Origin of the sequence: Thioalkalivibrio sp. ALE22 (assembly GCF_000381445.1) — a bacterium.
In the GTDB taxonomy this organism is placed as follows: Bacteria; Pseudomonadota; Gammaproteobacteria; order Ectothiorhodospirales; family Ectothiorhodospiraceae; genus Thioalkalivibrio.
This window is the reverse complement of record NZ_KB906500.1, coordinates 111,995-225,597: the sequence shown is the minus strand read 5'-3', so window position 1 is coordinate 225,597 and position 113,603 is coordinate 111,995. Positions and strand designations below refer to the sequence as shown.

General features: G+C 67.7%; 102 protein-coding genes and 3 tRNA genes (2 of these 105 running past the window's edge). 40 read left to right on the top strand and 65 right to left on the bottom strand.

What is annotated here, in order from left to right; genetic code table 11:
• Both F793_RS0102730 and F793_RS0102725 read right to left on the bottom strand, forming a co-directional pair.
• Nucleotides 1–1,333, bottom strand: the 5' portion of a protein-coding gene (locus F793_RS0102730) for an ExeM/NucH family extracellular endonuclease (RefSeq protein WP_018882064.1). The gene continues 377 nt to the left of window position 1, outside the view; only the first 1,333 of its 1,710 coding nucleotides appear in the window; its start codon is at nt 1,331–1,333; its stop codon lies beyond the left edge, outside the window.
• Nucleotides 1,334–1,352: 19 nt separating this feature from the next.
• Entirely contained in the window at nt 1,353–1,790 is a 438-nt protein-coding gene (locus F793_RS0102725; RefSeq protein ID WP_018875514.1) for an Rrf2 family transcriptional regulator, read from the bottom strand.
• A 200-nt stretch (nt 1,791–1,990) separates the two neighbouring features.
• Between F793_RS0102725 and F793_RS0102720 the strand changes: the two genes are divergently transcribed.
• Together F793_RS0102720 and F793_RS0102715 are read left to right on the top strand one after the other, a co-directional pair.
• Nucleotides 1,991–3,298 (top strand): methyl-accepting chemotaxis protein, encoded by a 1,308-nt coding sequence (locus tag F793_RS0102720; protein WP_018882065.1) that lies wholly within the window; start codon nt 1,991–1,993, stop codon nt 3,296–3,298.
• A 261-nt stretch (nt 3,299–3,559) separates the two neighbouring features.
• Nucleotides 3,560–4,438, top strand: a complete 879-nt coding sequence (locus tag F793_RS0102715) for an undecaprenyl-diphosphate phosphatase (protein WP_018866359.1) — start codon at nt 3,560–3,562, stop codon at nt 4,436–4,438.
• A gap of 28 nt (nt 4,439–4,466) precedes the next feature.
• Here F793_RS0102715 and F793_RS0102710 read toward each other — a convergent pair whose 3' ends face one another.
• Both F793_RS0102710 and F793_RS0102705 read right to left on the bottom strand, forming a co-directional pair.
• On the bottom strand, nt 4,467–7,001 hold the full coding sequence (locus F793_RS0102710; protein WP_018882066.1) for an ABC transporter permease: 2,535 nt from the start codon (nt 6,999–7,001) through the stop codon (nt 4,467–4,469).
• Nucleotides 6,998–7,708, bottom strand: a complete 711-nt coding sequence (locus F793_RS0102705; protein WP_018879150.1) for an ABC transporter ATP-binding protein — start codon at nt 7,706–7,708, stop codon at nt 6,998–7,000. The genes F793_RS0102710 and F793_RS0102705 overlap by 4 nt, the downstream gene beginning before the upstream one ends.
• On the opposite strand from F793_RS0102705, the gene F793_RS0102700 reads away from it, so the two are divergent.
• Nucleotides 7,707–8,399: an arylesterase gene (locus F793_RS0102700; RefSeq protein ID WP_018879149.1), complete on the top strand. Its 693-nt coding sequence runs from the start codon at nt 7,707–7,709 to the stop codon at nt 8,397–8,399. The genes F793_RS0102705 and F793_RS0102700 overlap by 2 nt on opposite strands.
• A 15-nt stretch (nt 8,400–8,414) precedes the next feature.
• Here the strand turns inward: F793_RS0102700 and F793_RS0102695 are convergent, their stop codons facing one another.
• The 5 genes from F793_RS0102695 to F793_RS0102675 form a co-directional block, all read right to left on the bottom strand.
• Nucleotides 8,415–8,741, bottom strand: a complete 327-nt coding sequence (locus F793_RS0102695; RefSeq protein ID WP_018875508.1) for a hypothetical protein — start codon at nt 8,739–8,741, stop codon at nt 8,415–8,417.
• A gap of 65 nt (nt 8,742–8,806) precedes the next feature.
• Nucleotides 8,807–8,883 (bottom strand) — tRNA-Arg (locus F793_RS0102690).
• A 116-nt stretch (nt 8,884–8,999) separates the two neighbouring features.
• Nucleotides 9,000–9,917, bottom strand: a complete 918-nt coding sequence (locus tag F793_RS0102685; protein ID WP_018882067.1) for an HPP family protein — start codon at nt 9,915–9,917, stop codon at nt 9,000–9,002.
• A gap of 101 nt (nt 9,918–10,018) precedes the next feature.
• On the bottom strand, nt 10,019–10,831 hold the full coding sequence (locus F793_RS0102680) for an OmpA family protein (protein WP_018882068.1): 813 nt from the start codon (nt 10,829–10,831) through the stop codon (nt 10,019–10,021).
• Between the two features lie 3 nt (nt 10,832–10,834).
• Nucleotides 10,835–11,677 carry a motility protein A gene (locus tag F793_RS0102675; protein ID WP_018880617.1) on the bottom strand — a complete coding sequence of 281 codons (843 nt, stop codon included), beginning with the start codon at nt 11,675–11,677 and terminating at the stop codon, nt 10,835–10,837.
• 133 nt (nt 11,678–11,810) lie between these two features.
• Between F793_RS0102675 and F793_RS0102670 the strand changes: the two genes are divergently transcribed.
• From F793_RS0102670 to F793_RS0102655, 4 genes are all read left to right on the top strand, one after another.
• The gene (locus F793_RS0102670; protein WP_018866351.1) at nt 11,811–12,401 is read left to right on the top strand and encodes a LemA family protein; all 591 of its coding nucleotides are present in this window, start codon (nt 11,811–11,813) and stop codon (nt 12,399–12,401) included.
• A gap of 13 nt (nt 12,402–12,414) precedes the next feature.
• Complete coding sequence (locus tag F793_RS0102665) at nt 12,415–14,382, top strand: M48 family metallopeptidase (protein WP_018882069.1); 1,968 nt, start codon at nt 12,415–12,417, stop codon at nt 14,380–14,382.
• 56 nt (nt 14,383–14,438) lie between these two features.
• Nucleotides 14,439–14,525, top strand: a tRNA-Leu gene (locus tag F793_RS0102660).
• A gap of 334 nt (nt 14,526–14,859) precedes the next feature.
• Nucleotides 14,860–17,022, top strand: coding sequence for a diguanylate cyclase (locus F793_RS0102655; RefSeq protein WP_018882070.1), 2,163 nt, complete (start codon nt 14,860–14,862; stop codon nt 17,020–17,022).
• On the opposite strand, the gene mnmD is transcribed toward F793_RS0102655, so the two are convergent.
• From mnmD to F793_RS0102635, 4 genes are all read right to left on the bottom strand, one after another.
• On the bottom strand, nt 16,992–18,797 hold the full coding sequence (gene mnmD, locus F793_RS0102650; protein ID WP_018882071.1) for a tRNA (5-methylaminomethyl-2-thiouridine)(34)-methyltransferase MnmD: 1,806 nt from the start codon (nt 18,795–18,797) through the stop codon (nt 16,992–16,994). The genes F793_RS0102655 and mnmD overlap by 31 nt on opposite strands.
• A gap of 124 nt (nt 18,798–18,921) precedes the next feature.
• Nucleotides 18,922–20,430 carry a peptidoglycan DD-metalloendopeptidase family protein gene (locus tag F793_RS0102645; protein ID WP_018880621.1) on the bottom strand — a complete coding sequence of 503 codons (1,509 nt, stop codon included), beginning with the start codon at nt 20,428–20,430 and terminating at the stop codon, nt 18,922–18,924.
• 99 nt (nt 20,431–20,529) lie between these two features.
• Nucleotides 20,530–21,312, bottom strand: coding sequence for an ABC transporter permease (locus F793_RS0102640; protein ID WP_018879128.1), 783 nt, complete (start codon nt 21,310–21,312; stop codon nt 20,530–20,532).
• Nucleotides 21,309–22,286 (bottom strand): ABC transporter ATP-binding protein, encoded by a 978-nt coding sequence (locus F793_RS0102635; protein ID WP_018875500.1) that lies wholly within the window; start codon nt 22,284–22,286, stop codon nt 21,309–21,311. Before F793_RS0102635 ends, F793_RS0102640 begins: the two co-directional genes overlap by 4 nt.
• 118 nt (nt 22,287–22,404) lie before the next feature.
• Between F793_RS0102635 and F793_RS0102630 the strand changes: the two genes are divergently transcribed.
• Nucleotides 22,405–23,790 carry a M17 family metallopeptidase gene (locus F793_RS0102630; protein WP_018866344.1) on the top strand — a complete coding sequence of 462 codons (1,386 nt, stop codon included), beginning with the start codon at nt 22,405–22,407 and terminating at the stop codon, nt 23,788–23,790.
• Nucleotides 23,791–23,846: 56 nt separating this feature from the next.
• On the opposite strand, the gene F793_RS0102625 is transcribed toward F793_RS0102630, so the two are convergent.
• Nucleotides 23,847–25,274: a Glu/Leu/Phe/Val dehydrogenase gene (locus tag F793_RS0102625; RefSeq protein WP_026280222.1), complete on the bottom strand. Its 1,428-nt coding sequence runs from the start codon at nt 25,272–25,274 to the stop codon at nt 23,847–23,849.
• Between the two features lie 56 nt (nt 25,275–25,330).
• On the opposite strand from F793_RS0102625, the gene dusA reads away from it, so the two are divergent.
• Nucleotides 25,331–26,320 carry a tRNA dihydrouridine(20/20a) synthase DusA gene (gene dusA / locus F793_RS0102620; protein WP_018882072.1) on the top strand — a complete coding sequence of 330 codons (990 nt, stop codon included), beginning with the start codon at nt 25,331–25,333 and terminating at the stop codon, nt 26,318–26,320.
• A gap of 21 nt (nt 26,321–26,341) precedes the next feature.
• Here dusA and F793_RS0102615 read toward each other — a convergent pair whose 3' ends face one another.
• Both F793_RS0102615 and purB read right to left on the bottom strand, forming a co-directional pair.
• A complete protein-coding gene (locus F793_RS0102615; RefSeq protein WP_018882073.1) occupies nt 26,342–27,514 on the bottom strand; it encodes a cupin domain-containing protein in 1,173 nt (390 codons plus the stop codon).
• 11 nt (nt 27,515–27,525) lie between these two features.
• The gene (gene purB, locus F793_RS0102610; RefSeq protein ID WP_018882074.1) at nt 27,526–28,893 is read right to left on the bottom strand and encodes an adenylosuccinate lyase; all 1,368 of its coding nucleotides are present in this window, start codon (nt 28,891–28,893) and stop codon (nt 27,526–27,528) included.
• A gap of 118 nt (nt 28,894–29,011) precedes the next feature.
• Here purB and F793_RS0102605 point away from each other — a divergent pair, with 118 nt between their 5' ends.
• Nucleotides 29,012–30,397, top strand: a complete 1,386-nt coding sequence (locus F793_RS0102605) for a lyase family protein (RefSeq protein WP_026280841.1) — start codon at nt 29,012–29,014, stop codon at nt 30,395–30,397.
• Between the two features lie 27 nt (nt 30,398–30,424).
• On the opposite strand, the gene F793_RS0102600 is transcribed toward F793_RS0102605, so the two are convergent.
• The 7 genes from F793_RS0102600 to F793_RS0102570 form a co-directional block, all read right to left on the bottom strand.
• Nucleotides 30,425–32,374 (bottom strand): bifunctional diguanylate cyclase/phosphodiesterase, encoded by a 1,950-nt coding sequence (locus F793_RS0102600; RefSeq protein WP_018875493.1) that lies wholly within the window; start codon nt 32,372–32,374, stop codon nt 30,425–30,427.
• Between the two features lie 29 nt (nt 32,375–32,403).
• Nucleotides 32,404–33,243, bottom strand: a complete 840-nt coding sequence (locus F793_RS0102595; RefSeq protein ID WP_018882076.1) for an HDOD domain-containing protein — start codon at nt 33,241–33,243, stop codon at nt 32,404–32,406.
• The gene (locus tag F793_RS0102590; protein ID WP_018882077.1) at nt 33,243–33,572 is read right to left on the bottom strand and encodes a hypothetical protein; all 330 of its coding nucleotides are present in this window, start codon (nt 33,570–33,572) and stop codon (nt 33,243–33,245) included. Before F793_RS0102590 ends, F793_RS0102595 begins: the two co-directional genes overlap by 1 nt.
• 66 nt (nt 33,573–33,638) lie before the next feature.
• Nucleotides 33,639–36,392: an aconitate hydratase AcnA gene (acnA, locus tag F793_RS0102585; RefSeq protein WP_018875490.1), complete on the bottom strand. Its 2,754-nt coding sequence runs from the start codon at nt 36,390–36,392 to the stop codon at nt 33,639–33,641.
• Between the two features lie 16 nt (nt 36,393–36,408).
• Nucleotides 36,409–37,038: a high frequency lysogenization protein HflD gene (gene hflD, locus F793_RS0102580; protein ID WP_018866334.1), complete on the bottom strand. Its 630-nt coding sequence runs from the start codon at nt 37,036–37,038 to the stop codon at nt 36,409–36,411.
• Nucleotides 37,039–37,115: 77 nt separating this feature from the next.
• On the bottom strand, nt 37,116–38,243 hold the full coding sequence (gene mnmA, locus F793_RS0102575) for a tRNA 2-thiouridine(34) synthase MnmA (RefSeq protein ID WP_018882078.1): 1,128 nt from the start codon (nt 38,241–38,243) through the stop codon (nt 37,116–37,118).
• Complete coding sequence (locus F793_RS0102570) at nt 38,240–38,701, bottom strand: NUDIX domain-containing protein (protein ID WP_026280842.1); 462 nt, start codon at nt 38,699–38,701, stop codon at nt 38,240–38,242. Before F793_RS0102570 ends, mnmA begins: the two co-directional genes overlap by 4 nt.
• A gap of 155 nt (nt 38,702–38,856) precedes the next feature.
• Between F793_RS0102570 and icd the strand changes: the two genes are divergently transcribed.
• The 3 genes from icd (at nt 38,857) to clpA (ending at nt 42,827) form a co-directional block, all read left to right on the top strand.
• Nucleotides 38,857–40,113 carry an NADP-dependent isocitrate dehydrogenase gene (gene icd / locus F793_RS0102565; protein WP_018882080.1) on the top strand — a complete coding sequence of 419 codons (1,257 nt, stop codon included), beginning with the start codon at nt 38,857–38,859 and terminating at the stop codon, nt 40,111–40,113.
• Nucleotides 40,114–40,224: 111 nt separating this feature from the next.
• Nucleotides 40,225–40,551 carry an ATP-dependent Clp protease adapter ClpS gene (gene clpS, locus F793_RS0102560; protein ID WP_018140091.1) on the top strand — a complete coding sequence of 109 codons (327 nt, stop codon included), beginning with the start codon at nt 40,225–40,227 and terminating at the stop codon, nt 40,549–40,551.
• A gap of 5 nt (nt 40,552–40,556) precedes the next feature.
• Entirely contained in the window at nt 40,557–42,827 is a 2,271-nt protein-coding gene (clpA, locus tag F793_RS0102555) for an ATP-dependent Clp protease ATP-binding subunit ClpA (RefSeq protein ID WP_018866329.1), read from the top strand.
• A gap of 90 nt (nt 42,828–42,917) precedes the next feature.
• Here the strand turns inward: clpA and infA are convergent, their stop codons facing one another.
• Nucleotides 42,918–43,136, bottom strand: a complete 219-nt coding sequence (gene infA, locus F793_RS0102550) for a translation initiation factor IF-1 (RefSeq protein WP_012982660.1) — start codon at nt 43,134–43,136, stop codon at nt 42,918–42,920.
• A gap of 210 nt (nt 43,137–43,346) precedes the next feature.
• On the opposite strand from infA, the gene fabD reads away from it, so the two are divergent.
• The 10 genes from fabD (at nt 43,347) to F793_RS0102500 (ending at nt 52,110) form a co-directional block, all read left to right on the top strand.
• The gene (gene fabD, locus F793_RS0102545) at nt 43,347–44,297 is read left to right on the top strand and encodes an ACP S-malonyltransferase (RefSeq protein ID WP_081618670.1); all 951 of its coding nucleotides are present in this window, start codon (nt 43,347–43,349) and stop codon (nt 44,295–44,297) included.
• Between the two features lie 57 nt (nt 44,298–44,354).
• Complete coding sequence (fabG, locus tag F793_RS0102540) at nt 44,355–45,092, top strand: 3-oxoacyl-ACP reductase FabG (protein ID WP_018866327.1); 738 nt, start codon at nt 44,355–44,357, stop codon at nt 45,090–45,092.
• 128 nt (nt 45,093–45,220) lie between these two features.
• Nucleotides 45,221–45,460, top strand: coding sequence for an acyl carrier protein (gene acpP, locus F793_RS0102535; RefSeq protein ID WP_017941560.1), 240 nt, complete (start codon nt 45,221–45,223; stop codon nt 45,458–45,460).
• A 129-nt stretch (nt 45,461–45,589) separates the two neighbouring features.
• A complete protein-coding gene (gene fabF / locus F793_RS0102530; protein WP_018877405.1) occupies nt 45,590–46,810 on the top strand; it encodes a beta-ketoacyl-ACP synthase II in 1,221 nt (406 codons plus the stop codon).
• Between the two features lie 15 nt (nt 46,811–46,825).
• Complete coding sequence (locus F793_RS0102525; protein ID WP_018882081.1) at nt 46,826–48,175, top strand: aminodeoxychorismate synthase component I; 1,350 nt, start codon at nt 46,826–46,828, stop codon at nt 48,173–48,175.
• Nucleotides 48,172–48,984, top strand: coding sequence for an aminodeoxychorismate lyase (gene pabC / locus F793_RS0102520; protein ID WP_018882082.1), 813 nt, complete (start codon nt 48,172–48,174; stop codon nt 48,982–48,984). Before F793_RS0102525 ends, pabC begins: the two co-directional genes overlap by 4 nt.
• The gene (gene mltG, locus F793_RS0102515) at nt 48,971–50,005 is read left to right on the top strand and encodes an endolytic transglycosylase MltG (RefSeq protein ID WP_018882083.1); all 1,035 of its coding nucleotides are present in this window, start codon (nt 48,971–48,973) and stop codon (nt 50,003–50,005) included. Before pabC ends, mltG begins: the two co-directional genes overlap by 14 nt.
• 15 nt (nt 50,006–50,020) lie before the next feature.
• Nucleotides 50,021–50,677, top strand: a complete 657-nt coding sequence (gene tmk, locus F793_RS0102510) for a dTMP kinase (protein ID WP_018882084.1) — start codon at nt 50,021–50,023, stop codon at nt 50,675–50,677.
• A gap of 3 nt (nt 50,678–50,680) precedes the next feature.
• Nucleotides 50,681–51,670: a hypothetical protein gene (locus F793_RS0102505; protein WP_018882085.1), complete on the top strand. Its 990-nt coding sequence runs from the start codon at nt 50,681–50,683 to the stop codon at nt 51,668–51,670.
• 101 nt (nt 51,671–51,771) lie between these two features.
• Nucleotides 51,772–52,110: a PilZ domain-containing protein gene (locus F793_RS0102500; protein ID WP_017941553.1), complete on the top strand. Its 339-nt coding sequence runs from the start codon at nt 51,772–51,774 to the stop codon at nt 52,108–52,110.
• Between the two features lie 105 nt (nt 52,111–52,215).
• Here F793_RS0102500 and F793_RS0102495 read toward each other — a convergent pair whose 3' ends face one another.
• Nucleotides 52,216–53,349 carry an aminotransferase class V-fold PLP-dependent enzyme gene (locus F793_RS0102495; RefSeq protein ID WP_018877399.1) on the bottom strand — a complete coding sequence of 378 codons (1,134 nt, stop codon included), beginning with the start codon at nt 53,347–53,349 and terminating at the stop codon, nt 52,216–52,218.
• A gap of 289 nt (nt 53,350–53,638) precedes the next feature.
• On the opposite strand from F793_RS0102495, the gene F793_RS0102490 reads away from it, so the two are divergent.
• Together F793_RS0102490 and F793_RS0102485 are read left to right on the top strand one after the other, a co-directional pair.
• Nucleotides 53,639–55,009 carry a KamA family radical SAM protein gene (locus F793_RS0102490; protein ID WP_018882086.1) on the top strand — a complete coding sequence of 457 codons (1,371 nt, stop codon included), beginning with the start codon at nt 53,639–53,641 and terminating at the stop codon, nt 55,007–55,009.
• 38 nt (nt 55,010–55,047) lie between these two features.
• Complete coding sequence (locus tag F793_RS0102485; RefSeq protein ID WP_018882087.1) at nt 55,048–56,406, top strand: adenosylmethionine--8-amino-7-oxononanoate transaminase; 1,359 nt, start codon at nt 55,048–55,050, stop codon at nt 56,404–56,406.
• A gap of 199 nt (nt 56,407–56,605) precedes the next feature.
• Here the strand turns inward: F793_RS0102485 and F793_RS0102480 are convergent, their stop codons facing one another.
• The 5 genes from F793_RS0102480 to uvrB form a co-directional block, all read right to left on the bottom strand.
• Complete coding sequence (locus tag F793_RS0102480; protein ID WP_018875478.1) at nt 56,606–57,358, bottom strand: S-methyl-5'-thioinosine phosphorylase; 753 nt, start codon at nt 57,356–57,358, stop codon at nt 56,606–56,608.
• A gap of 14 nt (nt 57,359–57,372) precedes the next feature.
• On the bottom strand, nt 57,373–57,924 hold the full coding sequence (locus F793_RS0102475; protein WP_018882088.1) for a hypoxanthine-guanine phosphoribosyltransferase: 552 nt from the start codon (nt 57,922–57,924) through the stop codon (nt 57,373–57,375).
• Nucleotides 57,925–58,059: 135 nt separating this feature from the next.
• Nucleotides 58,060–58,428, bottom strand: a complete 369-nt coding sequence (locus F793_RS0102470; RefSeq protein ID WP_018866315.1) for a DsrE family protein — start codon at nt 58,426–58,428, stop codon at nt 58,060–58,062.
• Nucleotides 58,429–58,542: 114 nt separating this feature from the next.
• Nucleotides 58,543–59,586, bottom strand: coding sequence for a beta-N-acetylhexosaminidase (gene nagZ / locus F793_RS0102465; protein WP_018882089.1), 1,044 nt, complete (start codon nt 59,584–59,586; stop codon nt 58,543–58,545).
• Nucleotides 59,587–59,628: 42 nt separating this feature from the next.
• Nucleotides 59,629–61,659: an excinuclease ABC subunit UvrB gene (gene uvrB, locus F793_RS0102460; protein ID WP_018882090.1), complete on the bottom strand. Its 2,031-nt coding sequence runs from the start codon at nt 61,657–61,659 to the stop codon at nt 59,629–59,631.
• Nucleotides 61,660–61,743: 84 nt separating this feature from the next.
• Between uvrB and F793_RS0102455 the strand changes: the two genes are divergently transcribed.
• Complete coding sequence (locus F793_RS0102455; protein ID WP_018880637.1) at nt 61,744–62,934, top strand: pyridoxal phosphate-dependent aminotransferase; 1,191 nt, start codon at nt 61,744–61,746, stop codon at nt 62,932–62,934.
• 83 nt (nt 62,935–63,017) lie between these two features.
• A tRNA-Asn gene (locus F793_RS0102450) sits at nt 63,018–63,093 on the top strand.
• 66 nt (nt 63,094–63,159) lie between these two features.
• Here F793_RS0102450 and F793_RS0102445 read toward each other — a convergent pair.
• Complete coding sequence (locus F793_RS0102445) at nt 63,160–64,080, bottom strand: cytochrome c (protein ID WP_018875474.1); 921 nt, start codon at nt 64,078–64,080, stop codon at nt 63,160–63,162.
• Nucleotides 64,081–64,089: 9 nt separating this feature from the next.
• A complete protein-coding gene (locus F793_RS0102440; protein WP_018866310.1) occupies nt 64,090–64,557 on the bottom strand; it encodes a cytochrome c in 468 nt (155 codons plus the stop codon).
• A gap of 215 nt (nt 64,558–64,772) precedes the next feature.
• Between F793_RS0102440 and F793_RS0102435 the strand changes: the two genes are divergently transcribed.
• Nucleotides 64,773–65,447, top strand: a complete 675-nt coding sequence (locus F793_RS0102435) for an L-fuculose-phosphate aldolase (RefSeq protein ID WP_026280843.1) — start codon at nt 64,773–64,775, stop codon at nt 65,445–65,447.
• Nucleotides 65,448–65,460: 13 nt separating this feature from the next.
• Here the strand turns inward: F793_RS0102435 and F793_RS0102430 are convergent, their stop codons facing one another.
• Nucleotides 65,461–66,021: an NUDIX domain-containing protein gene (locus F793_RS0102430; RefSeq protein WP_018866308.1), complete on the bottom strand. Its 561-nt coding sequence runs from the start codon at nt 66,019–66,021 to the stop codon at nt 65,461–65,463.
• 123 nt (nt 66,022–66,144) lie between these two features.
• On the opposite strand from F793_RS0102430, the gene hspQ reads away from it, so the two are divergent.
• The 3 genes from hspQ to F793_RS0102415 are packed head-to-tail and all read left to right on the top strand — an operon-like array spanning nt 66,145 to nt 68,914.
• Entirely contained in the window at nt 66,145–66,465 is a 321-nt protein-coding gene (gene hspQ, locus F793_RS0102425; RefSeq protein ID WP_018866307.1) for a heat shock protein HspQ, read from the top strand.
• A 55-nt stretch (nt 66,466–66,520) separates the two neighbouring features.
• Nucleotides 66,521–68,212, top strand: coding sequence for a dihydroxy-acid dehydratase (ilvD, locus tag F793_RS0102420; protein WP_019592766.1), 1,692 nt, complete (start codon nt 66,521–66,523; stop codon nt 68,210–68,212).
• Between the two features lie 15 nt (nt 68,213–68,227).
• On the top strand, nt 68,228–68,914 hold the full coding sequence (locus F793_RS0102415; protein WP_018875469.1) for a rhomboid family intramembrane serine protease: 687 nt from the start codon (nt 68,228–68,230) through the stop codon (nt 68,912–68,914).
• A 24-nt stretch (nt 68,915–68,938) separates the two neighbouring features.
• Here the strand turns inward: F793_RS0102415 and galU are convergent, their stop codons facing one another.
• The 17 genes from galU to F793_RS0102330 form a co-directional block, all read right to left on the bottom strand.
• Entirely contained in the window at nt 68,939–69,826 is an 888-nt protein-coding gene (gene galU, locus F793_RS0102410) for a UTP--glucose-1-phosphate uridylyltransferase GalU (protein ID WP_018866304.1), read from the bottom strand.
• 105 nt (nt 69,827–69,931) lie between these two features.
• Nucleotides 69,932–70,213, bottom strand: coding sequence for a ComEA family DNA-binding protein (locus F793_RS0102405; RefSeq protein ID WP_018875468.1), 282 nt, complete (start codon nt 70,211–70,213; stop codon nt 69,932–69,934).
• A 126-nt stretch (nt 70,214–70,339) separates the two neighbouring features.
• Complete coding sequence (gene pyrF, locus F793_RS0102400; protein WP_155985257.1) at nt 70,340–71,083, bottom strand: orotidine-5'-phosphate decarboxylase; 744 nt, start codon at nt 71,081–71,083, stop codon at nt 70,340–70,342.
• Complete coding sequence (locus F793_RS0102395) at nt 71,080–72,312, bottom strand: tetratricopeptide repeat protein (protein ID WP_018875466.1); 1,233 nt, start codon at nt 72,310–72,312, stop codon at nt 71,080–71,082. The genes pyrF and F793_RS0102395 overlap by 4 nt, the downstream gene beginning before the upstream one ends.
• Nucleotides 72,313–72,378: 66 nt before the next feature.
• Entirely contained in the window at nt 72,379–72,696 is a 318-nt protein-coding gene (locus tag F793_RS0102390; RefSeq protein ID WP_018875465.1) for a lipopolysaccharide assembly protein LapA domain-containing protein, read from the bottom strand.
• A gap of 7 nt (nt 72,697–72,703) precedes the next feature.
• Nucleotides 72,704–73,000, bottom strand: coding sequence for an integration host factor subunit beta (locus F793_RS13520; RefSeq protein WP_018866299.1), 297 nt, complete (start codon nt 72,998–73,000; stop codon nt 72,704–72,706).
• Nucleotides 73,001–73,093: 93 nt separating this feature from the next.
• Nucleotides 73,094–74,800: a 30S ribosomal protein S1 gene (gene rpsA / locus F793_RS0102380; RefSeq protein ID WP_255349376.1), complete on the bottom strand. Its 1,707-nt coding sequence runs from the start codon at nt 74,798–74,800 to the stop codon at nt 73,094–73,096.
• 49 nt (nt 74,801–74,849) lie between these two features.
• Nucleotides 74,850–75,557 carry a (d)CMP kinase gene (gene cmk / locus F793_RS0102375; RefSeq protein ID WP_018882093.1) on the bottom strand — a complete coding sequence of 236 codons (708 nt, stop codon included), beginning with the start codon at nt 75,555–75,557 and terminating at the stop codon, nt 74,850–74,852.
• Complete coding sequence (aroA, locus tag F793_RS0102370) at nt 75,554–76,858, bottom strand: 3-phosphoshikimate 1-carboxyvinyltransferase (RefSeq protein WP_018882094.1); 1,305 nt, start codon at nt 76,856–76,858, stop codon at nt 75,554–75,556. Before aroA ends, cmk begins: the two co-directional genes overlap by 4 nt.
• A gap of 6 nt (nt 76,859–76,864) precedes the next feature.
• A complete protein-coding gene (locus tag F793_RS0102365) occupies nt 76,865–77,746 on the bottom strand; it encodes a prephenate dehydrogenase/arogenate dehydrogenase family protein (RefSeq protein WP_018866295.1) in 882 nt (293 codons plus the stop codon).
• Entirely contained in the window at nt 77,743–78,900 is a 1,158-nt protein-coding gene (gene hisC / locus F793_RS0102360) for a histidinol-phosphate transaminase (RefSeq protein WP_018882095.1), read from the bottom strand. Before hisC ends, F793_RS0102365 begins: the two co-directional genes overlap by 4 nt.
• Nucleotides 78,901–78,932: 32 nt before the next feature.
• Entirely contained in the window at nt 78,933–80,048 is a 1,116-nt protein-coding gene (gene pheA, locus F793_RS0102355) for a prephenate dehydratase (protein ID WP_018882096.1), read from the bottom strand.
• 3 nt (nt 80,049–80,051) lie between these two features.
• The gene (locus tag F793_RS0102350; RefSeq protein ID WP_018882097.1) at nt 80,052–81,215 is read right to left on the bottom strand and encodes a phosphoglycerate dehydrogenase; all 1,164 of its coding nucleotides are present in this window, start codon (nt 81,213–81,215) and stop codon (nt 80,052–80,054) included.
• 49 nt (nt 81,216–81,264) lie between these two features.
• On the bottom strand, nt 81,265–82,347 hold the full coding sequence (serC, locus tag F793_RS0102345; RefSeq protein WP_018866291.1) for a 3-phosphoserine/phosphohydroxythreonine transaminase: 1,083 nt from the start codon (nt 82,345–82,347) through the stop codon (nt 81,265–81,267).
• Nucleotides 82,344–84,962, bottom strand: coding sequence for a DNA gyrase subunit A (gene gyrA / locus F793_RS0102340; RefSeq protein ID WP_018879095.1), 2,619 nt, complete (start codon nt 84,960–84,962; stop codon nt 82,344–82,346). Before gyrA ends, serC begins: the two co-directional genes overlap by 4 nt.
• A 142-nt stretch (nt 84,963–85,104) precedes the next feature.
• On the bottom strand, nt 85,105–86,181 hold the full coding sequence (gene mtnA / locus F793_RS0102335; protein WP_018866289.1) for an S-methyl-5-thioribose-1-phosphate isomerase: 1,077 nt from the start codon (nt 86,179–86,181) through the stop codon (nt 85,105–85,107).
• A gap of 4 nt (nt 86,182–86,185) precedes the next feature.
• Complete coding sequence (locus F793_RS0102330; RefSeq protein WP_051074724.1) at nt 86,186–88,498, bottom strand: DNA internalization-related competence protein ComEC/Rec2; 2,313 nt, start codon at nt 88,496–88,498, stop codon at nt 86,186–86,188.
• 215 nt (nt 88,499–88,713) lie between these two features.
• Between F793_RS0102330 and F793_RS0102325 the strand changes: the two genes are divergently transcribed.
• Nucleotides 88,714–89,301, top strand: a complete 588-nt coding sequence (locus F793_RS0102325; RefSeq protein WP_018866287.1) for a DUF2062 domain-containing protein — start codon at nt 88,714–88,716, stop codon at nt 89,299–89,301.
• Between the two features lie 19 nt (nt 89,302–89,320).
• On the opposite strand, the gene F793_RS0102320 is transcribed toward F793_RS0102325, so the two are convergent.
• Both F793_RS0102320 and F793_RS0102315 read right to left on the bottom strand, forming a co-directional pair.
• Nucleotides 89,321–90,040: an ABC transporter ATP-binding protein gene (locus tag F793_RS0102320; RefSeq protein ID WP_018882100.1), complete on the bottom strand. Its 720-nt coding sequence runs from the start codon at nt 90,038–90,040 to the stop codon at nt 89,321–89,323.
• The gene (locus F793_RS0102315) at nt 90,033–91,283 is read right to left on the bottom strand and encodes a lipoprotein-releasing ABC transporter permease subunit (protein ID WP_018877378.1); all 1,251 of its coding nucleotides are present in this window, start codon (nt 91,281–91,283) and stop codon (nt 90,033–90,035) included. The genes F793_RS0102320 and F793_RS0102315 overlap by 8 nt, the downstream gene beginning before the upstream one ends.
• A 123-nt stretch (nt 91,284–91,406) precedes the next feature.
• On the opposite strand from F793_RS0102315, the gene F793_RS0102310 reads away from it, so the two are divergent.
• The 5 genes from F793_RS0102310 to F793_RS0102290 all read left to right on the top strand — a co-directional run bounded on the left by F793_RS0102310 (nt 91,407) and on the right by F793_RS0102290 (nt 98,140).
• Complete coding sequence (locus tag F793_RS0102310) at nt 91,407–91,754, top strand: hypothetical protein (RefSeq protein WP_051074722.1); 348 nt, start codon at nt 91,407–91,409, stop codon at nt 91,752–91,754.
• A complete protein-coding gene (locus F793_RS0102305) occupies nt 91,751–92,824 on the top strand; it encodes an agmatine/peptidylarginine deiminase (RefSeq protein WP_018882102.1) in 1,074 nt (357 codons plus the stop codon). Before F793_RS0102310 ends, F793_RS0102305 begins: the two co-directional genes overlap by 4 nt.
• A 21-nt stretch (nt 92,825–92,845) precedes the next feature.
• Nucleotides 92,846–93,742, top strand: a complete 897-nt coding sequence (locus tag F793_RS0102300; protein WP_018882103.1) for a carbon-nitrogen hydrolase — start codon at nt 92,846–92,848, stop codon at nt 93,740–93,742.
• A gap of 249 nt (nt 93,743–93,991) precedes the next feature.
• Complete coding sequence (gene mfd / locus F793_RS0102295; RefSeq protein ID WP_018882104.1) at nt 93,992–97,462, top strand: transcription-repair coupling factor; 3,471 nt, start codon at nt 93,992–93,994, stop codon at nt 97,460–97,462.
• A complete protein-coding gene (locus tag F793_RS0102290) occupies nt 97,463–98,140 on the top strand; it encodes a CsiV family protein (protein WP_018882105.1) in 678 nt (225 codons plus the stop codon).
• A gap of 15 nt (nt 98,141–98,155) precedes the next feature.
• Here F793_RS0102290 and F793_RS0102285 read toward each other — a convergent pair whose 3' ends face one another.
• From F793_RS0102285 to F793_RS0102275, 3 genes are read right to left on the bottom strand one after another with little or no spacing between them, the layout of a single operon-like run.
• Nucleotides 98,156–99,121: a S49 family peptidase gene (locus tag F793_RS0102285; RefSeq protein WP_018866279.1), complete on the bottom strand. Its 966-nt coding sequence runs from the start codon at nt 99,119–99,121 to the stop codon at nt 98,156–98,158.
• A 13-nt stretch (nt 99,122–99,134) separates the two neighbouring features.
• A complete protein-coding gene (locus tag F793_RS0102280; protein ID WP_018882106.1) occupies nt 99,135–99,830 on the bottom strand; it encodes an HAD family hydrolase in 696 nt (231 codons plus the stop codon).
• A complete protein-coding gene (locus F793_RS0102275) occupies nt 99,827–100,810 on the bottom strand; it encodes an RluA family pseudouridine synthase (RefSeq protein WP_018882107.1) in 984 nt (327 codons plus the stop codon). The genes F793_RS0102280 and F793_RS0102275 overlap by 4 nt, the downstream gene beginning before the upstream one ends.
• Nucleotides 100,811–101,245: 435 nt before the next feature.
• On the opposite strand from F793_RS0102275, the gene F793_RS0102270 reads away from it, so the two are divergent.
• Nucleotides 101,246–104,206 (top strand): Rne/Rng family ribonuclease, encoded by a 2,961-nt coding sequence (locus tag F793_RS0102270; RefSeq protein ID WP_018866276.1) that lies wholly within the window; start codon nt 101,246–101,248, stop codon nt 104,204–104,206.
• Nucleotides 104,207–104,333: 127 nt separating this feature from the next.
• On the opposite strand, the gene F793_RS0102265 is transcribed toward F793_RS0102270, so the two are convergent.
• Nucleotides 104,334–104,825: a low molecular weight protein-tyrosine-phosphatase gene (locus tag F793_RS0102265; RefSeq protein ID WP_026280845.1), complete on the bottom strand. Its 492-nt coding sequence runs from the start codon at nt 104,823–104,825 to the stop codon at nt 104,334–104,336.
• A gap of 345 nt (nt 104,826–105,170) precedes the next feature.
• Between F793_RS0102265 and F793_RS0102260 the strand changes: the two genes are divergently transcribed.
• Nucleotides 105,171–106,235, top strand: coding sequence for a flagellar hook-length control protein FliK (locus F793_RS0102260; RefSeq protein WP_018882109.1), 1,065 nt, complete (start codon nt 105,171–105,173; stop codon nt 106,233–106,235).
• A 3-nt stretch (nt 106,236–106,238) separates the two neighbouring features.
• Entirely contained in the window at nt 106,239–106,610 is a 372-nt protein-coding gene (locus F793_RS0102255; RefSeq protein ID WP_018877370.1) for an EscU/YscU/HrcU family type III secretion system export apparatus switch protein, read from the top strand.
• Here F793_RS0102255 and F793_RS0102250 read toward each other — a convergent pair.
• From F793_RS0102250 to F793_RS0102210, 9 genes are all read right to left on the bottom strand, one after another.
• Complete coding sequence (locus F793_RS0102250) at nt 106,605–107,030, bottom strand: DUF2802 domain-containing protein (protein ID WP_018877369.1); 426 nt, start codon at nt 107,028–107,030, stop codon at nt 106,605–106,607. The two genes, F793_RS0102255 and F793_RS0102250, sit on opposite strands and share 6 nt — an antisense overlap.
• A gap of 148 nt (nt 107,031–107,178) precedes the next feature.
• Nucleotides 107,179–107,364, bottom strand: coding sequence for a hypothetical protein (locus F793_RS0102245; protein WP_018866271.1), 186 nt, complete (start codon nt 107,362–107,364; stop codon nt 107,179–107,181).
• A gap of 63 nt (nt 107,365–107,427) precedes the next feature.
• Entirely contained in the window at nt 107,428–107,886 is a 459-nt protein-coding gene (locus F793_RS0102240; RefSeq protein ID WP_018866270.1) for a chemotaxis protein CheW, read from the bottom strand.
• Between the two features lie 128 nt (nt 107,887–108,014).
• Complete coding sequence (locus F793_RS0102235) at nt 108,015–108,707, bottom strand: chemotaxis protein CheW (protein WP_018877368.1); 693 nt, start codon at nt 108,705–108,707, stop codon at nt 108,015–108,017.
• Entirely contained in the window at nt 108,704–109,504 is an 801-nt protein-coding gene (locus F793_RS0102230; RefSeq protein ID WP_018877367.1) for a ParA family protein, read from the bottom strand. The genes F793_RS0102235 and F793_RS0102230 overlap by 4 nt, the downstream gene beginning before the upstream one ends.
• A complete protein-coding gene (motD, locus tag F793_RS0102225; protein ID WP_018877366.1) occupies nt 109,501–110,403 on the bottom strand; it encodes a flagellar motor protein MotD in 903 nt (300 codons plus the stop codon). Before motD ends, F793_RS0102230 begins: the two co-directional genes overlap by 4 nt.
• A gap of 7 nt (nt 110,404–110,410) precedes the next feature.
• The gene (locus tag F793_RS0102220; RefSeq protein ID WP_018866266.1) at nt 110,411–111,154 is read right to left on the bottom strand and encodes a flagellar motor protein; all 744 of its coding nucleotides are present in this window, start codon (nt 111,152–111,154) and stop codon (nt 110,411–110,413) included.
• Between the two features lies 1 nt (nt 111,155).
• Complete coding sequence (locus tag F793_RS0102215; RefSeq protein ID WP_018866265.1) at nt 111,156–112,268, bottom strand: chemotaxis response regulator protein-glutamate methylesterase; 1,113 nt, start codon at nt 112,266–112,268, stop codon at nt 111,156–111,158.
• Between the two features lie 2 nt (nt 112,269–112,270).
• Nucleotides 112,271–113,603: the 3' portion of a chemotaxis protein CheA gene (locus tag F793_RS0102210; RefSeq protein ID WP_018882110.1), read on the bottom strand. 785 nt of this gene lie beyond the right edge of the window; 1,333 of the gene's 2,118 nt are visible here — the last part of the coding sequence; its start codon lies off the right edge, out of view; it ends in the stop codon at nt 112,271–112,273.

Here is a 113,603-nt window from a genome sequence, read left to right as displayed (position 1 = left end):
CGGTACGGCGCTGGTTCCAGCAGCCCTGGCCACGGTCGATATCGCCGCTGTCGGGGCAGCCGCTCTTGGCCTTGAAATGTACGACCACGGCACCGAGATGTTCGCCGGTAGCGCCCGCTTCGAACCAGCCCAGCAGCGGGGGGCGGTGGTGGACGGTATCGCGGTCGGCGGCCGTGTCGACCAAACGCAGCCGTTCCGGTCGGTAGAGCAGGCCGACCTTGATCGCGTCGTCCCCCGGTGCCGGGTGAACGATGGCCGCATATTCGCCACGCTCCCCGGGGCGGGCGTTCAGGCGCGCCACCAGGGTCTCGCGCGCAGCCGCGGCGTTTTCCAGTTCGACCGCGCCCAGCAGGTCCGCATCCAGGCCCTGCAGCAGGGCATCCAGCTTGGCGGTCTGGCGTTGGCGCTCGGCCGGGGTCTGCGCACCACGCTCGCCCAGCGTGACGAAGTCATTCTCCATGTTCGCGGTGGCAATGCGCAGGTCACCCGCATCCGCGGTTGGCACCGGGTCGGGACGCTGGCCGCCGGTCCAGTCTACCGGCTCGGTGGGGTGGATCCGGTACGCGCCGAAGGCGTGGGTGAGGATGCCGGTGAGGCCTTCCACCGAGCTTCCCGCGCGGCGGGTCCCCTGGTCGTCGAGGTACGGGATCGGGTCGGGGTTCGCGCGATAGCTCCCGTCGTCGAGTTCGATCCGCCGATTCATGTCCTGGCGCCCCGGGCTGTCCGCGGGGGCGGTCTGGCCCGGGTGCGTCAGGCGCCCGTCGGCGGCCAGCGTCATGCTTCCGTAGCGGCCGAGGTCCCGGTTGTCGGTGACCGTCAGGCGCTGCGGGAAACGGACCGGCTGGTCGATAAAGTCGCCCAGCCGGTCGGCCGCGTCGGGCAGGCGCAGGTCGACGGGGGCGGGCGGTTCGCCGTCGGCGCAGGTCACCACCGCGTCCAGTTGCGAGAGTTGGGGGCGGCCTCGATGGCGGGTGAAGGCGCCATGCACCTGCAGGCGCTGCCCGGCCGCGACCGGGTCCCTTCGTGGGGCGTAGACGAACAGGCCCGTGGCCCCGGTGGCCGAGCCCTGTTGCAGGTAGAAGCCCCCCAGCTGGTCCGTGTCCATGAAGACGCCGGTTACGGTGCCTTCCGCGACCACCTCCGTTCCTTCGGGGAGGGTCCCCGCGCGCAGTTCGGCGAGGGGGGTGGGTGTGGTCCCGGGATCGGGACAGGCCTGGCGTGCGTCGGCGCTCGCGAGCGCCAGCAGGCACGGAACGGCCACGGCCAGCCAGCGGGCGCCGGTGTGCGCGTGCAGGGCGGTTCGTTTTCGGGGTGCCGGGTCGGGCCGTTCCATGGCCGAAGGATACCGGGGTTCAGGCGCTCTTGCCGGGATGCAGGAGCTCGTAGAGGTAGTCGGGCGCCTGGGTCACATCGGCAATGGTGTAGCGGTCGAGCACGGCGAGGAAGGCGTCGCGTGCGTCGTTGAGAACACCGCGCAACTGGCAGGCGGGCAGGATCGGGCAGACGGGGTTCTCGCAGTCCACCACGTTCAGGTTCGGCTCCATGTCGCGGATTACGCTGCCGACGTTGATCTCCGCGGGTTCGCAGGCGAGCGAGATCCCGCCCCCCTTGCCGCGCCGGGTGATGATGTAGCCCTTCTGGCCGAGCTGGTGCACGATCTTGACCAGGTGGTTGCGGGGGATGGCGAACTGCTCGGAGATGTCGCTGACGGTTACGCGCTGCTCGCGCGGCTGCACGGTGAGGTACATCAGGACGCGAAGGGAAAAATCGGTATAGCGGGTGAGCTGCATAGGAGGGTTTCGTCGGTTCGCGGTGATCGAGGATATGCTTGAACGTATATTTCAGAGAACCTTAATCGGTCCGGACCTGCGTCACAAGCGCATGCGTTGCGTTCGCGTGAAGCACAGGTGCACATCGGCCTACAGCTTCGGGCCGGTGGGTCGTTACAGCGATAACAAAAGCCGGAGTGTACCGGCATCAGGGGGCAGCAATGGAGCAGGAGAGTGGGTGGCTGAGTCGCCTTTCGCTGGCGGGACGTTTCTCGCTCGCATTGAGTGCGATCGTTGGGGTGTTCTTCCTGATCGCCGCCGCGGCGGTGTTCTGGCATACGGCCACGCTGAAGGGCGGGATGGAGGCCACCCTGGAGCAGGTCATGCAGGAGCACGCGACCACGCCGGCCCTGGAGGCCGAAGTGGCCGCTGCGGTGGACCGGCTGCTGGATGTCGCGGCCTGGCAGGTCAACGCGATGATGCTGGGCGTGGCGATTGGCGTGATCGTGGTGGTGTACTTCCTGTTCGTGTTCATGATCCGTCGCCGCCTGGCGGAACTGGCCGGGCGATTCCGTGCGGTCTCGGAGGGTGAGGGGGATCTGCGCCAGCGCATCGAGGCCCCGCGCAACGACGGCATCGACCGCCTGGCCCGCCTGTTCAACGCCTTCATCGCGCGTCTGCAGCGCATGGTCTCGGAGATGGTGGAGCATGCACGTGAGCTGGGGGAGTCGGTTGGCACCCTGCACCGCGTGGCGGAGGAGACCAACCAGGAGGTGCAGCAGCAACAGGCGCGGCTGGGCCAGGTGGCGACGGCCATGAACCAGATGACGGCCTCGGCCGAGGAGATCGCCCGTAACGCGCGCACGGCCTCCGAGGCGGCCGACCAGGCCGAGACCGAGACCCGGACCGGCTCCGGCGTGGTGGACACCACCGTGCGCACCATGCGCGAGCTGGCCAGCGAGATCGGCACCGCCAACGAACAGGTAGCGCGCCTGCAGGCCGAGTCGGACCAGATTGGATCGGTGCTCGATGTGATCCGCGGGATCGCCGAGCAGACGAACCTGCTGGCACTGAATGCGGCCATCGAGGCGGCCCGCGCGGGCGAGCAGGGTCGGGGGTTTGCCGTGGTCGCCGACGAGGTGCGGACGCTCGCGACCCGGACCCAGGAATCGACGACCGAGATCCAGGCCATGATCGAGCGTCTGCAGGCGGGTGCCCGCTCGGCGGCCGGGGCGATGGAGCGCAGTCGGGAGAAGGGCGAAACGGGCGTGGACGAGGCCGCCGGTGCCGGCGAGGCCCTGCAGTCGATCCGCTCGGCGGTCGAGCGGATCCGGCATCTCAACAACGAGATCTCTGGTGCCGTGTCACAGCAGGCGGAGGTCGCGCGCGAGGTGGATGGCACCCTCACGGAGGTCAGTCAGGGGGCCCAGGTGACGGCGGCCAATGCCGAGGCAACCGCCAGCGAGACCGATGCCCTGGTGGCGCGCATCGAGCAGTTGCGAAGTCTGACGACCCAGTTCCGAGTCTAGGAGCCAGTCGGATTTGGGACTGATCTGCTGCGCGCGCAGGAGAACGGCCCCTTTTTCCGCTCTCTCTCGTTACATAGTGCCCACTATGCGCCTCGAGAGACCGAAAAAATGGGCTCGCTCTCCCGCCACGCTCGCGACGATCGCCCAAATCCGACAGGCTCCTGGCCGGGCTTTTGCCGGCGGTGCGACGCCGGTACCGACGCCGGGTAGGTGGTTTGCGTATACTGCGGCCCGCCTCGGGATCACGGAGCCGAACCTGTCATGACAGTCTGGGTCGCCACCCTGCTCGGGATCGTGCAGGGCATCTTCATGTTCTTGCCGGTCAGCTCGACCGCCCACCTGGTTCTGACCCAGCACTGGCTGATTCGTCAGGGCGAGCCACTGCCGCCTCCGGAAAGCCCTGAGATGATCCTGTTCGATCTGGTGGTGCACGTCGGCACGCTGGTATCGATTGTCTTTGTCTTCCGCAAGAGCCTGCTGCGGCTGAGTGGCGGGATCGCCCGCGAGAGCTGGCAGTGGGCCTCCGCCCGGGGCTCCGCGGGGCGCGAGATGCTGTTCCTGCGCCTGGCGCTGCTGTGCGGGTTGTCGGTGTTCGCGACCGCCGTCGTGGGTTTTACCCTGAAGGCCGGGTTCGAGCAGGTGTTTGCCCACCCGACGCTGATCGCCGGGACGCTCAGCCTCACCGGCGTGCTGCTGTGGTGGACGGACCGGTTGCAGCGGCGCCCGCTGGGCCTGCGCCAATTGAGCCCGAAGATCGCGGCGATCATCGGCGTGGCGCAGGGTTTCGCGCTGATTCCCGGGCTCTCGCGCAGCGGTATGACGATCGTCTTCGCGCTCTTCACCGGGCTCAAGCGGCGCTGGGCGGCGGAGTACAGCTTTTTCCTCGCGATTCCCACGATCCTGGCGGCGACCGCCGTGCAGTCGCTGGACGTCCTGAACGGCAACGGCCTTGGGGACCTGAACTGGACGGCCCTGGCGGTGGGCTTTGTGGTATCCGCGCTGGTCGGGATTGTGTCGCTGAAGATGGTGTTGTTCTTCCTGTACCGCGCCAACCTGAAGGTCTTCTCCTTCTACCTCTGGGCGCTGGCGCTACTGGTCCTGTTCGGTTTCCTCGACGTGGACATCATGTACGGCCACTGATCGGGGCACGCGAGTACCCCGGCTCGGCTTATTCCGGGCCGCGCAGCACCGCCAGCGGGGCCTGGTCCAGCACCCGGCGCGTCCCCAGCCAGCCGGCCAGGGCGATCCCCAGCGTACCGCCCCCGATCCCGTAGACGAAGGTCAGGGGATTGACGCTGTAGTCGAACTCGAACACCTGCCAGGCGAGCAGGGCGCCCACTGCCGTGGCGATCACGGCCGCGAGCAGCCCGGCCAGCAGGCCCAGGGTCCCGAACTCCGCCAGCAAGCCGTTGCGAATGTGGTCGCGACGTGCCCCGAGGGTGCGCAGCAGGGCGGCCTCCCGTCGTCGGACGTCGCGGGTGGCCTGGACCGCGGCGTAGAGCACGGTCAGCCCGGCGATCAGGGTGAACAGGAAGACGTATTCGACCGCCCGCGTGGCCTGGTCCATCACATCGCGGACCTGCGCGAGGATGGCGCTGACGTCGATGGCCGATACGGCGGGGAACTCCCGCAACCACTGGTTCTGGGCGCTGCGCTGGTCTTCGGGCACGTGCATGGCCGTGATGAAGGTCCGGGGCTGCTGGTCCAGCAGCGGAGGCGGGCCGATGACGAAGAAATTCACCTGGAAGCTGTCCCAGTCGACCTCGCGGACGCTGGTGATCGGACTGCGGATGGGCTGCCCCCCGACCCGGAACGTCAGGTAGTCGCCCAGTGCCAGGTCGAAGCGTTCCATGAGTCCGGCCTCCACCGACCAGCCCCGGTCGGGATCCTGCCCGGCCTCGCCGAACCAGTGTCCGTCGACGATGCGATTGTGCGCCGGCGGGGTGTGCGCATACGACAGGTTGAATTCGCGATCCACCAGTCTTCGGTCGCGATCATCGTCAAAGTCCTCCGGATGAACGCGTTCGTCGTTGATCTCGATCAGGCGGCCGCGGATCATCGGGTCGAGATGCGGGCGTTCGAGGCCGGCCGCCTCGACCCGGTCGGCGAAGGCCTGCTCCTGGCCCGGCTGGATGTTGATGAAGAACTGGTTGGGGGCGTCCTCCGGGATGCTGGCATCCCAGGCCTCCAGCAGGTCGACGCGCACGATCGCCAGCAGCAGCAGGGCCAGGATCCCGACACTGAAGGCCACCAGTTGCACCGCGCTGAGGCCGCCGCGCCGGGACAGGTTGGCCAGCCCGAAGCGCAGGGCCATGCCGCCGCGGTTGCGCAGAGGCCTCAGGGCGAGCACCAGCCCCATCCCGAGGACGGCCAGCAACGCGATGGCCACCGCGGTGCCGATCAGGACCCAGGCGGCGAGTTGCGGGTCGGCGGCCTGCCAGTAGAGTAGGCCGCCGAAGGCGAGCAGTGCGAGGGCGCCGGAGAGCCATACCGAGGTGGGCGGCAGGCCCAGATCGCGGCGCAGGACGCGCAGCGGCGAGACCTGGCCAATGCGCAACAACGCGGGGAGGGCGAAGCCAACGGCGGTAATCAGTCCCACGCCCAGGCCGGCGACCAGTGGCCGCGCCCCCGGAGGAGGGAGATCCCCGTCAAGCCAGCCGCCGAGCAGGGACGCGAGGACGAACTGCGCGGCGAAGCCGATGGCGAGCCCGACAGCGCTGGCCAGCAGGGCGACCAGCACCACCCGGCCGAAGTAGGTCAGCAGGACCCGGCGGCCGCTGGCGCCCAGGGCGCGCATCACGGCCGCCGGATCGGCGCGGCGCTGGGCGAAGTGATGGGCCGCCACGGCAATCGCGGCCCCGGCCAGTAGCACCGCCATCAGCGAAGCGAGCCCGAGGAAGCGCTCGGCGCGCTCGATGGCCGTGCGCAGCTCCGGGTTCGCATCGTCCAGGCCCAGGAGGCGTTCCCCGGCCTCCAGTTCGTCCCCCAGCCAGGCGCGGAAGGCGGCAACCTCCGCACTTGGTCCGGCGGCAAAGAACTCGTAGCGCACCCGGCTGCCGGGGCCGATCAGTCCACTGGCGTCCAGGTCGTCGAAGGCGAGCATCAGGCGCGGCGCGATGTCCAGCAGGTTGCTGCCACGGTCGGGTTCGTGCGCGAGGATGCCGGTGACCTCCAGGTCCAGGTCGCCGACCTCGACCCGGTCGCCCACCTGAAGCCCCAGGGCCTCGAGCAGGGTGGATTCCAGCCAGGCGGTACCGGGTTGCGGCCCGCGTTCGCGCGGTTGTTCCTCGCCGTCCAGTCCCGAGCGGGTGCGGGCCTCGCCCTTCAACGGCCAGCTGGGCTCGACTGCGCGCAGGGCCGCCAGGCGCGACTGGTCGTCCTTGCCGAAGACCACGCTGGGCAACGAGGCGGTGCGCGCCGTGTCCAGCCCGCGGTTCGCGGCTTCGTCGGGCCAGCCCGCCGGCAGCGGGTTGTCACTGACCACCGCAAGATCACCGCCGAGGAGGGCGGTGGCCTGCTGGGCCATCCCGCGATCCACGCGATCGGTAAAGAAGCCGACGGCGGCGACCGCGGCGACCGCGACGACCAGCGCCGCGGCCAGTACCCGCAGTTCGGCGGAGCGCCATTCCCGCCAGGTGCCGCGCAGCAGCGCGCGCAGGGGATTGCGGCCCTGACCCCGGGTATGGATGTGGCTTGCCGTCATGCCAGCACGCCATCCTGAATGGAGATGATGCGGTCGCACTGCGCCGCCAGTTCCGGATCATGGGTCACCAGCACCAGTGCGGTGGCGGGCCCGTCGCCGTCCGGATGCCGGGCCAGGCCGAACAGCAGTTCGATGATGCGGTGACCGGTCTTGCCGTCGAGATTCCCGGTAGGCTCGTCGGCGAACAGGACCGCCGGGTGGTCGACAATGGCGCGGGCAATGGCCACCCGTTGCTGCTCGCCCCCCGAAAGCTGGTGCGGGTAATGCGCGGCGCGTTCGCCAAGGCCCACGCGCTCCAGGGCCTGGCTGGCCCAGCGGTTCAGGGTGGCCTGATCTTCGCCGGCATGGGCCGGGTTCAGCTCCAGCGGCAGCAGGGCGTTCTCCAGGGCCGTCAACGCCGGCAGCAACTGGAAGGACTGGAACACGAACCCGACCCGGCCGGCGCGCAACGCGGCGCGGCCATCCTCGTCCAGTTCGCTGATGGTCCGGCCCAGCAGGCGAACTTCTCCCGCGCTCGGGGCGTCCAGACCTGCAAGGAGCCCGAGCAGGGTGGACTTGCCCGATCCGGAGGCGCCGAGGATCGCGACCGTCTCGCCGGCCTGGACCGCCAGCGATATGCCGCGCAGGATGTCCAGCGGCCCGCTGGGTCCGTTGATCCGCTGTTCGATGTCCCGGGCCTCCAGTACATATGACGAGGATGCATCCATGTTGCGTATTCCGTTGGTCGTGATGGGCTTGATCGCGTTGCTATGGAGTCCCGTTGCGCCCGGGAATTCCCCGGAAGACGAAAATCGCTCCGCCGAGCCGCTGCGAATCCTGGTGTTCGGGGATTCGTTGAGTGCGGCCTATGGCATGCCGGAGTCTGCCGGGTGGCCGGCCCTTCTGGAAGAGCGCCTGGCCGAGCGCGAGCGGGAATGGGTGGTGGAAAACGTCTCCATCAGCGGTGACACGACAGCCGGCGGCCGGGCGCGTCTGCCAGAGGTACTGGAGCGCATGGACCCGGCCCTGGTGATCCTGGCCCTCGGGGGCAATGACGGCCTGCGGGGTCTGGCACCATCGGCCATGCGCGAGAACCTGGAGGTGATGGTGGACGCGATCGACGCCGCCGGGGCCGAGACGCTGCTGCTGGGCATCCGCATCCCGCCCAACTACGGGCGGCGCTACACCGAACGTTTCGAGGCGGTCTTTACCGACCTGGCGGCTGCTCGGGATCTGGCCTTCGAGCCATTCTTTCTCGAGGACGTGCTGCTGGAGGACGGAATGCTGATGGATGACGGCATTCACCCCAGCGAGGCGGCGCAGCCGCACCTGCTGGATGCCGTGTGGCCACGCCTTAAACCCATGGTGGAGGACGCCGAGGCGCGCAAGCCGCCACGCGATGACCACGTGGCCGGGTAAAGCCCGGGGGTTCGCTCAGTCCGCCAGTAGCGCCCGCAACTCCGCCACAACGTTCTCCGGAAGCAGTTGCCGCAGGACGGGATGCAGGTCGCGCTCGACCTCGGACAGCAGGGAAAGGGTGCGGACCTCCGAGTGCCGGCAGAGCGGGTTGCCGTACTGGTTGGCCTGAATGCTGCGCCGGGAGCCCATGCTCATCAGGGCCACGCCGGGCAGCCCGCGCGGGCCTTCGTCGAGGACCTCGACCAGTTCCACCATGCAGCCATCCACTTCGCCCTGGATCCCGATCAGCGGGGCGAGGCGATCGATCATGCGGCTGGACTGTTCGGTCGTCAGCATGGCCATTGGCCTACCTTACGACCGTTGCGGTCGCGGCGCTAGGGGGAATCCCGACGGCCTGCGAGAGAAAATGGTGTCCCCGGCAGGATTCGAACCTGCGACCTGCCCCTTAGGAGGGGGCTGCTCTGTCCAGCTGAGCTACGGAGACCTGGCAACCTGTCGGACTGGGCTTCGCGATCCCGCCACGCTCGTGACGATCACCGAAACCCGACAGAGGTTTAGCGCGAGAGTATAAGCGCCGGGTAGGTAGAGGCCCAAACGCACTTACTCGTCCGGGCCGTATTCCGGCTCCAGCCGGTGATGGGCCCAGGCGAGGAAGTCGTCCAGATTGGCGCGGTCTTCACCCGGGGCCTCGGGTCCCGCCAGGTGGCGGTAGATCACCTGCGCCCCGTCGCGCCGGAGCACGCGGCGAACCGCCCAGTCGGCGTCTGTTCCGCCGTTGCTGAAGCAGGCCCCGGGCTGGATGGCCTCTGGGGTGATCGGGTCGGGGTGCTGGTGATGGCGGCGGGCCAGCAGGTACAGGCGTGCCAGATCGTCCTCGGTCAGATCCAGATACAGGTTCATCTCGCGCATGGCGTGCTCGAGATCCTCGCGGCCGAGACCGGCCCGCTCCAGGGCCGCCAGCGGGCTTTGTTCCGGGCTTTCGGGGGACGGGGTCAGGCTCGCGGGATAGCAGCGCCAGGGGAACGGGTAGTTGATGATGACGGCCACCATCAGCATGACCCCGACACTGGTCAGCACAGGGTGCAGCAGGAACCACGGTCCCAGGGCCGTGACCGAGTCGCCGCCCACGACCGCATAGAGCGCCGTGGCCCCGCCAGGGGGATGCAGGCAGCGCAGGTAGTGCATCAGCCAGATGGCGAGGCCCACGGCGACGGCGGCGGCCAGCAGGGGGTGGGGCAGCAGGTCGCGTATCAGTATCCCTACGATGGCGGCAACGCCATGACCACCGAGCACGTTCCAGGGTTGCGAGAGGGCGGCATGCGGCGCGGCGAACAGCAGGACGGCGGTGGCGCCGAGGGAGGCGAGGATCAGACCGTTGATGCCGTTGTCGGTTACCGAGGCGGCGACCTCCAGCGACAGGTAAAGGCCGATCATCCCGCCCATCAGGGCAATGAGCTTGTCCCAGTGATTGGTGGTGTCGAGGAAGTCGCCCAGCAGGGACCCGCGTCCGGTACGCACACCAGCCTCCTTAAAGTGCAAGTGTTGCGCATCTTCTATGGGGGTCGCGCGGGCGTCAAGTGGCCCTGCGGGCTCGCGGAATGCGGGTGGGGCGTCGGGTATCAGTTCGCTTCGGCCTCCAGGATCAGTGACACGCGACGATTCTCGGCGCGCCCACCCGGTTTCTCGTTGCCGGCCACTGGCAGTGTGTCGGCGCGCCCGACCGCGCGCAGCCGCGAGGGCTCCAGCCCCTGCGCGACCAGGTGCCGCACGACGCTGCTGGCGCGCGCCGCGGACAGTTCCCAGTTGGAGGGGAAGCGCTCGGTCGCGATGGGGACGTTGTCGGTGTGCCCCTCTACGGTGATGAGGCCCGGGTGGTCCGCCAGGATGGTCAGCAGTCCTTCCAGGAGCGTTGCGCCGTCCGAGCGCAGATCGGCCTGGGCGGTGGCGAACAGGATCTCGTCGCGGATGCGCAGTTCCAGACGGCCGGGTTGCTCGACGATATCGACCCCCTCCGGGGCCCGATCCCGCAGTTGATCGGCATCGGCGCCGGTTCGGGTTGTTTCGGCGGACGTTTCGGGAGTCGCCGGGTCCTCGGCGGTGCCGTCGTCGAGGTCGGCAAGACCGAGCAGCGTGGGGTGGACCAGGGGCTCCACCAGCGCGCTGCGGTCGGGATGCGCCAGCGCGACGGGGCTGGCGGACACCGCGCGGGGATCGTCGTCGCGCGGGTCCATGAAGGTCAGCAGGATCACGAAGACGACGATGACCAGGGTCAGCACGTCGAGGTAGGTGAGGATCCAGGCGTGTTCGTCGTCGCGCTGGCGTTCGCCGGGGTAGGAGGCGAGAAATGCCTGTTCCGGGCGGGTCGCCGCGTGGGCGTCCATTTCGGCCTGCAGCGCGGCGCGCTCCGAGGTGGAGTAGGCGGGGCCGGGCATGGTTCAGCGACGCTCGTTCGACGGGTCCGGGTCCCGTGGGTCCGCGGCGGGTTCTTCGTCCCCGTTGGTGGGGGCGGCCTGGCGGATTTCGTCGCTGTGGTTCTCCATGAACGAGCGCAGGGTCTCGCGGATGTATCCGGGCGAACGACCCTTGCGCATGAGCATGATGCCTTCCAGCACCATGGTCATGAGGACCACGCGTTCCTCGGTCCGTCGCTCCAGCTTGATGGCGATGGGGCGAAACACCAGGTTGGCCAGCAGGATGCCGTAGAAGGTGGTGATCAGCGCGATGCCGAGGTTGACCGCGATCACGGTGAAGTCGTCGCTCTCGGTCGTCAGGAGCAGGTTGATCAGCCCGATCAGGGTGCCGAGCATGCCAAAGGCCGGGGCATAGGTGGCCATGGTCCGGAACATCTGGGCGTCGGCCTGTTCGCGGGCGCGCAGGCGGGCCATGCGCCAGTTCAGCAGGTCGGAGACGTCGTCCATCGGGGTGTCGTCGATGACCAGCTGGATGCCGGTGCGCAGGAACGGGTTGCGGATCTGGTCCAGGCGGTCCTGGATGCGCTGCAGGTTCTGGGAGAACCAGTAGCGCGAGACCTGCACGATTTCCTCGAGGTCCTGGCTGGCGTCGTAGCGTTCCTCGCGGACCGCGTTGGCCCCGGCGCGGAAGACGCGCATGACCTCGTGGAAGGGGTAGCTCATCAGAGTGGCCGCGATGGTGCCGCCCACCACGATCCCCAGTCCCGGCAGGTTCAGGAAGGCGTCGAGGTCCTGGGAGGAGAACGCGATGACACTGCCGAACACCAGCAGGCTGCCGAGGATGCCGAGCAGGGTGGAGAGATTCATGCGAGGTTCCGAGGATGGCCTGGCGCAAGGATAATGCACGGCGGCGGTTGCCGTCTGCGCCCGAGAATCCGCTCGCGGGGGACCCGTCCGCCGCGTACACTCGGCCGGGTAAACCGCAAAGGAGCTTTGCACGATGGATACGAAGTGGGTGGTGCTGGCGATTCTGGTCCTGCTGGTGGTCTGGGGGGTATGGACGTACAACCGGCTGGTCACATCGCGCAACCGGTACAAGAACGCGTTTGCCCAGATCGATGTGCAGCTGACCCGGCGCTACGACCTGATCCCCAATCTGGTGAAGGTCGCCGAGCGCTACATGAGCCACGAGCGGGATACCCTGGAGGCGGTCATCCAGGCCCGGAATCAGGCCCAGCAGAGCCTGCAGGAGGTGGCCGGCGACCCGACCAACGCGGAGGCCGTGCGCAAGCTGTCCAGTTCGGAGCAGGGGCTGTCCGGCGCCCTGGGGCGGCTGTTTGCGCTGTCGGAGGCCTATCCGGATCTGAAGGCCAACCAGAACATGATGCAGCTGTCGGAGGAGCTCACCAGTACCGAGAACCGAGTGGCCTATGCCCGTCAGGCCTTCAATGACGCGGTCATGCAGTACAACATCCTGCGCGAGATGTTCCCGAACAGCCTGATTGCCAACAATCTGGGCTTCCGTCCGGCGCAGCTCCTGGAGATTGAGGATCCGCAGAAGCGCGAGGCGGTCGAGGTGAATTTCTCCTGATGGCCCGGGCGATATGAACTTCTTCGAGCATCAGGACCGGGCCCAGCGACGCACCCGCTGGTTGCTGTTCCTGTTCGGACTGGCGGTGCTGGCGATCGTGCTGGTGATGAACGCCATTGTGCTCGTGCTTTTCGGGCAGGCCGAGCCGGTGGCGGCGGGGGAACCCTGGCTGACCCGGGAATTTCTGGCGCGCAACGTCGAGGTGATGGTCTGGACCAGCGTGCTGACGATCGGGCTGATCGGGGTCGGCAGCCTCTATCGCACCCTGGGGCTGCGCGATGGCGGCGGGGCCGTGGCCCGCGAGCTGGGTGGCACCCGGGTGGACGGCGATACCCGCGACCCGTTGCGGCGGCGCCTGATGAATGTGGTCGAGGAGATCGCGATTGCCTCCGGCGTGCCTGTGCCGGAGGTCTATGTGCTGGAGCAGGAGGCCGGTATCAACGCGTTTGCCGCGGGGTACTCGCCGGACGACGCGGCCATTGCCGTCACGCGCGGGGCCCTGGAACAGCTGGATCGCGACGAACTGCAGGGGGTGGTGGCGCACGAGTTCGGGCATGTCCTGAACGGCGATATGCGCCTGAATATCCGCCTGATGGGGATGTTGTTCGGGATCCTGGTGATGGCGCTCATCGGGCAGCGCGTGCTGCTGGCCATGCGCCTGTCGCGCAACAACCGCAACGCCGGGGGCATTGTTGCGGCGGGTCTGGCGTTGATGGTGGTGGGCTATATCGGGCTGTTTTTCGGGCGCTGGATTCGCGCCTCGGTCTCGCGCCAGCGGGAGTACCTGGCCGATGCCTCGGCGGTGCAGTTCACGCGTCAGCCGTCCGGCATTGCCGGTGCCCTGAAGAAGATCGGGGCCGGACACACTGCGTTGCGCGCCGATACCGAGGAGGTGGGGCACATGCTGTTCGCCTCCGGCGCCCTGGGCCAGATGTTCGCGACCCATCCGCCGCTGGTGCGGCGCATCCAGGCCATCGAGCCCGGGTTCCAGCCGGAAGAACTGGAGACCATCCGCGAACAGATGGAGCGGGATGCGCAAACCCGTCGCAGGGAACAGGAGGCGCAGGCCGAGGCGGAGGCGCGCGAGCGCGAACAGCCGCGCGAGTCGGGTAATATGCTGCTCAATCCGGAACGCCTGATGGAGAACATCGGGGATCCGGGCCTGGCACAGATCCTGGGCGCCGGACTGTTGGTCGCGGCGATGCCGGGACCACTCGAGCGCGCCGCGCATTCCGATGCCTGGGCCGTGGAGGTGTTGCTCTATCTGCTGATCAGCGCCGACCCCGAGGTGCGGGATCACCAATTGCTGCGGATCGCCGCGAAGCGGGGCGGAGAGAGCGAGTCGCGTGTGCGTACCTTGCTGGACGCTGCGCCGGACCTGCGGCCGGATCTGCGGATCCCGCTGCTGGAGATGAGCTTCCCGGCCGTGCGCCATCGTCCGTCGGAGGAGCGCCAGGCGCTGGAGACGCTGATCGACGAACTGGTCCGGGCTGACGGCCGGGTGTCGGTCTTCGAATACGCCACCGGGCGGCTCCTGCGGCGTCAGCTGCGCGACCTCGATCAGCCGGCCCGCGCCCGCCCGGGTGGACGGGATCGCCTGGAACGCCACGAACGCCATGCGCGAAGTGTGCTGGCCGTGCTCGCCCATCACGGTCATCCGGAGGACTCCGAGGGGGCGCGAGAGGCGCTACGAGCGGGCCATGTCGCCCTGGGCATCGCAGATCCGGCGAAAGACGTGTTGGATACGGCCCTGGAGGCCGCTGCCGACGCGGCGGCCTGGGCGGATGAGCTCGATCGCGCCCTGGAGGCGCTGGACGCACTGCGTCCGGCCGACAAGCAAAGGCTGGTCACGGCAATGCTCGCCACCATCACCCATGGCGGGCAGACGGTGATCGCCGAGGTCGAGCTCCTCCGGGCGATCGCGGCGTCCCTGCACGTGCCGTTGCCAGTCGCGGAGATGCCGGCCGCGGAAGCGGAGTAGGCCCCGCCGGGTTCGGGTGCGGCATCGTGGCACGCACGGTATGATGCGGCGGCTCCGGGGGCGTGGCGGAACTGGTAGACGCATCGGACTTAAAATCCGCTGGCCGCAAGGCCGTGCCGGTTCGATTCCGGCCGTCCCCACCAATCCCAGATCGTTCCGCTCGGCGGGCCCCTTGGCCACGGTGCCGAGCGAGCAGTGGTCGCTGGACCGGCGGCCAACCCGCCCACGTACGGGCGAGCGCCCGGCCGCTTCATGCGGGGGCCGGGTTGGCCCGTGTGAGCGGGGCGTCAGCGGGGCATTTCCGGAGCCGTTTCGGTTTGCCCCCCGTTGGCGCATAGTAGAACCCTGTGCGCCCGCAAAAGACCCGGCATGAGCCCACCACCGGACACCTCGGAAGCTTCCGATGCCCAAAACGCCGCCCGTGACAGCGCTCCGTCGTCGCGGGCCCGCACCACCGAACCGTATGTGCGGGGCCCGATGGTGGCCGCGCTGTTCGCGGCGCTGCTGTTCGCCCTGCTTTTTCTGGCCATCGACCAGGGCTGGAAGCAGCAGATGGCCGAGCGTTATGAGCAGTCGCTCGCGACCGAGGCGAACAGCCTGCGCTCCCGCCTGGAGAGCGTGCTGAATGCGTCGGTGCACGCCACCATCGGGCTGGCGGCCTACGCCTACGTCCATCCGGAGTTGAACGAGGAGGAGTTCGCCCGCGCCGCGGAACGGCTTTACCGGGGGCAACCCGATCTGATCCGGTCGCTGACGCTGGCACGCGGCGAGGTGCTGGAGCTGGTCTACCCACGGGCCGGTAACGAGGGCGCGATTGGGCTCAACCTGGCCGAGCATCCCCAGCAGTCCGCGTCCTTCCATCGCGTGCTGGAGAGCCGCGAGACCGTGGTCGCCGGGCCCTGGCCGCTGGCCCAGGGCGGCCGCGGGCTGCTGGTGCGGGCGCCGGTCCTGACCGAAGCTGAGGACGAGGACGTGTCGGGTGCCGCCAACCCGTGGAGCCTGTCGAGCATCGCGCTCGATTTCGACACCCTGCTGCGGCAGGCCGGGTTGGTACCCGGCTCGGAGCGCCTGAAGCTGGCCCTGCGCGGCCGCGACGGGACCGGTGCCGAGGGCGAGGTGTTCTACAACCCGCAGGCGCTCGACGTCGAATCGGCGCCATTACAGCTCGATGTGACGTTTGCCGGGGGGCAGTGGCGGCTGCTGGCAAAGCCGGTCCCCAGCCCGTCCGCCACGGCCCGCCCCGCCGCCTGGTGGGTCCTGGGCGCAGTGGGCCTGATGGCGGTCAGCGGATATACCTTCCGCATTGGCCAGGGGATGCGGCAGCGCCGCGAGGCCCTGAGCCGCTACCAGGCCCTGGTCAACCGCCTGGAGGACGCGACGCTGGTCGTGGCCGGGCGACGCGTTCTGTGGGCCAACCCGGCCTTCGCGCGCATGACCGGGGTGTCGCCGAACCCCGGGCAGGCCCTGGCCACACTGGATGTGATCCATCCGGCGGATCGTCCGCGTCTGCCCCCCGATCTCGATTTCACCCGCGCCGCGGTGCCGGAGGAGCCCCGGGGGCGCGAGATCCGTGTGAAGGCTGCGGACGGGGATCAGCGTTTTCATCTGTTGCGCTGGGTGCCGATCGACTGGGACGGGCAGCGGGCCTGTCTGCTGAGCTTCGTCGACGTGCACGAGAATCGCATGCTGTTCAATGCCCTGAGCGAGGCGCGGGACCTCCAGGACGCCCTGTTCGAGGCCATGCCCGGCGATGCCCTGGTGATCGATGCGTCCGGGCTGGTGCGGCGGGTGTTCGGCGAGGCGCGCCATGGCCGCGACCCGCACACCACGGCCGTGGGGCATACCCTGGCCGAGTTGTTACCCCCCGAGGTGGCGGAGCGGTTCTCCGATATCGTGCAAAGGGCCCTGCGCGAGGGGGCGATGCAGGAACTCGAGTACCGTCTGCAGGCCAGTGCGTTCCATGCGGGCGAGCCGGGGGTGGCAGCGGACGAGACGCGTTGGTACGAGGCGCGGGTCCGTCCGATTCACACGCCGTTCGAGGGTTCCGCGGCCGTGGTCTGGCATGCCCTGGACGTGACCGAGCGCAAGCAGCTGGAGGAGCGCATGCAGGCGCTCGCGTGGGAGGACCCGCTGACCGGCACCGCGAACCGGGCCGCGCTGGACCGCGCGTTTCCCCGCCTGGCAGCCCGGGCCGACCGCAAGGAGGGTCAGCTGGCGCTGCTGTTCATCGACCTGGATCGCTTCAAGCCGGTGAACGATCAGTACGGCCACGCGGTGGGCGACGAGTTGCTGCGGCTGCTCGCCAGGCGTCTGGCCGGCAGCCTGCGCACGGATGACCTGCTGGTTCGCCTGGGCGGGGACGAGTTCATCGTATTGAGTGCCCCGCTGCACCACGCGGAGGAGGCAACGCGGCTGGTCGAGCGGCTGCAAGAGGCCTTCCGTGAGCCCTTTGAGCTGCACCCCGGGCATATGGATACCGTGGAGGTGAGCCTGTCATGCAGCATCGGCGTCGCCTTCTATCCGGGTGACGGACAGCGGCTCGCCGACCTGATGATGGCCGCGGATCATGCGATGTACCGGGTGAAGGCGGCGGGCCGCAACGATGTGGCCTACGCCTCGTCGGAGGCTCCCGGGGCCTGACCCGCGTGTCGGGCGGGGTCCAGCCGCGCGGCGGTAGTGGTCTCCAGAGGTTCGATGAGGCCCAGCCAATGGTCGACCAGCCACTCGGCGGCCAGGGGTGCGTACAGCAGGCCGCGTGAGCCATGCGCGAGGTTGAGCTGGACGCGGCCGCGCGCGTCCATTCGGCTGGGCCCGACCAGGGGCAGGCGATCGCGGACCACCGCCCGTTCGCCGGCCCAGTGGTCCAGGACCTGGGTGGCGGGATCGTCCAGGCCGGGCACCCAGGCCAGGTGGCGAAGGTTTGCCGCGTCGTCCGTAGCCAGGAGGGTGTCGGCCTGACGGATGCCGGGGCCTTCCGTGCGCCGGTAGGTCGCGCCGATCCATGCTGTTTGGTCGGGGGACGGGATGCAGTAGCCCTGTCCGGTGGCGACGAACCCGCCCCAGTCGGGCAGGGTGGCCGCCACTCGGGTCATCTGGCCGGTGACCGTCGAGACCGCCCCGTGTTCGGGGCTCAGGGGCGCCCCCTGACCGGCGCCATTGGCCAGCACAACGGCGTCGAATGACTCCCGGCCGTACTCCGTCTCCAGTTGGACCGCCTCCTGGCCCGGAGTCAGGTGGATGTGCGTGACAGCCTCTGCGCGGGGCGCCGGCAGGCTGCTGGCAAGGGCACGACAAAGAGCGGCCATATCCACCGCCAGGCCCTCGGGGTAGTACAGATGCGGGGCGTCGGTGCATCCCGGGCCCGCCGGATCAAAGAGCAGCCCGGTCGCTTCGCTGCCGGCTTTGAGCAGACGGGTCACCCGTTTCTTCCCGTGGGCGCTGATGCCGTGGAAGGCGACGCCGGAGGCCAGCTGCAATACTTCCCCCGTACGGGCCTCCAGTTCGTTGATCAGGGTCCGGGTCCTGCGCATCCCGGCCAGGGCCAGGCGGTTCAGGTCGGCATCGCGCGGGTGCAGGTTGGGCAGCAGCACGGCGGCCGGGTTGCCGGACGCACCGCCGGCGACCCCGGCGGGGTCGAACAGAGTGGTGAGGATGCCGCGACGTTCCAGCGCGTGCGCGCTGGCCAGCCCGGCCAGTCCGGCCCCGACGACGGCCACGTGGCGGGGCGCCCGCGGTGCCGACGGCGCCGGTTCGGCGGACGGCGCGCGGAGAGCCCCGGTCAGGCGCTCGCGCTTGCGTCCGTGGCCCGGGACCCGCCGGACCGTGAATCCGACACCCTCCAGATCGCGACGGACCTGGCCCGCGGCGGTGTAGGTGCCGAACGTGGCGCCGGGCGCGGACAGCCGGGCGATCTGGCGAAAAACGCCGGTGTTCCACAACGCGGGATTGCTGCGCGGCGCGAAGCCGTCCAGGAACCAGGCATCGATCCGGCCGCGCACGCCCGCGAGCATTGGCGCGGCGTCGCCCAGGCCCAGGGTCAGGGTGGCGCGCGCCCCGGGGAATTCGATCCGGTGCAGTCCCGGCACCGGGGGCGGGTACTGCGCGCGCAGGGCGCGGCTGTCGGCATCGTCGAGCCCGAGGTGTTGGTGCAGGGTGGCGAGGTCTTCCGGCGAAAGGGGGTGTGCCTCCAGGCTGAGCAGCGAGAGGAAGGCATCGGGCGGGGCGTGCCGGCGCCATTGCTCCAGCGCCAGCAGCAGGTTCAGCCCGGTCCCGAAGCCGGTTTCGCCGATCGCGAAGTGGCGGCAGCCGGAGAACCGCTCCGGCAGGCTGTTGGCCTCGAGGAAGACCTCTTGCGCCTCTGCGCGCGGCTGGCTCGATCCAAAATAGCCGTCGCCGTAGTCGACAGCAAAGGGCATGCCGTCGCGCCAGTCAAGACGCGCCCAGTCGAGCAGGGGAGACAAGGGAGAGGAGGCCACCACGCAATCAGGACCCCGGCGATGAACGCAAGGCGCGCACCGCCGGGACTCTCGGATCAATCCCTCAACGGGTCAGCTCTTCGAACGAGGTGAAGGCGACCTGCTGGTTGCGCACCCCGTTGTCCAGCTGGGCCAGCAGTGTCTGGCTGATGGACTTGAAGCGGTCGAGTTCGTCGCCTTCCAGGGCATCGCTCTCCGGGAGCTCCACGCGCATCGGGTTCTGCGGCCGGTTGTTCACGTGGATCTCGTAATGCAGGTGGGGCCCGGTGCTGCGGCCGGTGTTGCCGGACAGGGCGATACGGTCACCGCGCTCCACGGTCTGCCCGGGGCGTACCAGCTGTCGCTGCAGATGGAGGTAGCGCGTGGAGTATCCCTGGCCGTGCTCGATGACGATGAAGCGCCCGGCGTAGGGGTGATTCTCCACGCGGGTCACGCGGCCGTCGGCCGGCGCGAGGATGGGCGTGCCCACCGGCATGGCGAAGTCCGTACCGTGGTGGGGGGCCACACGGCCGGTGACCGGATGGCGGCGGCGGGGATTGAAACTGGAACTGATGCGGTAATTGCCCGCAAACGGGCGGCGGTCGAATGGCGGCAGCAGGCTCTCGCCCTCGGGCGTGTAGAACCGGCCGTTGACGTTGCGGGCGGCGCGGATCTCGATGCGTTCGCCTTCGTAGTCGAAGGCGAGCAGGCGGAGGTTGTGCGGGGTGTCGTCGCCGACCAGCGTCTCCTGTTCCACCAGCAGGGTGAACTGGTCACCGGTACGGGCATGGGTACGCACGGGCAGGTAGCGGTCGAGCAGTACGGCCAGGGCGTTGGCCGCCCCCGGGGAGATATCCGCGCGTTCGCTCAGCGCGGACGCGATGTTCCCGTCGATCTCGGCGCTGATGATCAGATGGCTGACCTCGCGGCCATTCTCGACCTCGCCGCGTTCGAAGTCCCAGCCCTCGGACTCGCGGATCCACTCGTGCCCGCTGGCGCGGGAGGTCCAAAGGCGCATGCGGGTCAGATAGCCCTCGTCGTCCACCTGCCACTCGATCTCCTGGCCGGGACGCACACGGTTCAGGATGGAGGCGTTCTCGTCATCATCCAGCAGCCGATAGAGCGTCGCGAGGGGAAGCTCCCATTCGCGTTCCCAGAGCCCGGTCAGGCGCTCGCCATCCTTCAGCGTATGGCTGTGCCATTCGTCCTCGGTCGCGTCCGCCTCGACGGCGCTATCGCCCTCACCGTCGAGGTCGAAGGTTTCGTATGAGGTGGGCGCCTCCGCGTCCGGGTCGATGGGGTCGTCGTGGTAGCCGGTGCTCGGGTCGTCCAGCATGTCGGTGGCAAAGGCGACGGTCTGCGCGCCCGTATCGAACGACGCCGACGGTGCCGGGCTGATCGACGCGCCTCCGGCCGGGTGGTCCGGGCGTGCGAGGGACAGCTTGGCGACGGGGAGCGGGTTGCCGGCACCGATCTGGAGCGGCTGGGAGGTCTCGGCGGGCTGGGAGGCGAGCAGGAGGCTGGTACCCACCAGGATGGCGAGTCCGGCGGTGCCCGCCAGAAAGAAATGCGATGTCTTTCTGTTGTAACCCATATGGCCCTTGCCCCGGAGAGTTTCCGCTTTATACCACGTTTTTTCGGGCAATAAACACCGTCGGAAGCCGCTTTCCGGCGGTTTCGCCGGGGCTGGGCGTCAGGATCGGATTCCGACGCCGCGATTGAGCAGGATCAGTGCCACGGAGTAAAGGACGGCGATGAAGCCCGCGATGATGGCGAAGGACATGGCCACGGGGAAGTCGCTGTGGCCGAGACTGCCGTAGCGGAAGGCGTCCACCATGTACAGGATGGGGTTGAGCATCGACACGCCCTGCCAGAACTCCGGCAGCAGGCTGATCGAGTAGAACACCCCGCCCAGGTACGTCAGCGGCGTGAGCACGAAGGTCGGGACGATCGCGATATCGTCGAAGGTACGGGCGAAGACACCATTGATCAGCCCGGCAAGGGCGAACAGGATCGACGTCATCAAAACGATAACCAGCATGACCGGGGCGTTGTGCACGCTGAGCGGACTGAAGAACAGCGACACCAGCAGGACGGCCACACCCACCGCCAGGCCGCGGGCCACGCCGCCGAAGACGAAGCCGAGGATGATCACGCTGTTGGGGATCGGCGAGACCAGCAACTCCTCGATATGGCGCTGGAACTTGGAACCGAAGAAGGACGAAACCACATTGGAATAGCTGTTGGTGATCACGGCCAGCATGATCAGGCCGGGCACGATGAAGTCCATGTAGCGATAGCCTTCCATGTCGCCGATGCGCTCGCCGATCAGGCCACCGAAAATGATGAAGTACAGGGCCGTGGTGATCACCGGCGGCAGCACCGTCTGCACCCAGATGCGGGCGAAGCGCAGCACCTCCTTGGTGACGATGGTGCGGAAGGCGGTCCAGTAGTGACGCAGGTGGGTACTACTCATGCCTGGTTCTCCGGCTGCTCGCTGGCGCCGCTGGCACCCGGCGTGAGGTGACTGGGGCTCTGGCCGTTGCGGGTCATGCGGATGAACAGTTCCTCCAGGCGGTTGGCCTTGTTGCGCATGCTCTGAACGCGGATTCCGGCCTGATCCAGGACCCGGAACAGATCGTTCAGGTGCTGGCCGCGGCGGATGTCGGCCTCCAGCGTGAGCTCGTCGACCTGGCGCAGGGCCACCGGCGCATCCTCGGGGAGGCCCGGGGGCGGTTCGCTGAGATCCAGGACCATGGTCTCCGTCTCGAGCTTGGCGAGGAGCTGCTTCATCGTGGTGTTCTCGATGATGCCGCCGTCATCGATGATCGCGATGTTGCGGCAGAGCGTCTCCGCCTCCTCGAGATAGTGCGTGGTCAGGATGATGCTGCGTCCGTCGGTGTTGATACGGGTCAGGAAGTCCCACATGGAGCGGCGCAGTTCGATATCGACGCCGGCGGTGGGTTCGTCCAGGATCAGCAGCCGCGGTTCGTGCACGAGGGCGCGCGCAATCATCAGCCGGCGCTTCATGCCCCCGGACAGCGTACGCGCCATGTCCTTGCGCTTTTCCCACAGGCCCAGCTCGTTCAGGTAGTGCTCGCAGCGCTCCCAGGCCTCGCGCCGGGGGATGCCGTAGTAGCCCGCCTGGTTGACGACGATCTCGCCGATCGGCTCGAAGTTGTTGAAGTTGAACTCCTGCGGGACCAGCCCGATGGAGCGCTTGACCGCCTGCAGGTCGGTGTCCAGGTCGTGACCGAAGACCTTGACCGTGCCCGCGGTCTTGTTGATTAGCGAGGTGATGATCCCGATGGTGGTGGACTTGCCGGCCCCGTTGGGGCCCAGCAGGGCAAAGAAGCTGCCGGGCGCCACCTCGAGGTCGATCCCCTTGAGGGCCTCGAATCCGTTCTTGTAGGTCTTCTTGAGCCCGCGAATCTCCAGCGCTGGCGTCATCGTCACATCCTGTAGGGCCCCGGCACACGGAACCGTGCACCGGCTGAGTGGGTACGATCCCGGGGGATCGACAAGATGCGTATTATGGCCGTTTTGGATCGATTTCGAGGAAAGCCGCGTGGATTCTGTCTTTGTTGCGTCGTCCGAAACCGCTGTCCCGCTGATCCCGGTCAGCCGCGAGTCACTCCCGGTCCGCCTGGAGGCCGCGCCGGAGAGCTGGCGCAAGTGGGTCGAGGCCTCCGGCTTCGAGGCGGAGCCGGGCGCGATCCTGCGTATTCCCGACGCGGACGGCGGGCTGGCGGCAGTTCTGGCCGGGTTCGACGCCGAGACGCCGATCTGGATGCTGGCCGCGGCGGCGGAGACACTGGGCAGCGGCGACTATCGTCTGGAGACGGACTTTCTCAACGCCGACGTCCAGAACCTCGCCGCCATCGGCTGGGGCCTGGGGCGCTACCGCTTTGACCGCTACCGCGAACCGCAGGAACGCACGCCACGGCTGGTCTGGCCGGAAGACGCCGACCCGGCCCGGGTTCAGGCCTTTGTCGAATCGATCGGCCTGACCCGCGACCTGATCAACACCCCCGCCGCCGACATGATGCCGGCCAACCTGGCCCTGCAGGCCCGGGATCTGGCTGAGGCCTTCGGTTGCAGCCTGCATGTCGTGAGTGACAGCGACAAGCTGGAACAGGACTTCCCCTGCATCCACGCGGTGGGTGCGGCCAGTGACCACGGCGCGCGGGTGATCGAGCTGACCTGGGGGCCGCCGGATGCCCCGTCGCTGGTGCTGGTGGGCAAGGGCGTGTGCTTCGATTCGGGCGGGCTGAACCTGAAGCCCGGGAATTCCATGCGTCAGATGAAAAAGGACATGGGCGGGGCGGCCATCGCGCTGGGTCTGGCCCGCCTGATCATGGCGCAGGCGTTGCCTGTGCGCCTGACCGTGCTGATCGGCGCGGTCGAGAATGCCATTGGTGCCGGGGCGTTCCGCCCGGGCGATGTCCTGACCGCGCGCAACGGCAAGCGCATCGAGATCGACAACACCGATGCCGAGGGGCGGCTGGTGCTGGCCGACCTGCTGGATCGGGCGGGATCGTTCCACCCCGACCTGCTGGTGGATTTCGCCACGCTGACCGGTGCCGCGCGCGTGGCCGTGGGGACCGAGATCAGCGCCTGTTTCACCGAGGACGAAGGCTGGGCCCGGGCGCTGGTCGAGCCGGCTCGGGAATGGGACGATCCGGTGTGCCAGTTGCCCCTGCATACCCCGTATCGCTACATGCTGGACAGCGACGTGGCCGACATCGTGAACAGTTCCAGCAGCGGTTACGCCGGTGCGATCACTGCGGGGCTCTTCCTGAAGGAATTCGTCCCCGAGGACACGACCTGGCTGCACTTCGACATCATGGCCTTCAACGATCGGGCTCGGCCGGGCCGGCCCAAGGGCGGCGAGGCGATGGGCCTGCGTGCCCTGTTCGCGGCGCTGGAGTCGCGGTACGGGCCGGCGGGTTAGGGGCATGGGCAGGGGAGGGAATTCCCCGGATCCCCTGCGTTCGCGGAGCGTGTGGGTCAGATGAGCTTGAGGTCGCTGCGGGCGCGGATGATCTTGCGCAGGGCGATCAGATAGGCGGCGGTGCGGTAGTCGAGTACCTCGCCGTTGCTTTCCACCTCGCGGACCTCGTGCATCTCGCGGAACGCCTCGCGCATGGTGTCCTCGAGGCCGGAACGAACCAGATCGATCTCCTCGGCACCGCGAACCACCGCGTCGCGAATCCATTCCGGGATGCTCTCGTTGGTCATCATCTCGATGGCCGTCACGATGTGCTGGCCCTGGGACTGGTCGTAGCGCCGCTCCAGGCGCCCGAAGCGCATGTGCGACAGGTTGCGCACCCATTCGAAGTAGGACACGACGACACCACCGGCATTGACGTAGACGTCCGGCAGGATCGTGATCCCGCGGGCCCGCAGTGCCTGGTCGGCCTCCCAGGTGCAGGGCCCGTTGGCGGCCTCGGCGATCAGCCGGGCCTGGATGCGGTCGGCGTTGCCGCGATGGATCGCGCCTTCCAGCGCCGCCGGGATCAGGATGTCGCATTCGCGTTCCAGGATGCGGTTGCCGTCGCGCTCGAACTCGACGCCGGCAAAGCCCTCCATGGTGCCGCTGCGGCGGACGTAGTCGTGCAGCGCCTCGACGTCGATACCGTCTTCGGAGTACACGCCGCCATCGCTCTTGATGACGCCGACGATCTTCGCGTGATCGTCCTGCTGCAGGAAGCGCGCGGCATAGTAGCCGACGTTGCCGAAGCCCTGAATGATGATGCGCTGTTCGCCCAGGCCACCTTCGAACCCGGCCTCGCGGGCGGCCGAGCCCTCGCGAAAGAACGCCTGTAGCGCGTACTGCACACCGCGTCCGGTGGCCTCGAGACGCCCGACGATGCCCCCCAGCTCCACGGGCTTTCCGGTCACCGAGGCGGCGTGATCGAGATCTTCCGGATGCCGTTCGCGGTAGGTCTCCATGATCCAGGCCATCTCGCGCTGGGAGGTCCCCACATCGGGGGCCGGCACGTTTTGCGCGGGGCTGATGTAGTCACGCTGGATCAGTTCGTGGGCGAAGCGTCGGGTGATGCGCTCCATCTCCCACTCGTCGTATTTCTGCGGATCGATCCGAAGCCCGCCCTTGGAGCCCCCGAAGGGGATGTCCACGATGGCGCATTTGTAGGTCATCAGGGCCGCCAGGGCCTCGGCGTGCTGCTGATCCATGGTCGGGGAGAAGCGCAGACCGCCCTTGGATGGCAGGCGATGCGCGGAGTGCACCGCGCGCCAGCCCTTGAATACTTCGATGCGGTCGCGAAAGCGGATCGGAAAGCTGACCTGAATCACCGAGTCGCAGGACTTCAGGGCCTCGCGCGCCCCCTCGGGGAGTTCGAGGTAGGCCATGGCCCGGTCGACCATGTGTGAGACACTATCAAGAAAGGTTTCAGGGACTTCGCTTTCCGACATGACGGCAATCCTTTATGGCTTTGCGAGGCGGCCTGCGCGGCACGGGGGCTTCGCGTATGGGTGACGCGGGCCACTTTCCCGACCCGCGGTTCTCGGTTGCACCGATGATGGACTGGACGGACACCTGGTGTCGCCGGTTCCATCGGCTGCTGACCCGGCGGGCATTGTTGTATACCGAGATGGTGCATGCCAACGCGGTGATCCATGGCGATCGCGACCGCCTGCTCGGCTTTGCCGCGGAGGAACACCCGATCGCGTTGCAGCTGGGCGGGTCGGACCCGGCCACGCTGGCGCAGGCGGCACGCATCGCGGCCGATCGCGGCTTCGACGAGATTAACCTGAATGTGGGTTGTCCCTCCGACCGCGTCCAGTCCGGCGCGTTCGGCGCCTGCCTGATGGCGGATCCGGGGCTGGTGGCCGACTGTGTGGCGGCGATGCGCGACGCGGTGGAGGTCCCGGTAACCGTCAAGCACCGCATCGGCATCGACGACCAGGACTCCGAGGCCGACCTGCATGCCTTCGTGGAACAGGTCGCCGCGGCCGGCTGCCGGGTGTTCGTGGTGCACGCGCGCAAGGCCTGGCTGCAGGGGTTGAGCCCCAAGGACAACCGCGATGTCCCGCCGCTGGACTACGCCCGCGTGTACCGCCTGAAGGCGGAATTCCCCCATCTGACCATCGTGCTGAACGGCGGGCTCGATGATGTATCGGGTGCCCGGGCCCATCTGGAGCAGGTGGATGGCGTGATGTTCGGACGCAAGGCCTACCACGAGCCCTGGAGCCTCTCCGTGGTGGACCGGCTGTATTTCGATGCGGACCAGGACCCGACGCGCGAGGGGGTGCTGGAGGAGCTCCTGGAGCTGGCCGAGGGGATGCGGCGAGACGGTGTGCCGCTGGCACGCCTGACCCGGCACATTCTGGGGCTGTTCCACGGGGAGCCCGGAGCCCGGCAGTGGCGGCGTGTCCTGACCGAGGGGGCCCATCAGCCCGGTGCCGGCCCGGAGCTGATCGAGCGCGCCGCCCGGGCTTGTCTGCCCCGGGCGGCCTGACGCCTCACACCGTACAGGCGGCTACTCGGCGGGCGTCTCCGGGGCGATCCAGCCCGCCTCGAGCCCGTCCGCCAGGATCTGGCGGATCGCGGGGATCGCCTCCTCCCATTCCGCGACGCTGAGCGTCTCCGCGCGGCAGAACGTCTCCAGGACCTCAGGCGCGACGAGCTGTGCGGGATAGTCATTGCCACCGACGCACAGGACCGGGCCGTCGGGGCCCTGGAACCACGCGCGGCGGATACCGGGGTGGAGGAAAAAGCGTTCCGCAACCCCGGCACGGGCCGCGATCCCGGGGTCTTCGGGAGCGAGCTCGACATTCCCGGCGGGACGGGTCAGGAAGCGGCCAAGATAGGCGTCCAGGTCGTGGTCCTCCGCGGCGAGCAGGGCGCGCAGGGCCTCGCGCAGTTCCCCTCGATCCGCGGAGGGGAGTTCGGCGGGGCAGGTGGCCGGGTGACGCCCCGGATCCTCGAAGCGGGCCTGATCCCCGATCACGTTCGCGCGCTCCTCGAGGAAGCCGGTCAGGACGTCGAGGATGGTCGGGGCGCGAAAACCGACCGACCAGGTCATGCACTGCGCATCCAGGGACAGGCCGTAATGCGGCAGACCGGGCGGCAGATAGAGCAGGTCGCCGGGGCCCAGCTCCCAGGTCTCGCTCGGGTGGAACTCGCGCAGGATGGCGAGCGGCAGGTCGTCGTGGCAATCCAGCGATCCCGGTGGGTCCTGGATCTGCCAGCGGCGGCGTCCCGCGGCCTGGAACAGGAACACATCGTACTGGTCCACATGCGGCCCGACGGAGCCCCCGGGCGGGGCATAGGAGATCATCAGGTCGTCCCGGCGCCAGCGCGGGATGAAGTCGAAACGGGCGAGGAAGTCCGACCCGCCGGGCCAGAAGCGTTCCACGTCGGTGATCAGCAGGGTCCAGTCGCGCGCGGGCAGCTGCCCCAGGTGCTCGGCGTCGAAGGGGCCGTACTCCACGTCCCAGTCCTGGCGGTCGACATGCCCGCGGACGATGCGGCTGGCGGCATCCGGATCGGTCGCCAGGCCGGCAAGATCGTCGGGCTCGATGGGATTCTCGAAACCCGGGACCGCATTGCGCACGAGCAGCGGGCGTTGCTGCCAGTAGTCGCGCAGAAACTCGGCGGTCGTGAGCCCGCCAAGCAGGACCAGCGGTTGGTTCGGATCCGGGGCCGCCATGCCGTGCGGGATCAGAGGTCGCGCGCGAGCTTCTCGGCGATGCCGGTGTAGGTCCCCGGCGTCAGCTCGCGCAGGCGCGCGCGGGCCTCTTCCGGGATCTCGAGGCCGTCGATGAAGGCCGCCAGGGCCTCGGGCGTAATGCGCTGCCCGCGGGTCAGTTCCTTGAGCTTCTCGTAGGGCGACTCGATGCCGTAGCGACGCATCACGGTCTGGACCGCCTCGCCCAGGACCTCCCAGTTCTGGTCCAGGTCTTCCGCCAGGCGGCCGGGCTCGATCTCCAGCTTCCCGAGGCCGCGATCGAAGGCCTTGTAGGCGATCAGCGACCAGGCGAACGCCAGGCCGATGTTGCGCAGCACGGTGGAGTCGGTCAGATCGCGCTGGAAGCGCGACACCGGCAGCTTGCCCGCGAGATGATCGAACAGGGCATTGGCCAGGCCGAGGTTGCCCTCGGCGTTCTCGAAGTCGATCGGGTTGACCTTGTGCGGCATGGTCGAGGAGCCGACTTCGCCGGCCACAACCTTCTGCTTGAAGTAGCCCAGCGAGATATAGCCCCAGATGTCGCGCGCCGCATCCAGCAGGATGGTGTTCGCGCGCATGAAGGCATGGAACAGCTCGGCGAGGAAGTCATGCGGCTCGATCTGGGTGGTGTGGGTATTCGGTTCCAGCCCCAGGCCCTCGATCATTCGCCGCGACAGGGCCGGCCAGTCGACCTCCGGGTAGGCCACGCTGTGGGCATTGAAGTTGCCGACCGCGCCGTTGATCTTGCCGCGGCAGGCGACGGCGGCGATCTCGTCGCGCTGGCGCTCCAGACGCGCGACCACGTTGGCCAGTTCCTTGCCCATGGTGGTGGGGGAGGCCGGCTGGCCGTGGGTGCGCGCGAGCATCGGTTGTTCGGCGAAGCGTTCGGCAAGCGTGCGCAGGGGGGCGAGCACGCTGTCCAGGGCCGGCAGCATCACCTGGTCGCGGGCCTCGCGGACCATCACGCCGTAGGCGAGGTTGTTGATGTCCTCGGAGGTGCAGGCGAAGTGCACGAACTCGATCTGGCTCTGCAGGTCGGCGCGGTCCGCCATCTGTTCCTTGATGTAGTACTCGATCGCCTTCACGTCGTGGTTGGTGGTCGCCTCGATCTCCTTCACCCGGGCGCCCGCGACCTCGTCGAAGCCGAAGGCGATCTCATCGAGGAAGGCACCCGCCGCGTCGGTCAAGGCCGGCACCTCGGGGATAGCCGGCTCGGCGGCCAGGGCCTTGAGCCAGGCGATCTCCACGCGCACGCGGGCCTGCATCAGGCCCTGTTCGGAGAAGTAGGGCGCCAGGTCGCGGGTATGGCGCGCGTAGCGGCCGTCGACAGGGCTGATCGCAGTCAGGGGGCTCGGGGACATGGGCATTCCGGGGTCGGGTTCGAGTCAGGCGGCGCAGTATACTAAGGCGTTCAGTTGCAATACAGCATCGCGCCGGGGAGACCCCGGTTACCGGCGCGGACCCAACCAGGAGAACGGCATGTCGAAGCCCGCAATGCGTCAGGAACAGGACAGTCTCGGACCGGTGGCGGTCCCGGAGCAGGCCCTGTGGGGCGCCCAGACCCAGCGTGCGGTGGACAACTTCCAGATCGCCGGACGCCCCCTCCCGGCGGCCTTCATTCGTGCCCTGGCGCAAACCAAGGCGGCCTGTGCCGAAGCCAATCAGGCGCTGGAGCAGCTGCCGGCGGAGGTGGCCGGGGTCATTGTCGCGGCCGCCGAGACCATCGCCAGTGGCGAACATGCGGATGCCTTCCCGGTGGATGTCTACCAGACCGGATCGGGCACCAGTACCAACATGAACATGAACGAGGTGATCGCGCGCCTGGCCTCCAGCGAGGCCCTGCCGATCCACCCCAATGACCACGTGAACCGTTCCCAGAGCTCGAACGACGTGATCCCGACCGCGTTGCACGTGGCGGCATCGACCCAGCTGGAACAGGAACTGATCCCGGCGCTGCGTCACCTGATCGCCACCATCGCGCGGCGCGAGGGCGAACTGACCGCGATCGTGAAGACCGGGCGCACCCACCTGATGGACGCGATGCCGGTGCGCATGAGCCAGGAGTTGTCTGGCTGGCGCACGCAGCTGGAGCTGGATGTCGAACGCCTGCGCGCGACCCGCGACCGGGTAAACCGGCTGGCGATCGGTGGCACCGCGGTGGGTACGGGGATCAATGCCCCGGCTGCGTTCGGCGAGCGTGTGGCACAGCGCCTGGCGGAACGCACCGGCATTGCCTTCGAGCGCGAATCCAACGGGTTCGCGGGGCTCGCCAGCCAGGACACGGCGGTGGAACTGTCGGGGCAGCTGCGCACCACGGCCACCAGCCTGATCAAGATTGCCAACGACCTGCGCTGGATGAACTCCGGTCCGCTGGCGGGGCTGGGCGAGATCGCGCTGCCGGCCCTGCAACCGGGCAGCTCGATCATGCCGGGCAAGGTGAATCCGGTGATCCCGGAGGGCGTCATCATGGCCGCGCAGCAGGTGATCGGTCTGGATGCGGCGATCGCGGCCGCCGGGCAGGGCGGCAATTTCCAGTTGAACGTGGGATTGCCGATGATCGCCGACAATCTGCTGAATCAGACGGGCCTGCTGGCGCGTGCGGCCGGGCATCTGGCGGACCGCGCCATCGCGGGGTTCACCGTGAACGAGGCGGTCGTGCGCGCCGCCCTGGACCGCAACCCCATCCTGGTGACGGCGCTGAACGCGGAGATTGGCTACGAGGCCGGTGCGCGTATCGCCAAGGAGGCCTACGCGACCGGACGGCCGATCGTCGAGGTGGCGGCGGAACACACCGACATCCCGCGCGAGCGCCTGCAGGCCCTGCTGGACCCCGCGAACCTGACCGGCCCGACGGACGAAGCCTAGAGAGACGCTGTGGGGATAAAGGCGGGGTCAGGCGGTCGCGAGCGGTAGCGCCACCTCTGGACGGAGCAGCTCGCGGAAGTCGGCAAACGGGACGGGGTGCGAGTAGAAGTAGCCCTGGGCCGTGTGGCAGTCGAGGTCCTGCAGGATCTGCGCCTGGCGCTCGGTCTCCACGCCTTCGGCGATCACGTCGAGCCCCAGGGTGCGGGCCATCAGCACGATCGCGCGCACGATCTGCGCATGCTCCTCGCCGTGGTCGAGATCCTTCACGAAGGAACGGTCGATCTTCAGGGTGTCGGCCGGCAACTGCTTGAGCTGCATCAGCGAGGCGTGGCCGGTGCCGAAGTCGTCGACGGCCAGGGACATGCCAACCTGGCGCAGGCGCTGGAAGACGCGCGCGGCACCCTTGGGGTCATCCATGATGCTGGTCTCGGTCAGCTCCAGCTCGATGCAGCGGGTGGGGATGCCGGCCTCGCGGATGATGCGATGGAAGCCGCCGGCCAGATCCGGCTGGCGCAGCTGGCGGGCGGAGACATTGATCGCCACCCGCGGGAGCTCGTCCTCCGCCGCGCGCAGGGATTGCAGGTCGCGGCAGACCTGGCGCAGCACCCATTCCCCGATCTCCTCGATCAGGGTCATGTCCTCGGCCAGTTCGATGAAGTGACCGGGCGGCAGCAGGCCCAGCTTCGGGTGCTGCCAGCGGATCAGGGCCTCGGCTCCGATGACGCGGCCGGTCGCGAGCTCCACCTTGGGCTGGTAGTGCAGCACCAGCTGCTCGTTGGCAATGGCCTGGCCCAGTTCGTTCTCCAGCTCGAAGTGACGGAAGGTGCGGGCGTTGAGGTCCTGGGTATAGAACCGGAACCCGTTGCGCCCACGCTGCTTGGCCTCGTACATCGCGGCATCCGCGTTGCCCAGCAGGGTGTCCGCGTCCTCGCCGTCGTAGGGGTACACCGCGATACCACAGGACACGCTGCTGACCACCGGCTGATCGAAGATCTGGCGCTCGGTTGCCGTCTTGCGGACGACGTCGGTGACCAGGCGGACGATACCCTCCAGCCCCTGGCTGTCCTCCACGAGGATGCCGAACTCGTCGCCGCCCAGGCGCGACAGGGTGGTGCGCAGGTGGCGACCGGAACGCTCGCGCGCATGGTCCAGCAGTTCGGAGAGGTCCTGCGCGACCTTGCGGATCAGCTCGTCGCCGGCGCGATGGCCGAGGGAGTCATTGGTGCGCTTGAAATTGTCGAGGTCCAGCAGGATCAGCGCCACGTGACCGGCGGCGCCGGCATGGCGCTCCATGGCCTGTGACAGGCGGTCGCTGAACAGCATGCGATTGGGCAGGTTGGTCAGCGAGTCGTGCGACATGTGGTGCAGCAGTTCGCGCGACTGGCGCTCGGTGATCCGCTGCAGGGCCTTCTGGCGCCGATCCATCATCTGGAACAGGTCGGCGCTCTCGAGGGCATAGGCGGTATTGAAGAGCACCATGGTCAGGGTCGACAGGATCATCTCGTACCGCTGCAGCTCCGACTGCCGGAAGCGGGCGACGAACATCCCCCGAATCCGGGTGCGCGTGGAGATCACGTGGAGCATGACGCTCTCGCCGTCGACCGGCGAGGGGAGGCAGACCGGGTGATTCTGATGCAGCGCCCAGGAGAACTGCCCGTCGCGGATCAGCTGTTCCACGGTGTCCGCGAGGTCCGGCTCCAGCTCCTCCGGGCGCTCCTGGTAGGCGAGATTGAAGGAGCAGTCGTTGTCCAGCACGTAGACCGCCATGTCCTGTGCCGGCAGAAGCCGACGAATGGACTCGATGCTGTTCTGGATGATCAGCTCGGGGCTGCGGTTACGGTCGGTGTCGCCAAAGATCGCCGTGGTCGAGGCGAGCACGTCCATCGCGTAGGCGTTGGCCTCCAGGGCCTCCTCGAGGAAACGGATGCGCTCATGGAGGGCATTCACCTCCTCGGGCGTGCGATACGATGGGCTCATGCAACAGCGTCCTTTGCCTGCATACGGGCTCAGTCGAGGAGGATCGCCTGCATCTGGTCCAGATGCTTGCGGGCGTGGCCGATGATGTCTTCGTAGACCGGCATCTCCAGGCCGATCCGGTCGAAGGTCTCGGGGCTCACCGGGGGCACGAAGCGCTCGCCGGACGATCCCAGGCGCAGCGAATTCGCGATGCTGTCGGCGACGTGCACGATCGCGGTTTCCACCGGGAAGGCGCGTGCCTCCTTCGGGGCATGGTGGTAGCGCGTGGCCTCCACCTGGGCCGGGGCCATGCCCCATTCCTCCAGCAGGGCGGAGCCGATGGCGGCATGATCGAAGCCGAGCAGCTCGCGTTCGGCCTCGAACAGCAGGCACTGCTCGCGTTCGCGGATATTGATCAGTTCCTCGGTGCGGCTGCCCAGGCGCAGGAACAGCAGCAGCCGCCCCAGGTCGTGCATGATGCCGTAGAGGTACAGCCGTTCGATGTTGGCCTCGCGGCGGAACCGTGCGATGGAGCGGCTGAGCACGCCGACCGCAATGCTGTGTCGCCAGAACGACTCCATGTCGACACCGATGACCGGCAATCCACGGAAATGCTCGATGACGATTGTCGACAGCACGATCTGGCGCATCTGCTGCAGGCCGATGATGGAGACCGCGCGGTGCAGGGTGTCGATGGGCTCGGGAAAGCCGTACAGCGAGGAGTTCGCCATGCGCAGCGTCTTCGCGGCAATGGTGGGGTCCAGCTCCACTGCCTCGGTGATCCCGGCGACGTTGGCCGTGGGATCGCTAAGGCGGGTGAAGATCGTGTTGTAACTGCCGGAAAAGCTGCACAGCGAGTCGTCCTGCTCGAGGAACTCGGCGACGGTCATCATGCACCTCGGGACCGGTGCCCGCGGCGCATCAGCTCATCCAGCAACTGCTCGCGGGCGAGCTGGTGGAACCCGTCCATGGGGTGGGCGTTCACGTCACAGTGGCGGAAGCGCTCGGACAGGATGGTATCGGCCTGTTCCTCCATCTCCGGCGTGGGCCGGACATCGGGCGGGAGCTCCACAGGCTCGTCCTGACCGTCATTGGCCGCTGCCTGCTCGTCCTCGACCACCTCGACCGTGCTGATGCCCCAGGACAGCAGCACGCGGATCTGCTTGTCCTGCAGCACCATGCCGGCGGGGATCAGGAGACGGCCGGAGCGGTCATGCACGGCGGTCGCCAGTGTCTGACCGGATTGGATTGCCTCCGTGGAGATCCGCCTTCCCATGCCGAAACCTTATGCGGAACCCGCGAGCTGGCGCAACACGTAGGGCAGGATGCCGCCGTGGCGGAAGTAGTCCACCTCCTGCGGGGTATCCAGGCGTACACGCACGGTGAAGGTGGTGCGCTGACCGTCGTCGTCCACCGCGGTCACCGTCGCCTCGCGGGCCTCGCCGTTCTCCACGCCGGTGATGCTGTAGGTCTCGCGCCCGGTCAGTCCGTGGCTGGCCGCGTTCTCGCCGGGCAGGAACTGCAGCGGGAGGACACCCATGCCCACCAGGTTGGAGCGGTGGATGCGCTCGAAGCTCTCGACGATCACCGCCTTGACCCCCAGCAGCAGGGTCCCCTTGGCGGCCCAGTCGCGCGAGGAGCCGGTCCCGTATTCCTGACCAGCGATCACGATCAGCGGGGTGTCCTCTTCCTGGTAGCGCATGGCCGCGTCGTAGATGGACATCTGCTCGCCGTCCGGTAGGTGCTGTGTGACGCCGCCCTGGGTGCCCGGGGCCAGCAGGTTGCGCAGGCGCACGTTGGCGAAGGTCCCGCGCATCATCACCTCGTGGTTGCCGCGCCGCGAGCCGTAGGAATTGAAGTCCGCGGGCTTTACGCCCTTGGATTCCAGGTACTTCCCGGCGGGGCTGTCCTTGGCGATCGATCCGGCCGGGGAGATGTGGTCGGTGGTGACCGAGTCGCCCAGCAGGGCCAGCACGCGCGCACCCTGGATGTCGTGCCAGGGCATCGGGGTCATGCCCATGCCCTTGAAGTAGGGCGGATTGCGGACGTAGGTGGAGTCCTCCTGCCACTCGAAACGCTCGCCCTTGGGGGCCTCCAGGTTGCGCCAGCGCTCCTCGCCGGAGTAGAGATCCCCGTAGGCACTGGTAAAGCTGCCGGCGCCGACGTGGCTGGCGACGGCCTCGCGCACCTCGTCGGTGGTCGGCCAGATGTCCTTCAGGTAGACCGGCGCGCCCTCGGCGTTCTCGCCGATGGGATCGTTGTACAGGTCGATATTGCTGCGCCCGGCCAGGGCGTAGGCGACCACCAGGGGCGGCGAGGCGAGGAAGTTCATCTGCACCTCGGAATGGATGCGCCCCTCGAAGTTGCGGTTGCCGGAGAGCACCGAGCTGACGATCAGGTCGTCCTTGATGATGGCCTCGGAGATCGGCTCCGGCAGCGGGCCCGAGTTGCCGATGCAGGTGGTGCAGCCATAGCCGACCACGTGAAAGCCAAGGGCCTCCAGATCGGTCAGCAGGCCGGACTTCTCCAGGTAGTCGGTGACCACGCGCGAGCCGGGGGCCAGCGAGGTCTTCACCCAGGGCTTGACCTGCAGCCCCGCCTCGCGCGCCTTGCGCGCGACCAGGCCGGCACCCAGCATCACCGACGGGTTGGAGGTGTTGGTGCAGGAGGTGATCGCCGCGATCACGATGTCGCCGTGATCCAGCGTGAAGGTCTCGCCGTCCATCTCGATGGCGGTGTGATGGGGTTCCTCCGCCTGGTGTTCCACGCCCACGGCGGTATGCCCGCCCTCGGCCGCGAAGCGTTCGGCCTCGGCCGGTTCGTCGGCGCCGCTCTCGCGCTCCTTCAGCATGGTGTCCAGATGGCGGCTGATGGTGGCGCCGGCCTGGCTCAGCGGGATGCGGTCCTGCGGGCGCTTGGGCCCGGCGAGGCTGGGTTCGACCGTGGACAGGTCCAGCTCCAGCATGTCGCTGTAGCGGGCGATCGGGGCGCTGTCGTCACGCCACAGCCCCTGGGCCTTGGCATAGGCCTCGATGAATTCGATATGGCCGGCGTCACGCCCGGTCAGGCGCAGGTAGTTCAGGGTCTCGTCGTCGATCGGGAAGATGCCGCAGGTGGCGCCGTATTCCGGTGCCATGTTGGCAATGGTCGCGCGGTCGGCGAGGGGCAGATCGGCGAGGCCGTCGCCAAAGAACTCGACGAACTTCCCGACCACGCCCTTCTTGCGCAGCATCTCGACGATCACCAGCACCAGGTCGGTTGCGGTGGCGCCCTCGGCCAGCTTGCCGGTCAGGCGGAAGCCCACCACCTGCGGGATCAGCATGGAGATCGGCTGGCCGAGCATCGCGGCCTCGGCCTCGATGCCGCCCACGCCCCAGCCGAGTACGCCGAGGCCGTTGATCATGGTGGTGTGGGAATCGGTACCGACCAGGGTATCCGGGTAGGCCATGCAGCCCCCCTCGGCCTGGTCGTCCACGAACACCGTACGGGCCAGGTATTCGAGGTTCACCTGGTGGACGATGCCGGTGTCCGGTGGCACCACCTTGAAGGTATCAAAGGCCTGCTGGCCCCACTTGAGGAAGCTGTAGCGCTCGCGGTTGCGGGAGTATTCCAGCTCCGCGTTCAGGTTCATCGCGTTGGCGTTGCCGTGGGCATCCACCTGGACCGAGTGGTCGATCACCAGCTCCGCCGGCTGCAGCGGGGTGATCTTCTTCGGGTCGCCGCCGAGGGTCTCCATCGCGTCGCGCATCGCGGCGAGATCGACCACCGCCGGCACGCCGGTGAAGTCCTGCAACAGCACGCGGGCCGGTCGGAAGGCGATCTCCTGGGCCGGCTCGGCCTTCGGGTCCCAGTCCAGCAGGGCCTCGATGTCGGCACGCCGGACGGTGCGCTCGTCCTCGAAGCGCAGCAGGTTTTCCAGCAGCACCTTGAGGGCAAAGGGCAGATCCTTCGCGCGGGCGTCGTCGGTGATCGGCACGTAACGGCAGTCGAGGCCGCCAGCGGACAGGGTCTGGGTGTTCTTCGGGTCGGCGTGGCTCATGATGCGTCTTCCGCGTTCAGGTATTGAGTCGATTGAGGATGTGGTTCGCTTCGCGAATCAGCCGCTTGCGGCCAAAAAGCAGTTTCCAGCGCGATCCGCCGGCCTGGCGCCAGAGGACCGCGGCCCGGATTCCGGCCAGCAGCAACGCACGAATGCGCGCGGCGGTCTCCGGGTTGGAGAGGTTGTTCTGTTCCCCCTGCACGATGATGCGCGGGCCGAGTTCGGAGATGGTCTCCTTGTAGATCTCGGCGAGCCGCGCGATCACGCTCTCGTGGGTGATGTGAAAGTAGTCGATCTGGCGTTGCGCGCCCTGCAGACCGTCGGTCAGCGTCTGCAGCATATCGTCGCGTTTTTGCAGCTTGCGCTCGAGGAAGATCAAGCCGATCGCGTAGCGGGTGATCTCCATGTCCGGCGGCTTGCTGCCGTTTTGCAGCTGGCTCTCGATGCGTTCCAGGCCGCTCTTCAGGCTGACGGCTTCGCGGTAGACCGCCTCCGGTGTCTCGGCATCGAAGGCAAACAGGCTGCCGATCAGGACCTCGAACTCGTATTCGTCGCAGCTGCCGCGCCAGGCCAGATCCTTGACCAGGCTGGCGCACTGGAAGAGGGCGGCAAGCGCCAGCGTGCGGTTGTGATCGGAGCGGTCCAAGCCAGTTCATTCCTTGGTGGTCGGGGGCGGGGCGCCAGGGAGGGCTCACTATACCGGAAGTGACCCGGCGGACTCACTCAGGGAGACGCGGATTGAATGGCGCCTGCGTGGTGGTCCAGCGTGGTCCGGGTCGCGATCACCGCGCCGCCCAGGCAGACATCGCCGCGGTAGAAGGCGATGGACTGCCCGGGGGTGGCGGCGCGCTGCGGGCTGTCGAACACCACTGTGGCACCCGTCGGCGCAAGCGCCTCGATGCGGCAGTCCTGCAGGGGCTGGCGGTGGCGCAGGCGGGCCCGGAGCGGCTCGTCCGGGGCAGGCACGTCGTGGATCCAGTGGACCGGCTCGGTGACAAGCGTCGGGCTCATCAGTCGCGGATGCTGCGGCTCCTGGGCGACGACCAGGGCGTTGTGCTCGAGATCCTTGTCGACCACATACCACGGGGCCTCGGCGAAACCGTCGACCCCGCCAATGCCGAGACCCTGGCGCTGGCCGAGGGTGTAGAACATCAGGCCCTGGTGGCGGCCGACGACCTGACCCTCCGGGGTGCGCATCTCGCCCTCGGCGGCGTTCAGGTACTGCGCGAGAAAGTCGCGGAAGCGCCGCTCGCCAATAAAGCAGATCCCCGTGGAGTCCTTGCGGGCGTGGTTCGGCAGACCCAGTTCGCGGGCCCGCTCCCGGACCTGGTCCTTCGGGACATCCCCCAGCGGGAACAGGGCCGGGCGTAACTGCTCCTGAGTCAGGGTATGCAGGAAGTAGGTCTGGTCCTTGTTCGAGTCGGCCGCCATGCACAGCTCGCTGAAGTCCGCATGATGGCGGACCCGCGCGTAGTGACCGGTGGCGATCCAGCGGGCGCCCAGCTCGCGCGCGTGGTCGAGGAAGGAACGGAACTTGATCTCGCGGTTGCAGAGGATGTCCGGGTTGGGGGTGCGCCCGGCCTCGTATTCGTGGAGGAACTGGGCGAACACCCGCTGGCGGTAGTCCTCGGCGAAGTTCGCCTTGTGCAGGGGGATCTCGAGACAATCCGCGACCTCGCGGGCCATCGCGTAGTCGGCCTCGGCGGCGCAGTATTCGGCGTCGTCGTCATCCTCCCAGTTCTTCATGAACAGGCCTTCGACGCGATAGCCGGCCTCCAGCAGGCGGCTGGCGGCGACGGCGGAGTCGACGCCTCCGGAGAGGCCGATGATGACGCGCTCGCCGCCGCTCATGGCGCGACCGCCCGAACCAGCCCGCCGACCGCCGCGAGCGGGAGGCGCGGGCCAGCCTGGTAGCGATGGATGCTGCGCATCACCAGGGGGCTGCGCAGGGGCCAGTCGCGTTCGGCCGCCTCGGGTGTCAGCCAGTGCAGGGCATGGATCGCCGGGTCTCGCGGGCCGGGCGAAGGCAGGGGCGTGGTCGAGCCACAGAAGCTGGTGCGCAGGATGACGGCGCCGCTGGCCAGTTCCAGGAGATCGCAGCCGAGGGTGGCCTCGGGGGTGAACGCGAGGGAGGTCTCCTCGCGGACCTCGCGCACGACCGCCTCGATGAGGTCTTCGCGGGCATCCAGGTGCCCGGCCGGCTGGTTCAGGACCCGGCGCCCGCCGTCGGTCTCCTCGACGAACAGGAACCGGCCTTCGTGCTCGATCACGGCGGCCACGGTGATGTGACAGGGGAGGCGTTCGGTCATGCGGCGGATGATAACGCAGGCAGTGGCGCACACGACCATGACGGATGGTCGATTTCAGTCTCGCCAGCCCCCCGGAAACGGCGGTTCGGCATGTATAATCGAGGCATATCCGATTGACCGATCCATTGATCTCGATTTCCGTACAAGGAGTTGGCATGGCCTATCAGCACATTCAGGTCCCGGAGAAGGGCGAACGCATCACCGTCGACGAGCAGGGGAAGCTGCAGGTGCCGGATCATCCGGTGATTCCCTATATCGAGGGTGACGGCATCGGGGTCGATATCACCCCGGTGATGCGCCGGGTGACCGATGCGGCCGTGGAGAAGGCCTACGGCGGAAAGAAGGCGATCGAGTGGATGGAGGTCTATGCCGGCGAGAAGGCGACCAGGGTCTACGACGATGATTCGGGCCTTCCGGACGAGACCCTGGAGGCGGTGAAGGATTACCGCGTGTCCATCAAGGGCCCGCTGACCACGCCGGTCGGTGGCGGCTTCCGCTCCCTGAACGTGGCGCTGCGCCAGAAGCTGGATCTGTACGTGTGCCTGCGTCCGGTGCGCTACTACGACGGCACCCCGAGCCCGCTGAAGGCGCCGGAGAAGACCGACATGGTGATCTTCCGCGAGAACTCGGAGGACATCTACGCCGGTATCGAGTTCGAGTCCGGCACGCCTGAGGCGAAGAAGGTCATCGACTTCCTGCAAAACGAGATGGGTGTGACCCAGATCCGCTTCCCGGATACCGCCGGCATCGGCGTGAAGCCGGTTTCCAGCGAGGGCACCAAGCGCCTGATGCGCAAGGCGATCGAGTACGCGATCGACAACGACCGCCCGTCGGTGACGCTGGTGCACAAGGGCAACATCATGAAATTCACCGAGGGCTCCTTCAAGGCCTGGGGCTACGAGCTGGCCCGCGAGGAGTTCGGTGCGAAGGACCTGGACGGTGGCCCGTGGCAGACCTTCAAGAACCCGAAGACCGGCCGCGACATCGTGATCAAGGACGTGATCGCGGATGCCTTCCTGCAGCAGATCCTGCTGCGCCCGGAGGACTACTCGGTGATCGCCACGCTGAACCTGAACGGTGACTACATCTCGGATGCGCTCGCCGCCCAGGTGGGTGGCATCGGCATCGCCCCGGGTGCGAACCTGTCGGACACCACCGCGATGTTCGAGGCCACCCACGGCACGGCGCCGAAGTATGCCGGCCAGGACAAGGTGAACCCCGGCTCGCTGATCCTGTCTGCGGAGATGATGCTGCGGCATCTGGGCTGGCCAGAGGCGGCGGATCTGGTCGTGAAGGGCATGGGCGGCGCGATCAGCGCCGGCGAGGTGACCTACGACTTCGCGCGGCTGATGGATAACGTCGAGCCGATTGCCTGCTCGGCTTTTGGCGAGGCGATGATCAAGCACATGTGACGGGACGGGTCGGTGGTCGGAGTGTCCGTAAGGGCACTTGGCCTCGGCCCGGAACCATTCGAGGATGGAGACGACCCAAACGAGTAACCGCTGAAGGCGCGAGTTCGACCGATGAGTGATGACAAGCCCCAAAACCCCGATCGAGACGACTCGGTAACGGTCGAAGAATCGAGGCCGGAGCTCAAGCCACCGCGACAGTACAAGGTGGTCCTGCTCAACGACGATTTCACGCCCATGGAGTTCGTGATCGAGGTACTGGAGACCTTCTTCAGCATGGATCGCGAAAAGGCCACCCGGGTGATGCTGCACGTGCACACGCGCGGCAAGGGAGTATGCGGCATCTTTACCCGGGATGTGGCCGAGACCAAGGTGGCGCAGGTGAACGACTACGCCCGCAGCCATCAGCACCCACTGCTTTGCTCGATGGAGGAGGCCTGACTCCCATGCTCGACAAGGAACTCGAATTCAGCCTGAACATGGTCTTCAAGGAGGCCCGCGAAAAACGTCACGAGTTCGTGACCGTTGAGCATCTGCTGATGGCGCTGGCGCAGAATCCCAGCGCGGCCACGGTGCTGCGGGCCTGCGGGGGCGATCTCGATCGCATCCGCGACGAGCTGGAGGCCTATATCGACGAGAACACGCCGCGCATCCCGCCGAACGATTCGCGCGAGACGCAGCCGACGCTGGGCTTCCAGCGCGTGCTGCAGCGGGCCGTGTTTCATGTGCAGTCCAGCGGACGCAAGGAGGTCTCCGGCGCCAACGTCCTGGTGGCCCTGTTCGGCGAACAGGACAGCCAGGCGCTGTACGTGCTGGGGCAGCAGAACATCTCGCGCCTGGATGTCGTCAACTTCATCTCGCACGGGATCTCCAAGGTGGGTGAGGACGAACTCGGGGCGCAGCCGAACCCGAACGAGTCCCAGGCCGAGCCGGTGGAGGGCGAGCGCGAGGAAAAGACCAACGCGCTGCAGCTCTATGCCACCAACCTCAACGACAAGGCGCGCAAGGACGAGATCGACCCGCTGATCGGGCGCGATCACGAGATCGAACGCACCATCCAGATCCTCTGCCGCCGGCGGAAGAACAACCCGTTGCTGGTCGGTGAGGCCGGGGTCGGCAAGACCGCCATTGCCGAGGGTCTGGCGCGGCGCATCGTCGACGAGCAGGTGCCCGAGGCGATCGAATCCGCGACCGTCTATGCCCTGGACCTGGGGGCGCTGGTCGCGGGGACCAAATACCGCGGCGACTTCGAGAAGCGCCTGAAGGGCGTTCTGGCCCAGCTCAAGAAGGAGCCGGGGGCGGTGCTGTTCATCGACGAGATTCACACCATCATCGGGGCCGGCGCGGCCTCCGGCGGGGTGATGGATGCCTCCAACCTGATCAAGCCGATGCTCGCCTCGGGCGAGCTGAAGTGCATCGGTTCCACGACCTACCAGGAATACCGCGGCATCTTCGAGAAGGATCGCGCCCTGGCGCGGCGTTTCCAGAAGATCGAGGTGCCCGAGCCGACGGTCGACGAGACCGAGCAGATCCTGCGCGGTCTGAAATCCCGCTTCGAGCTGCACCACAACGTACGGTTTACCAAGCCGGCGCTGCGGGCGGCGGCGGAGCTGGCCGACCGTTACATCACCGACCGCTTCCTGCCGGACAAGGCGATCGACCTGATCGACGAGGCCGGGGCCAGCCGCCAGCTGCAGCCGGCCAGCCAGCGCAAGAAGACCATCGGTGTGCAGGATATCGAGAGTATCGTGGCGAAGATCGCGCGCATCCCGCCGAAGTCGGTTTCCAGCTCCGACAAGGAGACCCTGCGCAACCTCGACCGCAACCTGAAGATGACCGTGTTTGGCCAGGACGAGGCGATCGGCACCCTGGCGACAGCCATCAAGATGGCACGCTCCGGTCTGGGCGACATGGACAAGCCGATCGGCTCGTTCCTGTTTGCCGGGCCGACGGGGGTCGGCAAGACCGAGGTCACCCGTCAGCTGGCGCAGCAGATGGGCATCCACCTGGCGCGGTTCGACATGTCCGAGTATATGGAGCGCCACACGGTCTCCCGCCTGATCGGGGCACCGCCCGGCTATGTGGGGTATGACGAGGGCGGGCTGCTCACTGACGCCATCCTGAAGCATCCGCATTCCGTGCTGCTGCTGGACGAGATCGAGAAGGCTCACCCGGACGTCTTCAATGTGCTCCTGCAGGTCATGGACCACGGCACGCTGACGGATGCCAACGGACGCGAGGTGGACTTCCGCAATGTGATCCTGGTGATGACCACCAACGCCGGTGCCGAGCAGGCCAGCCGCCCGTCGGTGGGCTTTACCCAGCAGGACCACTCCAGCGATGCGATGGAGGCGATCAAGCGGACCTTTACGCCGGAGTTCCGCAACCGGCTGGATGCGACCATCCAGTTCGGGCCGCTGGACGAGGCGACCATCCTCAATGTGGTCGACAAGTTCCTGACTCAGCTGCAGGCCCAGCTCGACGAGAAGAAGGTCCACCTGACGGTGGAGCCGGACGCCCGGGCCTGGCTGGCCGAGCATGGCTACGACGTCAAGATGGGTGCGCGACCGATGGCCCGCACCCTGCAGGAGCACATCAAGAAGCCGCTGGCCGACGAGCTGCTGTTCGGCCGTCTGGCGCACGGCGGCGAGGTGGTGGTCCGACTGGGCGAGTCCGGGCTGGAGCTGGATATCCAGGAGACGGCCGTGTCGTCCTGATGCGGCGTGCTGGCATAACCGGGCCCGCGCAAGGGCCCGCAAATGAAGAAGCCCCGGTCCTGCCGGGGCTTCTTCGTTGGAGAGGCGAACTTACTTGTTGCGGTAGACGATGCGACCCTTGGTCAGGTCATAGGGCGTCATCTGCACGATCACCTTGTCGCCGCGCAGGATCCGGATGTAATGCTTGCGCATCTTGCCGGAGATGTGCGCCGTGATCGTGTGCCCATTTTCGAGCTCCACCCGGAAGGTGGTGTTCGGGAGCGTCTCGACGACGGTACCCTCCAGCTCGATTTCGTCTTCCTTCGCCATACAGTTCCTCTCGTATTGAATCAAGGTGGCGACATTATCCGGATGCACCAGCGGAACACAAGTCATGGCGCGCCTCGCAGGGCCGGTCCACGGCGTGGATCGACGGGGCGAGGGCCGCGGCGCGCGTGTGGAACGAGCCGGCCGCAGCGTTTGCCGCGATTTCCCTGACCGCCTACACTACGCGCGCTTTCACGCGCGAGACCATTGCGAATGACAACTTCTTGGGCAGCCGTTTTTCCCGGCCAGGGGTCCCAGTCCACCGGCATGCTGGCCGATCTGGGCGACGACCATGCCATTGTCCGTGACACCTTTCAGGAGGCGTCGGACTGCCTCGACGCCGATCTCTGGAGCCTGTGCCAACACGGCCCGGTCGAGCAGCTGAACCAGACCGAATGGACCCAGCCGGTGATGCTGGCCGCGGGGGTTGCCGCCTGGCGACTGCTGAGCGAGCAGACCACCGCGCGCCCGCAGGCGGTTGCCGGTCACAGTCTCGGCGAGTACAGCGCCCTGGTGGCCGCGGGCGTGCTGCGCTTCCCCGATGCGGTACGGCTGGTCGCGGAACGCGCCCGGGCGATGCAGGCGGCGGTCCCGGAAGGCGAGGGCGCGATGGCCGCGATCCTCGGGCTCGACGATGCCGCGGTGCAGGCCCTTTGCAGCGAGCATGCGGGTGGCGAGGTGCTGGAGGCGGTCAATCTGAACGCCCCGGGCCAGGTGGTCATCGCGGGTAATGCCGCGGCGGTGGACCGTGCGGTGGGGGCGGCGAAGGACGCCGGCGCCAAGCGCGCCCTGAAGCTTCCGGTCTCGGTTCCCTCGCACTGCGCCCTGATGCAGCCGGCGGCCGAGCGCCTGCAGGCCGCGCTGGACAGCACCCGCTTCAGCTCGCCGAGCATCCCGGTCTGGCAGAATGTGACGGCCGCGCCGGCGGATTCGGCGGAGACCATCAAGGACAACCTGGCCGCGCAGCTGTACCGGCCCGTGCGCTGGGTCGAGACCATTCGCGGTCTGCGCGAGCAGGGCGTGGCGGTGCAGGTCGAGTGCGGGCCCGGGCGCGTGCTGACCGGACTGGCCAAGCGCATCGACCGCGATCTGGAATTGTTCGATGTCGCCGATCGCGACACGCTGAACGCCACCCTGGAACGCCTGGGGTCGGACGCATCCTGAGCGCGCTCGCGCCGCCGCGGTTCGCGACTCCCTCTCACATGAAGCAAAGGCACAACCATGTCTGACAGCAAACGTGTAGCCCTGGTAACCGGCGCCAGCCGCGGCATTGGCGCCGCCATCGCCCGGCGTCTGGCCGAGCAGGGCCTGCAGGTGGTAGGCACCGCCACCAGTGACGCCGGCGCCGAGCGGATCACCGAGGCCCTGAAGGAATGGGGCGGCCGCGGCATCGCCATGGACGTCACCGACGCCGATTCCGTCGCCGCCGGCCTGCAGGCGATCCAGGCGCAGGAAGGCCCGATCGAGGTGCTGGTGAACAACGCCGGCATTACCCGCGACAACCTTTTCATGCGCATGAAGGACGAGGAGTGGGATGCGATCATCGACACCAACCTCTCCGCCGCCGTGCGCCTGACCCAGCGCCTGCTGAAGGGCATGATGAAGCTGCGCCGCGGCCGTATCATCCTGATCGGGTCGGTGGTCGGCTCCACCGGCAACGCGGGACAGACCAACTATGCGGCGGCCAAGGCGGGCCTGGCCGGGTTTGCCCGGTCGCTGGCGCGCGAGGTCGGCAGCCGCAGTATCACGGTGAACACGGTCGCCCCCGGGTTCATCGATACGGACATGACCCGCGAGCTGGGCGATGACACGAAAGCGGCCCTGCTGGGCCAGATCCCGCTGGGGCGCCTCGGCGCGCCGGAGGAGATCGCCGCGGCGGTGGGTTTCCTCGCGTCAGAGGAGGCCGGTTACATCACCGGCGAGACCCTGCACGTGAACGGCGGGATGTTCATGCATTGATCACGGCGGGCAGGCCGCGTGCCGCCCGCATGGCTCGCTGCACGGATCGCTAGATCGCGGCGGGGCTTTTCTCTAGAATGGCGGACCTTTCAACGAAGCCGCCTCACACCGAAGGGGATTTCTGAACCATGAGTAGCATTGAAGAACGCGTCAAGAAGATCGTTGTCGAGCAACTGGGAGTCAAGGAAGAGGACGTGACCAACGCCGCCGCTTTCGTTGACGACCTGGGTGCGGACTCGCTGGACACGGTGGAACTGGTGATGGCGCTCGAAGAAGAATTCGAGACCGAGATCCCCGACGAGCAGGCGGAAAAGATCACCACCGTGCAGCAGGCGATCGACTATATCAACGAGCACATGAAGGACTGATCCGACGCCTCCGGGCGCCGGTCAGGACGACGCGAACGGGCCTTCCTGCGCGCAGGGCGGCCCTTCGTCGTTTCGCTGAACGCGTATTTCAGTCTTTCGAGGAGAACATCATTGGCTAAGCGACGTGTCGTGATTACCGGACTGGGGATCGTGTCCCCGGTCGGATCCACTATCGACAAGGCCTGGAGCAACATCAAGGCCGGCAAGAGCGGCATTTCCCCCATCGATGTCTTCGATGCCTCGGACATGCCGGTGAAGATCTCCGGCGCCGTTCGGGATTTCGAGGCCAATGATTACGTCCCGACGAAAGATCAGAAAAAGATGGACACCTTCGTCCTCTACGGGCTGGCCGCGGGGCTGCAGGCCCTGGACGACTCCGGACTGGAGGTGACCGAGGAGAACGCCGAACGCATCGGGGTCGCGATCGGCTCCGGCATCGGCGGTCTGCCGTATATCGAACGTTCCTACGGGGCGTACCTGAAGGGCGGGGCGCGCAAGATCTCGCCATTCTTCGTGCCCAGTGCGATCATCAACATGGTGGCTGGCAATCTGTCCATCATGCGCAACCTGCAGGGCCCGAACATCTCCATCGTCTCGGCCTGTGCCACCGGCACCCACAACATCGGCGACGCGGCGCGCATGATCGCCTACGGCGACGCCGATGCGATGGTGGCCGGCGGGGCCGAGATGGCGACCACGCCGCTGGGCATCGGCGGCTTTGCCGCGGCTCGCGCGCTGTCCACCCGCAACGACGATCCGGAACGCGCTTCCCGCCCCTGGGACCAGGATCGTGACGGCTTCGTGCTCAGCGATGGTGCTGGCGTGATGATGCTGGAAGAGTACGAGCATGCGAAGGCTCGCGGGGCGAACATCTACTGCGAGGTCGCGGGGTTCGCCTGGAACGCGGATGCCCACCACATGACGCAGCCCATCCAGGATGGCTCCGGCGCCGCCAAGTGCATGCACCGGGCGCTGAAGGATGCCGGCGTGAATCCGGAAGAGGTCGGGTATATCAACGCGCACGGGACCTCGACGCCGGCGGGCGACCTGGCGGAGACCCAGGGGCTGAAGAAGGCCTTCGGCGACCATGCCTACAAGCTTCTGGTGAACTCCACCAAGTCGATGACCGGCCACCTGCTGGGGGCCGCCGGCGGGATCGAGGGCGTTTTCACGGCGCTGGCCCTGCGCGATCAGGTGTCGCCGCCGACCATCAACCTGGAAAACCCGAGCGAAGGCTGCGATCTGGACTATGTGGCCAACGAAGCGCGCGAGATGAGCACCAAGGTCGGCCTGTCCAACTCCTTCGGGTTCGGCGGCACCAACGGCACGCTGGTGTTCCGCAGCATCTGACGCTGCGGCGCCGCCATGGCGGTCCATCCACTGGCCGCCGGGGTCGATTTCGCGGCCCTGGCGCGGCGATTCCCCGAACGCTACCCGCACCTGCTGGAGTCGGCCCTCATCGGGCAGGCCCCGGCACGCTTTTCCATCCTGTTTGCCTTTCCCGGTCGAACCCTTTCGACCGCGGCGGGCGAGGATATCCTGCAGGCGCTGGACCAGGACCTGTCCGCGGTACCGGAGCTGGCCCCGGACGACACGTCCCATGCCCATCTCCCGTTCCTCGGAGGGTGGTTCCTCTACGCGGGATACGAGCTGTCCTGGGGCCTGGAGCCGGCGCTGGGTGAATGCCGGTCCGATCCCTGGCTGCCGGATGCGCTACTGACCTATTTTCCCGCGGCCCTGATCCGTGATCACCACGCGGGCCGGACATGGTTCGTGGACGAAACGGACGATGCCGAGCGCCGGGCGCAGGTCGAGCGGGACCTGGAGGCGGTGCGGGAGGATGCGGACGCGGCGTGCAGCCCGTTGCCCGATCTTTCGTTGCAGGAGGAGGATCCGGCCCGGTACCGCGAGGCGGTACTTCGCGGCCTCGAGTACATTCGGGCCGGCGATACCTTCCAGGTCAATCTGTCGCGGGAATGGCAGGCCACGGCGGCCGCACCGCTGGATCCGGCGGTGCTGTATATGCGCCTGCGTCAGGCGAATGCGGCCCCGTTCGCCGCCTGGCTGCAGTTGCCGGGGGCCCACGTGATCAGCTCCTCGCCGGAACGCCTGGTGTCGGTAGAGCGGGGCGAAATCGAGACCCGGCCGATCGCGGGGACCCGCAGACGGGATGCGGACGCCGATAAGGATCGGCGTCTTTTCAGTGAGTTGAACTTTAATCTTAAAGAGCGGGCCGAACATGTGATGCTGGTGGACCTGGAACGCAACGATGTCGGGCGGGTGGCCGAGATTGGCAGCGTGCGGGTCGCGGAGCTGATGACCATCGAGAGCTATCGCCGGGTGCACCACATTGTCTCGAGCATCGTCGGGCGCCTGCTCCCCGGGACCACGGCCGCTGATGTCCTGCGGGCGGTCTTCCCCGGCGGCACCATCACCGGGTGCCCGAAGATTCGCAGCATGCAGATCATCCAGGAACTGGAGCAGTACGCGCCGCGTGGCGCCTATACCGGCGCCTGTGGCTACGTGAGCCGGCACGGGCGCATGGATACCAACATCCTGATCCGTACGCTCGTTGCGCACGGGAACGAGCTGCGCTTCCGCGCCGGTGCCGGCATCGTGGCTGACTCGGACCCGGAGCGCGAGCTGGAGGAGACCCGGCACAAGGCAAGGGGTCTTCTGGAGGCGCTGGGCGTGCACAACGAGGCGCTTTCGTGATCCTGGTGAACGGGGAACCGGACGAGAACGTCTCGGCGGGTGATCGCGGGCTGCTGCTCGGGGATGGCCTGTTCGAGACCCTGCGCGTGCGGTCGGGCCAGCCGCAATTGTGGGCGTACCACCGGGCTCGGCTGTGGCGGGGCCTGCGCCAGCTGGGCTTCCCGGAGCCCGAGGAAGGGCAGATTCTCGAGGAAGTGGCCCGGGTGGCGCATGGGCCCGAATGCCTGGTGCGGGTGACGATTACGCGTGGCGGAGGGCCCCGAGGGTACGCGCCACCCGCCCATCCGGCACCCACGCGGATTGTCGGTGCCGGGCCCGCGCTGGACGCCACGCCACCCGGCGACCGGAGCCCCCTGGTTCTGGGCTGGTCGGCCGTCCCCGTTGGGGTGAACCCGGCGCTCGCGGGGCTCAAGCACACCAGCCGCCTGGAACAGGTGATGGTACGCAGCCACTGGGAAACTGGCTGGGAGGAAGCGATCGTTTGCGATGCACTGGGGCGGGTGATCAGCGCCACCCAGGGCAATCTCTGGGTGCGCGAGGGGCAGCGGCTGCTGACGCCCCCGCTCGACCAGGCCGGGATTGCCGGGACCCGGCGGGCCTGGATCCTCGATCATGCGGCAGGGTTTGGATTCTCCGTGGTCGAGGAATATCCGGAGACCGAACGGATCAGGAAGGCCGACGGTATCTACATAACGAATGCACGTCTCGGGATGACCCCGGCGGTGCTGGCTGAAGCGGACAATCCGGGGCGCGCGTGGCAGGATGATCCGCTCTACCGCATGGGAATCGCGTTGCATGAAGCGCATTAGTCTCGCCGTCCTGGCCCTGGTGGTCGTGCTTGCCCTGGGCACCGCCTGGTGGTTGGGCGAACACTACCGGGCACAACTGGACACGCCCCTGGCGCTGGACGCCTCGGACCGCTACCAGCTTGAATCCGGTCAGGGGCTGCGCTCGGTCAGCCGCTCGTTTGCCGAGCGCGGCTGGATCGAGTCCGCCTGGGTGGCGGAGGTCTACGGGCGGCGCCAGGGGCTTGCGCCGCGGCTACAGGCCGGCGAGTACGCAGTGACCCCGGGGATGACGCCGCGCGATCTGCTGCACGCGATGGCCCGGGGCGAGGTCATCCAGCATCGCCTGACCTTTCCCGAGGGCTGGACCATCCGCCAGGCACTGAGCGCGCTGCGCGAACATCCGGAGCTGGTCGGTCCGCCGGAGTCGGTCGGGGTTCACAACCTCCTCGAGACCCTGGGCTTGTCGGACCTGGATCATCCGGAAGGCTGGTTTCTTCCGGATACCTATTTCTTCGGCTCCGGCACCGAGGCCCTGACGGTGCTGGAGCGCGCCCATCAGGCCATGCGCCTGCACCTGGAGCGGGCCTGGGAAGGCCGTATCGAGGACCACCCGGTGGATTCCCCCTATGAGCTGCTGATCCTGGCCTCGATCATCGAGCGCGAGACCGGGCGTGGGGACGAGCGGGACCGGGTAGCGGGCGTATTCGTGAATCGGCTGAAGCGCGGCATGCGACTGCAGACCGACCCGACCCTGCTGTACGTGCAGGAACCGGGCGTGCAGCGGCTGACGCGTGCCGAGCTGGATCGTGACCACCCCTACAACACCTACACGCGCGCGGGGTTGCCCCCGACGCCGATCGCGCTGCCGGGGCGGGCCGCCCTGGAGGCCGCCGCGCGGCCGGCGGATACCGACGACCTGTTCTTTGTTTCGCGCGGCGATGGCAGCCATCATTTCTCCCAGACCTATCGCGAACACCGCGAGGCCGTGATCCGCTACCAGCTGGGCGGGGACGGCAGCCGCTACGGCATCCGCAACCGCTAACGGGAGCCCCTGCGCATGGATCGCTCACCCCATCCTGGTCGTTTCCTGGTGCTTGAGGGCATCGAAGGCTCGGGCAAGACCACCCAGATCGAGCGGCTGGAGGCTCGATTGCGCGCCGCCGGCCACAGCCTGCGCGTCACGCGCGAGCCGGGCGGAACCGCGCTGGGCGAGCGCCTGCGCGGGTTGCTGCTGGATCCGGATCTGCCCGGGATGTGCCCGGAGGCGGAATTGTTGCTGATGTTCGCGGCGCGGGCCCAGCATCTGGCCGAGATCATCCGGCCAGCCCTGGACGCGGGCGACTGGGTGCTCAGCGACCGCTTTACCGACGCCTCCTTCGCTTACCAGGGCGCGGGGAGGGGCCTGGGCGACCACCGAGTGGCCCGTTTGGAAGACTGGTTGCAGGGCGAGCTGCGGCCGGATCTGGTGATCCTGCTGGATATTGCCCCCGAGACCGGACTGGAACGGGCGGTGCAGCGGGGGCGCCGTGACCGGATCGAGCGAGAGGCGCTGGACTTCTTCGAGCGCGCGCGCGAGGCGTATCGCCAGCGCGCGGCAAAGGCCCCCAACCGATACCTGGTGGTCGATGGAGCGGCGGATCCGGACACCGTGGCCGAGCGGATCCTGGCGGGCGTGCGGGAGCGCCTGCCGCTGCACGCGCTGGGGGGCGGCTGAAGGATGGAGGGAACCGACACCCGGGAGGCGCTGCCACCCTGGCTGCAGGCGCCGTGGAGCGGACTGGTCCGGCGCGGACGTGACGGCCGCCTGCCCACCGGTCTGCTGATCCACGGCGCGACCGGGGTGGGCAAGGCCCTGCTGACCACCGCACTGGTTCAGGCACTGTTGTGCCAGCGCGCCAGCGGCGAGGAAGCGGCCTGCGGCGAGTGTAACGCCTGCCGCAGCTTCAGTACCGGTGTGCACCCGGAGGTGATGGCCCTGGAACCGGAGGAGGCCGGGAAGGAGATCCTGATCGCCGCGGCCCGCGAGGCGATCGACTTCCTGTCGCTGTCCGGGTCGGGGGATCTGCGCTCCGTGATCATCCGCCCGGCCGACGCCCTGAACGCGAATGCCGCAAATGCCTTGCTCAAGACCCTGGAAGAACCACCGACCGGGGCGATGCTGATCCTCGAGGCGGCGCAGCCCGCGCGCCTGCCGGCGACGATCCGCAGCCGCTGTCAGACCATCGAGATCGCCAATCCGGCCCCGGCGGACGCGACGACCTGGCTGCGCGGGTTCTCGGATGACCCGGCAGCGGTGGACGAGGCCTACGCGGCCAGCCTCGGGCGACCGCTGGCCGCCCGCGAGATCCTGACCGACCCCGAACGCATGGGCCGCTGGGAACAGGACCGCGAAGCCCTGACCGCGTTGTTGCGTGGTGCCAGCGTGCACGTGATGGCCGCCACCCTGCAGCGCAGCCTGCCGGAATCCCTGATCCCGCGTATCCAGGCCCTGCTGGTGTCGGCCCAGCGTCTGGCGGTCAACGGCGAGCCGGATGCCTTTGGCCGGCAATTCCCGCGCGATCTTCTGGAGGGCTTTGCCCGGCGTGCCGGCGCGCGACGCCTGGCCGAGCTGTCCGCGCGGGCGCTGGTCTGGCAACGCCAGGCGAGCCGTCAGCTGAACCCGCAGCTGCGCATGGAGGATATCGCCCTGAATTTCCAGGCGAAGTAGCTGCATAACTCACGCCGCGAGCGGCTACGGGGTGGCGCGCGATCGCATCGATGGGCGATACTCCTTGGCCCAGCACGTAATCAGGTCACACGGGAGGGTCTATGGCCGGGCAGGGCATGCTCACCTTGGCAATCAAGGAAAAACCCGCGCTGTATGCGGCGTACATGCCGTTCGTGACCAATGGCGGGCTGTTCATCCCGACCGACAAGGCCTACAAGCTCGGGGATCAAGTCTTCCTGCTGCTGTCACTGCTGGAGGATTCGGACCGCCTGCCGACGCCCTGCACGGTAGTCTGGATCACCCCGCCACGGGCGCAGGGCAACCGCCTGCGCGGCATCGGCGTGCAGTTCAACAAGTCCGACAAGGGCGTGACCCACCGCCGTATCGAGGAGCACCTGGGCGGTATGCTGAACTCGGACCGCAAGACCCACACGTTCTAGCCGCCGGGCAAAGGCCAGGGTGTTCGGGCGGGCTTGCCGTTCGAGACCGTCACCCGCCGCAGCTCGCCGCGTCCGGGTCCCCTTGTCGACCCGCATCCGCCACCCTCAGCGTACGCCTGCAGCCGCGTTCTCGCGGATGGCCTCGGCCAGGCACTCCAGCGCGCGGTCGATCTGCTCCCGCGTCAGATAGAAGTGGGGTGCAAAGCGGATCCCGCCGCCGCGCAGGGCACACAGCACCCCGTACCCCTGAAGCCGGGCATACAGCGCATCCAGATCGTCCACCGGTGGCCGGAAGGTGAGGATGCCGGCGCGCCGGCCGCGCGGTGTCAGGATGCGGCATCCCTGGCTGCGCAATCCGTCCTCCAGGTGCAGCCAGTGCTCGCGGATTTCGTGGTCGATGGTCTCGAGCCCGGTCTCCAGCAGCAGCGACAGGCTGGCGTGCAGGGCGTGAATCCCCAGCATATTCGGGCTGCCCGGCTCAAACCGCCGGGCGCTGGTGGCTGGTTCGATGCCGGGGTTGGAGAAGTCACCGGCATGCGCCAGCATGTTCCAGCCGTATTCCTGCAGCGTCAGCTGCTCGCGCGCCTCCGGGTTCACGTAGAACACCCCGATCCCCTCCGGCGCCAGCATCCACTTGTGCGCATCCGCCATCACGAAATCGGCATGACAACCGGGCGCATCAAAGGGCAGGGCGCCCAGGTGCTGGATCGCGTCGACGCAGAACAGGATGCTGCGCGCGCGCAGTTCAGCGCCCAGCGCCTGGATGTCGATGCGCATCCCGGAGTCGTAGCGTACCGCGCTGGTGGCGACCAGGCGCGTATGCCCGTCGCAGGCGGCCAGAAGATCGCGTTCCGGCTCCGGACCAACCGGCACCTCGCGGGCCTCGATGCCGAAGCGCTCGGCCGCGGCCAGCCAGACCACGCGGTTGGACGGAAACTCGTGGGCCGGGAACACGACGTTGTCGCCCGGGCACCAGTCGAGGCCGAAGGCCACCATCGACAGCGCCTCCGAGGTGTTCTTGACGAAGGCGATATCCTCGGCCGACGGGGCGCCGATCAGCGTGCGGGCGAGCGCCCGGGTTGCATCGACATGCCGCAGCCACTGGAGGTAGTCGCGCGAACCATGGACGACGTTCGTATGGGCGAACTGGCAGACCGCCTCCTCGGTGCGTCGCGGCCATGGGCCGACGGCGGCATGGTTGAGATGGATAATCCCTTCCTGCGGAAATTCCGGGTGCATGCGATCCTCCTGGGCCGGGCCCGAAGGGTAACCCAGTCGGGCGGCCCGTAGAACACCGTTTGCGCGCCAGAGCCGCCGTGACCGGTGCCGCGTGTCAGGCGCTTGTTGTGATTCCCCGGGCAAGTTGTTAATTTGCCGGCACCCTGAATACCCCGGGTCTGCGCCTCAATCCATGTCATCGGGTTTGGTGAACGGACCCTCGCAGCGGCCGCATGGCCTCGTCCACCGCGCCTTCCGGCCTCCCGCAGGCGCTGCGCCGTTTTGCACCTTGCCAGTACAGGAGGGACGGATGAATTCCGTTGTCCAGTTCTATCGGGACCCCGAGCTCGGGGCCGTCGAGTCGCGCGAATTCCGGGTCTTCAATGACCGTTCGCTCGATCGTATTCCGGCGGTCGCGGCGCTGCCGGAGGCCATGCGGTTCGAAATGCGCGTGGTCGCCAGCGTGCTGCCGTTCCGGGTCAACGACTACGTGATCGAGGAACTGATCGACTGGGATCGCGTCCCCGACGACCCGATGTTCCAGCTGACCTTCCCGCAGCGGGAGATGCTGGAACCGGGGGCCTTCGAGCGTATGGCCGATCTCCACCGAAAGGGTGCATCACGTGGCGAGATCCAGGCCCTGGCGCGTGAACTGCGCGAGGACCTGAACCCGCATCCCGCCGGCCAGCTGGAACTCAACCGGCCCAGCGAGGAAGCCGGCGAGGTGATCAACGGGCTGCAGCACAAGTACCGCGAGACGGTCCTGTTCTTCCCCGGACAGGGGCAGACCTGCCACAGCTATTGCACCTTCTGCTTTCGCTGGGCCCAGTTTGTCGGAGACAAGGAACTGCGGATCGCCAGTACCGATGCCGGATTGCTGCACGACTACCTGCGCAGCCACACGGAGATCAGCGACCTGCTGATGACGGGCGGCGACCCGCTGGTGATGAAAACCAAGCACCTGAAGGCCTACCTGGAGGGATTGCTGGAGCCGGATCTGGCCCATGTCCAGACCGTCCGTATCGGCACCAAGGCCCTGACGTTCTGGCCCTATCGCTTTGTCACGGACAGTGACGCGGACGAGCTCCTGCACCTCCTGGAGCGACTCGCGGAGGCGGGGAAACATGTGGCGCTGATGGCCCATTACAACCATCCCCACGAGCTGCGTACCCCGATCGCGCGCGAGGCGATCCGCCGCGTCCGGGATACCGGCGCCGAGATTCGTGCCCAGGGTCCGTTGCTGCGGCACATCAACGATGACCCGGGCGCATGGGCGGATCTGTGGCGAGAAGAGGTCCGCCTGGGGATCATCCCGTACTACATGTTCGTCGAGCGCGACACCGGCGCCCGACGCTATTTCGAGGTGCCACTGGCCCGGGCCTGGGAGATCTATCGCGAGGCCATGCAGCAGGTTTCCGGACTGGGTCGCACCGCCCGGGGCCCCTCGATGAGCGCGGAACCCGGCAAGGTCGAGATCCAGGGCGTGGCGGAGATCCAGGGCGAGAAGGTATTCGTGCTGCGCTTCATCCAGGCGCGCAATCCCGACTGGGTACAGCGGCCCTTCTTCGCGCGTTATGACGACCAGGCCACCTGGCTGGATCAGCTGGAGCCGGCCTTTGGCGAGGAGCGCTTCTTCTTCGAGGACGAACGGGCCGCGATGAAGGCCGAATCCGGTCAGTAACCGCCTTCTATGCGAGCGGCTTTGGCACAATACGCTCCATGGACAACAACACCCTGAAGCAACGCGACCTGCGCGCCCTCTGGCATCCCTGCACCCAGATGAAGGATTACGGCGAGGAGGGCACCCTCCCGCTGCTCCCGATCCAGCGCGGGGAGGGCGTCTGGTTGTACGACTTCGACGGCAACCGCTACCTGGACGCGATCAGTTCCTGGTGGGTCAATCTCTTCGGTCATGCCAATCCGCGAATCGGCGATGCGGTCAAGGACCAGCTGGACCGGCTGGAGCACGTGATCCTTGCGGGCTGCACCCACGAACCGGTGGTCGAACTCTGCGAGCGCCTGATCGACATCACCCCGGACGGCCTGGAGCGGGTCTTCCTCGCGGACAATGGCAGCGCCGGGGTCGAGGTCGCGCTGAAGATGAGCTTCCATTACTGGCGCAACGTCGGCCGCCCGCGGAAGACCCGATTCATCCGCCTTTCCAACAGCTATCACGGCGAGACACTGGGCGCGCTTTCGGTCAGTGACGTGCCGCTGTACAGCGCCACCTACGAGCCACTGATGCTGGACGTGATCACCGTCCCGGCGCCCGACTGCTTCGAGCGCGAGGCGGGCGAGAACTGCGCCGACGTCGCCCGGCGGCAGTTCGCTCACATGGAGGAGGCCCTGGCGGCGCATGGCGACGAGGTGGCCGCGGTCATCATCGAGCCGCTGGTGCAATGCGCCGGCCATATGCGCATGTACGATCCGGAGTATCTGCGCCTGTTGCGCGCGGCCTGCGACCGCCACGGCGTGCACCTGATCGCCGACGAGATTGCCGTGGGCTTTGGCCGCACCGGCACGCTGTTCGCCTGCGAACAGGGGCCGATCACGCCCGATTTCCTGTGCCTGTCGAAGGGGCTGACCGCCGGCTATCTGCCCATGGCCGCGGTGCTCACCACGGACTCGATCTACCAGGCGTTCTACGACGATTACGAAAAGCTCAACATGTTCCTGCACTCGCATTCCTACACCGGGAATCCGCTGGCGTGCAGGGCGGCACTGGCGACACTCGACATCTTCCAGGCCGATCCGGTTATCGAGCAAAACCGTCAACTTGCCAAACATATCGCGAAACGACTGGAACCTCTGAAGGCGCATCCGCACGTCGCCGACGTGCGCCAGCACGGCATGATCGCGGCGGTGGAACTGGTGCAGGACAAGGCGACCCGTACGCCATACCCGTGGCAGGAACGCCGCGGCCTGCACATCTATCGCCACGGGCTGACCCGCGGTGCCTTGCTGCGACCGCTGGGGAACGTGAGCTACCTGATGCCGCCATATGTCATCACCGAAGACCAGATCGACTTTCTGGTGGAGGTGATGGCCGAGGGGATCGAGAAGGCCGTGCACGCCTGATCCGGCGACAACCCGGGCACTTCGCCAGGGATTGAGGGCGAGCCTCGCGCCGTACAGTTGTACCCATAACGACGCATAATACATATTATGTTAAATCCGAGGTGAGCGACGGTTGGCGGGTTTCAGGTCAGTCGCCGGTATCTCCCCCGGTCTTGCCCGTCCGGGCCCGAATCCGGCCTTGGCCGGGCTCCGGCGGTTCTCAGGAAAGACTGCTGATCACGTGGGTCAGGATCTGTTTGACCCGCGTCATGCCCACATCCAGATTGGCCGCGATGTCGTCCATGGTGATCTCGCCCTCCGCCCGGCCGGCGGCCCAGTTGGCGATCACGGCGCAGCAGGCGTAGTTGAGGCCCAGTTCGCGCGCCAGGGCCGCCTCGGGCATGCCGGTCATGCCGACCAGGTCGCAGCCGTCGCGTTCCAGTCTGTCGATCTCCGCGGCCGTCTCCAGGCGGGGTCCCTGTGTGGCACCGTAGGTCCCGTGCTCCACCGCCTCGATCCCGAGTTCGTCGATTGCCCGGATCAGGGTCTGGCGAACCGCCTCGTTGTATGGCCAGGTCATGTCGATATGCGTGACCTCTTCCAGGTCACCGCCTTCGAAAAACGTGTTCGCGCGTGACCAGGTGTAGTCGATGATCTGGTCCGGGATCGCGACCACCCCCGGCTTCATCTCCTCGGTGATCCCGCCGACCGCGGCGACGGCGACCACGTTGTCGATACCGGCGTTGTGCAGTGCCCAGATATTGGCCCGGTAGTTCACCTGGTGTGGCGGGATGGTGTGGCGCGCCCCGTGGCGCGGGAGGAACACGATCTCGATGTCGTTCAGCCGGCCAAAAACCAGCGGGCCGGAGGGCTCCCCATAGGGCGTGTGCATCACCTGGCGTCGGGTGATCTGCAGGTCTTTCAGTCGGGTTAGACCAGTGCCGCCGATGACGGCGATGCGGGGTGCGGACATTACTCAGTGCTTCCCTAGTGGTCGGCCACGGCGAAGATACCGGGCGCGTTGCGCAGGTAGTCCTGGTAGTCCATACCGTACCCGAAAAGGTAGCGGTTGGGCGCCTCCAGGGCCGCGTAGTCGACGGTGATTGCCGGATCCCGGTCGGGGTTGTGCTTGTCGACCAGGACGATGGAGACGACCTGCCGGGCGCCCTGCTCTTCGCAGAAGGTCTTGATGCCTTCCAGGGTAATGCCGCCGTCGAGGATATCGTCGACGATCACGACGGTACGGTCCCGCAGGGCCGCCTGGGGACGCGCCAGCCAGTGCAGCTGGTCGCCGCCGCGGGTGCCGCCGCGATACCGCGTGGCATGCAGGTAGTCGACCTGCATCGGGAACGACCAGCGCGTCAGCAGCCCGCCCATCAGCACCACACCCCCGTTCATCACGCCCATCACCAGCGGATTGCGGTCCTTCAGCGCGACCGCCGTGCGTTCGGCCAGACGGTCGATCGCGGTCTCGACGGCGTCACGGCTGAAGAGACAGTCGGCATCACGCAGCGTGGCTCGCGCCTGTTCCGGGCTCATGGCATGTCCTGGGGGTGTCGGTGCGGGAAATCATGTCCGAGCATCCGGAGCGAGGCAAGCTCGCAAATTCCGGACCCCGGAAACGCAACCGGCCGGCACAAGGGCCGGCCGGCTGGCAGACGAAGGTCGAGGACCTTAGTAGGTGAAGGTCACCGTGTCGTCGTCCATCGCTTCGGAGATCACGTAGGCGCCGCCCACGGTTTCCTCGATTTCCGGGATCAGGTCGTTGCCCCACAGATCCAGGGTCGGGGTGCAGACCTTCATCACGACGCCGGCCTCGTGGGCATCCTTCATGAAGTCGTAGACGCTCTTGCTGGAGCCTTCCTGCACGAACAGGTTTTCGGCCACGCCCTTCTTGGCGAGTTCGCCGGCACGACCGGTCATCACGACTTCAACGTCGTATTCCATCGCGGCGGCGACAGTGGCCTGGAAGAACGGGGCACCCAGTTCGGAAGCGTTGCTCGGGTCGGTGTTGACCATGACGATCAGGAGCTTGTCGGCCATTTTGGATCTCCAACTTCAGTGGTGAGTGTGAATATTACTAGCTGCTCAATCGCAGACCGGTGGCGCATTATAGGCGCCTCGACGCGCGGGCGCCAATGCGCCGCCCGGCACGGTTCAGGCGGTGGCGAGCTGGCTTGCGCGGAGCCAGCGATCGAGCTGCGCGCGAAGCGCCGGGAGGCGGTTTGGATCGGCATCGACGGGCCGTGCGCGCAGGCGTTCCAGGCGGCGCGCCGACTCGGCGGACAGGGGCTGATCCACCTGGGCCTCCAGGATCCGGTCGGCCTGTTCCGGCTCGTTGCAGATCAGCACCATGTCGCAGCCGGCGGCGCGTGCGGCGGCCGCCCGTTCCGCGGGGTCGCCGATCCCCTCGGCGCCGGCCATCGCCAGGTCATCGCTGAGGATGGCGCCGCGATAGCGCAGTTCGCGGCGGAGGATGTCCTGCAGCCAGACACGCGAGAATCCGGCGGGATAGCCGTCGACCTGAGGGTACAGGACGTGCGCCGGCATGATCCCCTCGAGATCTCCAAGCACGGGCCGGAAGGCCTCGAGATCCTGATTCTCGATTTCGGACAGGGGGCGATCATCGACCGGCAGCGCGACATGGGAATCCGCCTTCACGGCACCGTGCCCCGGGAAGTGCTTGCCGACCGCGGCCATGCCGGCGGCAGCCAGGCCCCGGATCAGTTCGCCGGCGAGGCGTGCGATCACGTCCGGGTCGTAATGAAACGCCCGGTCGCCGATGACGTCACTGATCTCCAGATCGCGGTCGAGGACGGGCGTGAAACTGAAATCGATATCCAGTGCGCGCAGTTCCCGCGCGAGCAGCTCGCCGGTCGCATGCGCCAGTTCACAGGCCTTGTTGCGGTCGTAGTCGTAGACGTGGCCCAGCTGGCGCATGGGCGGGATCGCGGTGAAGCCCTCGCGCAGGCGCTGCACCCGCCCGCCTTCCTGATCCACGGCGATCAGGATGCCGGGGCGCTCGGCGCGGATCGCGGCGACCAGCGCCTGGATCTGCGTCGGCGTGCCGGCATTGCGGGCAAACAGGATCACCCCGCCGGTGGCGGGATGTCGCAGGCGTTCGCGATCTTCCGGGGTGAGTTCGATTCCGGCGACGTCGAGCATCACCGGACCCAGGGGCAAGGGATCGTTCTGGGACATCAATCAAAGGCTCGAATCGGCGCTCCCGCGGGAGCCATCTTTTCAGGATAGCGAGGCTTCGGGGAGAAAGGCGAGTGCCTTGAGCTTCTCGATGCGGTCGCGGATGCGGGCCGCCTCCTCGAATTCGAGGTCGCGGGCCTTGGCGAACATCTCCTGTTCGAGGCGCTCGATCTCCTTCGCCGCGTTCTCCGGCGCCCCCAGGTAGTCGGCGCCCTCCTCCGCGACCTTCCGCCCGCGCCGGCCGCCGGAACCGGGCGTGGCGTTGCGCGCCTCGAGGATGTCCGCGATGTTCTTGCGGATGCCCTGGGGCGTGATCCCGTGGGCCTCGTTGTGCTCGATCTGCTTGGCCCGGCGGCGCTCGGTCTCGTCGATGGCGCGTTGCATGGAGCCGGTGATCTTGTCGGCGTAGAGGATGGCCTTGCCGTTCACGTTGCGCGCGGCGCGGCCAATGGTCTGGATCAGCGAGCGGTCGGAGCGCAGGAAGCCCTCCTTGTCCGCGTCCAGGATCGCCACTAGGGAGACCTCGGGCATATCCAGCCCCTCGCGCAGCAGGTTGATGCCGACCAGGACGTCGAACTCGCCCAGCCGCAGGTCGCGGATGATCTCCATGCGTTCCACCGTGTCGATATCCGAGTGCAGATAGCGCACGCGCACGCCGTGTTCGGTGAGGTAGTCCGTGAGGTCCTCGGCCATGCGCTTGGTCAGGGTGGTAATCAGCACCCGTTCGTCGCGTTCGACGCGATCGCGCACCTCCGAGAGGGCGTCGTCCACCTGCGTACCGGCCGGACGGACCTCCAGTTCCGGGTCGAGCAGCCCGGTCGGGCGGACCACCTGGTCGACAATCGCCCCGGCATGTTCGCGCTCGTACGGACCCGGGGTGGCCGAGACGTAGATGGTCTGCGGCATCAGGTCCTCGAACTCCTCGAAGCGCAGCGGACGGTTGTCCAGAGCCGATGGCAGGCGGAAGCCGTATTCCACCAGGGTCTCCTTGCGCGAGCGGTCGCCCTTGTACATCCCACCGACCTGCGGCACGGACACGTGGGACTCGTCGATCACCAATAACGCATCCTTGGGCAGGTAATCGAAGAACGTCGGCGGTGGTTCCCCCGGCGCGCGTCCGGAGAGGTAGCGCGAATAGTTTTCGATCCCGTTGCAGTACCCGATCTCCAGGATCATCTCCAGGTCGAACAGCGTGCGTTGCTCCAGGCGCTGGGCCTCGACCAGCCGATCCTCCTTGCGCAGGAATTCCAGGCGCTCCTTGAGTTCGTCGCGGATGTGGTCCACGGCCTCCAGCAGGGTCTCGCGCGGGGTTACGTAGTGCGTCTTGGGGTAGATCGTAAGACGCGGCACCGTGCGCAGCTGTTCGCCGGTGAGCGGGTCGAAGTACGACAGCCGCTCCACCTCGTCGTCGAACAGCTCGATGCGCACCGCCTCGCTGTCGGATTCTGCCGGGTGGATGTCGATCACCTCGCCGCGTACGCGGTAGGTGGCGCGCCGCAGTTCGGTGTCGTTGCGGGTGTACTGCAGTTCCGCCAGACGCCGCAGCAGGTCGCGCTGGTCGATCCGGTCGCCGCGCTCGACGTGCAGCACCATCGACAGATACTTGCGCGGGTCGCCCAGGCCGTAGATGGCCGACACCGAGGCCACGATGATTGCGTCGCGCCGCTCCAGCAGCGCACGGGTGGCGGACAGGCGCATCTGCTCGATGTGATCGTTGATCGAGGCGTCCTTCTCGATGTAGGTGTCCGACGACGGGACGTAGGCCTCCGGCTGGTAGTAGTCGTAGTAGGAAACGAAGTACTCCACCGTGTTTTGCGGGAAGAACTCCTTGAATTCCCCGTACAACTGCGCCGCAAGCGTCTTGTTGGGTGCCAGGATGATGGTGGGGCGCTGTACCTGCTCGATCACGTTGGCGATGGTGAAGGTCTTGCCCGATCCGGTTACGCCGAGCAGCACCTGGTGCGCGAGGCCGGCCTCCAGCCCTTCGGTCAGCGCGCGGATCGCCGTCGGCTGATCGCCCGCCGGCTGATACTCCGATACGACCTTGAATTGTTCGCCTTCGCCTGGCTGCACCTTATCCTCCGCGCCTGATTTCAGTATCATTTCGCCCCGACCGCCCGCGCGGCCCATCGACCCGATCACACAGAGGCCTACCCCTTGGATATCGAGCTTTCCGACCGCGTCCAGCGCATCCAGCCCTCCCCCACTCTCGCCGTCAGCGCGCTGGCCGCTCAGCTTCGCGCGGAGGGGCGGGACATCGTCGGGCTGGGGGCCGGAGAACCGGATTTCGATACCCCCGAGCATATCAAGCAGGCGGCGGTGGACGCGCTTGCCCGCGGAGAAACCAAGTACACTCCGGTGGACGGTACGGCCAGCCTCAAGGCGGCCATCATCCGCAAATTCGATCGCGACAACGGCCTGACGTTCACCCCTGACCAGATCCTGGTGTCCTCCGGTGGCAAGCAGAGCATCTTCAATCTCTGCCAGGCCCTGCTGAATCCCGGGGACGAGGTCGTGATCCCCGCCCCCTACTGGGTGTCCTACCCGGATATCGCCCTGCTGGCCGGGGCGCGCCCGGTGATCGTCAGCGCCGAGCAGGACGCCGGCTTCCGCATCACCGGGGAACAGCTGGAGGCCGCGATCACCCCGAACACCCGCCTGGTGTTCCTGAACAGCCCGTCCAATCCCACGGGCGCGGCGTATTCGGCCGCCGAGTTGACCGAACTGGCCGAGGTGCTGCGGCGCCACCCCCGAGTGGTCATTGCCACGGATGACATGTACGAACATATCCGGTTTGGCTCGGCGCCGTTCGTGAACATCGTCAACGTCGCCCCGGATCTGCTCGAGCGCACCGTGGTGCTGAATGGCGTATCCAAGGCCTATGCGATGACCGGCTGGCGCATCGGCTACGCCGGTGGTCCTAAGAACCTGATCGCGGCGATGAAGAAGATTCAGTCGCAAAGCACCTCCAATCCGACCTCCATTGCCCAGGCCGGCGCCGAGGCCGCATTGAACGGCGACCAGGGCTGCGTGGTGGCCATGTGTTCGGCCTTCGCCGAGCGCGCTCGCCACGTCGTGGACGGCCTCAATGCCATCGAGGGGATCGACTGCCTCATGCCGGACGGCACCTTCTACTGCTTCCCTCGCGTCACCGGCCTGATGGCGGCAGCCGATATCGACACCGACGTCGCCCTGACCAAGCAGCTGCTGGACGAGGTGGGCGTGGCCCTGGTTCCGGGGAGCGCCTTCGGCGCGCCGGGCCATGTGCGTGTCTCGTTCGCCACCAGCGTGGACCAGCTCGACAAGGCCCTGGAGCGCCTGCGCGAGTTCGTGGCGCGCCACCACTGACGCCGGGTACGGCGGCGAAACGCGTCGGGCGGCCAGATTTTCCTTGACGCCCCCGCCCCGCCCGATTAGGATTTGCGCCCAATTCCCCGGTAGCTCAGTCGGTAGAGCGGGTGACTGTTAATCACTAGGTCGGCGGTTCGAGCCCGTCCCGGGGAGCCAGACAAAGAAAAAGCCAGGTCACCATGACCTGGCTTTTTTCGTTTGGGGGGTTACGGTCCCGTTACCCTACTCTGGCTCGTGCTCGAGGGGCTCCAGCGACTGCAGGTAGACGGCAATCGCGCGGCGGTCTTCGTCGGTCAGATGAGCGGTGCCGTGGTCGATCACGTCGGCCATGGCGCCGCCGGCAAAGTCGCCGTCGCGGGTCAGGCCCATCTCCAGGTAGCGGGCGATATGGCGTTCGCCCCAGCGTCCGATGCCGGTCTCGCGATCCGGGGTGATGTTCGAGGCGACGTCCCCGTCCGGCAGGCGTGCCCCGGCGCCCAGCCGCTCCAGGTCGAGACCGCCGGTCCGAGTGCGCGGGGTGTGGCACTCCATGCAGTGGCCGAGGGCCAGGGTCAGGTAGGCGCCGCGGTTCCACGGCTCCGATTCGTCCGGGTCGGGTTCGAAGGCCCCCGGCTCGAAATGCAGCCACTTCCAGCCCATCAGGGACGGCCGGAACCGCGCGTACCAGACCAGATCGTGCGGCGTGTTCTCCCGCGCCACAGGCTCGACCTCGGCCTGCAGGAAGGCCCACAAGGCCTCGATGTCCTCGTCCTTCATGCGGGTGTAGGAGGTAAACGGAAACGCGGGATAGTAATGCCGTCCGTCCGGCCCGCGGCCCTGCTGGAGCGCGCGCTTGAAGTCGTCCTCGGACCATCCGCCGATGCCGTGTTCCGGATCCGGCGTGATGTTGGGCCCGTAGAACACGCCAAAGGGGCTCTCGATGGGGCGCCCGCCGGCCAGAAACTCGCCGTCTTCCGCCGTGTGGCAGGTGACACAGCCCCCGGCCCGCAGGACGTACTCGCCATAGGCGATGCGATCCTCCGCGTCCGCCTCGGGCTCCAGCTCACCGATCGAGGTGTCCGCCTGTATGGGGGCGGACCCGATCAGGCCGGCAAGACAGAGGGCCGGCAGCCAGGCTGTCGGCCCTCGTTTGGTACCCGCCATTGCCACCGATCAGTCGCGGCGGAAGTCGTCGTGGCAGGCCTGACAGGACTGCCCGAGGTTGCGGAAGCGAATGGCGTATTCGTCTTCGTTGCCCGCCTCCACGGCGGCATGGAGCGCCTCGGCGGCCTCGCGGGTGTCGTTGGAGAGTTCCTCGAAGCGCTCCCAGTCATCCCAGATCTCTTCCTTGGCATCGGTATCCGGGAAGTCGCTGCCCTCGGGGAACAGGCTGGGGATATCCTGACTGAGCGCCACCAGCTGGCTGGTGTGCATCTCGAGGTTGTCCCCGAAATCGGCTCCATCCACGACCACGGCGGCGATGGCCCCGACGTTCCCGCCGATCGCGCGCATCACGCCCTGACGGTAGTCGATGGTCGCCTCGTGTTCGTCAAAGGCGTGGACGGTGCTGCCAGCGCTCAACCCGAGGGTGAGCGCGGCGGCCACGGCCGAGGCGGTGACAAGACGTGCGGCATTCTTCATGGTGCTTCCTCCCTGTAACGAAAAGAATCTCGCCCGTGGCGGGCGAGCCGAAGCCTGAACGCTACCCGAGAACTGTAGACGACCCGCCGGCCGCCTTGCCACGGGGCGAAGGGTCCCGCGAAAACTCGCCAGACCTGCCCCATTGACCCTGCTCCGCGCGCGGGGTTCCCGGAGGCCCGTTACAATCGCCCGGCACCCAGTCGTCTGGTACCCACATGCACGAATACAGCCTCCCACCCGCCGACGCGACCGCTTTGCGCGAGGCCGTCATCCACGCCGGCCTGGAGACCAACCGCCGCGGCCTCAATCAGGGCACGTCGGGCAACATCAGTGTGCGCCTGGGCGATGGCATGCTGATCACGCCATCCGGTGTGCCCTACGAGGCCCTGCGTCCGGAGGACCTGGTGTACGTGGATGCCGCCGGGCGCTGGGACCCGCAGCGCAAGCCCTCCAGCGAGTGGCACTTCCACCGCGCGATCCTGCAGGCCCGCCCGGAGCTGGGCGCGGTTGTCCACGTGCACTCTGTGTACGCCAGCGTGGTGGCCATCCAGGGACGCGACATCCCTGCCCTGCACTACATGATCGCGGCGGCGGGCGGGAACTCCATTCGCTGCGCGCCGTATGCGACCTTCGGTACGGAGGCGCTTTCGCGCCTGGCGGTTGAGGCCCTCGAGGACCGTACTGCCTGTCTACTCGCCAACCACGGCATGATCGCCACCGGGCCGGACCTTGAGCGGGCCCTGTGGCTCACCGAGGAAGTCGAGCTGCTGGCGCGCCAGTACGTCCTGAGTCTGCAGATCGGCGGGCCCGCGCTGCTGGATGACGCGGAGATGGACCGGGTGCTGGAGAAGTTCCGCCACTACGGGCCGCAGCGCGACGCGCCACAATAGTTGGCAGAATGGTTCAGAGCCCCGGCACCGCTTCGTCCGCCTCCGGCAACGGCGCCGAGCGCGGGGCGAAGTCGATCCGCTCGCGGGTTTCCAGGTAATGACGCAGCGCCCAGCTCACGGACGGGAACGCACGTTCCTCCAGCGGCGGCAAGGCGTCGAACGGGAACAGCTTCACCTCTTCGGACTCCGGGCCGGGGGCGATCGTGTCGCTCAGCAGGCGCGCCCGGTAGATCATCTGCACATGCCCGACGTGCGGCACGCTGTACACCCCCAGCAACTGATCGACTTCCAGCTCCGCGCGGGCCTCTTCCCAGGCCTCGCGGCGGGCGCCCTCACCCGGGCTCTCGCCCTTTTCCATGAAACCGGCCGGCAGGGTCCAGTAACCTCGGCGGGGCTCGATCGCCCGGCGACATAGCAGGACGCGATCCTCCCATATGGCCACGCTCCCGACGATGATTCGCGGGTTCTCGTAGTCCACGAAGCCACAATGGTCACAGACGCGGCGCTCGCGATCATCGCCCTGCGGTACTTCGTTGTGGAAACGTGGACTCAGGCCGGTCGGGTTACGATTCATGGCGGTTCCGTGAGGGCGTGTCAGGAGCTGCAAACAGGTAAACCGGCGCGGCGTGCCCTGAACATGCAACGCCGGTGGCGGTCCACAATAGAAAAGGCGCACCGACGCAGTACAGAGGGGATCATGACCACACGCACACGCTTTACCGTCGGTGAACTGGTTCACCATACCAAGTTCGATTACCGCGGTGTGATCGTCGACGTGGACCCGGTATACGCCGGTTCCGATGAATGGTACGAGACGGTGGCCAGGAGTCGTCCGCCGAAGGATCAGCCGTGGTATCACGTACTGGTGGATGGCTATTCGCACAGCACCTACGTGGCCGAACGCCACCTGGAACCGGATCCGCGCGGGGAGCAGATCGAGCATCCGGCCCTCGGGCAGTTCTTTGACCGGTTCATGAATGGACGCTATTCGCGCCACGGGGATCCCGGCGCCCATTGATCGCGGCCGCCGCTTCTTGGGGCACCCCGTTCAACCCAATACGACAGGGACGCATATGGCACAGGACAACCGGCGCAGTCGCGTCGTCACAGAAGGCCCGCGCCGGACGCCGAATCGCGCGATGCTGCGCGCGGTCGGTTTCGGAGATGACGATTTCCGGCGCCCGATCGTGGGGATCGCCAATGCCCACAGCACCATCACCCCCTGCAATATGGGGATCGGCGCCCTCGCCGCCCGAGCCGAGCAGGCGGTGCGTCAGGCCGGGGGCATGCCCCAGACCTTCGGCACAATCACCATCTCCGACGGCATCTCGATGGGCACCCCCGGGATGAAGTACTCCCTGGTCTCGCGCGAGGTCATCGCGGACGCCATCGAGACCGTCGTCAATGGCCAGAGCCTGGACGGCATCCTGGCCACCGGTGGCTGCGACAAGAACATGCCCGGAGCGATGATCGCGCTGGCCCGGCTCAATGTGCCCGGGATCTTCGTCTACGGCGGCACGATCAAGCCGGGGCACTACAAGAACCAGGACCTGACCATTGTCAGCGCCTTCGAGGCCGTGGGACAGCATGGGGCTGGCAAGCTGTCCGACGAGGATCTGCTGGGCGTGGAGAAGAACGCCTGCCCCGGCGCCGGTTCCTGTGGCGGCATGTTTACCGCCAACACCATGTCCAGCGCCTTCGAGGCCATGGGGATGAGCCTGCCCGGGTCCTCCACCCAGGCGGCGGAGGACCCGGAAAAGGGCGATTCCGCGGCGCGTTCGGCGGAGGTCCTGCTGGACGCAATCCACGCCAACCGCCGGCCACGCGACATTCTGACCCGCGAGGCCTTCGAGAATGCCCTCGCCGTGGTCATGGCGCTGGGCGGTTCCACCAATGCCGTACTCCATCTGCTGGCGATCGCGCACGCGGCGGATGTGCCGCTGGACATCGACGATGTCGAGCGGGTTCGCCGCAAGGTCCCGGTCCTGTGCGATCTGAAGCCTTCCGGGCGCTATGTCACCACCCAGTTCCATGCGGTGGGCGGGACACCCCAGGTGATGAAGATGCTGCTGGATGCCGGGTGGTTGCACGGCGACTGCCTGACCATCACCGGCGCGACGCTGGCCGAGACCCTGCGCGATATTCCCGCGACTCCCCCGGAGGACCAGGACATCATTCGCCCCCTAGACCGGCCGCTGTATCCACACGGGCACCTGGCCATCCTCAAGGGGAATCTGGCCGCCGAGGGCGCCGTGGCCAAGATCACTGGTCTCAAGCGGACCGCGATCTCGGGCCCCGCGCGCTGCTTTGATTCCGAGGAAGAATGCCTGGACGCGATCCTGGCCGGACGGATCCAGGCGGGGGATATCCTGGTCATCCGCTACGAGGGCCCGCGCGGCGGGCCCGGCATGCGCGAGATGCTGGCCCCCACCGCAGCCATTATCGGGGCTGGTCTGGGCGATGCGGTCGGCCTGATTACCGATGGTCGCTTCTCCGGCGGCACCTACGGGATGGTGGTTGGCCATGTCGCGCCGGAGGCCGCCGTCGGCGGCACGATCGCGCTGGTCCAGGACGGCGACGTCATCGAGATTGATGCCAGCGAGAACCGCCTGGCCCTGCAGGTCGATGACACCGAGCTGGAGCGTCGGCGCGCCCGCTGGACGACCCCCGCCCCGCGCTTTGATCGCGGGGTGCTGGGCAAGTATGCCCGGCTGGTGGGTTCGGCGAGCCGAGGCGCCGTGACCGACGACTTCAGCGGCACCTGACGCCCGCCCGCGCCCATGACGCATCCGGATCCGCGGCACCCCGATTTCAGCATGCTGCCGCCGGTGATCGGCTTCCTGCTGATCACCAACGTCGCTCTGTTTCTCGCGATGCCCTGGCTGGGCGACTGGCTCGTCAACCATTTCGGGCTCTGGCCCGTCGGCACCCCGGCCACTATCCACCAGGACGGCACTTGGATGCGGGTTCCGGACTTCCAGTTATGGCAGCTGGTGACCTACGGCTTCCTGCACGGCGGCCCGATTCACCTGTTCGTGAACCTGTTTGCCGTGTGGATGCTGGGCGTGCAGATCGAGAATGCCTGGGGCTCGCGCACTTTCGCCGTGTATTTCCTGGTCTGCGTGATCGGGGCCGGGCTGGTGCAGCTGTTCGTGACCGCCTACGGCAACGGCGACATGATCTATCCGACCATCGGCGCGTCGGGGGGCGTATTCGGGGTTCTGCTGGCGTTCGGGATGATGTTCCCCAACCAGCGCCTGTTCCTGATCTTCCTGCCGATTCCGATCAAGGCGAAGTATTTCGTCATCGGCTACGGGGCGCTGGAACTGTACCTGGGAATCTCGGGCACCCTCGCCGGCATCGCCCACTTCGCCCACCTGGGCGGCATGGCCTTCGGCTTCTTGCTGATCCAGTACTGGCGCGGCCGCCTGCCCATCCGGCCGCGCCAGCGCCGTTTCTGGTGGTAGCGGCCCGGGTTGTGACGGACTCGATCAGCCCGCCGAGCGGGCCCGGAGGTATGCGGCGAAGTCGTCCTTCAGTTCCGGATGGTTGAGTGCAAACTCCACCGTCGCCTCCAGGTAACCCAGCTTCGACCCACAGTCGAAGCGACGCCCCTCGAAGTTGAAGGCCGTCACCCGTTCCAGTTCGAGCAGGCGTGCGATCGCGTCCGTCAGCTGGATCTCGCCGCCCGCCCCCGGCTTCTGGGTTGCCAGCATTTCGAAGATCTTCGGGGTCAGGACATAGCGCCCGACCACCGCGACACTGGATGGCGCATGGTCGGGGTCGGGCTTTTCCACGATGCCCTTGACGTCCCAGCTGCGCGGGCCGGTCTGCACCGGGTCGATGATGCCGTACTGGTGGGTGCGATCGGGCGGCACCTCCTCCACCCCCAGCACGCTGCAGCCGTGCTCGGCGTACTGCTCGACCATCTGCCGCGTCGCCCCGCCGTTGGCCGATTCGATCAGGTCATCGGCCAGGATTACCGCGAAGGGTTCGTTGCGGACGATCGGATGCGCGCAGGCCACCGCATGTCCGAGACCGAGTGCGTCGGACTGACGCACATAGACGCAGGTCACATTGGGGGGAACGATGTTCCGAACCTGCTCGAGCAGTTCGGTCTTGCCCCGCTCTTCCAGCTCGTGTTCGAGTTCGTAGGCCTTGTCGAAGTGATCCGGAATGGATCGCTTGTTTCGCCCGGTCACGAACACCAGGGTCTCGATGCCGGCGGCAACGGCCTCCTCCGCCGCGTACTGGATCAACGGCTTGTCCACGACCGGAAGCATCTCTTTCGGGTTTGCCTTGGTCGCCGGCAGAAAGCGCGTACCCATCCCGGCAACCGGGAACACGGCGGTACGAATCGGGGCGTGATTCTGGCTCATTCCTTCTCCTGGTGACTTCACAGCAAACCCCCGGCCAACGCATCCTTTCGGACCCGTCGACCGGGGGCCGGTAGTGAGTGGCGGCCCATGCCGCCACCCGTCTCGCTACTCGACGACGATGCGCTCGAGGTTCATCTCCACGGTGCGCTCGCCAATCCCGGACACCTCGGTCAGGGCCTGGACCGAGGCGAAGTCACCGTGTGCCTCGCGGTGCTCCACAATGGCTTGCGCCTTGACCGGTCCCACGTTCTCCAGTGCGGCCAGCTCGTCGGCCGATGCCCCGTTCAGGTTGACCGGCTGGCCGCCCGATGCGGTCACCATGACCAGTGGCAGGACACAGAGGCCCGCCAGGGCCCAGCACTTCGCGCATTGGAACAGCTTGTTCATGAAAACGCTCCTTATCTTCGTTGAACGATCGGTGCATCCGTGCACCGCGTGGTAGACCCGGATTCCAACCTTCAACCCGAGACTACCCGGGCATCCTAGCGAGAACAGCCCCGCCGGAAAACCCCCTCATTCCACGGCGTCATTCGGCATGTTCAGGCTTGTGACGAAGGCCTCCATCGCCGCGGCCGGGTCGGGGGCGCGGGTGATCGGCCGGCCGACCACGATCGCGCTGGCGCCCGCCTCCAGGGCCCGCTCGGGGGTCATGACACGCTTCTGGTCATCGCCTCCCGTGTCTTCCAGCCGGATCCCCGGTGTTACCAGGAGTGGCCGCTCGCCCAGCCGGCGCCGCAGCATGGCGGCCTCCTGCGCCGAGCACACCAGGCCCTCCAGCCCCGCCTTTTGTATCGCCAGTTCCCCCAGCAAGCCCACCTGATCGGCCGGCTCGCGACTCACGCCGATCTCACGCAGGGTGCCGGCGTCGCTGGAGGTCAGCACCGTGACGGCCAGCAGCGCCGTGGTGTCGTTGGTTTCGCGTACCGCTTCGTGTGCGGCCCGCATCATCTCCAGGCCGCCGCTGGCATGTACGTTGATCAGCCACACGCCGGTACGCGCCGCGGCCCGGCAGGCAGCCGCCACGGTATTCGGGATGTCGTGAAACTTCAGGTCCAGAAACACCCGAAAGCCGAGGTCGTGGAGCCTTTGCAGCAGCGCCGGACCGGCGACCACGAACAGTTCGAAGCCGACCTTCAGGGCGCACTGCGCCGGGTCGAGTTGTCGGGCGAATGCCAGCGCCGCATCGGCCTCTGCAAAGTCGAGGGCGACGATCAGGCGCGTGGCGGGTTCCGGGGTCACTGTCGTGGGTCGGCTCATGGGTGGTGGCTCCCTTCGCGGATCAACGCCTCCTCGGCGGCTTCCGTCGTCTGGTCGATATCGAAATCAAGCCCGCGCAGGGTATCCCAGCGCCGGCAGCTCGGGCACTGCCATACATGCGCCCGTCCCTGGTAGCCGCAGTTCCCGCATTGGTACAAGTGTTGGCTGCCAAGCTGGTCGGCCAGGGCCTTCTCGAACGCCGAGAATTCCGTGCTGTATTGCTGCACCGCCGGCAGGATCTTCATCCAGCGAACCGCCTCCAGCAGGCCCGAGGTCGGGACCGGGCGTTGCGCCAGGATCTGCCCCAGTTCGGAAAGCGCGGCGTCCAGCCGTCCCGTGCGCCGGTACAGCCGCATCAGGGCAATCCGCGCCATGGTGATCCCGCGACTTCGGGCCAGGTCGTCCAGGAGTTCCTCCAGCTGCCCCAGACGGTTCTCGCCGGGCAGTTCCTGATGCAGGCGCTCGATCCGGGGCACCAGGAGGGGCGCCAGTTGCGGGGTGCGCGCCACGGCATCCCGCCCGAACCGGATCGCCTCGCGGATCTCGCCGGCGCGCGCCGCAATCTCCGACTGGATCAGCAGAGCCCGCGACAGACCGGGAACCAGTTCCTCGGCCTGTTTCGCGCGCGCCCTCGCCTCCTCGTGGTCGTCCTGGTCCAGCGCGATCCGCGCCAGTTCGCAGTGGTAGTGGGCGATCCGCAGCTGTTCATGGGCGACCCCATGCGCCTTCAGCCGGTCGCCCACCTCGATCGCCCGCTCCCATTCCCGCTGGGTTTCGTAGACCTGGCGCAGGCCCTCCAGGGCCGGCACGGCCTGGTGCGGCGAGTCCGCGAGTTCGCGAAAGACGGCCTCGGCCCGGTCCAGCACTCCCGCCAGCAGGAAGTCCTCGCCGAGCTCGCAAAGGGCCTGGGCCCGCTGGGCCGCCGGCAGCGTCGGGCGCGCCACCAGGTTCTGGTGGATGCGAATGGCGCGATCCACCTCGCCCCGGCGCCGGAACAGCCGCCCGAGGATTACATGCGTCTCGAAAGTCTCGTGATCGACCTCCACCATCTCGATGAAGGCCTGCAGCGCATCATCGGTGCGATCATCCAGCAGGTGGCGTACGCCCTCGAGGTAACGATCCAGTGACGGCTCGCGCTCTTCCTGGTCTTCCGGCACGCCATAGCGTGCCAGCCACCAACCACTTGCCGCGGCGAGCGGGAGCAGCAACCAGAACCAGTCATTGATCATCGGCGAGTACGCTCCCCGGGTACGGACAGCGAAACAAAAGGTATGGAAGACCGCATGGCGATGCGGCTAGTAGAAATCCCGCATGGGTGCGGTACGCAGCTGCTCGACCTCGACCTTGAGGGCATGGTTCTGCTCGCGCAGGTCGGCGATCTTCTGCCGCAGCCGGCGCAGGCGCAGCCAGAGCACCAGCGAGGCCAGGATCACTCCAAACAAGGCGGCCAACCCGAGGAACACCACCAGGGGGGCCTCGATCTCGAGACCCGGCAACACCAGTGTCACCAGGGCTTCGTTCAGAACAACAAGAATACCGACCGCGGACGAGATCAGGATCAGCGCGACAAACGCCACGGTGTTGCGAATCTTCTGTCGCCGCCGCTCGTCCATGGACGGTCTAGCCGTTTTCGGCTACAGAATCGTTTACCCGTTCGCGCAATTCCTTGCCGGGCTTGAAATGAGGGACATGCTTGCCGGGCAAGGCAACGCCTTCACCGGTCTTGGGGTTCCGGCCCAGTCGGGGTGGCCGGAAGTGCAGCGAAAAGCTGCCAAAGCCGCGAATCTCCACCCGTTGCCCGTTCGCCAGCGCGTGGCTCATGCGTTCGAGCAATGCCTTGACGGACATCTCCACGTCCCTGGCTGGCAGATGAGGTGACTTCCGGGCGAGGTTCTCGATCAATTCCGATTTGGTCATCTGGCACTCGTCACAGACAGGAAGGAAATCCGGTTTCCCGGTACAAAATGGCCCACGGCACCCCTTGGCACCGCGGGCCACGACGGAACGGACTTAGTCGTTCTTGTCCATCTGTTCCTTCAGCAGATCGCCCAGCGTGGTACCGCCGCCGGCATTACTGCCGTAGTCGGAGACCATCTCGGCTTCTTCCGCCCGGTCCTTGGCCTTGATCGACAGGCTGATGGCGCGGGTCTTCTTGTCGACGCCCATGAACTTGGCCTCGACCGTATCGCCCACCTTCAGCACGGTGCTGGCGTCTTCCACGCGGTCCTGGGAGATATCGGCCGCGCGCAGGATGCCGTCGATGCCGTCAGCCAGTTCGACCACGGCTGCCTTGGCATCCACTTCCTTGACCGTGCCGGAGACAATGCTGCCCTTGCTGTGCTCGGCCACGAAGTTGGCGAACGGATCGCGATCCAGCTGCTTCAGGCCCAGGGAGATACGCTCGCGCTCGGGATCCACGGACAGGACCACGGCCTCGACCTCGTCACCCTTCTTGAAGTTGCGAATGGCTTCTTCGCCCGCTTCGTGCCAGGACAGATCGGAAAGGTGGATCAGGCCGTCGATGCCACCTTCCAGGCCCACGAACACGCCGAAATCGGTGATCGACTTGATCTGGCCGCTGACCTTCTCGCCGCGGTTGTGGTTGGCCGCGAAGTCGTCCCACGGATTCGACTGGCACTGCTTCATGCCCAGCGAGATGCGGCGGCGTTCTTCGTCCAGGTCCAGGATCATCACCTCGACCTCGTCGCCGATCGCGACCATCTTGCCCGGGTTGACGTTCTTGTTGGTCCAGTCCATCTCGGACACGTGCACCAGGCCTTCCACGCCGTCTTCGATTTCCACGAAGCAGCCGTAGTCGGTGATGTTGGTGACCTTGCCGAAGATGCGGGTGCCGGTCGGGTAACGGCGGGTGATGTTCTCCCACGGATCCTCGCCCAGCTGCTTCAGGCCCAGCGACACACGCATGCGCTCGCGATCGAACTTCAGGACCTTGACCTCGACTTCCTGGCCGATCTCGACCACGTCGGACGGATGCTTGACGCGCTTCCAGGCCATGTCGGTGATGTGCAGCAGGCCGTCGATGCCGCCCAGATCCAGGAACGCACCGTAATCGGTGAGGTTCTTGACGATGCCCTTGACCTGCGCGCCTTCCTGCAGGTTCTTCAGCAGTTCCTCGCGCTCGGCGCTGTATTCCTGCTCGACCACGGCGCGGCGCGACACGACCACGTTGTTGCGGCGGCGATCCAGCTTGATGAGCTTGAACTCCAGCTCCTTGCCTTCCAGATAAGCGGTATCGCGCACCGGACGGACATCCACGAGTGAACCCGGCAGGAACGCCCGGATATCGCCCAGCTCGACGGTGTAACCGCCCTTGACCTTGCCGGAGATCTTGCCGGTGACGTACTGCTCTTCTTCCATCGCAGCTTCGAGACGGTCCCAGGCCTTGGCCCGCTTGGCCTTTTCGCGCGACATGCGCGTCTCGCCGAAACCGTCTTCCGGGGTCTCGAGGGCCACTTCGACGACATCGCCGACCTTGACCTCGAGCTCACCCTCGTCGTTCATGAACTGCTCGGTGGGGATGACCCCCTCGGACTTCAGGCCGGCGTTCACCACGACGACGTCCGGGGTTACCTCAATGACGGTGGCACTGAGGATGGCACCCGGCTGCATCTGGGTGTAGGCCATGCTCTCTTCGAGCAGTTGCGCGAAACTTTCACTCATGGATTTGTGAACCTGTGGTTTAACAAATGCTTGCAGAAACTTCCTGCAACCAGTTCTAGACGTTGATAATCCCGCTTCCGACGGCTTATTCCGCGGGGCGGGGGCTTTGTTCCGGGAGTACGTCCCGGAGGCGCTCCAGGATCATGTCCACCACGCCAACGATGTCGAGGTCCGTGCTATCCAGTTCCCAGGCATCTTCGGCGGGCTTGAGGGGGGCCACGCTGCGCTCGCGGTCGCGACGGTCGCGGGCCTCCATCTCGTCCTGAAGGGCGGAGAGATTAGCACTAAGTCCTTGTTCCTTCAACTGCATGTAACGCCGGCGCGCCCTTTCCTCGGCAGAGGCCGTGAGAAAGATCTTCAGGTCCGCCGCGGGGAAGACCACGGTCCCCATATCGCGCCCGTCCGCGACCAGCCCGGGGGGCTTGGCGAAGCCGCGCTGGCGCTCCAGCAGGGCCTCGCGCACGGCCGGGATGGCGGCCACCCGGGAGGCATCGCTGCCGGCCTGTTCGGTGCGCAGCAGCTGATCGACCGGCGCCCCCTCCAGCAGGGTCGTCACCGCCGTCGCGTCTCGATTCACCTCGAAGTCGACGTCGAGACCGGCGGCCAGTCGAGCGAGTGCGGCCTCGTCGGTCAGCTCGACCCCGTGCTGGCGTGCCGCCAGCCCCAACAGACGGTACAGCGCGCCGCTGTCCAGCAGATGCCAGCCCATGGCGGCGGCCACGCGCATGCAGACCGTGCCCTTGCCGGCCCCGCCCGGGCCGTCGATGGTCAGTACCGGAATTTCCGAACTCATGCGGCCTCCAGCTGCAGCCCGGCCTCGCGTGCAAGCGCCACAAAGCCGGGGAAGGATGTACCCACGTTCGCGCAATCGTGGATCCGGATGGGGGCGGTGGCCCGCAGGCCCGCCATCGCGAACGACATGGCGATGCGGTGATCGCCGTGGCTGTTGATCTCGCCACCGGTGAAGCCATCGCCGCCCTGGATCCGGATACCATCCGGCTGCACGGCGCAGTCGACCCCGAGCGCGGCGAGGCCGTCGGCCATCACCTGGATACGGTCGCTCTCCTTGACCCGCAGCTCCTCGGCGCCGGTCAGTACGGTCTCGCCCTCGGCGCAGGCCGCGGCGACGAAGATCGCGGGGAATTCGTCGATCGCCAGCGGCACCAGGTGCTCCGGAATCTGGATCCCCTTGAGCGGGGCGGCCTCGACCTCCAGATCCGCCACCGGCTCGCCGCCTGCCTCGCGTTCGTTGAGGATGCGGATCTCGGCGCCCATCAGGCGCAGGATATCGATCACACCGGTGCGGGTCGGATTGATGCCGACATGCTCCAGATGCATGCGCGAACCGGCCGCGATCGAGGCCCCGACCAGGAAAAAGGCGGCCGAGGAGATATCCGCCGGCACATCGACCGGACTCGCGACCAGCCGGCCACCCCCCTCGACGCAGGCCCGTGGCCCGTCGCGTTCGACCGCGTAACCGAAGCCGGCCAGCATGCGTTCGGTGTGATCCCGCGTGGCTGCCGGCTCGGTCACGCAGGTCTTGCCATCTGCCCACAGGCCTGCCAGTAGCAGGGCGGATTTGACCTGGGCGCTGGCGACCTCGAGCACATGGTCGGTACCCCGCAGGGAGGCGCCGCCGTGCACCCGCAGGGGGGGCGTCCCGGCATCGCTGGTCTCGATCCTGGCCCCCATGCGGGCCAGCGGGTTGGTGACCCGGCGCATCGGACGCCCGGAGAGAGAGCGATCGCCGACCAGTTCACTGTCGAAGGCCTGCCCGGCGAGGACCCCGCACAGCAGCCGCATCGCGGTCCCCGAGTTGCCCATGTCCAGCGCAGTCGGCGGGGCCTGCAGCCCGCGAAGACCGGCGCCCTGGATGCGCACGCAGCCCGGTCCGGTGCGTTCGATGGCCACGCCCATCGCGCGGAAGGCCTCCAGCGTGGCGATGCAATCCGCCCCTTCGAGAAAGCCGGTCACATGGGTCTCGCCCTCGGCCAGCGCCCCGAGCATGATGGCGCGGTGGGAAATCGATTTGTCGCCCGGCACGCGGGCGTGGCCCGCAAGCTGGCCTCCGGGCTGTACGGTAAAGGTATTCATGGGGTTTCAGGTATCCAGTTGTGCATCCGCGGGGTCGCAGAGGCGATCGCGGGTTTCCTTGGCATGTTCAAAGCTTTGTTCGATGGTGGCGGCATCGCCGCGTTCGATCGCGCCGCGCAGCGTCTCGAGGTCGTTCTGGTATTGCCCGATGACCTCGAGGATGGCGTCGCGGTTGGCCAGGCAGATATCGCGCCAGACCACCGGGTCACTGGAGGCGATGCGCGTGAAGTCGCGAAACCCGCCGGCGGCGTAGTGAAAGATCTCGTCGCGTTCGCTCATGTTCGCCAGCGACGAGACCAGCGTGAACGCCAGCACATGCGGCAGGTGGCTGGTCGCGGCCAGGACCCGGTCATGATGCGCCGGGGTCATGTATTCGACCCGCGCGCCGGCGGCCTGCCACATGGCCGCCACGCGGTCGGTGGCCAGCGGGTTGGTGGCATCGGCCGGCGTCAGGATCACCAGGCGATCGCGGAACAGACTGGGGAAGGCGGCCCCTACCCCGCTTTTCTCGGTCCCGGCGATCGGGTGGCCGGGCACGAAGGCGCGCGGGACCGCACCGAAGCCGGCGCCCACCGCATCGATCACTGCCTGCTTGCTGCTGCCCACGTCGGTTAGCGGGCTGTCCTCGGGCCAGGCGGCCGCCAGGTCGCGGGCGAGCGGCTCCATCGCGCCCAATGGCACGGCGAGCACGCCCAGGTCGGCGCCCTCCGCGGCCGCGGCGACGTCCGTGGTCCAGCGGTCGATCACGCCCAGCCGCTGAGCCTCGCGCAGGTTGTCGGCATTGCGCGAGCAGCCGACCACCTCGCGTACCGCGCCGGCCTCGCGCAGGGCCAGCGCCAGCGAGCCGCCGATCAGGCCGACCCCGAAGATGACCAGCCGTTCGATCACGCGAGGACCTTGTCGAGTGCCGCGAGGAAGCGGTCGTTGTCTTCCCGGGTCGAGATGGTGACCCGCAGGTGACCGGGCAGGCCGTAATTCTCCACCGGCCGCGTGATGACGCCCTCGCGCAGCAGGCCTTCGTATACCGGGGCCGGATCACGCCCGGTGTCAAAGGTCACGAAGTTCCCCACCGACGGAATCACACGCAGCCCCTTATCCCGCAGGGCCGCACTCACCTGCCGCAACCCGTCGCGGTTCACGGCCACCGATTTCTCCACATGCGCGGTATCGTCCAGCGCCGCGAGGCCCGCGGCCTGGGCAATGGCGTTGACATTGAACGGCTGTCGGACCCGGTTGAGCAGGTCCGCGACCGCCGGGGAACTGACCGCGTAGCCGAGGCGCAGGCCGGCCAGGCCCTGGATCTTGGAAAAGGTCCGGGTCACGATCAGGTTCGGATAGCGATCCAGCCACTGTGTGGTGTCGGGATACCCGGCCGCCTCGACGTATTCGAAATAGGCCTCGTCCACGACCACCACGGTGGTCGCCGGCATCGCCGCCACGAAGGCCTCCAGCGCCGAACCATCCAGCCAGGTCCCGGTCGGGTTGTTCGGGTTGGCCACGAACACCACGCGCACGTCGCCATCCACCCGTGCCCGCATGGCCTCGAGATCATGCCCGAAGGGCTGCTCCGGATGGTCCGCCCCCAGCGCGGGCGCGACCCGTGCCTCGGCATCCACCGCCTGGGTAACCAGCGGGTAGACGGCAAACGCATGCGCGGAGAACACGGCCGCCCGGCCCGGTGCCAGCCAGGTGCGCGCGACCAGCTCCAGCACCTCGTTGGAGCCGTTGCCGAGCGTGATCTGTTCCGGGGCGACGCCATGGCGCTCGGCCAGCCGGGCCTTCAGCTCGAAGCCGTTCCCGTCAGGATAGACATGCGCCTCGGCCAGCGCCACGCGGCCCGCCTCCACCGCACGCGGCGACGGACCCAGGGGGTTCTCGTTGGAGGCCAGCTTGATCGCCTGGCTAATCCCCAGTTCGCGCTCCAGTGCGGCCACGGGCTTGCCAGGCTGATACGGGCTGAGGCCCTGGACCCCGGCGACCGCCAGGGCCACGGGATCAAAGCCCGGGCCGGCCGCAGCGGATACGGAAGCGTTGGATGCCATGCGGGAAACCTCGGCGATGTCGAGTGGACGAGTCAGGTGGCGGCCTGGGGATAGCTCCCCAGGACCTTGACGGTATCGGCACTGGCGCGCAGCTGCTCCAGGCAGTCGCGGATCAGCGGGTCCTGCTGGTGCCCGACCAGATCGAGGAAGAACACGTAGTTCCACGGCGTGCAGCGTGAGGGGCGCGACTCGATGCGGGTCAGGCTGATGCCGGCCTCCGCGATCGGCTTGAGCAGCGAATACAGCGACCCCGGCCGGTTGGCGGTACTCAGCATCACCGATGTGCGGTCCGCCCCGCTGGGTTCCGTGGTCCCCGAGCCGATGATCAGGAAGCGCGTCGTGTTGTCGGCGCGGTCCTCCACATGCGGGGCCCGCACCGGCACGTTGTAGTGTTCCGCCGCCGCCTGGCTGGCCAGCGCCGCCGCGGTGGGATCCTGCGCCGCGATCTCGGCCGCCCGGGCGTTGCTGGAGACCGCCTCGCGCTCGGCATGGGGCAGCTCGCTATCCAGCCACTGGCGGCATTGCGCCAGCGCCTGCGCATGCGCGAGGACCCGCCGCACCTGCCCGAGATCCTCGGCCCGGGACAGCAGGTGGTGGTGGATCGGGGTCACGACCTCGCCACAGATCTGGAGGGAGGAATCCATGAAGCAGTCCACGGTGTGGGTGACGACCCCCTCGGAGCTGTTCTCGATGGGCACCACGCCGAACTGCGCGCGCCCGGTCTCCACCGCGCCGAACACCGCATCGATCGAGGCCAGCGGCTGGGTCTCGACGGCATGGCCGAAGTGCTTGCGCGCCGCCAGGTGAGTGAAGGTCCCCACCGGTCCGAGATAGGCGACATGGAGCGGATGCTCGAGCGCCAGGCACTCGGACATGATCTCGCGGAACAGCCGCGTGATGGCCTCGTCGGACAGCGGGCCGGGATTCCGTTCGCGCACCCGCCGCAGGATCTCGGCCTCGCGCTCCGGACGGTAGAACACCGGGTCGCTCTCCTGGCTGCGCTTGACCCGCGCCACCGCCTCGGCGCAGCGGGCGCGCTCGCTCAGCCGCTCCAGGAGTTCGGCATCCAGCGCGTCGATACGCGCGCGCAGGGCCGCGAGGTCTTCGCGGTCCTCGGCGGATGGCGACGAATACGGATCCCCGGCCATCGCCTACAGCACCCGGGCCCGCAGCACGCCGTCGATCCGGTGCAGGGCGTCCAGGGTCTCCGCGTTGGGGTGGCCGTCCACGTCCATCAGGGTGTAGGCCAGATCGCCACGGGAGTCATTCATCAGGTGCAGGATGTTGATATTCGATTCGCCCAGCGTGTGTGAGATGCGCCCGACCCGGTCCGGCAGGTTCCGGTTGATGATCGCGATGCGGGTATCTCCCTTGCGGTCCAGTACCAGGGTCGGCAGGTTCACGGAGTTCACCACGTTGCCGTTCTCCAGGTAGTCCCGGAGCTGGTCGGCGATCATGACCGCGCAGTTCTCCTCGGATTCGGTCGTCGAGGCGCCCAGATGCGGCAGGGTGATCACCCGCGGGTGGCCCACCATGCCCTGTACCGGAAAGTCCGTGATGTAGGCATGCAGTTGATCCGCATCCAGTCCTTCCCGCACGGCCGTGTCATCGACGATCCCCTCGCGGGCCAGGTTGAGCACCATCGCCCCGGGGTTCATGCCGGCCAGCGTCTTGGCGTTCACCAGATTGGCGGTATTCTCGGTCAGCGGCACGTGTACGGTGACGGCGTCGGCCCCTTCCATGGCCGCCTCTACCGAGCGCGCCCGCTCGATGCCGGAATCCAGGCGCCAGGCGTTTTCCACCGTGACCTTGGGGTCGAAGCCGACCACTTCCATGCCCAGCGCACGGGCGGCGTTGGCGACGCCGACCCCGATCGCCCCAAGGCCCAGGACGGCCAGACGCCGGCCCGGCAGTTCGAAGCCGGTGAACTTCTTCTTGCCCTGTTCCACCGCGGACATGAAATCTTCCTTCGAGGGGTCCAGCTCCTGCACGTAGCCAGCCGCCGGCAGCAGGTTGCGGGCACCCAGCAACAGCCCGGCGATGACCAGTTCCTTCACCGCATTGGCATTCGCGCCGGGGGCGTTGAACACGGCCACGCCGCGCTCGGACAGGGCCGCCACCGGGATATTGTTGACCCCGCTCCCGGCGCGCCCCACCGCCAGGACCGAATCCGGGATCTCCACCGAATGCAGGTCGAAGGAGCGCAGCATCAGCGCGTCCGGCTGATTGATATCCGAGGCGACCTCGTAATGGTCACGCGGGAAACGATCCAGCCCGCGCACGGCGATGTTGTTGTAGGTCTGAATCCGGTACATCACGACCTCCTCGTCCGGTAGCGTCCCCGGCAACAGCGATTCGACGGGATCAGGCGTGGCGGTTCTCGAAGTCCGCCATGAACTCGATCAGCGCATCCACGGCGCTCTCCGGAACGGCGTTGTAGATGCTGGCGCGCATGCCGCCCACCGACCGGTGGCCCTTCAGCGAGGACAGGCCGGCCGCATCGGCCTCGTTCAGGAAGGACCCGTCCAGGGCGTCGTCCGCGAGGATGAACGGCACGTTCATCCAGGAGCGGGCCGCGGGCTCCACCGGGTTCCGGTAGAAGGCGGAATTGTCGATGTACTGGTACAGCTTGGCCGCCTTGCGCTGGTTGATCTCGGCCATCGCCTCCAGGCCGCCCTGCTCCAGCAGCCACTCGAATACCAGCCCGGCCAGGTACCAGCCAAAGGTCGGCGGGGTGTTGTACATCGAGTCATTCTTCGCCTGCAGGGCCCAGTCCAGCACCGCCGGCACGGGTGCCTGGCGCTCGCGTTCCAGCAGGTCGTTGCGCACGATCACCACGGTCAGGCCGGCCGGGCCGATATTCTTCTGCGCCCCGGCATAGATCACGCCAAACTTCGAGACATCGATCGGGCGCGACAGGATGGTCGAGGACATGTCCGCGACCAGCGGCACGTCACCCACATCCGGGATATCGGGAAACTCCACGCCGCCGATGGTCTCGTTCGGCGTGTAGTGCACGTAGGCGGCATTGGGGTCCAGGTTCCAGGAGGCACGATCCGGGATCGAGTCGTAGCCGCTTGCCTGCGAACTCGCCACGATGTTCACCGGCCCGTATTTCTGGGCCTCCTTGATCGCCTTGCCGGACCAGGCCCCGGTATCGATGTAGTCGGTGCTCTGGCCATTGGCCAGGTTCAGCGGGATGGCCGCGAACTGTCCGGTCGCCCCGCCCTGCAGGAACAGGACCGAATAGTTCTCGGGGATGTTCATCAGCTTGCGCAGGTCCTGCTCGGCCTTCTCGGCCACGGCCATGAACGGCTTGCCGCGGTGACTCATCTCCATCACCGACATCCCGGACCCGCGGAAGTCCAGCAGCTCGTCACGCGCCCGCTCGAGTACCGCCTGCGGCAGGGCCGCCGGCCCCGCGCTGAAGTTCATCACTCGCGTCATGCCTGTTCTCCATCGTCGCTGGATTCGGGACCCGTCTCCGGGTCCGCCCCGGTTTCCATCTCGTCGGATTCTTCGTCGCCGGCCTCGCCCTGCAGCTGGGCCACACGGGCCAGCTCGACCAGGTTCTCGCCTTCGTCAAGCCGAATCAGCCGCACGCCCTGCGTATTGCGCCCGATCAGCGGAATTTGATCCACCGGCGTGCGCACCAGGGTCCCGCCGTTGGTGATCAGCATCACCTCGTCATCGTCCAGGACCCGCGAAGCCCCGACCAGCGGGCCGTTGCGCCCCTCGGTCTGGATCGCGATTACGCCCTGACCGCCACGGCGGTGGACCGGGAACTCGTCGAAGCGGGTGCGCTTGCCGTAGCCATGCTCGGTCGCCAGCAGCGCCGATCCCTCGTCCACATTCAGCAGGGCAATCACCCGGTGATCGCCTTCCATGCGCACCCCGCGCACGCCACAGGCGGTGCGCCCCATGGCGCGCACGTCGCTCTCGTGGAAGCGCACGGCCTTGCCGGCCGTGGTCACCAGCATCACGTCGAGGGTGCCGTCGGTCAGGGACACGTCCACCAGGTGGTCGCCCTCGCGCAGATCCACCGCGATGATGCCGGAGGCCCGGCGGCGCGAGAAATCCGTCAGCGGTGTCTTCTTGACTGTCCCCTGCGCGGTGACCATGAACACATAGTGGTCCGGGTCGTATTCGCGCACCGGCAGGATCGCGTTGATCCGCTCGTCGGACTCCAGCGGCAGCAGGTTCACGATCGGCTTGCCGCGCGAGGCGCGCGAGCCCTGCGGCAGCTCGTAGACCTTCAGCCAGTACACCCGACCCCGGCTGGAGAAGCACAGGATCGTGTCGTGGGTGTTGGCCACCACCAGACGGTCGATGAAGTCCTCTTCCTTGAAGCTGGTCGCGGCCTTGCCACGCCCGCCCCGGCGCTGCGCGCGGTAGTCCGCCACTGGCTGGTACTTCACGTAGCCGGCGTGCGAGAGCGTGACGACCACGTCCTCCTCGCCGATCAGGTCTTCCAGGGTCAGGTTGGCCTGGCGTTCGCGGATCTCGCTGCGGCGCTCGTCGCCAAACTGTTCGGCCACGGCCAGCAGCTCGTTGCGGATCTCCAGTTGCAGGCGATCGCCGGAGCCGAGGATATCCAGCAGGTCGTCGATCAGCTCCAGCAGCTCGCGGTACTCGTCCAGGATCTTGTCCTGTTCCAGCCCGGTCAGGCGGTGCAGGCGCAGGTCCAGGATCGCCTGTGCCTGGGCCTCGGACAGGCGATAGCCGTCGTCGCCCACGCCGTATTCCGGCGCCAGGTCCTCCGGCCGCGAGGCGCTGGCCCCGGCGCGGTCCAGCATGTCACTGACCACGCCCAGCGGCCAGCCGCGGGCCAGCAGGCCGGCCTTGGCCTCGGCCGGGTTGGGGGCGGCACGGATCAGCTCGATCACGGGATCGATGTTGGCCAGCGCGATCGCCAGGCCTTCCAGAATATGGGCGCGCTCCCGGGCCTTGCGCAGATCGAAGATCGTGCGCCGGGTGACCACCTCGCGACGATGCCGCAGGAACGCCTCCAGCACCTGACGCAGGTCCAGCACCTTCGGCTGTCCGTCGACCAGGGCGACGATGTTGATGCCGAAGACGTTCTGCATCTGGGTGTGCATGTACAGGTGGTTCAGGACCACCTCGGCCATCTCGCCACGCTTGAGCTCGATGACCAGACGCATGCCGTCCTTGTCCGACTCGTCGCGCAGCTCGGAGATGCCCTCGATGCGCTTCTCCTTCACCAGCTCCGCGATCTTCTCGGTCAGGCGTGCCTTGTTCACCTGGTAGGGCAGCTCGGTAACCACAATCGCCTCGCGCTGGCCACCCTCCAGCGGCTCGACATGCGAGCGTGCCCGGATCAGGACCCGGCCGCGACCGGTACGGTAGGCCTCGCGAACGCCCTCGATGCCGTTGATGATGCCGGCCGTCGGGAAGTCCGGGCCCGGCAGGTGTTCCATCAGACCATCGATGGAGATCTCGGGGTCGTCGATCAGGGCCACACAGGCGTTGATCACCTCGCGCAGATTATGCGGCGGGATGTTGGTCGCCATCCCCACCGCGATCCCGGCGGAGCCGTTGACCAGCAGGTTGGGGAACTTGCTCGGCAGCACCGCCGGCTCGCTCTCGGAGCCGTCGTAGTTGTCGATGAAGTCGACGGTTTCCTTGTCGATGTCGGCCAGCAGTTCCGCCGCGATGCGCGCCATGCGCACCTCGGTGTACCGCATGGCCGCCGGGGAGTCGCCGTCGATGGAGCCGAAGTTGCCCTGCCCGTCGGCCAGCATGTAGCGCATCGAGAACGGCTGCGCCATGCGCACGATGGCGTCGTAAACGGCGGAATCGCCATGCGGGTGGTACTTACCGATCACGTCACCGACCACACGCGCCGACTTCTTGTAGGGCTTGTTGTAGTCGTTGCCCAGCTCGCGCATCGCGTAGAGCACGCGGCGATGGACCGGCTTGAGGCCGTCACGGACATCGGGGAGGGCCCGGCCCACGATTACGCTCATTGCGTAATCGAGGTAGGACTGCTGCATCTCGTCTTCGAGATTGACCGGGAAGATTTCCTTGGCAAATTCAGCCATCGAGGGTTACGCCGTCCGTCTGAACAAGCTCGCGATCATACCACAGGGGTAACCACTGGGGCTCGGCTTTTCGCGCCTCAAAACGGTTCTCCGGGCCTCTCAGGCCCGAAGACCGTCCACCGGGGGCGCGTTTGAGCGCTCGTCAGTGAGCGGATGCGAGCGTCTCCGGGGCCGTGGGCTCGCGCAGCGCCGCGAGCCGCTCCGCCGTCGGCGCCTCCACGACCCCGCGTTCGGTGACGATGGCATCGATCAGCTCCGCCGGGGTCACGTCGAAGGCCGGGTTGTAGCCTCGGGCGCCTTCGGCCGCCACGCGCTGACCCGCCAGCGCCAGCACCTCGTCCTCGCCGCGCTGCTCGATGGGGATACCGGTCCCGTCCGGCATCTCGAAGTCGATGGTCGCGACCGGCGCGGCCACCATGAACCGGACCCCGTGGGCACGCGCCAGGAGGGCCAGGCCGTAGGTCCCGATCTTGTTTGCGGTGTCGCCATTGGCGGCGATCCGGTCCGCCCCGACAATCACCCAGCCGACGCGGCCCGAGCGCAACAGGCTGGCCGCGGCGCCTTCGCACAGCACCTGTACGGGGATCCCGTCATGTACCAGCTCCCAGGCGGTCAGGCGGCTCCCTTGCAGCCAGGGCCGGGTCTCGTCGGCGAAGACCTCCTCGATCCGTCCGGCATCCCAGGCGGCGCGGATCACGCCGAGGGCCGTGCCGTAGCCCCCGGTGGCCAGCGAGCCCGTGTTGCAGTGGGTCAGCACCCCCTGCCCCGGCTCGATCAGCCTCGCGCCGAGCGCGCCCAGCCGCCGGTTGCCGGCGATGTCCGACTCGAGCATCCACTCCGCCTCGGCCTGCGTCGCCGCGACCGCCGCCTCCGCGGACGGGCTCGCGTCCACCAGCGCCTGCATGCGATCCAGCGCCCAGAACAGGTTCACCGCCGTGGGACGCGCCGCGCGCAGGGTTTCGATATCCGCCGCAATGCTCGCACGCCAGTCGTCCCGCCCGGTCGCCCGCTGGCAGGCCAGTACCACCCCGAAGCCCGCGGTAATCCCGATCGCCGGCGCCCCGCGCACCACCATGTCGCGGATCGCGGCGGCCACGGCCGGCGCATCCCGGTAACGCTGCCAGAGGTTCTCGCCCGGCAGCCGACGCTGGTCGAGCAACTGAAGTTCGCTGTGGTGAAAGCGAATCGGGCGAATGGTGTCGGAGTGTTCACGGTTCATCCCGTCATTCTACCAGCCCGCCTGCGGTTTCGGGCCCGCGCGGACAGCCTGGCGGCAGGGGCGCTCCGGCGTCTGGCGCGGGCCGCCACAACCGCCGGGAACCCGCCCGGTGGCCGGGCCCGACCTTCAGTTCCGTATCCGCCTCAAGCCGCAGGGCCCCCTGGCGGCCGGTCTCCTGCAGCGGGACGCAGGCCCTGTCCAGGCGCTGGCGTGCCGCGCCGGCCAGCCCCCTGCCCTGCGCATCGGTGCTGGCCCAGGCCATGGCGGGGCGGGCGTCCTGCAGCCAGCCGCGGCTCAGGCTGTCGGCGCCGGCCCCGCGGGGCACGACCAGCAGGTCGCTGCTTCGCTGTTCCGCCCCTTCCTGCATCAGCACGGCCTCGCCCAGGCCGCCGAGCCCGCCGGTTAGTACCAGCCGAACACCCCCAGCCGTCTCCACCGCCAGCACGCAGGAGGCCGAGGCGCTCCCGTCCCAGCCGGCGGGTGGATGGAGAATCTCGAAATCGACGCCATCCCATTCCCAGACCTCGCCTGCCTCGCAGGGCCGTTCCCCGGGTCCTTGCGGGCGGCGCCGCAGGACCTCGCCCACAGGTAGCGTCGCGCGTACGGCGGCGGCCCCGCCGGAATGCGCGGCATGCTCGTGGCTCAGGATCATGCGGTCCAGGCGGCGTACCCCCTCCGCACGCAGGCTCGGAATCACGATCTGATCCCCCGCGCTGTAGCCCCCGGCGCGCCCGGGACCGGCATCCCATAACAACGCATGGTGGCGGGTCTGCAGCAAGAGCGATTGCCCGTTCCCTACATCCAGCAGCAGCGCCCGTGCGCTGCCCGCATCGATCTGCGGACGCATGGGCAGAGCCAGGGCGATGCCGGCCAGCACCACCCACGGAGCGGCGAGGCGCAGGCGCGGCAGCAAGGCGACCAGCACCGCGACCCCGCCCAGGAGGCTGGCCGCCAGCGGCACCCGCCGCTCGTCCACCAGCACGGGCACGTGCGAAAGGCCGTCCAGTAGCCCGACCAGCAGCATCAGGATCCCGTCGCCGAGATGCAGGAACGGCTGGCCGAGCGGTGCCCACAATGCCGCCAGACCGGCCCCGACCAGCAACAAGGGCAGCACCAGAAGGCTGATCACCGGCACCGCCACCAGATTGGCGACGGGCGCCACCCAGGAGCCCAGCTGGAACCAGGCCAGGCTGAGGGGAAGCATGGCCAGCGCGAGCATCACCTGAATGCTGCCGGCCGCGCGCCAGCCCGGACGGCCCGAACGGCCCTGCAACAGCAGAAGAATCACCGCCACGGCGCCAAAGGAAAACCAGAAGCCCGGGGCCAGCACACTGGTCGGCCGCCACAGCACCACCGCGATGGCCGCCAGCATCAGTCCGCGCCAGGCAAACGCCTCGCGCCGCCACAACAGCGCGGCCATAAAAGCCGCCAGCATAATCAGCGCGCGCTGGGTCGGAATGCTGAAGCCGGCCAGCGCGGCATAGAGCGCAGCCCCGGCGAGGCCCGTCAGCGCCATGAAGGCCGGCTTGCGTATCCGCGCCTGCACCGGGACGAGACCGGACCAGGCAAGCCCCGCGAGCAATCCGACAAACCCGGCGACGAGGCCGACATGCAGGCCCGAGATCGCCATCAGGTGGTTGGTCCCGGTCCGCAGGAAGGCCTGCCACTCCTCGTCGGTCATGCCCTGCCGGTCGCCGATGACGAGGGCCTGCACCAGGCCGGGGTGGCGCAGGCCCGGGGCCGCCTGTTCCAGGCGCTCGCGCAGCGCACCGCGCATGCGATGCAACCCGGCCCGCCAGCGGGCGTCCCGAATCCGTGGTGCCCGGGCGTCCTTTAACGCCTTGAAGTCGAGCAGTGTCGCGGATCCATGCAGGCCCTCGCGGTAGTACCAGCCGGCACGATCGAACCCACCCGGATTCGCCGGCCCCCGGGCCGGCCGCAGGCGCAGGGTCATGTAGCCATACGATCCCGCCTCGAGCTCGGGGCGCGCGGGGTACGTCGAAACCAGCAGTTCGCGCGCCCGAAACGCTTCCGGTCCCGATCGGGTCGCGGCCACCCGTATCCGGAAACGGCTGCGACGTTCGCCATGTTCCGGCAGACTGATGATCGTGGCGAACACGGTGGCCTCCTCCCCGGCCAGGGCGGGAGGCAGCGCATGTTCCAGCCAGGTGTCCGCGTTCTGCTGGACCAGCCCCCAGGCGAGCAGCGCACCCAGCGCCAGCGTCCAGGGCCAGAGGCCCGGATAGCCGAGGCGCCGCAGGCCGGCGCTGGCGCCCGCGGTGGCCAGGAACAGGGCCAGCATGGGGCCGGGCATCAAAGGAACCGGTTCGGGCAGCCGGTGAAGGCCCCACGCCGCCGCGATCAGCCCGAGGGCAAAGCCGGTCACAAAAGGCCCCGTTGACCAGGCGCCATGGCCGGACCGGATGTGGCTTGCCCCGCCGACCATGGTCCCGCACGTACAATAGCGGCGAGAATGCACGGCAGGTGCGCGGCAGCGCGCCCACGCACGACGGACCATCGGCAGCCCGGTACATGGCAAGACACATCATCAAAAAGATGTTTCCCGGCATGGAACACATGCGCGGGCACAAGGCGCTCGCCCCGCTGGGGCCGCGCCTGGGTTCGCCGGATTTGTGGCATCTGAACCGCCGCTCCGTGGCTGGTGCGTTTGCCGTCGGGCTCTTCGTGGCCTTCCTGCCACTGCCCATGCAGATGCTGATCGCGGCCGCCGTGGCCGTGCTGGTCCGTGTCAATCTGCCGATCTCGGTGATCCTGGTCTGGATCTCCAACCCGGTCACCATGCCGCCCATGTTGTATCTGGCCTACACGATCGGACGCAAGCTACTCGACGAACCGCGCCGCGACATCCATCTGGACTGGAGCTGGGAGTGGTTCTCCACGGAGCTGCTGACGATCTGGCAGCCCCTGCTCCTGGGCAGCGTCCTGCTCGGCGCGGCAGCCGGCCTCTCGGGGTACTTGCTGGTGCGTTTCCTGTGGCGGCTGAACGTCGTCCAGCGCGTGCGCAGCCGGCGTTACCTGCGACGGCTGCGCAAGGAAATGGCGGAACGCCAGGCGGCCGCGCGGCGGGATGGCCGCCCGCCGGATGACCGGGGCGCCTGAAGCGAGAGAGGCGCGCGGTCTATTCGTGTGTGGCGAGCTGGCCGTCGAACGGTTGCAGCTCCAGGTGGCCCTTGACCAGTTGGACCGAGCGATCAAGCTCGCGCGCCAGGGTGATGTCGTGGGTCACCAGGGCCAGAGCGGTCCCGGTGGAACGGTTCATCGCGCGCAGCAACTCGAACACCTGCGCCGCCCGTTCCTGGTCCAGGTTGCCGGTGGGTTCGTCCGCCAGGATGGCCGAGGGGCGCGTCACCAGCGCCCGGGCGATCGCGACCCGCTGGCGTTCGCCACCGGAGAGCTCCGCGGGTTTGTGTTCCAGGCGGGGTTCCAGGTCCACCTGTCCCAGCCAGTGGCGTGCCTCAGCCCGGGCCCTGCGGTTGGAGACCCCGCGGATGAGCAGCGGCAGGGCCACGTTCTCCGCCGCGGTCAGCTCGGGCAGCAGATGGTGAAACTGGTAGACGAAGCCGAGGTGCTGGTTGCGCAGGTGGCCACGTCTAGCCTCGCTCATGCGGGTCCAGTCCGTTCCCAGCAGGCGCACGGACCCCGCCGTCGGGCGGTCCAGCCCGCCCAGCAGGTGCAGCAAGGTGCTCTTGCCGCTCCCCGAGGCCCCGATGATCGCCGTCTGGTCGCCGGGCTGCAGGGCAAAGTCCACCCCGCTGAGAACGGCCACGTCCAGCTTGCCGTCGCGGAAACGGCGCTCCAGACCGACCGCCTCGAGGACCGGGGTGTCGTGATCAGTCATAGCGCAGCGCCTCCGCCGGCTGGGTGCGGGCGGCACGCCAGGCCGGGAACAGTGTGGCCACCACGGTCAGCAGGAAGCCGAGCACCCCGACCCGGAGCACATCCGCAAGCTTGAGCTCCGAGGGCAGGTCGCTGATGTAGTACACCTCGGCGGACAGGAACTCGATGCCGGAGACCCGCTCGATGAAGGGGACCACCACGTCGATGTTCGCGGCCAGCGACACCCCGGCGATGGTGCCCAGCAGGATCCCGATCGCCCCGATCACCACCCCCTGGACCATGAAGATCACCATGATCCCCGCCGGCGACAGCCCGAGCGTACGCAGAATGGCAATGTCTCCCTGCTTGTCGGTGACCAGCATGATCAGGGTCGAGACGATGTTGAAGGCCGCGACCGCGACGATCAGCGACAGGATGATGAACATCACCATCTTTTCCATCTGGATCGCGCGGAACAGGTTGGCGTGCTGGCGTGTCCAGTCGGACACCCGGAAAAGCCCGTCCAGCTGGGCCGCCACATCGCGGGCCACCACACCCGCTTCCATCATGTCGGTCAGGCGCAGCCGCAGCCCGGTCACCTGTTCGCCCATCTGGAACACCGCCTGGGCGTCTTCCAGGTGGATGAACGCTGTCCCGCGGTCGTACTCGTACATCCCCACCTCGAACAGGCCGGAGACCTCGAAGCGGCGCATGCGTGGCATCACGCCGGCCGGCGAGACCGAGGCCTGAGGCGCCATCAGGATGATCGAGTCGCCGACCCGGACGCGCAGTTCGGCCGCCAGTTCCCGCCCGAGCACCACCCGGTAGCGCCCGCCCTCCAGGCTGCCCAGCTCGCCCTGCAGCATGTGCTCGGCAATGCGCGCGACGCGCTCCTCTGCCTCGGGCTCCACGCCCCGGATCAGTGCCCCGGAGATATTCCCGCGCGCACTCAGCATGGCCTCGCCCTGGACATACGGCGCGGCCGCGACCACGCGCTCGTCGATCTCCGGCGCCTCGCGCTGCAGGCGTTCCCAATCCCGCAGCCCGCCATTGGCCTCGCGGATTGTGGCATGCGAGGCCATGCCCAGGATGCGGTCGCGCAACTCGCGTTCGAACCCGTTCATCACCGACAGCACCGTGATCAACGCCATCACGCCCAGGGCCAGCCCGATGATGGACACCACCGAGATGAACGAGATGAAGTGATTGCGCCGCTTCGCGCGCGTGTAGCGCAGGCCGATGGCGAGGGTCAGGGGGCGAAACATCGCGAAATCATGCCAGAGATACCCGTTCGCGCCTATAGCCCGGCGGACCTGCGTTGAGGGAGGGGAGGCATGGCGTCACGCTAGACGCTACCATGGGACTGTCCAGCAAACGGAGAGTCGGCCATGCCAGGGAAATGCAACGCCTCTAACCCCACCCCGAAGACCACTGTGCGCACCGTCGCCAGCGCCCTCGTCCTGGCATTGTTTGCCGGGGCCATGGCGACTGCATCGGCCGACATCCTGCGCGGTCCCGATGGTGGATTCACCGTGAAGGAACGCGAAGGGGTTCCCACCCGTGGCCAGACCCAGGCCGCGGTAATCCGCCAGCACGGCGAGCCCGAGCGACGCCATGCCACGGTGGGCGACCCGCCGATTACGCGCTGGGACTACGCCGACTTCTCCGTGGTGTTCGAGGGCGAATACGTCCTGCACAGTGCCGTGCGCAACGGATCCAGCGCCGATCGTCCATGAGCACCGGGGAAACCGGCCCGACAATGACGCAACGCCGGCTCCCGGCCGAATGGGAGCCCCAGGGCGCGATCCAGCTCACCTGGCCGCATGATGACACCGACTGGGCCCCGGTCCTGGAACAGGTGCATCCGGTGTTCGCGCTGATCGCGGCGAGCATCAGCCAGTTCGAGCCGGTCATCATCGTCGCGCGCGACCCCGAACACATCGAGGAGATCTCCGGCTTTCTTACCGAGACCGCGATCCGTCCGGATCGCCTGTGGTTCGCGCTGGCCCCCAGCAATGACACTTGGGCGCGCGATCATGGCGCGATCACCGTATTCGATGGCGACCAGCCGCGCCTGCTGGACTTCACCTTCAATGGCTGGGGGGGCAAGTATCCCGCGGACCTCGACGACGGCATCACCCGGGCCCTCGCGAGCCAGGGCGTCTTCGGGAGCTGCGTGCCGGAGCCGACCGGTCTGGTCCTGGAAGGAGGCTCCATCGAATCGGACGGCGCCGGCACCCTGCTGACCACCGCGCGCTGTCTGCTCTCCGCCACCCGGAACCCGCAGCTGGATCGCGCGGGCATCGAGCAAAGCCTGGCCCGATGGCTGGGGGCCCGGCGCGTGCTCTGGCTGGAACACGGCCAGCTGGAGGGCGACGACACCGACGCCCATATCGACACGCTGGCGCGCTTCTGTGCGCAGGACACCATCGCCTATGTCCAGTGCGACGACCCGCAGGATCCGCACTACCCGGAACTGCAGGCAATGGAACAGGAGCTACGGGCCCTGCGCCAGCCGTCTGGCGAACCCTACCGCCTGATCCCCCTGCCCTGGCCCGCCCCGATCTTCGAGGATGGCCGGCGACTGGCCGCGACCTATGCGAATTTCCTGATCCTGAACGGAGCGGTCCTGCTGCCGGTGTATGACGATGCCGCGGATGCCGTCGCCCGGGACCGGCTCGCCGAGGCCTTTCCGGGACGCGAGATCGTGGAAATCGACTGCCGCCCCATCATTCGTCAGGGTGGCAGCCTTCACTGCCTGACCATGCAGTATCCCGCGGCCGCCCTCGGCATCCCGCAGGAATAACCGCCAGCCCGAGTCCCCATCATGTCCCGTGACACCCTGTCCGTTGCCCTGATCCAGCACCAGGACGCCGGCAGCGTCGAGGCCAACCTCGACGCCACCGCTGCGGCCGTGGCTACGGCCGCGGCGAACGGCGCCCGCCTGGTGGTCCTGGCCGAACTGCATACCGGCCCCTATTTCTGCCAGACCGAGGATCTCGCCACCTTCGATGCGGCCGAACCGATCCCCGGTCCCAGCAGCGAACGCCTGGCGGCGATCGCGCGCGAGCACGGCGTGGTCCTCGTCGGCTCCCTGTTCGAGCGGCGCGCCCCGGGGCTCTATCACAACACCGCCGTGGTCTTCGAAACCGACGGCCGCCAGGTCGGCACCTACCGCAAGATGCACATCCCCGACGACCCGGGTTACTACGAGAAGTACTACTTCACGCCGGGCGATACCGGCTTTGTGCCCATCGATACCTCCGTCGGCCGGCTTGGCGTCCTGGTCTGCTGGGACCAGTGGTATCCCGAGGCCGCGCGTATCATGGCGCTGTCCGGTGCCGAGCTGCTGATCTACCCGACCGCGATCGGCTGGGACCCGCAGGACACACCGGAGGAACAGCGTCGCCAGCAGGAGGCCTGGATCACTGTCCAGCGCGGCCACGCCGTGGCCAACAACCTCCCGGTGATCGCCTGCAATCGCACCGGCCACGAGCCCGACCCCTCGGGGCATTCGCCCGGCGCAACCTTCTGGGGTACGAGCTTCGCCGCCGGTCCGCAAGGCGAATTCCTGGCCCGCGCCGGCGAGGACGCGCCGGAGATCCTGGCTGTCGAGCTGGATCGTACCCGCACCGAGGCCGTGCGCCGCCAATGGCCCTTCCTCCGCGACCGCCGCATCGACGCCTACGCCCCCATCCTCAAGCGCTACATCGACCCCGACTGATTTCCCTGAACGCAAACAAAAGCGTTTACAGGAAGAAGGGAAGATTGGAAGGGGGATGATTTGAGCGGCCGCAGGGGCACGACAGGCGCCGTGTCAGGCAACGGCGTCCTCATGATTTCTTCGCCCTGAAACCCTTTTTGCCTTCCAGGCTTCCTGTGAATCGCCCTTGACCGACACAAGGACCTCGCGCACCCGTGCGGCGGAATCCGTATAATCGCCACCCTTTCCGCAGCCCCGATCCGCAGGCCCATGTCCGAAAAACGGCGCAATCCGCTTCAGCCCGGCCGCCTACCCGGCTCCGGTTTCGAGATCTGGTCGGGACTCAACGCCACGGCGGCGACCCTCGCCCTGTCCCGCAATGCTGCGGCGTTCGATCGCCCGCTGCTGGTCATCACGGAATCCAACGAGGCCGCCGACCGCTGGCAGGAGGAATGGGAGTTCTTCGCCGGCGACCGCGACCTTCCGCTGCTGCGCCTGCCGGACTGGGAAACCCTGCCGTTCGATGTGTTCTCCCCGCACGAGGACATCATTTCGGAACGCCTGCGCACGCTGTACCACCTGCCCGGTCTGGAGCGCGGCATTGTGCTGATGCCGGTCTCCACCCTGATGCAGCGTCTCCCGCCGCGCGACTGGCTGACCAGTCAGGGGCTCTCCCTGCAGACCGGCCAGCGGCTGGATCGCATGACGCTGCGCGAGAATCTCGCCGAGGCCGGTTACAACGCGGTGCAGCAAGTCATCAGCCATGGCGAGTTCGCGGCCCGCGGGGAGATCCTGGACCTGTTCCCGATGGGTGCCGACGAGCCCGTGCGTATCGAGTTCCTGGACGACGAGATCGACTCCCTGCGCCAGTTCGATCCCGAATCGCAGCGCTCCACCGAAAAGGTCGAGCGCCTGGAGATCCTCCCCAGCCACGAGTTCCCGCTGAACGATACGGCCATCCGCGAATTCCGGACACGCTACCGGGCGCAGTTCGCCGGCGACCCCACCCGGCACCCGATCTACCGCGACATCAGCGAGGGGCTGGTCCCGCCGGGTATCGAGGCCTACCTGCCACTGTTCTTCGAGGGCATGGACACGGTATTCGACTACTGCCCCGAGGCCCAGGTGGTGCAGCTCGGCAATATCGCCGGCGCCGCGGAGGAGTTTGCCCAGGAGATCCGCGATCGCTTCGAGCAGTTGAGCCACCAGTACGATCGCCCGCTGCTGCCGCCGGAGCGGCTCTATCTGGATATCGACCAGCTCGGGAACGCCCTGCGCGCGCACTCCGGCGTGGCCATGGGCCACCCGGCCGCACCACTTCCCGCGGACCGTGGCGCCGAGATCGCGTTCACCTGCGACCCGCTCCCGGAACTGGGGATGCAGCAAGGCCGTGAAGACCCGGCCCAGCGGCTGAAGGCGTTCATCGAAGGTCAGCAGCGAGTCCTGCTCGCCGCGGAATCGGCCGGGCGGCGCGAGGCCCTGCTGACCCTGCTGCGGGAACAGGCCGTCCCGCACCATCCAGTGGAGAACTGGGACGCCTTCCTCGATGCCGGGGCGGGCCTGCATGTCACCGTCGCCGCCCTCGGGGAGGGTTTCGTCCTGCCCGAGGGCGTCGCGGTCGCCCCCGAGGCCGCGCTGCTCGGCGAACGGGCCCGGCAGACCCGCGGCCGCAACCGCAGTACTCGGGACGCGGACGCGGTGGTGCAGAACCTCAGCGACCTCACCATCGGCGCCCCGGTGGTACACGAGGAACAGGGCGTGGGCCGCTACCTCGGGCTGCAGACCCTCGACTTCAACGGCCAGCCTTCCGAGTTCCTGACCCTGGAATACGCCGACGGCGCCAAGCTCTATGTGCCGGTCTCCTCGCTGCATCTGATCAGCCGTTACACCGGCGCCGACGCCGAGCACGCCCCGCTGCATCGGCTCGGCAGCGAACAATGGGACAAGGCGCGCCGCAAGGCCGCGGAAAAGGCGCGCGACGTGGCCGCGGAACTGCTGGACATCCACGCCCGGCGCGCGGCGAAACAGGGCACCGTATTCGCCACCGACACCCCCGAATATCACGGCTTCGCCGCGGGATTCCCGTTCGAGGAGACCCTGGACCAGCAACAGGCGATCGACGCAGTCCTCGCGGACATGGCCGATACCCGGCCCATGGATCGCGTGATCTGTGGCGATGTCGGCTTCGGCAAGACCGAGGTGGCGATGCGCGCCGCGTTCGTCGCGGTGCAGAACAACAAGCAGGTGGTGGTGCTGGTCCCCACCACCCTGCTCGCCCAGCAGCATCATCAGAACTTCACCGACCGTTTCGCCGACTGGCCGGTCCGCATCGAGTCCCTGTCGCGTTTTCGCAGTGCCAAGCAGCAGGCCGGGGTGCTGGAAGGCCTGAAGGACGGCAAGGTCGACATCGTCATCGGCACCCACAAACTGCTGCAGGCCAACCTCGACTTCTCCAACCTGGGCCTGGTGATCGTTGACGAGGAACAGCGTTTCGGCGTTCGCCACAAGGAGGCGCTGAAGAAGCTGCGCGCCGAAGTGGACATGCTCACCCTGACCGCGACCCCGATCCCGCGCACGCTGAACATGGCCCTGGCCGGCCTGCGCGACCTGTCGGTGATCACCACCCCGCCGCGCGAGCGCCTGGCGATCAAGACCTTCGTCAACGAATGGAACGACGCCATTATCCAGGAGGCCTGCCTGCGCGAGATCCGTCGGGGCGGCCAGGTGTACTTCCTGCACAACGAGGTGAACACCATCGAGCGCACCGCCCAGCGCGTGCAGGAGCTGCTGCCCGGTGCGCGGGTAGGAATCGCGCACGGCCAGATGCGCGAACGCGAGCTGGAACAGGTGATGCTCGACTTCTATCACCGGCGCTACAACATTCTGGTCTGCACCACGATCATCGAGACCGGGATCGACGTCCCCACCGCCAATACCATCGTGATGAACCGTGCCGACAAGCTGGGCCTGGCGCAGATGCACCAGCTGCGCGGGCGCGTCGGCCGTTCGCACCACCGCGCCTATGCCTACCTGATCACGCCACCGGAAAAGGCCATGACCGCCGACGCGAAGAAGCGCCTGGAGGCCATCGCCTCGCTGGAAGACCTGGGCGTCGGCTTCACCCTGGCCAGCCACGACCTCGAGATCCGCGGCGCCGGCGAACTGCTGGGGGATGAACAGAGCGGGCAGATCCACGAGGTCGGCTTCTCGATGTACAACGACCTGCTCAACCGTGCGGTGAACGCCCTGCGCTCCGGCAAGATTCCGGAGCTGGAGGGGCCCGAGGCCACCGGCACCGAGGTCGAGCTGGGCCTGCCGGCCCTGCTCCCGGACGACTACGTACCCGACGTGCATACCCGGCTGATCCTCTACAAGCGGATCAGCAGCGCCGCCTCTGCCGACGCCCTGCGCGAGCTGGAGGTCGAACTGGTGGACCGCTTCGGCCTGCTCCCCGCCCCGGCCAAGGCCCTGATGGAGGCGGCCCGCCTGCGCCTGAAGCTCACGCCGCTCGGCATCCGCAAGCTGGAACTGGGACCGGCCGGGGGCCGTCTGGTCTTTGGGCCGAGTCCCAATCTGGACATCGCGGCCCTGATCCAGCTGGTGCAATCCGATCCGCAGGCGTACAAACTGGACGGCCAGAAGGCCTTCCGCTTCTTCGCACCAATGGAGACACTGGAGGCCCGGGCGCAGGCCGTTCTGCGTCTACTGGATACCATCAGCCCCGAACAGCAGGCCGCCTGAATGCCCAAGAACACCTTCCTCGCCCCGAATCCCCTGCGTCGCCGGATCCTGACCGGACTGGCCGCACTGCCCGTGGTCGGCCTGAGTGGCCCGGTAATGGCCCAGGCCGGGCGCCGGTACCGCATCGAACTGGCGATCTTCGAGCACCGCACAGAGGAAAGCCGGCGACTGCAGATGGAGCTCGCGGCTCCGCGCGAGCCGCTGTTCGGCGAATCGGAGCTGGGTGGGCGGAACTACCGGGATTCGCGCCGCGGCTTCGAACTGCAGCGGGTGGTACGGCGCGTGGAGGATTCCGGCGCCGGGCGTATCATCGCCCGCCTCGCCTGGGACCAGACCGGGCGCGACCATGCGTCGGCCCCCTGGCTGCGGGTCCAGCAGGGGCGGCGCCTGGGGGTGCACGATGCCCTCGGGGATGCGAGCGGCCTGTCACCCCGCCCGCTGGCCGAAGCCGTCGAGGAGCGCTTCGAGCTGGAGGGCCGCCTGCGCATCTGGGTGGGACGCTTCCTCCACCTGGAGACCGACCTCATCTACCACGTCGAGGAGCCGCTGGATGACCGCCCCCCACGCGCAATCACGGTGCGCGGCAGCCAGCGCATGAACTCCGGCGATGACCTGTTCTACCTGGATCACCCGGTGATCGGCATGATCGCCCGCGTCACCCGCATCGACGAGACCTGACGCGCCCGAGGCCGGTCAGCGCCACTGGGGCGTGGATTCCCAGGTCATCCACTGCTGGAAGGCGGCCATGCCGAGGTCCTCGAACAACAACTGCAGCGGGCTGCGGCGCGGCTTGAACACCACAAGCTTCTCCACGCCGATCACGTCCCGGGCCACGCTCCGGTCGGTGCCCAGCCCGTCGATCAGGCCCAGCTCCACCGACCGGTCCCCGGTCCAGATCAGGCCATTGAACAGGTCGTCCCGCTCCACGAGGCGATCGCCGCGCCCGGTGCGCACCACGTCCACGAACTGCTGGTGCACGCCCTGCAGTACGCCGTCAAGGTGGTTCACATGGCCCTCGTCCAGCGGCAGGAAGGGGTCCAGGAACCCCTTGTTCTCGCCCGCGGTGAACAGGCGGCGCTCCACCCCGATGTTGTCGATCAGGTCCACCAGTCCAAAGCTGTCCATGCGGACCCCGATGGAGCCGACCATACTGGCCTGGCTGGCATAGATCTCGTCCGCGGCCACGGCGATGTAATAGGCGGCCGAGGCCCCCACGTCCCCGATGACCGCATACACCGGGATATCCGGGTGCTTCTCCTTCAGCCGCAGGATCTCGTCGTGCACGTTTGCGGCCTGCACCGGGCTGCCGCCCCCGCTGTTGATGCGCAGCATCACCGCCTGGGTACCTTTGGCCTCGAACGCCTCGTTCAGGACCTTGGCGATATCCTCGGCATTGGCCGCCGCGCTGGAGGCGATCAGACCCTCGACCTCCACCACCGCCACGTGTTCGGAGGGCTCGCGCTCGGTCTCGAACAGGCCGGCAAGGCCCATGTCGCCGCCGCGCACCAGGATCAGCAGCGCGACCAGGTAAAAGAAGAACAGCAGCTTGAAGAAGATGCCCCAGCGCCGAGCCCGACGCTGCTCGATCACCTGTGCCTGGACCAGCTTCTCCAGGGTCTCGCGTTCCCAGCCCGGTTTGTTCTCGTTCGCCCAGCCCATCGTGGTTCCTTGTTCAGGTTGTTCGCTCGGCCTGCCGGAAGGCCTCCAGCAGCGCTGCCAGGTTCGGCAGCAGGGCCAGCGGCTTCGCGCCCTGCAGTCTCTGTGGCGGATGTACGCCGTGGGTTATCCCCACCGCGGGCACACCGGCATGGCGTGCCATTTCCAGATCATAAACGCTATCACCGACCATGCGCGTGCGCCCCGGTTTCACACCCGCCCGCTCCATCACGCAGCGGAGCATGGCCGGGTTCGGCTTAGACGGGTGTTCGTCGCCGGTGGCGGTCGCCACCAAGTAGCCCGCCAGACCGGTTGCCTCCAGCGCCTGGTCCAGGCCGCGGCGTGACTTGCTGGTGGCCACACCCAGCAGTACCTCGCGCGCATCCAGCCAGTTCAGGAGCTCGGGCACGCCGGCGAACAGCGGGGTCTCCGGGGCATCTTCAGCCTCCAGGTAACAGGCGCGGTAGGCGGCGGTGAACTGGTGAACGAACGCCTCGTCCGCGCCCGGGTACAGCTCCTGCACCGCCGCCTGCACCCCGAGCCCGATGATATTGCGCAGGCTGGCCTCGTCGCGCTCCGGGGCGCCGGTCGCGACCGCTGCCCGTTGCAGGCAGTGGACGATGCGGCGCGGCGAGTCCATCAGGGTCCCGTCCCAGTCGAATACGATCAGACGCAGGTCCGCGTCGCCGGGCGGCAGGAGCGGGATGCTCATGCGTCGTCCCCAGCGCCGGCATCCAGGTGCGCCAGCACCTCGCCCAGCTCGTCCGGTAGCGGTGCGGAGAACACATGCCGCTCGCCGTCCGCCGACTGATAGGCCAGCGCCTGGGCATGCAGGAACAGCCGTTTCAGGCCCTGCTTGCGGAGGTGGCGGTTGGCATCCGGCAGGCCGTAGTCGTGGTCGCCCGCCACCGGGTGGCCAATCGCCTGGCCGTGCACGCGAATCTGGTGCGTGCGCCCCGTCCCGATCCGCACCTCCGCCAGCTGGTACGCGCCATGCACCTCCAGCGGCTGAAAGACACTCTGGGCAGCACGAGCCCGTGGCCCGTCATCCCCGGCCTCCCCGCCGGCGCGCATCCGGCGCCGGCCGTCATCCTGGCGGCCGCTGGCGATCGGGGCATCACACTCGATGGGCTGGCCACCCGGGAACGGGCCCACCAGCAACGCCAGGTAGCGCTTCTCCACCCGGCCCTCGCGGAGTGCGGCGTGGAAGTCCTGCAGCGCGGGGCGGTTCTTCGCCAGCAACAAGCACCCGCTGGTCTCGCGGTCGAGGCGGTGGCCCAGCTCGAGCTCCGTATCCGGCCGCAACTGGCGCATCGCCTCGATAATGCCGAAGGCCAGCCCGCTGCCGCCGTGCACGGCGAGGCCCGAGGGCTTGTCCAGTACCAGCAGGTCATCATCCTCGTGGATGATGACCCGCCGCAGTCGATCCAGCACCTTCGGCGGGATCTCCGAGGCGGCCGCTTCCGGCCGATCGAGATCGGGCACGCGAACCTCGTTGCCCGCCGCCAGGCGTTTGTGGGCCTTGGCCCGGCGTCCGTCGACGCGCACGGCGCCCTGGCGTACCAGGCGATAGATCAGCCCCTTGGGCACGCCCTTGAGTTCGCGGAGCAGAAAGTTGTCGAGCCGCTGCCCGTCACCACGCTCGGTGACCCGGAAGCTGCGCGGGCCGGAGGGTTCACGCCTTGCATTCATGACGCGGGATGCTACCGGAGCGGCGCTTCCCGGGCTACTGCACGCGGCGTTCCCGCGGCCGAAAAAACTTGCCCATACGGGGGGTTATGCCCTACATTGGCGCACGGTACGTTGCTGCGAGTTGCCGGCAACGCGCCTCGAATCACCCGCCACTTCGACCCACGAGCTTTCGACAGCTCCCGGTCGAAGGGCCATCGCCGCAAAGCGACACTGTGACGCTATTTCTTCTAACCCAGTCCTGTCTCCCCGGCTCCGCCTCCAGCAGGCGACTGATCCCGTGGTTGCTGGTGAACACCTGGCTGGCGCGCTGGCTTTCGCTACGCGCCGCCGCTGCGAGCACGCGTGCGCAAGCGTTGCCGTGCCGCCGCTCGATCGCCGCACCCGGGGTCCCGCGGTTCCCCGCCGGACGCCAGGACGCCCTACCGAGTCCATTGCATGAAACGCATCCTGATCAATGCCACGCAGCCGGAAGAGCTGCGTGTCGCCATGGTCGACGGCCAGCGGCTGTACGACCTGGATATCGAACTGCCCTCGCGAGAGCGCAAGAAGGCCAATATCTACAAGGCCAAGATCACCCGAGTCGAACCGAGCCTGGAGGCCGCGTTCGTCAACTTTGGGGCTGATCGCCACGGCTTCCTCCCGTTCAAGGAGATTGCCCATACCGCCGTTGGCGCCCCCGCCGACAGTGACAAGCCGATCCGCGAATTCCTGAAGGAAGGCACGGAACTGCTGGTCCAGGTCGAGAAGGAAGAGCGCGGCAACAAGGGCGCCGCCTTGACGACCTACATCAGCCTCGCGGGCCGCTACCTCGTCCTGATGCCCAACAACCCGAAGGCGGGGGGCGTCTCCCGCCGCATCGAAGGCGAGGATCGCGCCTCCCTGCGCGATGCCCTCTCCGGGCTCAACATGCCGGAAGGCATGGGCGTAATCGCCCGTACCGCCGGCGTCGGGCGCAGCACCGAGGAGCTGCAATGGGACCTCGACTACATGACCGCCCTGTGGGCCGCCGTGACCGAGGCCGCGGACAAGGCCAAGGCCCCGGCACTCATCCATCAGGAAAGCAACGTCATCATCCGCGCCCTGCGCGACCACATGCGCAACGACGTGGGCGAGGTCATCATCGATGACAACGGCGTCTACCAGCAGGCGGAAGACTTTGTCCGCCTGGTGATGCCGAACAGCCTGCGCAAGCTCAAGCGCTACGATGACCCGGTCCCGCTGTTCAACCGCTATCAGATCGAGAGCCAGATCGAGAGCGCGTTCGACCGCGAGGTCACCCTGCCCTCCGGCGGTGCCCTGGTGATCGATCACACCGAGGCCCTGATCTCCATCGACGTCAACTCGGCCCGTTCCACCAAGGGCGGCGACATCGAGGAGACCGCCTTCCACACCAATCTGGAGGCGGCCGAAGAGGTCGCGCGCCAGCTGCGCATCCGCGATCTGGGCGGTCTGATCGTGATCGATTTCATCGACATGAACGCCAACAAGCACCAGCGCGAGGTCGAGAACCGCCTGCGCGAGGCGCTGGAGATGGATCGCGCCCGGGTTCAGGTCGGGCGCATCAGCCGCTTCGGACTGCTGGAGATGTCGCGCCAGCGGCTGCGCTCCTCCCTTGGGGAATCCAGCCAGAACACCTGCCCGCGCTGCGAGGGCCACGGCCAGATCCGCAGCGTGGAATCCCTGGCGCTGTCGATCCTGCGGCTGATCGAGGAAGAGGCCATGAAGGACCGGACCGGGCTCGTCATGGCCCAGGTCCCGGTCGACGTGGGCACCTTCCTGCTGAACGAGAAACGCGAGTCGATCACCGACATCGAGGGTCGCCACCAGGTCGACATCAGCATCATCCCGAACCCACAGTACCTCACCCCGCGCTTCGAGGTCCGTCGCGTGCGCGGTGACGAACGCGAGGAGACCATCAGCGATCGCGGCTCGCACGAACTCGTGGAGATCGTCGAGGACGACAGCGATCCGCATCAGGAGCGCCGCAGCAAGGTCGAGAAGCCGCTGGTCCAGGGTGTCAAGATGACCGGGCCCGCCCCCGTCAGCGAAGCCGCACCCATGGCCCCCGAACCGTCGGAGCCGGTCACACAGCCGGGATTCTTTGCCCGTATCTGGTCCTCGCTGTTCCCCAATGCCGCGCCCGCATCCGACCAGGAACAATCGGAAGGTCGTCGCAAGGAAGGCGGCCGCGACCGTGGCGGCAAGGGTGGCGGCGCGCGCGGCGGTTCCCGGAAAAAGGCCGACAGCGGCAGCCGCAAGTCCGGCGACAAACGCGGCGACAGCAGCAATGGGCGCAAGGGCGGCCCCGACAAGGCCGATGGCGCCAAGTCCGATAACGCCAGGTCCGACAAGGGTGATGGCGGCAAGGGTCGCTCGCGGCGCGGCGGCAAGAAGGACAGCGAGGCCGACAAGGGTCCGGGCCGCGATGCGACCAAACCCGCGGCCGAGAGCCGGGGCCCCGAGGGCCAGACTGCTGACAAGACCGCCGGTGACAAGAAGGGCAACGGCAAGCCGGCGGAGAAGCCGCCTGCGCGAGATCAGGATCAACCCGCGACCGGCGACACCGGCGGTGCCCCCGCGGGCAAGGGCCCCGAGAAATCCGACGAGGACGACGGCAGCAAGGGGCGTACGCGGTCCCGCCGCTCCCGCCGTGGAGGCCGTCGTCGCGGTGGCCGTAGCCGCTCCGGTGACAATGCCGGCGACACCGGGGGCGATGGCACCCAGAGCACGTCGGGGGATGCAGACGCCACCGAGTCCGGTCGGGACGCGCCGACTCCGGCCGATTCCGCCCCGGCCTCCGGGAAGCCCCGGGACGCCCCGTCAGGGGGCGGTCGGCAGCCGCAAACCGAATCGACCCCCGCCTCGCCGGACGCTGCACCGGAGCGAACACCGGCGAAAGCGGACAGCGATGAAAGTGTGGCGGATGCGCCGTCAGCCAAGGGTCGTACCCGCGGTGGACGCGGCCGCAAGCCTGGCGCCGATGCCGACCCGACCGGGGATGTGAGCCCGGCCTCCAGCGAGAGCCAGGGCGCAGCGAAACCGGAAAAGTCGGAAAACGCGCCCGCCCCCAGTGCCGAGGCGGCACCGAAACCGGAGGCCGACAGCCCGGCCCCGGCCAAGCGTCGGCCGCGTGGTGCCGCGAAGACGGGAGCCGGCGAAGCGACCCCGGACCCGGGCGAAGCTACGCCGAAGGAATCGACCGAGGCACCGGCCACGGCGAAGAGCGCGCGCTCGAAACCGACCCCGGAACGGTCCGGCGACGAAGCCGCCGCATCCTCTGCCCCTGCCCCGTCGAAGCCCGACGAGGCAAAGGCCGAACGCGTCTCGACGCCCAAGCCTGCCCCGGAACCGGCCGACACCACGGCCGGCGACACGGAGCGCAAGGGCAACGACTGAACGGAACCAGCCGGTTCCAATCGAAAAGGGCCCGCCTTTCGGCGGGCCCTTTCTTTGTGGGTCCGGCTCCGGTATCCCCGGGCCCTTTCCCATCATCGCGATCAGGCGTTACGGTCCCGGGGTCGGCTCAGGAGGCCTTCAGCGTGTGACGCTCGCGGATGTGGGCCAGAAGCCCGTCGGCGGCCGCCTCCACCAGATCCATGACGTGCACGAAGCCCTCGTCTCCGCCGTAGTACGGATCCGGGACTTCGTGTTCATCGAACTGCGGGGCAAAGTCCAGAAACCGCAGCAACTCGGCCCGCGCCTCGGGCGGACGAATCGCCTCGGCGTTGCGGTAGTTCGCGTCGTCCATGGTCAGGATGTAGTCGAACTCGAGGAAGTCCTCCGGCTCCAGCTGGCGTGCGCGCAGATCATCCAGGTCGTAGCCGCGCGAACGCGCCTCCTGGCTTGCGCGGCGATCGGGCTTGGCACCCACGTGATAGCCCGCGGTCCCGGCCGAGTCCACCTCGATCGCGGGTTCCAGCCCGTGTTCGCGGATGCGCGCCGCGAACACCCCGTGCGCCATGGGCGAACGGCAGATGTTGCCCAGGCACACCATCAGTACACGTATCTTCGCCATCTCCATCGTCATCCCGATCATCAAAACACGCAGGATACCAAACCGGAATGCGCCGGCGGATTCGTTTCATGCCCGGCCCCGCGGTGTGCGATGCTGAGCCTTTAAACTCAGGAAGTGGTCATGGTCGACCTTGGCGGCCCGCGAATCCCCGGCTGGACATCCCCCGGCACCCTGACCGGGGGTGCCGGGAGTCGTGAAGCCACGAGCCTCCAGGTTGGGGCCCGTATCGAGGTTCGTGTTCTGGATGTCCTCCCGGATCGCAGCGTGCGCCTGCGTCTGGGACCCAGTGCGAACACCGCGGGGACAGCCGGAGCAGCAGCGCGACCTACGGCGAGCCCTGCGCTGGTGACGGCACAACTGGCCGGCGCCCTGCCCGATGCACTGGTGAATCGCCCCGCGGGTGGCTCGGGTCCGCCGGTGATGCTCGCCGAGATCACCCGGACCCAGCCGCGCCTGGAGGTGCGCCTGCTACCCCTGCCGCTGGACCGCGCCGGCCCGCGACCTGCCGGACTTGGTCCGTCGGCCAGTCCCGCTCAGCAGTGGCTGGGACAGGAACTCCGCCAGCACCTCCCCGGGGCGCGTCCATTGGGCCCTACCCTGCAGGCGCTGCTACCACCCGCCGGCGGAGCTCCACGCGGCGAAGCGCCAACGCAGGCCACCGGAGCGGTGGCGCCGCTACCGCCGGCGCTCCAGCGTCTTGTCGATCTCCTCCCGACGCCGGCACAGCTGTCACAGCCGGAAAGCCTGCGCCAGCAGGTTCAGCAATCCGGGCTCTGGATGGAGGCCATGCTGGGGCTCGCGGCCCGGGGCCAGGGCCCGGCCCATCCCCTGGCCGCCGATCTCAAGGCCCAGTTGCTGCGCGCGGCCGACCAGCTCCGCCAGGGAGGCGAAGCCCGCCCCGCGGCGGCCCCGCCGGCCCCCGCGACGCCAGCGAACGCACCCGCCCTGCCAGCCCTGACGGGGCTGCTGGAAGGCTTGCTGAAGCGCGTCACCTCCCTGCAGCTCCAGTCGCTGCAATCCTTCGCCAGCGACGAACCCGGGAACAGCCGCTGGTTCTTCGAGCTGCCGCTACGCAGCGAGCAGGCCGTGCACGGCGTCTTCGGCGAGATCCAGCGCGAGTCGCCTACCGACGAGGAGCCGGATCCTCCCTGGTCGATCGTGCTGACCCTGGATATCGGGGACCTGGGACCGATGCGCGTGGCAGCGGCCGCCCGCACAGCAGGCGTTAACGTGCACTTCACCGCAAGCGAGCCCGAGACGGTCGCGCGCCTGCGGCAGGAACTGCCCCGGCTGCGCGAACGTCTGGACGAGCGCGAATTGACGGTCACCGGGCTGTCGGTCCGCCAGGGCGAGGTGGACCCCGAGCCGCGGCCGCCGGGCACCCACCGTATGCTCGACGAGCAGGCCTGAACAATGGCACGCGGGGACACCGGAGAGCGAAAGGCCGGGCGCGACGGGGCGCCCGAGCGGGCGGTTGCGCTGGAATGGGATCGGCGCCGGGCGCCGAAGATCACGGCCAGTGGATCGGGAGCCACCGCCGAGGCCATCCTGCGGATCGCCGAGGAGCACGGCATCCCGCTGCATCAGGACCCCGCGCTGAGCGAGGCGCTGGCGCAGATCCCCGTCGGGAGCGAGATCCCGGAGGAACTGTACGTGGCGGTGGCGGAGATTCTCGCCTTCGTCTTTCTCCTGGCGGGCATTACCCCCGATGACCGCGCCGGTGGCTATCGGGATGCATCGCGCAGCCGGGGACGCTCCGGCGACGGGCCCGAGCCGGGATCATGAACGCCCGGAAGACCCCGAGGGTTCCGCCGTGCCGGTCCCATGCAGGCTGAAGAGCAGGTCGAGTTCGGTGGATGTGAGCCCGCAGCGCCGGCGCACCTCTTCGCGCCCCAGGCCCTGCTGGATCAGACGAATGGCCTGCTCGTAGGCACCGCTGTCCCCTTCGCGGGCCCGCAACTCGCTGTGCTGGTCATGCAGGCGTTCCAGGGCCCGCTGCACGGAGGCCTGGGCCTGGCCATGGGTGGCTACACCCTCGGACAGGGCCTTCATGGCCCCCTGCAACGCCATCACCGAGGTGGCCTGGCGCTGATAGTCCTGGCGCAGGGCGGCGAGCTGGCGCCGCAGCAGGATCACCAGCCCCACGGAAAATGCGGCCACGATGGTCGCCAGCAGCGCGATCAGCGCGACCAGCCAGATCACCATTCCCTCTCCCATTGCGCGCACTCTCCTGAATACCGGGCCCGGTGATTGTCGCGTGAATCGTGGGCGCCTGACCAGCGCAGCGCGATTGCCGGAGCGCGATCAGCCCGGGTTTGCGGATTTCTCGCAGCGGCGCGCGCGGACGGACGTCTCAGGCGTAATCGTCGATCAGACCCCGCCGCTTGCCGCGTTCCTCCTTGCGTGGCGGGCGCTGCTGGGTCGGACGCACCGCGGGCCGAAAGACCGGGTCGCGGTCGTGATCGTCGCTCAGACGGCGACCGGGAACGGTGGTATGCACGGGCCGGACCGTGCGATCCGGCTGAAACTCGTCGACCATGGCTCACCTCCCGGCTTGCGCCCAATGGCCCGCTTGTTCAGGGAGTTGGACCCGACGCCCGCGCTACAGTTCGCGCAGTTGCGCCCACTCCTCGTCGGACAGCAGCTTGTTCAGGTCCACCAGGATGGTCAGCCCCTCCTCGGTGCTGGTGACCCCCTGGATGAAACGGCTGCTGTCATCGTTGCCGACCTCCGGCGCCGGCTCGACCGCATCCGGGGCGATCCGCACGACCTCGGATACCGAGTCCACCAGGATCCCGACGTTCTGGTTGTCCACGTCGATGATCACGATCCGCGAGGCCTCGTCGGATTCGCGATCGTCCAGCCCCATGCGCCGCCGCGCGTCGATCACGGTCACGACATTGCCGCGCAGGTTGATGATCCCGAGGATGTAATCCGGAACGCCGGGAACCGGCGCAATCTCGGTGACCTTGAGGACCTCCTGAACCTGCAGGACATCGATCGCGTAGGTTTCCTCCGCGAGGCTGAAGGTCACATACGGAGCGGTGTCGGCCTTGGCCATGGCTTCTACGTCTTGTGCGCTGCTCATGTCGTCCTCGATGTTCCGTGCAGGCGGGTTTCGCCCTGTGGTGTCTTCCTGACCGGGTTATCGGCCGCTCGCCGCGAGGCTTGAGTGCCGCGCGGGGTGCATCAGTCCCAGCCGCCCTCGTCGAGGGTCCGGTCCAGGGCCTCGAGATCCAGCAGCGTCGCCATCTTCTCGCGCTCCACCCCGGCCAGCCACGGCAGGCGCCGCCGGTGGCTGCGCCAGCGCAGCGAGTCCGGCTGGATCACGCGGGTCCCGTGGATCGCCCGGCAGGCCAGGGCGAAGCGGGAGCCGGCCAGGAACACGACCTGGCGGGCGGTATCCGGCTCGTATTCGCGGTCCTCCGGCGTCACCACCGCGGCCAGGTCGATCAGCTGCACCCGGCCCTGTTTGGTATCGGCCAGCCCAAGGTACCAGACGGAGTGATTCGGGGTCGGTCGCACCTCCAGGCTGTCCAGCGGGGCCACACCGCCCAGCGCGTGGAGCGGCGCCAGTAGCGTCAGGTTGCCGGCCTCGATCACCAGGGCGGAGAACGACTCCTCGGGGCGCGGGTAGTCCCGCTCCGCCGGATCGTCGGGCGGTGCGGGCGGTGTCGCGGCAGGCGCTACCTCCAGCTCCCCAACCGACGTCGAAGTGTCGACCTCCGGAACGGCTTCCGCCACCGGTGCGGGCGGCTCCAGCAGGTCCGGGCGCAACAGCGTCCGCACCGGTTCCGGTTCGTCGAGCAGGCTGCCGAAATAGTCGTCCAGCGCCTCTGGTTCCGCCTTCAGAGCCAGGTTGTCGACTGTGGATCGCTTCATCCGCGCCGCCTCCGTTCATGGGGTTCGGACAGCTGCCCGCCGATCGCCTCCAGCAGGTCCGAGTATGCGAGCACGCCGCGCGCATCGGGGATCATGAAGCAAAGCGGCTGACCCGCGCTGGAGGCATCGCGAAACTTCGTGTCCACCGGGATCACCCCGGGCCACACGTCGTCCCCGTACAGCCGGCGCAGCTCGGCCAGGGCCTCGTGCGCGGCGCGTGTCCGGCGATCGAAAAGCGTGGGGATGATCCGGTACTGCAGCTCGGCCTTGCGCGACTTCTGTACCATTTTCAGGGTATTGATCATCCGTTCAAGCCCCTTAAGGGCGAGGAATTCCGTCTGTACGGGCACCAGCAGCTCGTCGCAGGCCGCCAGCGCATTCACCATCAGCACACCCAGCATCGGCGGGCAATCCAGCAGCACGTAGTCATACTGGTCGGAGACCTTCTCCAGCGCATGCCTCAGCACCAGGCCCATGCCGCTGCGCGTCCCCAGCTGGCGGTCCAGGGTGGCCAGGGCGGTGCTCGCGGTCAGCAAATCCAGCCCCGGGAAGCGGGTCTCGCGGATCAACCCGTTAGGATCCGGGTCGGTCCCTTCGGCGCACTGGCTGAACAGCTCGTACACCCCGCGCGTGGCGGTTTCCGGATCGTGGCCGAAATAGGCCGTCAGCGAACCATGCGGATCCACATCCACCAGCAGCACACGCTGCTCCGGACCGGAGAGCAGGCCGCCCAGCGTTACGGTGGTCGTAGTCTTGCCCACCCCGCCCTTCTGGTTTGCCACCGCCCAGACCTTCATGGTGTGTCTCCATCCGTCGGGAGCGGCGCGGGCGGAAGATCCTCGCGCAGGCGCTCCGGTTCCTGCGCCCCCTCGGCGCGTGGCCGCGCCCCGGGCAAGACCACGATGGACACGCGCCGATTCTCGGCACGGCCCTCCGCCGTTTCGTTGCTGGCCACCGGTCGGTGTTCGCCATACCCCAGGGCCACCAGATTCTCGGGGTCCACACCCGTCTCCTCGAACACGCTGACGACGGCCGCGGCGCGTCCCGACGAGAGCTCCCAGTTGGAAGGATAGACCGCCGTCTGGATGGGGACGTTGTCGGTGTGCCCCTCCACGTGGACGCGCGACACCCGCGGGGCCAGGATACCCCCCACTTCCTGCAACAACGCATCGGCCTCCGGGTTCAGCGTCGCCGACCCGGAAGGGAACAGCAGGCGGCTGGTGATCTCGATCTCCAGCCAGTAGGCCTCCCGGGTCACGCGCAGGTCGCCCTGGTCGATCCACTGCGCCATGGCCTGCTCGATCTCCCGGGCGGTCTCCGCCAGTTCGTCGAGAAAGGCCTGCATGCCGGCGTCGTCGGGGCTGTCGTCCAGCATCCCGCTCAAGGCCATGTCGATGGGCTGCGGACCGTCCTCCACCAGCCCCGGCTGGACCTCGATCGGCACCAGTGCGCGCAGATCCTGCGGGGAGCGCTCGCGTGCCACGGTGGGATCCCCCACCTGTATGGGCTCCGCCTGCATCGGCGCCCGGAAGGCATCCACCAGGGACTCCGACAGCACGCGATACTTGCCATCATCCACCGACGAGATCGCGTACATCACGACGAAGAACGCAAGTAACAGAGTGACCAGGTCCCCGTAAGGAATGGCCCATGCTTCGTGATTCTGATGTTCCTCCGCCCGCTTGCGTCGCGCCATGGTGACCTCACTCGTGGATGAAGCCACTCAGCTTGCTTTCGATATTTCGCGGGTTCTCGCCCTCGGCGATCGCGATCAGACCTTCCATCAGCATTTGCTGGTGTTGCGAGCGGTTCTGAATAATCGACTTTAACTTGTTGGCCAGCGGAAGGAACAGCAGGTTGGCCGAGGCGATCCCGTAGATGGTCGCCACGAAGGCCGCCGCGATCCCCGCCCCCAGCTTGCTTGGATCCGCCAGGTTCTGCATCACCGCCATCAGGCCCATGACCGCCCCCACGATACCCAGGGTCGGCGCATAGATGCCCATGCTCTCGAACACCTTCGCACCCTGCATGTCGAAGTGCTCGCGGTTGTCGAGGTCGGCCTCGAGGATCTGGCGGATGGTCTGCGGCTCGCTGCCGTCGACCAGCAGTTGCAGCCCCTTGCGAGCGAAGCCGTCGCTCTCCTCGTCGGCGAGGGTCTCCAGCCCGAGCAGGCCTTCCTTGCGCGCCACATGCGACCATTCCACGATCTGCTCGACCATGGCCCGGTTGTCGATCTTCGGCGGCTTGAAGGCCCACGGCAGGATCCGCATCCCGTGCATGAACACCGTCAGGCGCGCCTGCACCAGGGTCGCCCCCAGCGTCCCCAGCACCACGATCACGAACGCCGCAGCATTCCACAGTGCGCCCAGGCCGCTGCCCTTGGCAATGCTGCCTCCGAGCACGGCCACCAGCCCCAGCGTCACCCCGATGAGGCTCAGGATATCCATGTCAGCAGAACCCCTTGACCAGCGCGGGACCGATCTCGGGCAGCGGATAGACGTGATCGGACAAACCGGCCTCTGCCACCGCCGCCGGCATCCCGTAGACCACGCACGTCGCCGCGTCCTGCGACCAGACCTGCGCCCCGGCCCCTTTCAGCGCCCGCGCACCCTCGCGCCCGTCCGCACCCATCCCGGTCAGCACGACCGCGAGGACCTGTCCGCGCAGCGCATCCACGGCGGAGCTGAATGCGGCGTCCACGCTTGGCTTGTAGATCGTGCCCAGCGGGCTCTCCGCGATGCGCACATGGGTCTGGCTGCCCCGTTCCAGAGTCAGCTGCATGCCCCCGGGGGCCAGCAGGGCCACGCCCGGCTTCAGGGCATCGCCGTCCTTCGCCTGGCGCACCTCGATGTTGCACATCGCGTTCAGCCGGTCGGCAAAGGCCGGCGTGAAGCTGGCCGGCATGTGCTGGACCAGCACAATCGGCAACGGGAAACTGGCTGGTAGCGGTTTCAGCACCTCCTGCAGGGCGACCGGCCCCCCCGTGGAAGTCCCGATCAGGACCGCCCGCAGTTGCCGCAGGGGTGTTGGCGGCCGGGTGCGCGCGACCGGCGGCTGTTGCTTGGCAGCGTCTGCGGCCTGACGGTCGGCCTCTTCCCGCCGCGCGGTCGGCCGCGACTCGCGGGCCGGTGTGCTGGTGCCCGGCGCGCTGGCCGAGCGCGCGCGGCTGCGCGACAGCGAACGCACCCGGCGGCGCAGCAGCATGCGGGCGCTGTCCTCGTCGCCCGCCATGTCGCTGAACCGCTTGGGGAGGAAGTCCACCGCCCCGGCCTCCAGCGCATCCAGGGTGGCCTGGGCGCCTTCGGTAGTCAGGCTGGAGAACATCAGGATCGGCCGCGGACTCTCGGCCATGATCTTGCGTACCGCGGTGATGCCGTCCATGACTGGCATCTCGATATCCATGGTCACGACATCGGGGTCGAGCTCGCGCACCTTTGCGATCGCCTGCTCGCCGTTCTCGGCCGAGCCGACCACCTCGATGCCCGAGTCGGAATCCAGAATCTCCGCAATGCGTCGACGAAAGAACCCGGAGTCGTCGACGACCAGAACCCTGATCGGCATCCTCAGCCCTCGCTCGTGCGCGATGCGCGGCGGGGACGGCCGGACATCTGCAGTTGCCGCATCAGGATGGTCACCAGATCCGAGACATCCAGGATCAACGCGATCCCGCCATCCCCGGTAATCGTGGCACCCGCCAGGCCCTTCACGCCCTGCAGATTCTGCCCAAGGGGCTTGATGACCACCTCTTCCTGACCGACCAGATCATCCACCACCAGACCTACCTTGCGATCGGCGGTATGCACCACGACCACATGGGCGTCCTTGCGCGGCTCGGGCTCGTGGCCCGGCTTCAGCCAGCGCTTGAGGTAGTGAATCGGCAGTGCCTGCTTGCGCACGATGATGACCTCCTGGTCATCCACGTAATGCGTCTTCGTGAGGTCCAGATCCAGGATCTCGGACACCGACGCCAGCGGGATGGCGAAGCGCCGGCCGTCCAGGATCACCATCAGCGCGGGCAGGATCGCCAGCGTCAGGGGCAGCTTGACCCGCAGCGTGGTGCCCACGCCCACCTCGGAGTCGATTTCGATGGTGCCGTTGAGCTGCGAGATCTTGGTCTTGACCACGTCCATCCCGACCCCGCGGCCGGAGACGTCGGAGATCTCGGTCTTGGTCGAGAAGCCGGCCATGAAGATCACGTTGAAGGCCTCGCGATCGGTCATGCGCTCGGCCATGGCCGGTTCCATCAGGCCTTTCTCCATGGCCTTGCGCCGCAGGGCCTGCGGGTCCATGCCGCCGCCGTCGTCCTTGATCAGCAGCGCGATGTGATCGCCTTCCTGGGCGGCCCCCAGCACTACGGTCCCCTTGCGCGGCTTGCCCGCCGCCTCGCGTACCTCGGGGGTCTCGATGCCGTGGTCCACGGCATTCCGGACCAGGTGCACCAGCGGATCCGACAGGGCCTCGACCAGGTTCTTGTCGAGGTCGGTGTCCTCGCCGAAGATCTCCAGCTCGATCTCCTTGCCCAGATTGCGGGAGAGATCGCGGATCACGCGCGGGAAGCGGTTGAAGACCTTCTTCACCGGCTGCATGCGGGTCTTCATCACCGAGGTCTGCAGATCCGAGGTCACCAGGGCCAGGGAGCTGATCGCCTTGCCCAGCTCGTCATCGACATGCTGCGAGCGCAGCATGCTCAGCCGGTTGCGCACCAGTACCAGCTCGCCCACCAGATTCATGATCTCGTCCAGGCGCTCGGTGTCGACGCGCACGGAAGTCTCGCCCTGCGGGGCCGCCCGGCCGCCCCCCTCGGCACCCCCGCCACCGGCACGCGCGCCACCTCCGCCCTGGCCTCCCGCAGGGGTATCGGCAGGCGCGGCGGCCTTCTCCGGTTCGGCCGGTTCG

Coding starts and splice junctions, on each gene's coding strand:
- F793_RS0102505 (WP_018882085.1), top strand. CDS start 50,681: ATGGAGGGAACCGACACCCGGGAGGCGCTGCCACCCTGGCTGCAGGCG.
- F793_RS0102705 (WP_018879150.1), bottom strand. CDS start 7,708: ATGGATGCATCCTCGTCATATGTACTGGAGGCCCGGGACATCGAACAG.
- F793_RS0102665 (WP_018882069.1), top strand. CDS start 12,415: ATGAACTTCTTCGAGCATCAGGACCGGGCCCAGCGACGCACCCGCTGG.
- icd (WP_018882080.1), top strand. CDS start 38,857: ATGGCCTATCAGCACATTCAGGTCCCGGAGAAGGGCGAACGCATCACC.
- F793_RS0102645 (WP_018880621.1), bottom strand. CDS start 20,430: ATGGGTTACAACAGAAAGACATCGCATTTCTTTCTGGCGGGCACCGCC.
- F793_RS0102240 (WP_018866270.1), bottom strand. CDS start 107,886: ATGGCCAAGGCCGACACCGCTCCGTATGTGACCTTCAGCCTCGCGGAG.
- cmk (WP_018882093.1), bottom strand. CDS start 75,557: ATGAGTTCGGAAATTCCGGTACTGACCATCGACGGCCCGGGCGGGGCC.
- pyrF (WP_155985257.1), bottom strand. CDS start 71,083: ATGAGCCGACCCACGACAGTGACCCCGGAACCCGCCACGCGCCTGATC.
- mnmA (WP_018882078.1), bottom strand. CDS start 38,243: ATGAGCGGCGGCGAGCGCGTCATCATCGGCCTCTCCGGAGGCGTCGAC.
- F793_RS0102315 (WP_018877378.1), bottom strand. CDS start 91,283: ATGTTTCGCCCCCTGACCCTCGCCATCGGCCTGCGCTACACGCGCGCG.
- clpS (WP_018140091.1), top strand. CDS start 40,225: ATGAGTGATGACAAGCCCCAAAACCCCGATCGAGACGACTCGGTAACG.
- F793_RS0102490 (WP_018882086.1), top strand. CDS start 53,639: ATGAATTCCGTTGTCCAGTTCTATCGGGACCCCGAGCTCGGGGCCGTC.
- mnmD (WP_018882071.1), bottom strand. CDS start 18,797: ATGCCCTTTGCTGTCGACTACGGCGACGGCTATTTTGGATCGAGCCAG.
- acpP (WP_017941560.1), top strand. CDS start 45,221: ATGAGTAGCATTGAAGAACGCGTCAAGAAGATCGTTGTCGAGCAACTG.
- F793_RS0102290 (WP_018882105.1), top strand. CDS start 97,463: ATGCCCAAGAACACCTTCCTCGCCCCGAATCCCCTGCGTCGCCGGATC.
- fabG (WP_018866327.1), top strand. CDS start 44,355: ATGTCTGACAGCAAACGTGTAGCCCTGGTAACCGGCGCCAGCCGCGGC.
- F793_RS0102440 (WP_018866310.1), bottom strand. CDS start 64,557: ATGAAGAATGCCGCACGTCTTGTCACCGCCTCGGCCGTGGCCGCCGCG.
- F793_RS0102265 (WP_026280845.1), bottom strand. CDS start 104,825: ATGGCGAAGATACGTGTACTGATGGTGTGCCTGGGCAACATCTGCCGT.
- F793_RS0102310 (WP_051074722.1), top strand. CDS start 91,407: ATGCCAGGGAAATGCAACGCCTCTAACCCCACCCCGAAGACCACTGTG.
- F793_RS0102280 (WP_018882106.1), bottom strand. CDS start 99,830: ATGAGCATCCCGCTCCTGCCGCCCGGCGACGCGGACCTGCGTCTGATC.
- F793_RS0102320 (WP_018882100.1), bottom strand. CDS start 90,040: ATGACTGATCACGACACCCCGGTCCTCGAGGCGGTCGGTCTGGAGCGC.
- F793_RS0102245 (WP_018866271.1), bottom strand. CDS start 107,364: ATGGTCGACGAGTTTCAGCCGGATCGCACGGTCCGGCCCGTGCATACC.
- F793_RS0102500 (WP_017941553.1), top strand. CDS start 51,772: ATGGCCGGGCAGGGCATGCTCACCTTGGCAATCAAGGAAAAACCCGCG.
- F793_RS0102675 (WP_018880617.1), bottom strand. CDS start 11,677: ATGAATCTCTCCACCCTGCTCGGCATCCTCGGCAGCCTGCTGGTGTTC.
- tmk (WP_018882084.1), top strand. CDS start 50,021: ATGGATCGCTCACCCCATCCTGGTCGTTTCCTGGTGCTTGAGGGCATC.
- F793_RS0102570 (WP_026280842.1), bottom strand. CDS start 38,701: ATGACCGAACGCCTCCCCTGTCACATCACCGTGGCCGCCGTGATCGAG.
- F793_RS0102270 (WP_018866276.1), top strand. CDS start 101,246: ATGAAACGCATCCTGATCAATGCCACGCAGCCGGAAGAGCTGCGTGTC.
- fabD (WP_081618670.1), top strand. CDS start 43,347: ATGACAACTTCTTGGGCAGCCGTTTTTCCCGGCCAGGGGTCCCAGTCC.
- F793_RS0102710 (WP_018882066.1), bottom strand. CDS start 7,001: ATGACGGCAAGCCACATCCATACCCGGGGTCAGGGCCGCAATCCCCTG.
- F793_RS0102285 (WP_018866279.1), bottom strand. CDS start 99,121: ATGGGCTGGGCGAACGAGAACAAACCGGGCTGGGAACGCGAGACCCTG.
- F793_RS0102495 (WP_018877399.1), bottom strand. CDS start 53,349: ATGCACCCGGAATTTCCGCAGGAAGGGATTATCCATCTCAACCATGCC.
- aroA (WP_018882094.1), bottom strand. CDS start 76,858: ATGAATACCTTTACCGTACAGCCCGGAGGCCAGCTTGCGGGCCACGCC.
- F793_RS0102350 (WP_018882097.1), bottom strand. CDS start 81,215: ATGTACCGGATTCAGACCTACAACAACATCGCCGTGCGCGGGCTGGAT.
- F793_RS0102670 (WP_018866351.1), top strand. CDS start 11,811: ATGGATACGAAGTGGGTGGTGCTGGCGATTCTGGTCCTGCTGGTGGTC.
- F793_RS0102480 (WP_018875478.1), bottom strand. CDS start 57,358: ATGTCCGCACCCCGCATCGCCGTCATCGGCGGCACTGGTCTAACCCGA.
- F793_RS0102475 (WP_018882088.1), bottom strand. CDS start 57,924: ATGAGCCCGGAACAGGCGCGAGCCACGCTGCGTGATGCCGACTGTCTC.
- F793_RS0102635 (WP_018875500.1), bottom strand. CDS start 22,286: ATGACGCCAGCGCTGGAGATTCGCGGGCTCAAGAAGACCTACAAGAAC.
- F793_RS0102700 (WP_018879149.1), top strand. CDS start 7,707: ATGTTGCGTATTCCGTTGGTCGTGATGGGCTTGATCGCGTTGCTATGG.
- F793_RS0102325 (WP_018866287.1), top strand. CDS start 88,714: ATGGCAAGACACATCATCAAAAAGATGTTTCCCGGCATGGAACACATG.
- F793_RS0102305 (WP_018882102.1), top strand. CDS start 91,751: ATGAGCACCGGGGAAACCGGCCCGACAATGACGCAACGCCGGCTCCCG.
- hisC (WP_018882095.1), bottom strand. CDS start 78,900: ATGGCATCCAACGCTTCCGTATCCGCTGCGGCCGGCCCGGGCTTTGAT.
- F793_RS0102220 (WP_018866266.1), bottom strand. CDS start 111,154: ATGGATATCCTGAGCCTCATCGGGGTGACGCTGGGGCTGGTGGCCGTG.
- gyrA (WP_018879095.1), bottom strand. CDS start 84,962: ATGGCTGAATTTGCCAAGGAAATCTTCCCGGTCAATCTCGAAGACGAG.
- serC (WP_018866291.1), bottom strand. CDS start 82,347: ATGACGCGAGTGATGAACTTCAGCGCGGGGCCGGCGGCCCTGCCGCAG.
- mtnA (WP_018866289.1), bottom strand. CDS start 86,181: ATGAACCGTGAACACTCCGACACCATTCGCCCGATTCGCTTTCACCAC.
- mltG (WP_018882083.1), top strand. CDS start 48,971: ATGAAGCGCATTAGTCTCGCCGTCCTGGCCCTGGTGGTCGTGCTTGCC.
- F793_RS13520 (WP_018866299.1), bottom strand. CDS start 73,000: ATGACCAAATCGGAATTGATCGAGAACCTCGCCCGGAAGTCACCTCAT.
- F793_RS0102395 (WP_018875466.1), bottom strand. CDS start 72,312: ATGATCAATGACTGGTTCTGGTTGCTGCTCCCGCTCGCCGCGGCAAGT.
- F793_RS0102640 (WP_018879128.1), bottom strand. CDS start 21,312: ATGAGTAGTACCCACCTGCGTCACTACTGGACCGCCTTCCGCACCATC.
- motD (WP_018877366.1), bottom strand. CDS start 110,403: ATGGCGCGACGCAAGCGGGCGGAGGAACATCAGAATCACGAAGCATGG.
- F793_RS0102250 (WP_018877369.1), bottom strand. CDS start 107,030: ATGGTGATCTGGCTGGTCGCGCTGATCGCGCTGCTGGCGACCATCGTG.
- F793_RS0102435 (WP_026280843.1), top strand. CDS start 64,773: ATGCACGAATACAGCCTCCCACCCGCCGACGCGACCGCTTTGCGCGAG.
- acnA (WP_018875490.1), bottom strand. CDS start 36,392: ATGAGCCACGCCGACCCGAAGAACACCCAGACCCTGTCCGCTGGCGGC.
- F793_RS0102215 (WP_018866265.1), bottom strand. CDS start 112,268: ATGCCGATCAGGGTTCTGGTCGTCGACGACTCCGGGTTCTTTCGTCGA.
- F793_RS0102695 (WP_018875508.1), bottom strand. CDS start 8,741: ATGGCCATGCTGACGACCGAACAGTCCAGCCGCATGATCGATCGCCTC.
- F793_RS0102390 (WP_018875465.1), bottom strand. CDS start 72,696: ATGGACGAGCGGCGGCGACAGAAGATTCGCAACACCGTGGCGTTTGTC.
- F793_RS0102470 (WP_018866315.1), bottom strand. CDS start 58,428: ATGGCCGACAAGCTCCTGATCGTCATGGTCAACACCGACCCGAGCAAC.
- F793_RS0102720 (WP_018882065.1), top strand. CDS start 1,991: ATGGAGCAGGAGAGTGGGTGGCTGAGTCGCCTTTCGCTGGCGGGACGT.
- nagZ (WP_018882089.1), bottom strand. CDS start 59,586: ATGTCCCAGAACGATCCCTTGCCCCTGGGTCCGGTGATGCTCGACGTC.
- mfd (WP_018882104.1), top strand. CDS start 93,992: ATGTCCGAAAAACGGCGCAATCCGCTTCAGCCCGGCCGCCTACCCGGC.
- F793_RS0102485 (WP_018882087.1), top strand. CDS start 55,048: ATGGACAACAACACCCTGAAGCAACGCGACCTGCGCGCCCTCTGGCAT.
- ilvD (WP_019592766.1), top strand. CDS start 66,521: ATGGCACAGGACAACCGGCGCAGTCGCGTCGTCACAGAAGGCCCGCGC.
- F793_RS0102655 (WP_018882070.1), top strand. CDS start 14,860: ATGGTGGCCGCGCTGTTCGCGGCGCTGCTGTTCGCCCTGCTTTTTCTG.
- F793_RS0102445 (WP_018875474.1), bottom strand. CDS start 64,080: ATGGCGGGTACCAAACGAGGGCCGACAGCCTGGCTGCCGGCCCTCTGT.
- pheA (WP_018882096.1), bottom strand. CDS start 80,048: ATGGCCGGGGATCCGTATTCGTCGCCATCCGCCGAGGACCGCGAAGAC.
- F793_RS0102725 (WP_018875514.1), bottom strand. CDS start 1,790: ATGCAGCTCACCCGCTATACCGATTTTTCCCTTCGCGTCCTGATGTAC.
- F793_RS0102680 (WP_018882068.1), bottom strand. CDS start 10,831: ATGCCCGGCCCCGCCTACTCCACCTCGGAGCGCGCCGCGCTGCAGGCC.
- clpA (WP_018866329.1), top strand. CDS start 40,557: ATGCTCGACAAGGAACTCGAATTCAGCCTGAACATGGTCTTCAAGGAG.
- F793_RS0102255 (WP_018877370.1), top strand. CDS start 106,239: ATGGCACGCGGGGACACCGGAGAGCGAAAGGCCGGGCGCGACGGGGCG.
- F793_RS0102415 (WP_018875469.1), top strand. CDS start 68,228: ATGACGCATCCGGATCCGCGGCACCCCGATTTCAGCATGCTGCCGCCG.
- infA (WP_012982660.1), bottom strand. CDS start 43,136: ATGGCGAAGGAAGACGAAATCGAGCTGGAGGGTACCGTCGTCGAGACG.
- F793_RS0102235 (WP_018877368.1), bottom strand. CDS start 108,707: ATGAAGCGATCCACAGTCGACAACCTGGCTCTGAAGGCGGAACCAGAG.
- F793_RS0102525 (WP_018882081.1), top strand. CDS start 46,826: ATGGCGGTCCATCCACTGGCCGCCGGGGTCGATTTCGCGGCCCTGGCG.
- F793_RS0102715 (WP_018866359.1), top strand. CDS start 3,560: ATGACAGTCTGGGTCGCCACCCTGCTCGGGATCGTGCAGGGCATCTTC.
- F793_RS0102275 (WP_018882107.1), bottom strand. CDS start 100,810: ATGAATGCAAGGCGTGAACCCTCCGGCCCGCGCAGCTTCCGGGTCACC.
- F793_RS0102300 (WP_018882103.1), top strand. CDS start 92,846: ATGTCCCGTGACACCCTGTCCGTTGCCCTGATCCAGCACCAGGACGCC.
- F793_RS0102405 (WP_018875468.1), bottom strand. CDS start 70,213: ATGAACAAGCTGTTCCAATGCGCGAAGTGCTGGGCCCTGGCGGGCCTC.
- F793_RS0102600 (WP_018875493.1), bottom strand. CDS start 32,374: ATGAGCCCATCGTATCGCACGCCCGAGGAGGTGAATGCCCTCCATGAG.
- F793_RS0102615 (WP_018882073.1), bottom strand. CDS start 27,514: ATGGCGGCCCCGGATCCGAACCAACCGCTGGTCCTGCTTGGCGGGCTC.
- dusA (WP_018882072.1), top strand. CDS start 25,331: ATGGGTGACGCGGGCCACTTTCCCGACCCGCGGTTCTCGGTTGCACCG.
- F793_RS0102430 (WP_018866308.1), bottom strand. CDS start 66,021: ATGAATCGTAACCCGACCGGCCTGAGTCCACGTTTCCACAACGAAGTA.
- F793_RS0102625 (WP_026280222.1), bottom strand. CDS start 25,274: ATGTCGGAAAGCGAAGTCCCTGAAACCTTTCTTGATAGTGTCTCACAC.
- galU (WP_018866304.1), bottom strand. CDS start 69,826: ATGAGCCAGAATCACGCCCCGATTCGTACCGCCGTGTTCCCGGTTGCC.
- F793_RS0102595 (WP_018882076.1), bottom strand. CDS start 33,243: ATGACCGTCGCCGAGTTCCTCGAGCAGGACGACTCGCTGTGCAGCTTT.
- hspQ (WP_018866307.1), top strand. CDS start 66,145: ATGACCACACGCACACGCTTTACCGTCGGTGAACTGGTTCACCATACC.
- purB (WP_018882074.1), bottom strand. CDS start 28,893: ATGTCCCCGAGCCCCCTGACTGCGATCAGCCCTGTCGACGGCCGCTAC.
- F793_RS0102605 (WP_026280841.1), top strand. CDS start 29,012: ATGTCGAAGCCCGCAATGCGTCAGGAACAGGACAGTCTCGGACCGGTG.
- F793_RS0102230 (WP_018877367.1), bottom strand. CDS start 109,504: ATGAAGGTCTGGGCGGTGGCAAACCAGAAGGGCGGGGTGGGCAAGACT.